Below are 93,170 nucleotides of genomic sequence, written 5' to 3'. Positions count from 1 at the left end.
CGACCTCGATCACCGCGTCCCGGGGCGCCCGCAGCGCGGTGTGCAGCACCGCGCGGTTCTCGGTGGTGTTGATCCGCTCACCGCGGAACATGGCGTCCCGCAGCCCGAACACGTCCGTGGCGGCGGCGAGTTCGCGCAGCAGCCGCAGCGTGTCGTCGGTGACCAGGTGCTTGGAGTAGTCGACGTACAGGTCGCCGACCCGGAGGGTGTACGCGGTGCCGCGGCCGGAGTCGGCGGCGAACAGCTCGCGCAGGTGGACATCGCCCAGTTCCTCGCGGTGCTTGGCCAGTGCCGTCCACTCGGGCGTCTGGTTGAGCCTGGTACGGCCGTCTGCGTTCATCTCGGACTTCAGCCTTCTTCCTTGCCTGTGCTGCTGCGTACCTGCCCCGCTGCCGGTCCCAACCTAATTGATCAGCGGATGCCGTGGACTGCCGTCGCGCCGTCCTCGGACGCAACAACAGGTACGTCCGGGCGGCGCACAGGTATCAGCGCGGTGACGGACAGGGTGAAGAAGGCGGCCGCGAGCAGTGCCGGGGTGTTCCCGCCCCAGGCGGTGGCGACGGCTCCGCCCAGCAGCGCCCCGAGGGGCGCGCCCGCGACGGCGAGCGTCCGGAAGGCGGAGCTGACCCGGCCCAGCATGGCGGCGGGACTGCGCTCCTGCATCAGGGTCGTGGTGTTGACGTTCCACACCATCCCCATGAACCCGAAGACGGTCAGAGCGGCGACCAGCACGGTCAGGCTGCGCACCGCACCTGTCGCGACGAGCGCCCCGGTCTGCACGATCCCGGCGACGAGCACCGCGCGCATCCGCCCGACGCGCTCGACGAGCCGGCCGCCCAGCGCTCCCCCGGCCAGGCTGCCGGTGGTGTACGCGGTCATGGCCGCCGCGTACGCCCCGTCGCCCGCGTCCAGCCAGCCGGTCACCAGGACGACGAGGGTGGCGACGAGAGCACCCATGCCGACGTTGCACAGCGCGGTGGCGGCGCACAGTGCGCGCAGGGCGCGGTCGCGCACCAGGGTCCGCAGGCCCTCGGCGGTCTCGCGGCGCAGGGTGCTGCCCGCCGGGCGGGGTTCCCGCTCGGGCACGGGTGTGCGCAGCGAGGCCACCAGCGCGGCGGCCACGAGGAAGGTCAGGGCGTCGGCCGCGAAAGGCACGGCGGCCCCGCCCACCAGCAGCAGCGGTACGACCGGGCCGCCCAGCAGGCCGCCCGCGACGCGCTGCCCGGTCATCAGCCGCGCGTTGGCGCTGCCGAGGGCGTCCCGGTCGACGAGGGCCGGCAGCAGGGCCGTGGCGGCGTTGTCGAAGAGGGTCTGCAGGGTGGTCAGCGCGAAGGCCAGGACGATCAGCAGGCCGATCGAGGCGTGACCGAGGGCGACGGCCACCGCGAAGGCGGCGACCAGCAGCCCTCGCGAGGCGTCCACCGTCCACATGGCGCGGCGCTGGTCCACACGGTCGGCGATGGCCCCGCCGAGCAGTCCGAAGACGGTCCAGGGCAGATAGCCGCAGGCAGTGACGGAGGCGACGAGCAGCGGCTGGTCGGTCAGCCTGACGGCCAGCAGGGGAAGCGCGGCCGTACGCAGCGCGTCTCCGAAGCCGGACAGCACGGCGGCGCTCCACAACCGTCCGAAGCCCCCGCGCCACGCGGGCACGCGCAGGCCCGCCACCTCGATCGTCGCCACCGTCTCCCCCCAGGGTTCGCCCGATGCACAAACCGTAGAGGGCACCACTGACAATCGGGTGGCGGCGAAGGCGGGGATGCAGCTCCGGCCGGGCACCCACTGGTGCCCGGCCGGTTCCGACTCCTAGATCTCGCCCCGCAGTTTGGCGAGCGCCTCGGCGAGGATCGCCTCGCCGTCCGCGTCGCTGCGCCGCTCCCGCACATAGGCGAGGTGCGTCTTGTAGGGCTCGGTGCGCGGCGGGGCCGGGGGGTTGTCCCGGTCCTGCCCGGCCGGGAAGCCGCAACGCGGGCAGTCCCAGGTATCGGGCACCTGCGCGTCGCTGGCGAAGCTCGGCTGTGTCTCGTGTCCGTTGGAGCACCAGAAGGAGATGCGCAGACGCGGCGCGGACTCGCCGCGCTCGGCCTCGCCCATCGGCCCAGCCCCGACCCGGCTTCCCCGGATCGCGTTGCCACTTGCCACGGTCGTAACTCCCTGCGTGATGGTGCCGCGAAGCGAGTCGGCGTTCCGCTTCGCTGCGAGCGCCTCAGTCTACGTAAGGCCCAACGCGCGTCCAGTGATTGGAGTTACAACCCTCACACGTAGACGCAAGCCCCATGATAGGCCGCGCTCAGTTGCGCGTACCGGACATGGGGCCCTACGTACGTCCTGCGTGCGGATCGCCGGTCGGTCAGTTGTTCACCTTCATCAGGATGCCGAGCACGACAATGCACGCGAACCACAGCAGACCGACCACGACGGTGATGCGGTCGAGGTTGCGTTCGGCGACCGAGGAGCCGCCGACGGAGGACTGCATGCCGCCACCGAACATGTCGGAGAGGCCGCCGCCCTTCCCCTTGTGCATCAGCACCAGCAGCATCAGCAGCAGGCTGAAGACGATCAGGGCGATCGAGAACCCCAAAACCACGGCTGGACCAACTTCCTCGGATTCGGATGGACGACGCGGGGTCCAGCACAGTGCTGGACCCCGCAAGGGTACGACGAATCGTCGTTAGCGCATACTCACTGGTCGCGGAAGCGCACGATCTTGACGAACTCGTCGGCGTCCAGTGAGGCACCCCCGATCAGGGCGCCGTCGATGTCGGCCTGCGCCATGATCTCGGCGACGTTGCCGGACTTCACGGAGCCGCCGTACTGGATGCGGACCTTGTCGGCCACGTCCTGCGTGTACAGCTCGGCGATCTTGCCGCGGATCGCCGCGCAGACCTCCTGGGCGTCCTCGGCGCCGCAGACCTTGCCCGTGCCGATGGCCCAGACGGGCTCGTAGGCGATCACGATGGTCTCGGCCTGCTCGGCGGAGAGGTCCTTCAGACCGCCCTCGACCTGGGCGAGGGTGTGGGAGACGTGGTTGCCCGCCTCGCGCACCTCCAGCTCCTCGCCGACGCACAGAATGGGGGTCAGACCGTGCTTGTAGGCGGCCTTGACCTTGGCGTTCACCAGCTCGTCGGTCTCGGCGTGGTACTGGCGGCGCTCGCTGTGGCCGATGGCGACGTAGGTGCACTTCAGCTTGGCCAGCATCGGGCCGGAGATCTCGCCCGTGAAGGCACCGCCGTCGTGCGCCGAGATGTCCTGGGCGCCGTACTTGATCTTCAGCTTGTCGCCGTCGACCAGGGTCTGCACGGAGCGCAGGTCGGTGAAGGGCGGCAGGACGGCGACCTCGACGGCCTCGTAGTCCTTGTCGGCCAGGGCGAAGGCGAGCTTCTGGACGTGTGCGATGGCCTCGAGGTGGTTGAGGTTCATCTTCCAGTTGCCCGCCATCAGCGGCGTGCGCCCGGAAAGATTAGATGCAGCCATTGAGGTCAGTCCTCCAGTGCGGCGAGGCCGGGGAGCGTCTTGCCCTCGAGGTATTCGAGGGAGGCGCCGCCACCGGTCGAGATGTGGCCGAATGCGTTCTCGTCGAAGCCCAGGATGCGGACGGCCGCGGCGGAGTCGCCACCACCGACCACCGTGAAGGCCTTCGAGTCGAGGAGAGCCTGGGCGACCGCCTTGGTGCCCTCGGCGAAATCGGGGTGTTCGAAGACGCCCATGGGGCCGTTCCAGAAGACGGTGGCGGCGTCGACGATCTTCGAGGCGTACAGCTTGCGGGACTCCGGGCCGATGTCCAGGCCCATCTGGCCGGCCGGCATGGCGTCGGCGGCGACGGTGCTGGGCCGGCCCGGGGCCTTGGTCTTGAGGTCCGGGAACTCCGGCGCGACGACGACGTCCACGGGCAGGACCAGCTCGACGCCGTTCTTCTCGGCGCGCTCGATGTACTCCCGGACGGCCGGGAGCTGGTCCTCCTGGACCAGGGACGTGCCGATCTCGTGGCCCTTGGCCTTGAGGAAGGTGAAGACCATGCCACCGCCGATGAGCAGACGGTCGGCCTTGCCGAGCAGCTGGTCGATGACGGCGAGCTTGTCGGACACCTTGGCGCCGCCCAGGACGACGGCGTAGGGCCGCTTGACGTCGTCGGTGAGCTTCCTCAGGACGCCGACCTCGGTGGCGATGAGGTGGCCGGCGTAGTGCGGCAGCCGGGCCGGGAGGTCGTAGACGGAGGCGTGCTTGCGGTGCACCGCGCCGAAGCCGTCGCCGACGTAGAGGTCCGCGAGGGCGGCGAGCCGGTCGGCGAAGGCACCGCGCTCGGCGTCGTCCTTGCTCGTCTCGCCGGCGTTGAAGCGCAGGTTCTCGACGACCGCGACCTGGCCGTCGGTCAGGGCGGCGACGGTGGCCCGGGCGGACTCGCCGACCGTGTCGGTCGCGAACGCCACGTCCGCGCCGAGGAGTTCACCGAGGCGCTCGGCGGCCGGGGCGAGGGAGAAGGCCGGGTCCGGGGCGCCCTTGGGACGGCCCAGGTGCGAGGCCATGACCACCCGGGCGCCCGCTTCGGCGAGGGCCTTGACGGTGGGCAGCACGGCGCGGATACGGCCGTCGTCGGTGATCGTGGTGCCGTCCAGCGGCACGTTCAGGTCGGCACGGACGAAGACCCGCTTGCCCGCGACCCCTTCGGTGAGGAGTTCTTCGATCGTCTTCATAAAAGGGGACTCCTGAAACAGCTCGTGATCGCTCGTAAGCGATCGTGATCGAACAGCTCTGATCTGTACGCGAGTCAGGGCTCGGGCAGCGTGACCATGCGCTGCCCGAGCCCTGCTCTCACATCGTGGTGCCTGATCTATTCGATCAGAGCTGGTTGCCGACGTAGACCGTCAGGTCGACGAGGCGGTTGGAGTAGCCCCACTCGTTGTCGTACCAGCCGATGACCTTCACGTTCTTGCCCTCCTGGACCATGGTCAGGGAGGAGTCGAAGGTGCAGGACGCCGGGGCGTTGACGATGTCGGAGGAGACGATCGGGTCCTCGGTGTACTCGAGGATGCCCTTCAGCTCGCCCTCCGCGGCCTTCTGGAAGGCGGCGTTGACCTCTTCCTTGGTGACCTCGCGGCCGAGCTCGAGGACCAGGTCGGTGACCGAACCGGTCGGGACCGGGACGCGCATGGCCATGCCGTCCAGCTTGCCCTTGAGCTGCGGGAGGACCAGCGCGGTCGCCTTGGCGGCACCCGTGGTGGTCGGGATGATGTTCTCCGCGGCGGCGCGGGCGCGGCGCAGGTCCTTGTGCGGGAAGTCCAGGATGCGCTGGTCGTTGGTGTAGGCGTGCACCGTCGTCATCAGGCCCTTGACGATGCCGAAGTTCTCGTCGAGAACCTTGGCCATCGGCGCCACGCAGTTGGTGGTGCAGGAGGCGTTGGAGATGACGTGGTGGTTCGCCGGGTCGTACTGGTCCTGGTTGACGCCCATCACGATGGTGACGTCCTCGTCCTTGGCCGGAGCCGAGATCAGGACCTTCTTGGCGCCGCCCGCGATGTGCTTCTCGGCGTCGGCCTTCTTGGTGAAGATGCCGGTCGACTCGATGACGATGTCGACGCCCAGCTCGCCCCACGGGATGTCGGCGGGGTTGCGCTCGGCGAGGACCTTGATGGTCTTGTCGCCGACGGTGATGGTGTTCTCGGTGTGCGAGACCTCCTGCTTGAGACGGCCCAGGATTGTGTCGTACTTCAGCAGGTGAGCGGTGGTCGCGGTGTCACCCAGGTCGTTGACAGCCACGATCTCGATGTCTGCACCCTGCTCCAGCAGCGCGCGGAAGTAGTTACGACCGATGCGGCCGAAGCCGTTGATGCCTACGCGGATCGTCACGAACCGATCTCCTCGTTGGTACGCCGGCCATGAAGAGCCGGCGAGCTCTGTTTGGGATGTCCCCGACCGCCTCCGACCCTACCTCCCTGAGGCTCCGGTGGTGACATCCAGATGCCCCATACACGGCAGGGCGGTCCGTACCGGCCAGTAGGGTACGGACCGCCCGCCACCGAGAGCGAGATCACTCGATTTCGCTACTCGACGTGGTGCCTGTTGACCGAGAGTTCCCAGTTCCCGGGAGGTCACACGTCGAGGGACGCGAGCGCCTTCCTCATCAGTGCCGCCCGGTCGGCCGCGGTGACGACGTGCTCCAGGCCGAAGCCCAGCAGCACGGTGTCGTCCGTGGTGACCGCGCCGTAGGTCTGGAACAGGGCCCCGGTGCGGGCCCAGTCCTTGACGGCGGCCGGGCTGCCCGCGGGCGGTCCGGCCACCTTCCAGGCGCCGAGCGAGGTCTCGAAGCCCTCGGTCTCCTTGGCCGCGCCGCCGACGACGAGCGAGGTCTCGTCGGCGAGGACGCCGTGCCCGCCCGTGCCCGGGTCGGTGACGTAGCTGATCGAGACCTCGACCCTCTTGCCCGCGTACGCGCTCAGGTCGTAGTTCACCTGCCGCCAGCCGCCGGAGGCACCGGTGAGGCTGTGCCACTGCCCGGTGCTGCCGGTCGCGGCACAGCCGTCGTCCGACAGCGTCAGGTAGTGCTGCAGCCAGGGGTGCTCACGGAGGTAGAAGCCGCCCTCGCACTCCGTGGGCACGGTCGCCTTGGTGGCGCCGTTCTTCTCCGGCAGGGTCGTCCAGTCGTCGGCGCCCGCCGTGTGGGCCTCGATCAGGACGTTGTCGTAGCCGGGTTCGGTGTCCCACATCAGCTGGGTGCGCAGGGTGGGCTGGTCCCCCGCCGTGACACCGCCGAGATCGACGGTGCGGCTGAGGCGCTTGTAGCCGTCGTCGGTGTGGACTGCGGCGGCCATCGAGGAGCCCGCGTAGGGGCCGTACGGGTTGACCGCCCCGGCGAACTGTCCCGCTCCCCTGCTCGCGAACTGCGGGAACCTGTCGGCGGGCAGCTCGTCGGAGGTGACGCCGTAGCGGCCCGCCTTGTCCAGCGGGTTGCCGGGCGCGGCGCCGAGCGGGCCCGTGAAGCCGCCCAGCTCGCCGGAGCCGGTGAAGCCGGTGGCTCCGGGGGCCGTGGTGCGGCTGTAGGCGCCCAGGTAGTACTGGCTGAAGTCGTCGGACAGGGCGCCGCCGCCGAGGTCGACGCTGCCGCCGGCCTGCTCGCCGGCCTCGATCAGCCTGCCGCCCTCGTTCAGGAAGGCTCGCAGCTGCAACTGGGTGGCGTTGCCGGGCACGCCCGCGCCCGTGTAGTGGACGACGGTGTCGAAGTGGCTCAGCACGCCGAGCGCGTCGGGCGCTCCCCGCCGGGCGACGTCCCAGACGACGGCCTTGCGGCCGTTGGCCTTCAGCGCGTCGACGTACTTCTGCGCCTGTGTGGCGGTCGCGCCCTCCTCGGCGACGACGAGGGTGTTCGCCCGGGGCCGCTCGGCGACGGTGTAGGTGAAGCGCTCGCTGGAGACCTTCTTGCCGTTCCTCGTCTCCGCGGTGAACCACACCTGGACCCGGTCGCCCGGGTCGCCGTCCCTGACCTTCGCCCGGTACTCGTCGAAGTAGAGGTTGTCCTCACCGCCGTAGGTCTCGCCGCCCTTCCAGGGCTTGAGCGCCATGTCCTCGGTGCGGCCGCCGTTGACGCGGTACTTCAGTTCCTTGTCGCGCAGCGACTTCCGCACGACGACGGAGACCTCCTGGTCGCCGCCGCGCGCGTACGACACGGGGAACGCGGCCGGGGTGAAGTCGGCGGCGCTCAGGCCGACCGACGAGGACGGCCTGTCGGGGCGGGAGGCGGACTCGGCGACGGAGAGCGCGAACGGCACGTTCTTCACGAACTCCTGACGGATCAGCTTCTCGTCGTCCGGGAAGGTGAAGACCGACCGGCAGTCGGATGCCTTCCACTCGTCGTTCGGGTCGGCGTCGGAGGCGGACTGACAGGTCGACATCTCGGGGGTGAACATCGCCATGCCGTTGACGTTCGCCGCGTGGCCGTCCGCCTCACCGTTGGTGGTGTACAGCTCGGAGGAGAGCTGCGGGTGGTAGCCGGGGATGGCGGAGTTCTCCGGCGTCCCGGCGAGCGCCTCGTACAGGACGTCGTCCGGGGTGGGCGTGGCCACCTGCCAGCCCACTCCGTAGAGGAGCAGTTCGGCGGCGGAGTGGTAGTTGATGCCGTACGTGAAGCCGATCCGCTTCTGGAAGGCGTCCAGGGCCTTGGTCTCGGGCTCGGAGACCGGGCCCGGCCCCCGGTAGGTCTCGCTGGTGGGGTTGGGTGACGAGCCCTCGTCGTCGTAGCCCCATTTGTAGGCGAAGTTGCGGTTGAGGTCGACGCCGTCACCCGTGCTGATGACTCCGTCGCCGTTCATGTCGCGCAGGTTCTTGCGCCACATGCGGTTGGCGGCACCGGCGTGGGTGTGGTCGTAGCCGTCGGGATTGGCCGACAGGAGGAACCACAGTTCGGTGGAGTCGACGATCTTCTTGACGCGGCGGTCCTTCTTGTAGTTGTCGAGGTAGTGGTGCATCAGGCGCCGGGTCATCTCCGGCGTGATCCACTCGCGCGCGTGCTGGTTGGACATGTAGAGGACGGAGGGCCTGGAACCGTCCTTCGTCTTCTTCGCGCCCTTGGTGAGCTTCAGCGCGAGGATGTCCTGGCCCCGGACCGTCTTGCCGATGGAGACGACCTTGGTGAGGCCCGGGTTCTCCTGCGCCGTCCGGAGGATCTCCTCCTTCAGGCCGCCCTTGCCGCTGTACGGGCGGAACACGCCCTCGGCGGCGTCCCCGACGCGGTCCTTCGCCTTGGCGGAGAGGCTGTGCTCGGTGAGCTCGACGCCCTGCTGTTCCAGCTTCCGCGCCTGCCGGCCGGTCAGATAGACCTCGACGGTGGCGGTGCCCTTCGCGGGCACCCGCTCGCTGAGTTCATGGCCGTCCTGGCCGGCGGCCAGCAGCAGGGGTACCTGCTGACGGGTCACGTCGGCCCGGTAGACCTTGACTTCGTCCGGGTCGGACGAGGCCGCGCTGTCCGGTTGTGCCTGGGCGATGGGTGCGATGCTCGCTCCGCCGATCAGGAGCGCGCCGACAGCGAGGATCGATCTCGCTCTTCGTCTCATGAACCCCCCTAGCGTGGGTTCGCCACAGCAGCGAACAGATGCCAGGCTCATGACAGTCCATGATCGAGTCAAGAGCGCATGGGCGACACGCAAAAGCCGGTGCCGGTCACCCAAATGGATGCCGGCTCCGGCTTTTTGACGGGCTGTGGGATCAGCCCACGAGGTTGTCGGCGAGCTCCTCCTCGGCGAGGTTGGCCTCCGTACCCGGGATCCCGAGGTCGGAGGCGCGCTTGTCGGCCATGGCCAGCAGGCGGCGGATCCGGCCGGCGACCGCGTCCTTGGTCAGCGGCGGGTCGGCGAGCGCGCCGAGCTCCTCCAGGGACGCCTGCTTGTGCTCCATGCGCAGCCGGCCGGCGGCGGCGAGGTGCTCGGGCACGTCCTCACCGAGGATCTCCAGGGCGCGCTGCACCCTTGCACCGGCGGCGACGGCCGCGCGGGCCGAGCGGCGCAGGTTGGCGTCGTCGAAGTTGGCGAGCCGGTTCGCCGTGGCGCGCACCTCACGGCGCATCCGGCGCTCCTCCCAGGCCAGCACCGACTCGTGGGCGCCGAGGCGGGTGAGCAGGGCGCCGATCGCGTCGCCGTCGCGGACGACGACCCGGTCCACACCGCGCACCTCGCGGGCCTTGGCGGCGATCGACAGCCGGCGGGCGGCGCCGACCAGGGCGAGCGCGGCCTCGGGCCCCGGGCAGGTCACCTCGAGGGAGGAGGAGCGGCCGGGCTCGGTGAGCGAGCCGTGCGCCAGGAACGCGCCACGCCAGGCGGCCTCGGCGTCGCAGGTGGCCCCCGAGACCACCTGCGGCGGCAGGCCGCGGATCGGGCGGCCCCGCCCGTCCACCAGGCCGGTCTGACGGGCCAGCTGGTCCCCGCCCGCGACCACGCGCACGACGTAGCGCGAGCCGCGGCGCAGCCCGCCCGGCGCCATCACGATCAGCTCGGAGCTGTGGCCGAAGATCTCCAGGATGTCCCGCTTGAGGCGACGGGCCGCCATCGCGGTGTCCAGCTCCGCCTCGATCACGATCCGACCGCTCACCAGGTGGAGGCCGCCGGCGAACCGCAGGATGGCGGAGACCTCCGCCTTTCTGCAGCAGGTCCGGGTGACGGGGAGCCGGGAGATCTCGTCCTTCACCGCTGCCGTCATCGCCATGGGCCGATCCTTCCATGCATCCGAAAAATACGGTCGTACGCGGCGGCCAACAGCTCCGGGTCGTGCCTCGGGGTTCCGTCGGGCCTGGCCACCGGCGCCAGCTCGACCGCGGCCCCGAACCGCTTGGCGGCATCGGTCAGGGAGTCCCGGTCGGGCACGGCGGCCTCGTCGGCCAGCACCACGTCCAGGGCGAGTTTAGGGGCGTGTCGTCCCAAAACCTCCAAATGACGCTGCGGGGAGAAGCCCTCGGTTTCTCCGGGCTGCGGTGCGAGGTTCAGCGAGAGTACCCGGCGGGCCTTGGTCTGCGTGAGCGCGTCCAGCAGCTCGGGCACCAGCAGGTGCGGGATGACCGAGGAGAACCAGGAGCCGGGGCCGAGCACCACCCAGTCCGCGTCCGACACGGCCTCGACCGCTTCGGGCACGGCCGGCGGGTCGTTCGGCACGAGGTGCACGGACTGCACCTCACCCGGGGTGAGGGCGACCGTGGCCTGGCCGCGGACCGTGTCGATCTCGTCCGGGCGGGCCGGGTCGTGGCCCTTGACCAGGGCCTGGAGCTCCAGCGGCACCGCGGACATGGGCAGCACACGGCCCTGGGCGCCCAGCAGCCGCCCGACCAGGTCGAGAGCCTGGACGTGGTCGCCCAGCTGCTCCCACAGGGCGACGATCAGCAGGTTGCCGACCGCGTGCTCGTGCAGGTCTCCCTGGGACTGGAAACGGTGCTGGATGACCCGGGCCCAGGTCTGGCCCCAGTCGTCGTCGCCGCACAGCGCGGCCAGCGCCTTGCGCAGGTCGCCGGGCGGCAGCACGCCCAGCTCGTCGCGCAGCCGCCCGCTGGAGCCGCCGTCGTCGGCCACGGTGACGACGGCGGTGAGGTCGCCGGTGATGCGGCGCAGCGCGGCGAGCGAGGCGGACAGGCCCATGCCGCCGCCGAGGGCGACGACCTTGGGCTGAGCGCCCCGGCGGCGCGCTCTGCCACCCCGGGCCTCGGCGGGCCGGCCGCTCCTTGGGTCGGTGCCGCCCTCGCGCACCACCCGGCGCAGCCGGCTCAGCCGCGGAGTACGTCGTGTCATTCGCGTCCCATGTCCCGGTGGACGACCACCGTCTCCACGCCCTCGGCCGCTAGCCGGGCCGCGAGCTTCTCCGACATGGCGACCGAGCGGTGCTTGCCTCCCGTGCAGCCGACCGCGATGGTCACGTAGCGCTTGCCCTCACGGCGGTAGCCGGTGGCGACGAGCTGGAGGAGCTCCGTGTACCGGTCGAGGAACTCCTTGGCGCCGGGCTGGTTGAAGACATAGCCCGAGACCTCCTCGTTGAGGCCGGTGAACGGGCGCAGCTCCGGGACCCAGTGCGGGTTCGGCAGGAAGCGGCAGTCGACGACCAGGTCGGCGTCGACCGGCAGGCCGTACTTGTAGCCGAAGGACATCACCGTGGCCCGCAGCTCGGGCTCCTCCTCGCCGGCGAACTGGGCGTCCATCTTGGCGCGCAGCTCGTGCACGTTGAGGCTGGAGGTGTCGATCACCAGGTCGGCGTCACCGCGCAGCTCGCGCAGCAGTTCGCGCTCGGCGGCGATGCCGTCGACGATGCGGCCGTCGCCCTGCAGGGGATGCGGGCGGCGCACCGATTCGAAGCGCCGCACCAGCGCCTCGTCGGAGGACTCCAGGAAGACGATCCTGCGGGTGACGTTCTTCGTCTCCAGGTCGGCGAGGGACTCGCGGAGGTTGTCGAAGAAGCGCCGGCCGCGGACGTCGACGACGACGGCGATCCGGGCCACGTTGCCCTGGGAGCGGGCGCCGAGCTCCACCATGGTGGGGATCAGCGCGGGCGGCAGGTTGTCGACGACGAACCAGCCGAGGTCCTCCAGGCACTTAGCGGCCGTCGAGCGGCCGGCTCCGGACATGCCGGAGATGATCACCAGCTCCGGGATGGCCGCGTCCGGGACCTGGGCCTTGTCGTTGGGCGTGCCCGTACTCACCTGTGCTCCGTCTCCGGTTTGCTCTGTGCGGCCGTCGTGCTCGTTCACATTCATGTCTCCTGCCCCCGTCGTTCGTCCGGGGCTCCCGTCCTCACGGCTTCCCCACTGGAACCCATGGTGCCGGGTTCCTCTTCCATGATCTCTCCAGTCGCCGTGTTGACGGCGGGTGCGGCCGGGGCCGCCCGGGCGAGGGCCACCGCGATGGTCTCGGCGGTCTTGCGGCCTATGCCGGGGACCTCGCAGATCTCCTCGAGGGTGGCGGACCGCAGTTTCTTCAGGGAACCGAAGTGCTTCAGGAGCGCCTGCTTGCGGGTGTCCCCGAGCCCCGGGACGTCGTCCAGGGGGCTGGACCGGAAGCGCTTGGACCGCTTGGTTCGCTGATAGGTGATCGCGAAGCGGTGGGCCTCGTCACGGACCCGCTGGAGCAGGTAGAGGCCCTCGCTGGTGCGGGGCAGGACCACCGGGTCGTCGTCGCCGGGCAGCCAGACCTCCTCCAGGCGCTTGGCGAGGCCGCACACGGCGATGTCGTCGATGCCGAGGTCGTCCAGGGCCCGCCGGGCCGCCGCGACCTGCGGGGCGCCGCCGTCGACGACCACGAGCTGGGGCGGATAGGCGAACTTCTTCGGGCGGCCGTCGTCCTCGGTGAGGGTGCTGGTGAACTCGCCGTTCCCGGTCTTCTCGGTGTTTTCGGTGATCTCGGTGTTCTCGCCGTCCGTCCATTCGCCCGTCTTCTCCTTCTCGGCCAGGTAGCGCCGGAAGCGGCGAGTGATCACCTCGTGCATGGACCGGACGTCGTCCTGTCCCGCGAAGCCCTTGATCTGGAAGCGCCGGTACTCGCTCTTGCGGGCCAGGCCGTCCTCGAAGACGACCATGGAGGCCACGACGTCGTCGCCCTGGAGGTGGGAGATGTCGTAGCACTCGATCCTGAGCGGGGCGCTGTCCAGGTCCAGGGCGTCGGCGATCTCCTCCAGGGCGCGCGAGCGCGTGGTCAGGTCGGAGGCGCGCTTGGTCTTGTGCAGGACGAGCGCCTGCTGGGCGTTGCGCTGCACCGTCTCCATGAGGGCCTTCTTGTCGCCGCGCTGCGGGACACGCAGGGAGACACCGGAACCGCGCCGTCCGGCGAGCCACTCCTGGACGGGCTCCACGGGGTCGGGCAGGGCCGGGACCAGGACCTCCTTGGGCACGGCGTCGCCCGTCTCCTCACCGTACAGCTGCTGGAGCGCGTGCTCCACGAGCGCTCCGGTGGTGATCTCCTCCACCTTGTCCGTGACCCAGCCGCGCTGGCCGCGGACGCGCCCGCCCCGCACGTGGAAGATCTGGACGGCCGCCTCCAGCTCGTCCTCGGCGACCGCGATCAGGTCGGCGTCGGTCGCGTCGGCGAGCACGACCGCGTTCTTCTCCATGGCCTTCTTCAGGGCCTCTATGTCGTCGCGCAGCCGCGCCGCCCGCTCGTACTCCATCTCCTCGGCCGCCTCGCCCATCTGCCGCTCCAGGCGGCGGATGTACGTGTTCGTCCGGCCGGTCATGAAGTCACAGAACTCGTCGGCCAGTTCCCGGTGCTCCTCGGCCGAGACGCGGTCCACGCAGGGGGCCGAGCACTTGCCGATGTAGCCGAGGAGGCAGGGGCGGCCGGTGCGGGCGGCGTTCTTGAAGACGCCGGCCGAGCACGTGCGCACCGGGAAGACGCGGAGCAGCAGGTCGACGGTGTCGCGGATCGCCCACGCGTGCGCGTACGGGCCGAAGTACCGGACGCCCTTCTTCTTGTGACCGCGCATCACCTGCACGCGCGGGTACTCCTCGCTCATCGTCACCGCGAGGTAGGGGTAGCTCTTGTCATCGCGGTACTTGACGTTGAACCGGGGGTCGTACTCCTTGATCCAGGAGTACTCCAGCTGGAGCGCCTCGACCTCCGTGGACACCACCGTCCACTCCACGGACGCGGCCGTGGTGACCATGGAGCGGGTGCGCGGGTGCAGGCCCGCCAGGTCCTGGAAGTAGTTCGCCAGGCGCTGGCGCAGGCTTTTGGCCTTGCCGACGTAGATCACCCGGCGGTGCTCGTCACGGAACCTGTAGACCCCCGGCGAGTCGGGGATCTCACCCGGTTTGGGGCGGTAGCTGGAGGGGTCGGCCATGTCTCACACCCTACTGGCGAGCACCGACAGTCCGACGAGGCCGCGTGGCACGATCACGGGCCCCGCGGGAGGCAGTTTCCAACGGCATGTCCCGCCCCGGGGATTACGGCACGCCGGTAGCGGGAATGGGGCTCACCCACGGGACACGGCGACGCCCTGCGGGCGGAGTCCGTGCCGGTGCAGGCACAGATTGTCGGTGCGGACCGGCCGTCTCCGGCACGGAGCGGGCGGGCCACGGGTCGGAGGGCTGCGCAGATGAAGCGGATGCGGATCGAGAAGACGCGGCGGGCGGTCCGTACCCGCCGGCACCCGGACGAGCCGTTCGCGCTGCCGGACCTCCTGGACCCGCGCGATCCCGAGATCGTCCGGGCCAAGCGCCTGGCCCTCGAGGAGCAGGGCGGAGGCGACGGCTCCTAGGAGAACACCCACTGCCGCGAGGGCCCGGGGCGCGTGCCCCGGGCCCTCGCGTGTCCGGGCGCGCCCGCCCGGGAGTACGTCACTGTCCGGCATCAAGTGTTGTCGGGGGCAGGTCAACACGCTTCAATGCGGGGGAACTCGGGGCACTGAACGACGGCGTACGGATGTGAAGACCTGCCCTGCGCCGGCGGGACGGCCCCGGGCGGCCCGTGCGAACGGCCTGACCAGCCGTTGCCGACTCACAGAGAGGCCCCTGCATGCCGCACGCCCCCCAGCACGCGGACGTCGCCGCCACGGAACTGGACTCGGCCCTGCGAGGCGGCCCCTTCCACATCGCCCTGCGTGCCGCGATCGCCGCCCGCGGGCTGCCGCTGCAGCGTGTGCAGCACCACCTCTCCCGCCACGGTGTGAAGGTGGGCGTCACCAGCCTCAGTTACTGGCAGCAGGGCGCCCGGCGCCCGCAGCGCCCCGAGTCGCTGCGGGCCGTGCGCGCGCTGGAGGAGATCCTGGAGCTGCCCGAGGAGTCCCTGCTGCGGCTGCTCGCCGAGTCCGGCGACAGCCCGAACGGGCAGCGGTCGTCGGCCCGGTCCTACCGCTCCCTGGTCGAGGCGTCCGGGGTTCTGGACCGGCTGCTGGCGGAGATGGGCTGCCCGCCGGACGTGGGCCTGCACTCCCTCGGGCACCACGAGCGGCTCCGGATCGGGGCGCGGCGTGAGCTGGCCGAGCGGGAGGCGCACCACATCGTGCGCGCCCACCGGGACGGTGTCGACCGTTTCGTGGCCGTCCACCATGGCGACCGGGGCGCCGAGCCGGAGCGCATGCGGGTGCGTGCCCTGGAGAACTGCCGTACCGGACGCGTCCGTTGGCACAGCGACACGGGAGTGCTCGCGGCCGAGTTGCTCTTCGACACCCGGCTGCGGGCCGGGGACACGTTCCTCTTCCGCTACGGCGTCGAGGACGGCACGGCGGGGGTGTCCCGCGAGTACGTCCGCGGCTTCGACTCCCCCGGTGGCCAGTACGCGCTGCAGGTGTGTTTCGACGCGGTGGCCCTCCCGGTGCGCTGCCACCGGTTCGCGCAGGCCTCGGCGGCCGCACCGCGAAGCGGGTGCCGGGAACTGGCGCTGAGCGGGCGGCACCGGTCGGTGCACCTGGTCGAGCCGCGGGTGCGCGCCGGATTCCTCGGGATCGGCTGGGACTGGGAGTAACCGGCCGGAGGCTGCGAAGGGCGCGGACGCCGCCCGAAGGGTGCTCGCGACCGGCAGGTGAGGACGCTGCCCGGCATGATGAGCGGGAGGACGTAAACGCTTGCGCAAACGTTTACGTCCGGCGCGGAATGCGATACGTTCCCCGCCGGAAGCGGAGGAGGGAGCACCATGGCGACCATGGCCGACGTCGCACGGAGCGCCGGTGTCTCCGTGGCGACCGTCTCGCATGTGCTGAACGGCACGCGGCCGGTGCTGCCGCACACCCGCCAGGCGGTCCTGGAGGCCGTGGAGGAGCTCGGATACACCACCAACACGCTGGCCCGCTCCCTGGTGACGGCCCGCACCCGGTCGATCGGGCTGGCCGTGTCGGCGATCAGCAACCCGTACTTCACGGAGATTCTGCAGGGCGTCGAGGCCAGTGCCCTGGAACACGGCTACAGCCTGTTGATCGCCGATCCGCACGACGACCCGGAGCACGAGCGCAAGGTCGTCCAACTGCTGCACGAGCGCCGGGTGGACGGCATGATCGTCGCACCGTCCGCGGACCCGCGCGGGCTGCTCGCCTACCTTGGGCGGCACGACGTACCGGCCGTGTTCCTGGACCGGCTGGTGGACGTCCCGGAGACGGACGGCGGTCCGCGCTTCGACCAGGTCTGCGCCGACAATGCCGAGCCGATGTCCCGCCTGGTCACTCACCTCGCCGGGCTCGGCCACCGGCGGATCGGGCTGGTGGCCGGGCGGCCCGGCCTCAGCACCACGAGTGAGCGGATCGCCGGCTACCGGACCGGCCTCGCCTCCGCGGGGCTCCGGTACGACGAACGGCTCCTGGTGCACGGTCACTCGGAGTCGGCCGGCGCCCAGCAGGCCACCGCAGCCCTGCTGTCCCTCGCCGTGCCGCCCACCGCGCTGGTCACCGGCAACGACGCGATGACCATCGGGGCGCTGCGTGCCCTGCGCGCCCACGGCCTGTCCGTGCCCGGCGACATCGCGCTGTGCTGCTTCGACGACTTCGCCTGGGCGGACCTGTTCTCGCCCGGGCTCACCGCGATCGCACAGCCCGGCAAGGACGTCGGCGCCCAGGCCGTACGTGTGCTCCTGGAGCGTCTCGCCGAGCCGGACCGGCCCGCCCGGACCGTGCGGCTGCCCTGCACCTTCGTCCACCGCACCTCGTGCGGCTGCCCGTCCGGGAAAGGAACCCCGTCGTGATCGTCGTCGCCGGTGAGGCCCTGATCGATTTGGTGCCGCAGGGCACGGGTGCCCTGGCGGCGCTGCGGCCCGCGCTCGGCGGTGGTCCGTACAACACGGCCGTCGCGCTGGGCCGCCTCGGCTCCCCCGCCGCCTTCTGCTCAAGGGTGTCGTACGACGCCTTCGGTGAGGCTCTGCTGGAGCGGCTGCGCGAGACAGGGGTGGATGTGTCGTCGGTGCAGCGCGGCACCGAGCCCACGACCCTGGCTGTGGCCACGGTCGGCGAGGACGGTTCGGCGGCGTACTCCTTCTACGTCGACGGCACGGCGGACCGGCTGTTCGCGGCGCCCTCCGCTCTGCCGGCCGGCATCCGGGCGGTCTCCTTCGGCACCTGCTCGCTCGTACTGGAGCCGGGGGCGAGCGCCTACGAGGAGCTGATGCGCGCGGCGGCCGGGCAGGGCGTGTTCACCGCGCTGGACCCGAACATCCGGGCCGGGCTGATCCCGGACGCGGACGCCTACCGCGCGCGGTTCAAGAGCTGGCTGCCGTCGGTGTCGCTGCTGAAGCTGTCCGCGGAGGACGCCGAGTGGCTCGGTGGCACGCCTCGGGAGTGGCTGGCGGCCGGTCCAACGGCGGTCGTGATCACCCGGGGCGGCGACGGAATCACCGCCTACACCGCTGACGGCGGCGAGTACTCGGTGCCGGGCGAGCGGGTCGAGGTGGTGGACACGATCGGCGCCGGCGACACGGTCAACGCCGCGCTGCTGCACGGGCTCGCGGTGCGCGACGCCCTCAGCGAGCAGGCGCTGGCGGCACTGGGCCCCGACGGCTGGCCGGAGCTGCTGGGCTTCGCGGCCCGTGCGGCGGCGGTCACCTGCTCGCGGGCGGGAGCTGAGCCGCCGTACGCGCGGGAGCTGGACGGCTGACGCGAACCGTCGCCCGGGGACGCGCACCCGGACGCCGCGCCGGTGTGCGACCTGCGGTTCGTGGCGCCGGAGAACGGCCGGCGGACACGCCGGCGTGCCGTGCCCCGCAGGTGGTCACCTGCGGGGCACGGCACGCCGGTACGGTTCCTCAGCCCTTGGCCGTCCGTGTCGTCTTCTTCGCGGCGGCCTTCGTGGTCTTGGCCGCGGCCTTCTTGGCGGCGGTGCTGTTGACCGCACTGCTGGCGGTCTTCTGCGCCGGGACGGTCTTCTTCGCCGTCCTCTTGCGCGGCGCCTTCACCGAGGACGCGTCGCTGATGCGGTCGGCGCCCAGGATCTCGCGCAGGAACTTGCCGGTGTGGCTGGCCGGGACCGCGGCGACCTGCTCGGGCGTGCCCTCGGCGACGACCAGGCCACCGCCGGCGCCGCCTTCGGGGCCCATGTCGACGATCCAGTCGGCGGTCTTGATCACGTCGAGGTTGTGCTCGATGACGATGACCGAGTTGCCCTTGTCGACCAGCCCGGACAGGACCTTCAGCAGCTTGCTGATGTCCTCGAAGTGCAGACCGGTGGTCGGCTCGTCCAGGACGTAGACCGTGCGGCCGGTGGAGCGCTTCTGCAGTTCGCTGGCGAGCTTCACGCGCTGCGCCTCGCCGCCGGACAGGGTGGTCGCGGCCTGGCCGAGGCGGACGTAGCCGAGGCCGACGTCCTTGAGCGTGTTGAGGTGCCTGGCGATGGAGGGGACCGCCTCGAAGAACTCCGTGGCCTCCTCGATCGGCATGTTCAGGACCTCGGCGATGGACTTGCCCTTGTAGTGGACCTCCAGGGTCTCCCGGTTGTACCGGGCGCCGTGGCAGACCTCGCAGGGGACGTAGACGTCCGGGAGGAAGTTCATCTCGATCTTGATGGTGCCGTCGCCCGAGCAGTTCTCGCAGCGGCCGCCCTTGACGTTGAAGGAGAAGCGGCCGGGCAGGTAGCCGCGGACCTTCGCCTCGGTGGTCTCGGCGAACAGCTTGCGGATGTGGTCGAAGACGCCGGTGTACGTGGCCGGGTTGGAGCGCGGGGTGCGGCCGATGGGCGACTGGTCGACGTGGACGACCTTGTCGACGAGGTCGTCGCCCTGTACGCGGGTGTGCCGCCCGGGGACGGTCCGGGCGCCGTTCAGCTCGCGGGCCAGGTGCGTGTACAGGATGTCGTTGACCAGGGTCGACTTGCCGGAGCCGGACACACCCGTGACGGCGGTGAAGACGCCCAGCGGGAACGAGACGTCGATGTCCTGGAGGTTGTTCTCCCGGGCGCCGTGCACGGTGAGCTGCCGGGACGGGTCCACCGGGCGGCGGACGTCGGGCAGCGGGATGGCCTTCTTGCCTGCCAGGTACTGGCCGGTCTGCGACTCGTCGTTGCTGAGCAGTTCCTTGAGGGAGCCGCTGTGCACGACCTTGCCGCCGTGCTCACCGGCGCCGGGGCCGATGTCGACGATCCAGTCGGCGGTCTTGATGGTGTCCTCGTCGTGCTCGACGACGATGAGCGTGTTGCCCATGTCGCGGAGCCGTACCAGGGTCTCGATCAGCCGGTGGTTGTCGCGCTGGTGCAGGCCGATGGACGGCTCGTCGAGGACGTAGAGGACGCCGACGAGGCCGGAGCCGATCTGGGTGGCCAGGCGGATGCGCTGGGCCTCGCCGCCGGAGAGGGTGCCGGCCGCGCGGTTCAGCGAGAGGTAGTCCAGGCCGACGTCGACGAGGAACCGCAGCCGCTCGTTGACCTCCTTCAGCACGCGCTCGGCGATCTTCTTGTCGCGGGCGGTGAGCTTCAGCTCGCCGAGGAAGTCCGCGCAGTCGCTGATCGACATCGCGGAGACCTCGGCGATGGACCTGCCCATGATCGTGACCGCGAGGACGACCGGCTTCAGGCGCGTGCCCTCACAGGTGGGGCAGGGCACCTCGCGCATGTAGCCCTCGAAGCGCTCGCGGCTGGAGTCGCTCTCGGCCTCGCTGTGCCGGCGCTTGACGAAGGGGACGGCGCCCTCGAAGGCCGTGGTGTAACGACGCTCGCGCCCGTAGCGGTTGCGGTAGCGGACCTCGACCTGGGTCTTGTGGCCGTGGAGCAGGGCCTTCTTGGCGCGCTGCGGCAGGCCGGCGAAGGGGATGTCGGTACGGAAGCCCAGGGCGTCGGCGAGCGCGCCGATGAGGCGGCCGAAGTAGTCCTTGGTGTGGCCGTGCGACCAGGGGTGGATGGCGCCGTCGTCGAGGCTCTTGTCCGGGTCCGGGACGATCAGCTCCGGGTCGACCTCCATGCGCGTGCCGATGCCGGTGCAGTCCGGGCAGGCGCCGAAGGGCGAGTTGAAGGAGAAGGAGCGGGGCTCGAGCTCCTCGAAGGACAGGTCGTCGTACGGGCAGTACAGGTGCTCCGAGTACATGCGCTCGCGCTCGGGGTCGTCCTCGGGGAGGTCGACGAAGTCGAGCACGACCATGCCGCCGGACAGGCCGAGGGCCGTCTCGACGGAGTCGGTGAGGCGGCGCTTGGCGCCTTCCTTGACCGTGAGGCGGTCGACGACCACCTCGATGGTGTGCTTCTCCTGCTTCTTCAGCGTCGGCGGGTTCGACAGCTGGATGGTCTCGCCGTCCACACGGGCGCGGGAGTAGCCCTTGGTCTGGAGGTCGGCGAAGAGGTCGACGAACTCGCCCTTGCGCTCGCGCACCAGCGGCGACAGCACCTGGAAGCGGCTGCCCTCGGGCAGTTCCAGGACCTTGTCGACGATGGCCTGCGGCGACTGGCGCGAGATGGGGCGGCCGCACTCGGGGCAGTGCGGCTTGCCGATGCGCGCGAAGAGCAGACGCAGGTAGTCGTAGACCTCGGTGATGGTGCCGACCGTGGAGCGCGGGTTGCGCGAGGTCGACTTCTGGTCGATGGAGACCGCCGGGGAGAGGCCCTCGATGAAGTCGACGTCCGGCTTGTCCATCTGGCCGAGGAACTGCCGGGCGTACGAGGAGAGCGACTCCACGTAGCGCCGCTGCCCCTCCGCGAAGATGGTGTCGAAGGCCAGCGAGGACTTGCCCGACCCCGACAGGCCCGTGAAGACGATGAGCGAGTCGCGCGGGAGGTCGAGCGAGACGTTCTTGAGGTTGTGCTCGCGCGCTCCACGAACGATGAGACGGTCGGCCACGCCGGTCCGCACCTTTCTTGAGAGAAGTGACAGGGGCGGGGCCCCCGTCTATCCCAGACTAGGGGGAGCCACTGACAACGCCGGTCGGATGCACGGGTTGCCAGCAAACCCCGGCTATCCAGCATGCCCGACGTCACGTCCGACCCTATAGCACGCACATTCGATTAACGGCACTGCTGCACCACCTTCACCCGAAGGTGTGACGTGGTTAGGGTCAGCACCATGATTGATCACGCGCATGACCTGGAGTCTGTACGTGACGCGACCGAGCGGCTGCTCCTGGCAGTCGGCGAACTGGACAACGCGTCTGTGACCGAGCCGTCACGCCTGCCCGGCTGGACCCGCGGCCATGTCCTGGCCCACCTCGCCCGCAACGCCGACGCACTCGTGAACGTCCTCGAGGGGCGCCCGATGTACGTCTCCGGCGAGGCCCGGGACGCCGACATCGAGCGGGACGCCCCGCGTGCCCTCGACGTCCACCTCGCCGACCTGCGTGAGAGCGCGGACCGCTTCCAGGAGACCGGGGCGGCCCCGGCGGACTGGTCGCGCACGGTGGAGCTGCGGGGCGGGGTCACGGACTCCGCGTCCCGGGTCCCCTTCCGGCGCTGGGTGGAGGTGGAGCTGCACCACGTGGACCTGGGGATCGGGTACGAGCTGGAGGACCTGCCGGAGGAATTCACCGAGCGGGAGATCGCCTTCCTGGCCGACCGGTTCGCCGGGCATCCCGACGTGCCGCCGACCCGCGTCACGGACGGTACGCGCGTGTGGAGCACCGGGCGGAAGCCGGGCGGGCTGGGCCCCGGCGTGAGGGTCACGGGTCCCCCGGCCGACCTGCTGGGCTGGCTCGCCGGCCGCCGCGACGGATCCGCGCTGGCCTCGGCCGGCGGCCCGCTTCCGGCACTGCCCCCGCTATAGGCTGGCGGACATGACGTACAGCGGCGAGGTGACGGTCGGCGGACCGGCCGACGTGCACGAGCTCAAGGACCTGATGATCACCAAGATCGCGGTCGGCCCGATGAACAACAACGCCTATCTGTTGCGCTGCCGGGCCACGGACGAGCAGTTGCTGATCGACGCCGCGGACGGGGCGGACACGCTGCTCGGGATGATCGGCGGCGACGGCATCGCGTCCGTCGTCACCACCCACCGGCACGGCGACCACTGGCAGGCGCTCGCCGAGGTCGTCTCGGCCACCGGCGCGCGCACGTACGCGGGCCGGTACGACGCCGAGGGCATCCCCGTCCCGACCGACGTACTCGTCGACGACGGTGACACCATCCGGGTGGGGCACGTGGAACTCACCGCGCGCCACCTGGTCGGGCACACGCCCGGCTCGATCGCCCTCGTCTATGACGACCCGCACGGGCATCCCCATGTGTTCACCGGGGACTGCCTGTTCCCCGGAGGTGTGGGCAACACCCGCAAGGACCCGAAGGCGTTCGCCAGTCTCCTCCATGACGTGGAGACCAAGATCTTCGCTGTCCTCCCGGACGAGACGTGGGTCTACCCGGGACACGGCAACGACACGACGCTGGGCGCGGAGCGCCCGCAGCTGCCGGAGTGGCACGCGCGCGGGTGGTGAACGGTCGCGCGGGGCGCAGGCGCATTGAGGGATGAGCCGCGCACGCGCCCCGTGTGAATCGCGCGCACCTGCCGGCGCCGTACACACACTCCCCCTCCCTGCTGGTTGAGCGGTCAACTGGTGGCAGCCCCGCGCAGGATGACGGCTCCTGGGCGGATGGGCCGCCGGCCTGTCGATCCCCGCCCTCGGCCGGCGGCCCCGGCGCAGGACGTGTTCCGGCTACGTCTGTGCCTGCCCCGCCCCCACGAGCGCCGCGACGCGCTCCACGCCGAACACGTATCCCTGCACCCCGCATCCCGCGATGACCCCGTCGGCACGCAGGGAGACGTACGAGTGGTGCCGGAACGACTCGCGCCGGTGGATGTTGGAGATGTGGACCTCCAGCACCGGCATGCCGTCGCAGGTGTTGAGGGCATCCAGGATGGCGACGGAGGTGTGCGAGTAGGCGCCCGGGTTGATCACGATCCCGCAGTGGTTCAGCCGTGCCTCGTGGATCCAGTCCACCAGCTCGCCCTCGTGGTTGGACTGGCGGAAGTCGACCGTACCGCCGTGCGCGGCCGCCGCCTTGGCGCACAGGTTCTCGACGTCGGCGAGGGTGTCGGAGCCGTAGATCTCCGGCTGGCGCTGGCCGAGCAGATTCAGGTTGGGGCCGTTGAGGATCATGATCGGGGCGTTGGCCAGGGTGCGGGGCACGGTTCCTCCGGTCCGTTCAGGGTCGGGCGGCCCGTGACGGACCGCTGCTGCGACCCGGTTTATCACGCTGCGGCGGCAGCCCACCGGGCCGTAGCCTCCCGGCATGACGAGCCCTGCCTATCCTCCCAAGCCTTCCCCCGGCGACCGCGTAGCGGTGGTCTCCCCCTCCTCCGGCCTGCCGGGGCTCTTCCCGCTCCCGTACGAACTGGGCCTGGAGCGGCTGCGCAAGCAGTACGGCCTGGAGCCGGTCGAGTATCCGGCGACCCGAACCATGGGCTCCACGCCTCGGGAGCGGGCCGACGACATCCACGCCGCCTTCGCCGACCCCGGTGTCAAGGCCGTCTTCGCGTCGATCGGCGGGGACGACCAGATCACCGTGCTGCCGTACCTGGACCGGGAGTTGATCCGGGCGAACCCGAAGCCGTTCTTCGGGATGAGCGACAACACGAACCTGCTCGCGTTCCTGCGCAACAGCGGAGTCGTCGGCTACCACGGCGCGAGTGTCATGTGTGAGCTGGGCCGGCCCGGTGCCATGCATCCGCAGACCGACGAGTCGCTGCGCGCGGCCCTGTTCACGTCCGGACCGTACGAGCTGCGGCCGGCCCGGCGGTGGCGTGACGTCGACCGGGACTGGGCCGACCCTGCCACCTTCGACGCGGAGCCCGAGACCCGGCCCGGGACCGGCTGGACCTGGGTGAACCCGGGCCGGGTGATCGAGGGCCGCACCTGGGGCGGCTGCCTGGAGATCGTCGCCTGGCTGCTGATGGCCGACCGGGAGATCGCACACGATCTGTCCGAGTACGACGGCGGTGTACTGCTCCTGGAGACCTCGGAGGACATGCCGAGCGCCACGGAGGTCTTCCGCACTCTGCGGAGCATGGGCGAACGCGGGCTGCTCCGGCGCTTCTCCGCCCTCTTGATGGGCCGGCCGAAGACATGGTCCCTGGAACGTCCCAACCCCCCGCGGGAGGCTGCTCGTTACGCGTCCGACCAGCGCGAGGCCGTGCTGCGCGCCATGCGGACCTACGCTCCCGACACCACGATCGTCTTCGACGTGGACTACGGACACACCGATCCGCAGCTGGTGATCCCCTACGGGGGCACCGTGCGGGTGGACGGTCCGGCCCGGCGCATCACCGTCACGTACTGAGTACCCCCCAACCCCTCCACGCGCCCCCGTAACCGGCTGTCACCCTGGGTAGTTGACGCGGCATGCACGACGTACGCACCGTGAGGGCACCCTCCATGCCGCGCCTGGCGGCGGCTTCGCTGGCCGGCACGGCCATCGAGTTCTACGACTTCTTCGTCTACGGGACCGCCGCGGCCCTGATCCTGGGGCCGCTGTTCTTCCCGACTTTCTCGCCGGTCGCGGGTACGCTGGCCGCCTTCGCCACCTTCGGCGTGGGCTTCGTGGCACGGCCGCTGGGGTCGGTGCTGTTCGGGCACATCGGGGACCGGCGGGGCCGGCGGCCGGTCCTCGTGGCGTCCCTGCTGCTCACCGGCGCCTCCACGGTCGCGGTGGGCTGCGTGCCGACGTACGGCACGATCGGTGTGGCCGCTCCCCTGCTGCTCCTGGTCCTGCGTTTCCTCCAAGGGCTCGGGCTCGGCGGGGAGTGGGGCGGGGCGGTGCTGCTGACGGTGGAGCACGCGCCCGCCGGGCGGCGTGCGCTGTGGTCGAGCTTCCCCCAGGTCGGTCCCGCCCTGGGGTTCCTGCTCGCCAACGGTGTGGTGCTGGGGCTGTCGGCGACGCTCTCCGAGGCGGAGTTCGCGGCGTGGGGGTGGCGGGTGCCGTTCTGGGCGGCCGGGCTGCTGGCCGTCGTGGGACTGTGGCTGCGCTCGTCGCTCGCCGAAAGCCCCAGTTTCCTCGAGCTCGACGACCACGCGCGCGTGCCGCTCGCCGAGGTCGTGCGTGACCACTGGCGCCTGCTGCTGCTGACCGGCGGGGCGCTGGCCATCGGTTACGCGATCTTCTACGCCGTGACCACCTGGTCGCTCGCCTACGGCACGGAGCGGCTCGGGGTGAGCCGCTCCACCATGCTGACCTGCATCATGGCCGCGGTGGTGGTGAAGGGCGCACTCACGCCGGCGGCCGCTCTCGTCGGTGACCGCTACGGCCGGCGCCCCCTGTGTCTGGCCGGGTGCGCGGCCGCCGCACTGTGGATGTTCCCTATGGTCGCGCTTCTCGCCACCGGCGAGCCGCTGCCGATGTTCCTCGGTTTCCTCGGAGCGATGCTCGCGTTCATCACGATGTTCGCCGTGATCGCCGCGTATCTGCCGGAGCTGTACGCGCCGCGGGTGCGCTGCACGGGCGCCGCCGTCGGCTACAACCTCGGCGGGGTGATCGGCGGCGCGCTCACCCCGGTCGTGGCGACGGCGCTGGCCGAGCAGGGCGGGCGGGTGCCGTGGGGCGTGGCCGCGTATCTGACGGCGATCGCGCTGTTCAGCCTGGGGTGCTTCGCGCTGCTGCCGGAGACGCGTCCGGTCCCCGTGGCCGCGGCGGAGGCGACCACGGGCTGACCGCCGGCTCCGGGCGCGCCGCGAACAGCCACTGCGCCGAAGCGCCGGGATCGGTGGCCGGCTGTGCGCCGAGCACCGATCCCGGTGATGGTTGTGCCTGCGCCTGGCGCGGTCAGACCTCGATGCTGTCCTTCGGGGCGTTTCCGCTCTGCCCCTGCGCCGCCTCGGCCGCCGCCTGCTTCCTCGTAGCCCGCAGGCTGGTGATCGTGGTGATGATCAGAACGGAGCAGATCACGCCGAGCGAGACCGGAATGCTGATCTCGGGGACGTGCACCCCGGACTCGTGCAGCGCGTGCAGCACCAGCTTCACGCCGATGAAGCCCAGGATGATCGACAGGCCGTAGCTGAGGTGGACCAGCTTCTTCAGCAGTCCGCCGATGAGGAAGTACAGCTGGCGCAACCCCATCAGGGCGAACGCGTTGGCCGTGAAGACGATGTACGGGTCCTGCGTCAGGCCGAAGATCGCCGGGATGGAGTCGAGGGCGAACAGTACGTCCGTGGTGCCGATGGCGAGCATCACGACCAGCATCGGGGTCATGACCCGCTTGCCGTTCTGCTCGATCCACAGCTTGGTGCCGTGGTAGCGGTCGGCCACACCGAAGCGGCGCTCGGCGGCCTTGAGCAGCTTGTTCTCCTCGTACTCCTCGTCCTCCTCGTCCGCGCGGGCCTCCTGGATGAGCTTCCAGGCGGTCCAGATCAGGAAGGCGCCGAAGAGGTAGAACACCCAGGAGAAGCTGGCGAGGATCGCCGCACCGGCGGCGATGAAGACGGCCCGCAGGACCAGGGCTATGAGGACACCGATCAGCAGCACGCGCTGCTGGTACTGGGTCGGCACCGCGAACTTCGCCATGATCAGGACGAAGACGAAGAGGTTGTCGACGCTCAGTGACTTCTCGGTGATGAAGCCCGCGAAGAACTCACCGGCCGGCTGGCCGCCGGCGAACACGAGCAGACCGAGCCCGAAGAGCACGGCGAGAACGATCCAGACGATCGTCCAGATCCCGGCTTCCTTGATCGACACGTCGTGCGGCTTGCGGCCGATGAAGAAGTCGACCGCGATCAGGGCGGCGAGGCCCGCGATCGTCAGGACCCACAGGGTCACGGAAACATCCACTGCGCCTCCGGCAGTCGTTAACGGCAAATGTCAGCGTCGTCGCTGCCGGAGGTCTCTTCCACCCAAGGATGGGCCGACGCCCCGGGATCTGGCCTGATCCGTATTGACGGGTACGCCGCAGCAGACAGGGAGTACTCCCCTCCGTGCGGACAACAGTACCGCAATCACCAAGAACAGGTAAAGCCATCGGCAAAAGAAAGGTCAAACTCCCAGGTCAGGTGAGTTTACGTGGTCTTGGTCCGGGCGGCCGCGACCTGGGTGAGCACGTGCTGGAGGACCTGGCTGCCCGCCGGTACCAGCGAGGGCTCGTACGTCCAGGCATGACCGACCCAGGGGTCGGCGAGGTAGTCGTCGGGCACCGGGGTCAGTCGCAGCAGCGAACGCCACAGCGGGTCGAGCAACGGCCCGTACGCGGAGGACTCCTCACGGTCGGCCACCATCATCAGGTGAACGCCGAAGGCGGGGCCCTCGTCGGCGAGGTAGCGCAGCTGGTTCACAGCCCGGTCGTCGAAGCCGTGCGGGAAGTCGTTGACGATCAGCAGGTGCCGGGACGTGTCGAAGCCCTGCGGAAGGGAGTCGGCGGCGCCTCCCCGTACCGCCATCTGCACCAGGTCGACCCGCTGCGTGAGCCGGGTCAGTACGTCCGCCACCCCCGCGGCGCCGAGCGCGGGCGGGGCCGGGAGCACACCGGTCCGCACCAGGGGCGCCAGCGGCCCTGCCCCCGAACCGGCCGGGTCGATGACGTGGACGGTGAGCTCACCCGCCGGGTACACGGCGAGCAGCCGGGCCGCGTGGGCGACCGCGGTCTCCACGGCGAGCCGCCCCGGGGCGTGCGCGTCGGCGAAAGAGCCGCCGGACGGCCCGGTCCGTCCGCTGTCGATCCACAGACCGCGCTCCAGCGGCAGCCGGACCAGCATCGGAATGCGGATCCGGTCGGCCTCGGGGAGACGGAGGTCGCCCAGCCGCAGGGCCATGGGAATCTCCGTCGGTACGCGGTAGGCCTGCCACACGGGGCTGTCCCAGCGGGCGTACGCCGGCGGCAGGGCCGGTTCGACGACCTCGGCCTCGGCCGTCAGCTGGGCGAGGTCACGCTCGAAGGCCTCTCTGGCCTGGGTGACGAGCTGGGCGTGCCGGGCACGGGCCGCCTCCCGGGCGGCGTCGCCGTGACCACCGAGCCGGCTTCGCGGGTCCGACAGGACCTGCCCCAGCTCCTTGTCCATGCGTGACTCGGCGAAGTCCACGGCGCCGCGGTAGGCGGCGGTGGTGCGGGCGAGGTCCTCGAACATGCCCCACACCTGGTTGTAGAGCCGCTCGTCCATGGACCAGCCGGTCGCGTCGCCCGCGACGGGCGGTGCGGGCTGTGCTGACTGCCCGGGAGCGTCCGACGGCTCGGTCCGCGGGGGCGGGGCGGCGCCCTGACGGCGCGGGTGGCTGTAGTCGATCGGGCCGCCGGCTCCGGCGGGCCGGGCGGGGACGGACGGGTCCGGCGCTCCGCCGGGGTACGCCGACGGCTGCGGTACGGGCTGCGCCGGCCCGCCTGGTGTCTGCCCGCCGTACGGGGGCATCGGGGGGACCCCGTGGGGGGTCGTACCACCCTGGTCCGGCCCGAGGGCCGGGGCCGCCGCCCTGAGGGAACGGCCGCCCTCCGCCGTACGGGGCGGGGGCGCCTGCACGGAACGGGGCGGCCCCTCGGACACCGCGCTGTTGATGACGCCGGCGAGTTCCTGGGCCTGAGGCAGACCCAGGTCGGTGAGCAGTTCGGCGAGGCCCCCCGCGTAGCCCTGGCCGACCGCCCGCACCTTCCAGGCGCCCTGCCTTCGGTAGAGCTCCAGGGCGACGACCGCCGACTCGGTGTCCAGGCCGGTGATGGTGTACCCGGCGATCTCGGCGCCGTCGAGGCCGGTGACGGCCACGAACGGAGCGGCTACGGTACCGAAACGCACCGGGCTCTGCCCGTCGGCGGGCAGGGCGAGCAGCACGCCGACACGGTGGGCGGCTTCCGGTATGGCGTCCAGGTCCACCGCGAGGCAGTGGTCGGCGGCGGCCTGCCGGGAGACCTGGAGCCCCGGCTGGGTGTGGGCGGCCGGATGGGCCACCCACTCGGCGCCGTGGGTCCTGCCGTTCTCGTCGCTGAGCGCGGCCACGGCCACGATCGGTGTGCCGGCCGAGACCCGGATCTCGAGGCGGGTCCGGGAGAGCGGGTGATTCTGTCCCCGCACCAACTCGGCCGTCATCGCCCTCGTCCCCCCTGTGTCGTTGTGTGGTTTCGGGTTCCTCAGAGGACGGGCAGGATCGCCGGCATCAGATCCTGGAAGGTACGGCCGTTGGCCGGGTTGCCCAGGGCCGTCATCGTCCAGCCCGAACCCGAGCGGTGGACCTTGGCCATGATCTGAGCCGTGTACTGGCCACCGCCGGCCAGCGTGTAGCGGGCGAGTTCCTGGCCGTTGGTCTCGTCGACCAGGCGGCAGAACGCGTTCTGCACCTCCTGGAACGTCTGGCCCGTGAAGGAGTTCACGGTGAAGACGATCTGGTCGATGTGGACCGGGACGCGCGCGAGGTCGACGAGGATCGCCTCGTCGTCCCCGCCCTGGCCGACACCGCCGACGAGGTTGTCGCCGGTGTGGCGCACCGAGCCGTCGTCGCTCACCAGGTGACGGAAGAAGACGACGTCGACCGGCTGCTTGTCCGCGAACAGGACGGCGGACGCGTCGAGGTCGATCTCTCGCGTACGGGAGCCGAACAGGCCGCGCCGGGGAGCCGCCTGCCAGCCGAGACCCATGCGCACCGCGGTCAGGCTGCCGCCGTCGTTCTTCTGCAGACTGATGGCCTGACCCTTGGTCATGTTGACGGTCACAGCTGATCCCCTCTCGAACGTCCCCTGCTGCCGCGAAGTCGCGGTTGACCAGAACCCTATGAAGGGAAGACCGACAGCGCCCTGGCCCGGGCGCACTTTGTGTCGGTCTTGCAACACGGCGCGTACAGGGCGGCCTTCAGGCCAGTCCCGCCTCCCGCATCTGACGCAGCTCCTTCTTCATCTCGGCGACCTCGTCGCGCAGCCGGGCCGCGACCTCGAACTGGAGCTCGGCGGCGGCGGCCCGCATGCGCGTGGTGAGCTCCTCGATCTGCTCGGCGAGTTCGGCAGCGGGACGGTCGGTCGGCACCGTCTCCTTGGCCCGGCCCCTGCCCTTGGCGGGCTTGGCGGCCTCGGTCGCCCTGCCACCGAGGGAGGGCACGGGAGCCTTGGTGCCTCCGCCGTCCTTCCTGCCCTTGCGGTAGCCCGAACCGAGCAGCTGCTCGGTGTCGACGTCCTCGCGGGCGATCTGGGCGACGATGTCGTTGATCTTCTTGCGCAGCGGCTGTGGGTCGATGCCCTGCTCCGTGTTGTACGCGATCTGCTTCTCCCGGCGCCGGTTGGTCTCCTCGATGGCCTTCTCCATCGCCGGGGTGATCTTGTCCGCGTACATGTGGACCTGGCCCGAGACGTTGCGCGCGGCGCGGCCGATGGTCTGGATCAGGGAGGTGCCGGAGCGCAGGAAGCCCTCCTTGTCTGCGTCCAGGATCGCCACCAGGGAAACCTCGGGCAGGTCGAGGCCCTCCCGCAGGAGGTTGATGCCGACCAGCACGTCGAACTCACCGGAGCGCAGCTCGCGCAGCAGCTCGACACGGCGCAGCGTGTCGACGTCGCTGTGCAGGTAGCGGACCTGGATGCCGAGCTCCAGGAAGTAGTCCGTGAGGTCCTCGGCCATCTTCTTGGTGAGCGTGGTGACCAGGACGCGCTCGTCCTTCTCCGTGCGCAGCCTGATCTCGTGCACCAGGTCGTCGATCTGGCCCTCGGTGGGCTTGACGACGACTTCCGGATCGACGAGGCCGGTGGGGCGGATGATCTGCTCGACGACACCGTCCGAGCGGGAGAGCTCGTAGTTGCCCGGGGTGGCCGACAGGTAGACCGTCTGGCCGATGCGCTCCTGGAATTCCTCCCACTTCAGGGGGCGGTTGTCCAGGGCCGAGGGCAGCCGGAAGCCGTGGTCGACAAGGGTGCGCTTGCGGGAGGCGTCGCCCTCGTACATGGCGCCGATCTGCGGGACCGTGACGTGCGACTCGTCGATGACCAGCAGGAAGTCGTCGGGGAAGTAGTCCAGCAGGGTGTGGGGCGGGGAGCCGGGCAGGCGGCCGTCGAAGTGCATCGAGTAGTTCTCCACGCCGGAGCAGGAGCCGATCTGGCGGAGCATCTCGATGTCGTACGTGGTGCGCATCCTCAGGCGCTGGGCCTCCAGGAGCTTGCCCTGCTTCTCCAGCTCCGAGAGGCGCTCGCCGAGCTCCTTCTCGATGTCGTTGATGGCCCGCTCCATGCGCTCGGGCCCCGCGACGTAGTGGGAGGCCGGGAAGACGTAGAGCTGCTCGTCGTCGCTGATGATCTCGCCGGTGACCGGATGCAGGGTGGACAGCGCCTCGATCTCGTCACCGAACATCTCGATGCGGACGGCCAGCTCCTCGTAGACCGGGAAGATCTCGATGGTGTCGCCGCGCACACGGAAGGTGCCGCGGGTGAACGCCATGTCGTTGCGCGTGTACTGGATGTCCACGAAGCGGCGGAGCAGCTCGTCGCGGTCGATCTCCTCGCCGACCTTGAGCGGAACCATCCGGTCCACGTACTCCTGCGGGGTGCCGAGGCCGTAGATGCAGGAGACCGAGGCGACCACGACGACGTCGCGGCGGGTGAGCAGCGAGTTGGTCGCGGAGTGGCGCAGCCGCTCGACCTCCTCGTTGATCGAGGAGTCCTTCTCGATGTAGGTGTCCGACTGTGGGACGTACGCCTCGGGCTGGTAGTAGTCGTAGTACGAGACGAAGTACTCGACCGCGTTGTTCGGCAGGAGCTCGCGGAACTCGTTGGCCAGCTGAGCGGCCAGCGTCTTGTTCGGCGCCATCACGAGCGTGGGGCGCTGGAGCTTCTCGATCATCCACGCGGTGGTGGCGGACTTGCCGGTGCCGGTCGCGCCGAGGAGGACGACGTCCTTCTCGCCCGCCTGGATGCGCCGGGCCAGCTCGGCGATGGCCGCCGGCTGGTCGCCGCTCGGCTGGTAGGGGCTGACGACCTCAATGGGCGCCACCGTGCGTTCGATGTGGGAAACGGGCCGCATGGAATCCACCGTACGACCCTGCACTGACAACGGGCTCCGATCAGCGGTTCTGCGGAGCGCGGGAGCCGCGGTGCGCCACGGCGCGGCGGGGGCGGAACCGCAGGCGGTGCGGGTTGTGGTGGTGGGTGTGCGCATGGGCGGGGACGCCCGGTCTCCGCTCGACGGGCGCGACGGTGCGCGTGCCCATGACGATCAGCGGGTCGAACATCACCACGACGCCCGCGAGGAGCAGGAAGGCGAGCGGGCCGATCAGCATCGGCGCGAGCAGGGACGCCGGTGACTCGCCCGAGGCGGGTCGGCCCGTGCCGTGCAGGTGGACGCTGAGGGCGGCCATGCCGGTGTAGTGCATGCCGGTGACGGCGAGCCCCATGACGAGGCTGGCGCCCACGCTCCACAGGAACCCCCGGACCTGGCCGGCCGCCCAGAGGGCGGCGGTGGCGGCGCCCATGGCGATCAGGACCGAGACGCCGACGGTGAAGGTGTTGTACTCCAGGTTCCCGTCGAGGCGCATGCTGGCCATGCCGAGGTAGTGCATCGACGCGATGCCCAGGCCGGTGAGGGTGCCTCCGGTGAACAGGGCCGTCCCACGGGCTCCGCGGTAGCCGACGATGAAGATCCCGACGCCCACCATGACGATCGCGATCGCCAGGCTCGCGAAGGTCATCGACTTGTCGTAGTGGATCGGAGTGCCGCGGACCGTGAACCCGATCATCGCGATGAAGTGCATGGTCCATATGCCGGAGCCGATGGCGGCCGAGCCGAGGGCCAGCCAGCCGGGGCGCCAGGACTGGGCGACGAGCATGGATCTCGTCGTGCAGCGCAGCCCGAGCGCGCCACCGAGGCATGCCATGAGGTAGGCCACCAGGGGTGTGACCAGGCCGTAGCTGAAACCGTCGACCGTGCCCTGCATACGCGGCTGCCCTCCCCGCCCTTTACGTCTCGCGATGTTCGATGTGCGCCCCCTCCCAGGACCGCGCCGGCGGTCAGGGTCGACGCAGAGAGTATGACCCCCACCGGAATGGTCGAACGACTTTCCGGCAAAGAATCACGGCCTTGCCCCAGTTGTGCGGTACCGGTGAGCGGAGTCGGGTCGTTTCCGTTCAGCCTGTGGACATCCTGCGCCCGTCCCGCGTTGACCCTCCGCTGTCAGAGTTGAGCTGTACGTGACGTGATCGCTCGACGCGAGGAGTCCGCATGCACGCGCGCGCCGCCGCCGCCTCCATCTCCGCACTCCTGGGAACCGCCGCTCTCCTCTTCCCCGTCTCCCCCGCGGCCGCCGCGCCCGGGGCCGGTACCCCGCCGCTGGTCATCGCACACCGCGGTGCCTCGGCCCACGCTCCCGAGAACACGCTGGCCGCCGTGGACAAGGCGGCCGAGCTGGGGATCCGCTGGGTGGAGAACGACGTCCAGCGGACCAGGGACGGTGCGCTCGTCGTACTGCACGACGACAACCTGCGGCGCACCACCGATGTGGAGGAGGTCTTCCCCGGCCGGGCCCCCTGGAAGGTGAAGGACTTCACCGCCGCCGAGATAGCCCGTCTCGACGCGGGCAGCTGGTTCGGCCCCGCCTACGCGGGCGCGCGCGTACCGACGCTGGAGCAGTTCGTGCACCGTGTCGAGCGGCATCACCAGAAGCTGCTCCTGGAGATCAAGAACCCGGAGCTGTATCCGGGCATCGAGCGGCAGACGCTCAAGGTCCTCAGCAACGAGGGCTGGCTCGACTCGTCGCATCTGTCGGGCCGGCTGATCGTGCAGAGCTTCAGCGCGGGCAGCGTGCGGACGGTGCACGAGCTGAAGCCCGGGGTGAAGACGGCTCTCCTGGGAACACCGCGGGTGGCGGACCTCCCGGTCTGTGCCGGGTTCGCCGACCAGATCAACCCCTCGCACAGCACACTCTCCTCGGCGTACGTCGCCACGGTCCAGTCGTTCGACGGGCCGCACGGCAGGCCGCTGGAGGTCTTCACCTGGACGGTGGACGACGCGGCGACGGCCCAGCGGGTCGCCCGGTACGGCGTCGACGGGATCATCACGAACAGGCCGGACGTGGTGCGGGAGGCCGTGGGCGGATGAGCCGCTGCGCGGGGGTCGGCCGCCGCGGCCGGCACGCCACCCGGACGGTCGCCGGCGACCCGGCCCGTCCGGGAAAGCGGGGCGTTGTCAGTGGTGGGTCGTACCGTGGGCGCATGGACAGTCAGGGACAGGCCGAACCGCGGGTGGTGTGGGCGGTCGTCGACAGCGGGATCGGGCCGTTGCTGCTGGCCGCCAGTGGGGACGGCCTGGTCAACGTGGTTTTCCATGCCACTGACGCGGTGCGGGACCGGGCCGTCCAGCGACTGGCCGCGCGGTTCGGCACCGAGCCCGCCGAGGCGCCCGGCTCCCCGCTGCTGGCAGAGGCAATACGTCAGGTCGAGGACTACCTCGCGGGTGAGCGCCGTGACTTCGACCTGCCGCTGGACTGGTCGCTGATCTCCGGCTTCAACCGGGAGGTCCTGCGCGAGCTGGCCTCGGACGTGCCCTACGGCACCGTCGTCGGCTACGGCGACCTGGCCCGGCGGGTCGGTCAGCCGGGTGCGGCCCAGGCCGTGGGCATGGCGATGGGCGCCAATCCGCTGCCGGTCGTGGTGCCCTGTCACCGGGTCGTCGAGAGCGGCGGCGGCATCGGCGGCTTCGGAGGCGGCCTGGAGACCAAGCGGAGGCTGCTCGCCCTGGAAGGGGTGCTGCCCGAGCCTCTCTTCTGAGGTCCCGGCCCCGGTCAGTCGTAGTGCCGCGCCTCGAAGACGTTGCCGTCCGGGTCGCGGAAGTAGAAGCTGCGCCTGGCCTTGCCCCGGGCCCCGAAGGAGTCGTACGAGAGGTCCGACACCGGTACGGAGCGCTCCTGGAGGCGGCTGAGGAGGGCGTCGAATTCGCCGTGGGGCAGCGAGAGGCAGACGTGGTTGACGGGGTGACCGGCGCTGTCGGCGGCACCGGGCAGCATCGTCATGTGTTCCGCGAAGGTCAGCGGCATGAGGTCGAGGATGGTCTCGTCGTTGACGCGCACGGAGGGGAAGGGCGCCTCGCCCGCGGCGAACTCGGTGAGTCTGAGCGTCTCCAGTCCGACGGCCTTCTCGTAGAAGTCGGCGGCGGCGACCGGGTCGCGCACCCAGAGGACGACGTGGTCAAGACGTGCTGTGTGGTCCGTCATGCACTCAAGGCTGGTGACGTCCCCGACGGCCCGCAAGGGTTTGGCGCGGCGCGCCGCCCGCCAGAGATGAGGGAGACCGACTGACCTACTGACAGGAGGCAGGCGCGTGGTGCTGGTGGTGTCCGAAGAAGTGCGGGAGGCGGTTGCCGCGCGTCGCCCCGTGGTGGCCCTGGAGTCCACGATCATCGCCCACGGGCTGCCGCGCCCGCGCAATCTGCGGGTGGCGCTGGAGCTGGAGGCGACCGTGCGGCAGGAGGGCGCGGTGCCGGCCACGATCGCCGTGCTGGACGGGCGGCCCCACGTCGGACTGGACAAGGAGCAGCTGGAGCGCGTCGCGAACGAGGACGGGATCCGCAAACTGGGCCACCGGGACCTGCCGCCGGCGGTGGCTTCCGGGGCGAGCGGGGCGACCACGGTGTCGGCGACCGCGCTGCTGGCCGCGCTGGCGGGCATCCGGGTGTTCGCGACGGGTGGGCTCGGCGGGGTGCACCGGGAGTGGACGGTGACGCAGGACGAGTCGGCCGATCTGGGGCTGCTGGCGCGGACGCGGATCACTGTGGTGTGCGCCGGAGTGAAGTCGATCCTGGATGTGCCGGCGACGTTGCAGCGGCTGGAGACGCTGGGTGTCGCGGTGGCCGGTTACGGCACGGACCGGTTCCCCGGCTTCTATCTGTCCGATTCGGGGCATCCGGTGGACTGGACGCTGCGGACGCCGGAGCAGGTCGCGGACGTCATGCGGGCGCAGGACGCGCTCGCCGGGCCGGAGTCGGCGCTGATCGTCGCCAATCCCGTCCCTCAGGCGGAGCAGCTCGATCCGGAGCTGCACGCGCGTGTGCTCGCGGACGCGTTGCAGGCGTGCGAGACGGAGGGGGTCAGCGGCCAGTCGGTCACGCCCTTCCTGCTCGATTACCTTGTGCGGCACACCGACGGGGCCTCCCTGAGCGCCAACCTGGCGGCGGTCCGCGGCAACGTACGACTGGCGGCGCGGATCGCGGCGGCCTGGGCCCGGGGATGAGCGGGGCCGCCCGCACGGGGCACGTGGCCCGTTCGGCGGGGGCCGGTGCGCTGCTGGTGGTCGGGGACGTCATCACCGACGTCGTCGCGCGGCATCGGGGACCGCTCGCGGCCGGGACGGACACGGCCGCCTCGATTGGAACGGTGCCGGGCGGGGCCGGCGCCAACGTGGCGTGCTGGGCCGCGCACCGGGGTGCGGCGGAGGTGCGGCTGCTCGGGCGTGTGGGGGCGGAGGCCGCTGCCTGGCACGAGCGTGAACTGCTGACCCATGGGGTGGCTCCGCGGCTCGTGGTCGACCCCGAGGTGCCGACCGGCACGGTGATCTGTCTGGTGGACGGGGGCGCTTCGGCGGAGCGGACGTTCCTCACCGACAGCGGCGCGTCGCTGCGGCTGGGAGCCGCCGACTGGTCGGACGCGTTGCTCGACGGGGTGGCCCGGCTGCATCTGTCGGGCTATCTGCTGTTCTCGGAACCGAGTCGCGGCCTGGTGGCGGTGGCGGTGCGGGCCGCACGCGCGCGTGGTGTGCCGGTGAGCCTGGACCCGGCGTCGGCCGGCTTCCTCGGGCAGCTGGGCGCCGGGCGCTTCCTCGCGCTCGTCGAGGGCGTGGACGTCCTGCTGCCGAGCCGGGACGAGGCGTGCCTGCTGACGGGTCTGGCCGACGCGGCCGAGGCGGCGGCGGAGCTGAGTCTGCGCGTCCCGTTGGTGGTCGTCAAACAGGGCCACGAGGGGGCGGTGGTGGCCCGCTCGGGGAAGGTGTCCGCCCGCGTTCCCGCCGTACCGGCGACGCCACGGGACACCACCGGCGCCGGTGACGCCTTCACCGGCGCGTTCCTCGCCGCGCTGCTCTCGGGTGCGGGCCCCGAGGAGGCCGCGGAGGAGGGCTGCCGGGCGGGTGCGAGGGCGGTCGAACGGGTGGGCGGCAGACCGCCCCCGCCGGATTGACGACCGCCCGCCCGGCGGACCACAGCCGGCCGGGCACCCGCCCCGGGCCGGGCCGCCACCCGGGACGGCTCACCGGCCCCGGGCGGGCTGCTGCCGCATCCCGGCCGTGCCAACCACCCGAAGGCGAACTGCCGCATACCGGCCCCGCCCACCGCCCGAAGGCGAACTGCCAGGATGAACTGGTGGCTATGGACGATCCGGCCTCTCGGGTCCGACCCAGCGGCCGGAGACGAGGCCAGGCCGCGGGCCGAACCGACGACCCCAGACAACCCGGCACCCGCAGGCCGGATCAAACAGCCCAGGACAAGTCCTGCCCGAGAAGAACTGACGGCCTCGGCCGGGACGGCCCGAGCCGCACGGCTCCTGTGGCTACGGCTTCCGCCCCCACGCCGAGACCATCGGAGCCGTCGTCAGGTCGAGGGTGCCGGACGCGACGTTCGCGAGGTGGCGGTCGATGTCCTGGTCCGTCGCGTGGCCCGCGGTGACCAGCTGGTCCCGGATCTGGCGGATGGTGACGGCCTCCAGGGCGGCACAGGCCGGCGAGGCGAGGGGGAAGTAGGCGTCTGCCTGGACACGGGTCAGGCCGGTTTCCCGGAGCAGGCGTGGGAGGGTGCGGCCACAGGGAAGGTCGGTGCCGCGGTCGGTGAGCAGTCGCCGGAAGCCCTGCCGCAACCGGTTCGCGAGCTGTTGCTCCGGGCCGTGCTCGTCAGGGCAGAGCAGGGGCTGCAGGGTGGGGTCGGCGTCCTCGACGAGGAGGCGGCCGCCGGGGCGCAGCGCCTTGGCCAGGGTCCGCAGCGCCCGCTCCCGGTCGGCCACCTGGACGAGCGCGAGGCGGGCGTGCACCAGGTCGAAGTCCTCTCCCGGCGGGACCCGTCGGCAGAGGTCGTGCACGAGCGTCTGGACGGGCGGCCGGGGCGCCGGAGCGAGCCGTGAGGGGTCGGGGTCGGTCACCACGACCCGTCCGGTCGGGCCGACCTTCTTCGCCAGCCAGGACACCACGGAGACGTTGCCGGCCCCGACCTCCCAGCACCGCCAGCCGGATCCGACTCCGAGCGCTTCGAGATGCCGGAACGTCGTGGGGTCGAAGAGAGCGGCGAAGGCGCTGTAGTGCTCTGCCGCCTCGGTCTGCCGGTTGTCGAGGAGGTACCCATCGGTTCGCATCATGCCGAGATCATCCCAGTTGCCCGACTTGTCCACTGTGGTCGACGCTCCGGAACGGAGAACCGCACGGCACCGGCACGGCGTCGATGTCATCGTCCACAGCCGGGAACAAAGCGGAAGGAGCCGTTTCCACAGGCTTACCCGCAGCTCACGCGGGCCTGGCAGACTGGCGCGCCAAGGCGCGGGAACAGCGCGAGGAGACCCACGCGGGGAGATCCAAGATGTCCATGGCAGGGAATCTGCGGAAGGTCACCGGACTCGGTGGGGTCGGCGGCCTCCGCAGGGTGGCTCGGCTGGCCCGGCGGCGCCCGCGCGTCGACCTGAGTCACCCGGCCCGCTCCCCACTGGGCTCCTCGGTGGTGAACTGCGTGATGTACCGGGACGGGGTGCGCACCCCCGTGCGCGGCGATCTGGTGGAGGTCGTGGAGCAGGTGCGCAAGAGCCGGGAGGGCTTCGTCTGGCTCGGCCTGCACGAGCCCACCGACCGGGAGTTCGCGGGCATCGCCGAACTCTTCGACCTGCACCCGCTGGCCGTCGAGGACGCCGTCGAGGCCCATCAGCGCCCGAAGCTGGAGCGGTACGGCGAGACGCTGTTCGCGGTGTTCAAGACCGTCTGCTACGTGGAGCACGAGGAACTCACGGCCACCAGCGAGGTGGTGAACACCGGGGAGATCATGGTGTTCGTCGGCCACGACTTCGTGATCACCGTGCGGCACGGCCGGCACGGCTCGCTGGGCCCGCTGCGCGAGGAGCTGGAGTCCGATCCACACCAGCTGGCCAAGGGCCCGTCCGCGGTGCTGCACGCGATCGCGGACCATGTGGTGGACGACTATCTGACCGTCACGGACTCGGTGCAGATGGACATCGACCAGGTCGAGACCGACGTGTTCGCGGAGACCGGCGCCCGGGCGGACCCGGGGCGCATCTACCAGCTCAAGCGTGAACTCCTGGAGCTGAAGCGGGCGGTGGTGCCGCTCAGCCGGCCGCTGGAGGACCTGGCAACGCGGCCCATCCGGGCGGTCGACCCGGAGATACAGGCGTACTTCCGCGACGTCTCGGACCATCTGCTGCGGGCGAAGGAGCAGATCGCCGCTTTCGACGAACTGCTCAACTCCATCCTCCAGGCGCACCTCGCGCAGGTCACGGTCGCGCAGAACGAGGACATGCGGAAGATCACGGCGTGGGCCGCGATCATCGCCGTGCCGACGATGGTCTGCGGTGTGTACGGCATGAACTTCGACCACATGCCGGAACTGCACTGGCGCTACGGCTACGGCATGGTCATCGGCGTCATATCCGTCGCGTGCGTGACGCTGTACCGGGCTTTCCGGCGCGGCGGCTGGCTCTGAGGACGGCCGGGGCCCGCGGGGTGCCCGCGGATGCCCCGCGGGGTCAGCCCGGCACGGTCCTGGCGTAGACGCCCTCGGCCCAGGAGGCGATCTGGTCGTCGGCCAGGTGCCGGACCAGGTCGGACTCGCTGATCATGCCGACCAGACGCTTGTCCTGGATGACGGGAAGCCGGCGGATCTGGTGCTCCCGCATCTCGCGGAGGACCTCGCCGACATCGGCGTCGGCGTCGATCCAGCGAGGGGTGCCCTTGGCCATCTCGCCCGCCGTGACCCTGGCCGGGTCGTGGCCCGTCGCGACGCAGCCGACGACGATGTCGCGGTCCGTGAGGATCCCGCAGAGCCGCTCGTTCTCGTCGCTGATGGGCAGGGCGCCGACGTTCAGTTCACGCATGAGCTGGGCGGCGCGGTCGAGGGTCTCGTGGGCGGGGATCCACTGGGCGCCGCGGTGCATGATGTCTCCGGCGGTGGTCATGAAGTACCTCCCGGTGCCGGACGGCCGGCGCGGCACGGGACGCACCGCGAGTCCCGGCGTCCTTCATTCTCGCGGCGTCGCCCGGCCCCCGCACACGGAGCGGCGCCCAGGCAGGCCGGCGGCACCTCAGCCGCCCCACGCCGGATGGCGCGGATCGTCGGCCCGCACCAGGACGTCGGCCGTCTCCGCGGGGCCGGTCTCCCGCTCATAGCGCTCGAAGGCCGGGAGGGTCCAGTGCTCGTCCTGGGGCGTGCGGCGACGCAGAGCACCCGGCGACAGCCGGACGTGGACGCTCAGATCGAAGGGGAACCAGTGCCGAAGGAGGAACGGTCCGTGCATCAACAGCACGCCACCGGGCGGGAGCTGGACGTAGGGGCTGCGGGTGGCCCGGTCCGCCGCCGGATCCCACAGGTCGGGCAGGACCCGACCGTCGCCGCCGGCCTCGAGCGGGCCGAACACCTCGCGCCAGAGGGCGCCGGTGTCGTACCAGCCGCTGTAGTAGGACTCCACGTCCCGGTGGCCGTACTCCAGTCGCACGGAGGCGGGGCGCAGAAAGCCCTCGGTGCCGACGACGAGCGAGGAGCGGCCGCGTACGCGCAGTGCCTCACGGACGCGCTGGGCGAGATCTCCCGGGCGGGCGGCCGGGGCGCCGTCGAAGGCGACGCGCGGCCAGGGACTGCCGTCGGCGGGCTTCAGGTCGAGCAGACGTTCGGCGAGCAGGTCGCCGAGCCGGTCCCAGGTGATCGCTTCGAGTCGCACACGGCCCATGATGCGACAGCCGCGGCCCGACGGAGGTGTCGCGGCTCCCAGGGGGAATGCACCACACATGGTCCCGCGCGCGTCGCTCCCGCCCTCCTTCGGCCTTCTCACCTTCCAGCCCCTCAAGAGGCGGCACTGCGCCGAGTGCCGGCGGGGGCCGCTGCCTCTGCTGGTCCTGGGGGACGGTGCCTCGCGGTGTCTCGACTGCGCCGACCTCGGGCATCTGGTGTTCCTGCCGAGGGGCGACACCGCGCTGACGCGCAGATCGCGGGAGGAGAGCGGGCTGTCGGCGGTGGTGGTGCGGTTCAACCGGCGCAAGGGCCGTTACGAGCGGCAGGGTGTCCTGGTCGAGGAGGCGGCGCTCGCGCGGGCCGAGCAGCGGTGTCTGGCGGACGCCGAGGCGCGACGGCGGCGCCGGGTACGGGACGCGCGACGGCGCGCGGCTCAGGACGAACTGTTCGCTCAGGCGTTCGCGGCGGAGATACGGCGGCTGTTTCCCGGCTGTCCGGCCGCGCGGGCCCGGGACATCGCCGCGCACGCCTCGGAGCGGGGCAGCGGGCGAGTGGGCCGCAGTGCGGCGGGCCGGGCCCTGACCGAGGGGGCGGTGACCGCCGCGGTCGTGGCGTCCGTACGGCATCTGGACACACCGTACGACCGGCTGCTGATGAGTGGTGTGCCACGGCACGAGGCGCGGCGGCGGATCGCACCGTTGGTGCGGACGGTGCTGCGGGGGTGGGCCGAGGCGGGGCTCGGTTCGGCGGGGTGACGGGGCCGCGCACGGGAGCCGGCCGCGCGGCTCCTCGGCAGGTCGCCGCGCCGGTGCGCCCGGTCGGCCGTACGGTGACGCGGGCGCGTCGAGCGGGCCCCTCCGCGCCCGGTCCGTACTCTCGGCGTGCCGGGTGTCGCGGGCGGGACTTCGCGGACACCCCTGGGCCGTGGTCACCGAGTCGGAATGCACTTGTGGTGAGGAAGGGAGCCGGGCAGGATCCCGGCTCGAGGGGCGGGAGAGGCTGACGTGATCGACGGACCGTACTTCGTGGTGACGGTGCTGGGTGTGCTCGGAACCTGCCTGGTGGCCGGGGTGTTCTGCGGCTTCTCGACCTTCGTCATGCGGGGTCTCGCCACGCTGCCGCCCGCGCGGGGGGTGGCCGCGATGAACGCGATCAACACGGCCGCGGTGACACCTCCCTTCATGATCCTTTTCCTCGGGACAGCCGTGCTGTGCGCGGTGATCGCCGTGGTGACGTTCGTGCTGTGGCCGGACGAGGGGACGGTGGAGCTGCTGCTGGGCAGCGCGTTGTACCTGTTCGGCTCGTTCGGGATCACCGTGGTCGCGAACGTGCCGCGCAACGACACGCTGCTCAAGCTGGAGCCGGGCACGGCGGAGGCGGACGCGTACTGGCCGGCGTACGTGCGGGAGTGGACGATGTGGAACCACGTCCGCACCGGCGCGTCGGCGGGCGCGGCGGTGGCGTACGTGCTGGCGCTCACCTGACGCCCGGCCTGCGAGAACGTGCTGCCCGCAGCCCTGCGGGCGGGCCGCCGCGGACGTATCGTGGCCGAAGGAGTGCCGCCCGGCACACGGCCCGTCCCGCGCAGGCAAGGAAGACGGCCATGGGCGATCCCAAGGGTTTCATGAACACGCCCCGCCAGGACTGGCCCCGGCGGCCGGTCGAGGAGCGCGTGCGGGACTGGGACGAGGTCTACGTCCCCGGGGCGCTGCTGCCGATCATCAGCAAGCAGGCCGATCGCTGCATGGACTGCGGCATCCCCTTCTGCCACGACGCCTGCCCGCTGGGCAACCTGATCCCCGAGTGGAACGACCTGGTGTCCAGGGAGGACTGGCGGGCGGCGGCCGACCGGCTGCACGCCACGAACAACTTCCCGGAGTTCACCGGACGGTTGTGTCCGGCGCCCTGCGAGGCGGGGTGTGTGCTGGCGATCAACCAGCCGGCCGTCACCATCAAGAACGTCGAGTGCGCCATCGCCGACCGGGCCTGGGAGGAGGGCTTCGCGCCGCCGAGGCCGCCGGAGCGGCTGTCGGGCAAGACGGTCGCGGTGATCGGCTCGGGGCCCACCGGACTGGCCGCGGCCCAGCAGCTCACCCGGGCCGGCCACACGGTCGCCGTGTACGAGCGGGACGACCGGCCCGGCGGGCTGATGCGCTACGGCATCCCCGAGTTCAAGATGGAGAAGCGGCATCTGGAACGGCGACTGGAGCAGATGCGGGGCGAGGGGACCAGGTTCCGTACGTCGACGGCGGTGGGGCGGGACATCGGGGCGGCCGAGCTGCGGACTCGCTACGACGCCGTGGTGATCGCCACGGGGGCGACCGCGTGGCGTGAACTGCCCGTTCCGGGACGGGAGCTGACGGGAGTTCACCAGGCCATGGAGTACCTTCCGCTGGCCAACCGCGTGCGCGAGGGGGATCTGGAGACCTCCCCGCTGTCGGCGGCCGGGAAGGACGTCGTCATCATCGGCGGCGGCGACACCGGTGCCGACTGCCTGGGCACGGCCGTCCGTGAGGGCGCCGCCTCGGTGACCCAGCTGGACATCTACGCGCTGCCCGGCCCGGAGCGCGACGAGGACACCGAGCCCTGGCCGACGTATCCGGTGCGGGTCTACCGGTTGTCCGCCGCCCACGAGGAGGCCCGTGACCTGCGGACGGCCCCGGTCGCGGACGCGGACGCGCGGCTGTTCGCGGCGTCCACGCTGCGTTTCGACGGTGACGGGGAGGGGCATGTGCGGGAGCTGCGCCTGGTCGAGGTGGACGCGCGGCGCCGCCCGCTGGAGGGAACCGGGCGGACGCTCCCCGCCGACCTCGTGCTGCTCGCCCTCGGCTTCACGGGGCCGGACCGGGAGGACGGACTCGTCGACCAGCTCGGGCTGGACATGGAGCCCCGGGGCACGATCGCGCGGGACGCCGGTTTCGCCACGAACGTGCCCGGTGTGTTCGCCGCCGGGGATGCGGCCCGGGGCCAGTCGCTCATCGTCTGGGCGATCGCCGAGGGGCGGGCCGTGGCGGCGGCCGTCGACCGCCATCTGACGGGCAGTTCGGCGCTGCACGCACCGATCGGGCCCTACGACCGCCCCATGGGGGTGTAGCGCCCCCGCCGCCGGGCCGCCGGGAGGTCACCGCTCGTCCGTGCCGGCCACCTTCCCCGTCGACAGCGCCACCCTGTTCCACGTGTTGATCGCGCAGATCAGGGCGAGGACCTGGGCCAGTTCCCGTTCCTCGAAGCGGGACGCGGCCTGCTCGTAGACGTCGTCCGGGACACCGGCGTCGGCCACGAGCGTCATCGCCTCCGTCAGGGCCAGCGCCGCCTGTTCCCGCTCGGTGAAGAAGTGGCGGGCCTCGCGCCACACGGCGACCATGTGCAGCCGGTCCTCGCTCTCACCGGCCTTGCGGGCGTCGTTGGTGTGCATGTGCAGGCAGTACGCGCAGTGGTTGAGGTGCGAGGCGCGGATCTGGATCAGCTCGACGAGGGCCGGGTCGAGGCCCTCGCGGGCTGCGGCGTCGAAGGCGATCAGGGCCCGGAAGGCCTTCGGGGCGGACTGGGCGAACTCCAGTCGGTGGGTCTTCGCGTGGGTCGTGTTCATGCTCGTGTCCGTCGTCATGCCCTTCAACCTACGAGCCGGAAAGACCCACAGTAGGGTGCATTCTCATGGTGGATTCATGGGTCAATTCCGCGGAACGGATCGGTTCCGACCTTCATCTGGAGCTGACCGGGCCGGGCGGGCGGCGTGCCGCGCTGACCCGTGCGCTGCGCGAGGCCGTACGCAGCGGGCGGCTCGCCCCGGGCACCCGGCTTCCGCCCTACCGGTCGCTCGCGGCCGACCTCGGGGTCGCCCGCAACACGGTGGCCGACGCGTACGCCGAACTCGTCGCGGAGGGCTGGCTCACCGCCCGTCAGGGCTCGGGCACCCGGGTCGGGGAGCGAGCGGAGCCATTGCGGCCCGCCGCCCGTGTGCCGAAGAAGGCACCGCCACGCGCGCGCGGCCCCCGGCACAACCTGGCGCAGGGAACGCCGGACGCCTCGGCGTTCCCGCGCACGGCCTGGCTGGCCGCCTACCGGCGAGCTCTCCAGCAGGCGCCCAGCGAAGTGTTCGGCCCGGGTGACCCCGCCGGGCGGGTGGAACTGCGGGAGGCGCTCACGGAGTACCTGGCACGCGCCCGCGGTGTGCGCACCGAGCCGGGCAGGATCGTGATCTGCTCCGGCTTCGCGCATGCGCTGCGGCTGCTCTTCGGAGGGGGCGTGCTGCGCGGGCCCCTGGGGGTGGAGGCGTACGGGCTCGGATTCCACCGCGAGATCCTCGCCACCGCGGGCGTGCGGACCGTGCCGCTTCCGCTCGACGGACACGGCGCCGAGGTCGACCGGCTGGGGCGCGAGCGGGCCGTGCTGCTCACGCCTGCGCACCAGTTCCCGACCGGCGGACCGCTGCACGCCGCGCGCCGCGCCGCCGTGATCGACTGGGCACGAGCTCGGGGCGGGCTGGTCCTGGAGGACGACTACGACGGGGAGTTCCGCTACGACCGCAAGCCCGTCGGCGCCGTCCAGGGGCTGGACCCCGAGCACGTGATCCACATGGGTTCGGTCAGCAAGAGCCTGTCGCCCGCGGTGCGGCTGGGCTGGATGGTGCTCCCGGAGCGGTACGTCGACGCCGTACTGGCCGTCAAGGGAGAACGGGAGGCGTGGGCGAGCGTCCTCGACCAGCTGGCTCTCGCCGACTTCGTCGCCTCCGGGGCGTACGACCGCCATGTGCGGCGTATGCGGCAGCGGTACCGGGGCCGCCGGGACCGGCTGGTCGCGGCGCTCGCCGAGCACGCGCCGCACATCGAGGCCACCGGCATCGCGGCCGGGCTGCACGCGGTGCTGCGGCTGCCGCCGGGCACCGAGGCGTCAACGGTCAAGGCCGCCGTCTGGCGGGGCGTCGCCCTGGACGGCCTGGCCGCGTTCCGGCACCCCGAGACGGACATGGCGGCGGCCGACGGGATCGTCGTGGGATACGCGACCCCCTCCGAGCACGCGTACGGGCCGGCCCTTCAGGCCCTGTGCGGCGTGCTGCCGCCTCCCTGACCGGCCCCCGCCCGGGCCCCTGGGGCCTGTCGTTTGGATCACGCCGCAGACGCGGGGCATGGCACGCGCATCTGCCGCGTTCTCGTCGGTCGCCGACTTCACCACCCTCGGCTTCGCTCACGCGGGCGGTGCCCCCATCGCGTCGACTCCCTCCGCCGCGTCACCAACCTGTCCGGACAGCACACCTAGGGCTTGCGCGCCACCGCGCCGTACCCAGGGATCACCCCGTCGTCCTGTCCGGGCACGGGCTCGCCCAGTTCGGGATGCCAGCGGTGGGGCACCTCGACGCCGGGTTCGACGAGGTCGAGGCCGTCGAAGAAGCGGGTGAACTCCTCGCGGGAGCGCAGGGCCAGGGTGACACCGGCGGCGCGGAGCTTCTCGGTGGCCGCCTTCGACTCCTCGGGGGTGAAATCGGAGGTGGCGTGGGTGACCACCAGATAACTGCCCGAGGGCAGTTCGGCGAGCAGCCGGCGGACCAGGTCGTGGGCGCCGTCCTCGTCGGAGACGAAGTGCAGCAGCGCGATGAGCGACAGTGCGACGGGCCGGGTGAGGTCCAGGACCTTCCGCGCACCCTCCAGGACGGCGTCCGGGTCGCGGACGTCCGCCTGGAGGTACTCGGTGGCACCTTCGTCGGTGCCGCGCAGCAGGGCCGCCGCGTGGGCCAGCACGATGGGGTCGTTGTCGCAGTAGACGACCCGGGCGTCGGGGGCGATCCCCTGGGCGACCTGGTGGAGGTTGGGCTCGGTCGGAATGCCGGTGCCGACGTCCAGGAACTGCCGTACGCCGTTCCGGGCCAGCCAGCGCGTGGCCCGGTGCATGAACGCGCGGTTGACCCGCGCCATGACCGGCACCCTCGGGTCGAGGGTGAGCATCTGCCGGCCCATCTCCTCGTCGACCGGGTAGTTGTCCTTGCCGCCGAGGTACCAGTCGTACATCCGCGCGGGGTGGGGTCTGGTCGTGTCGATCTGCCCGGTCATGAGGCACTCCATAAGGCACAAGAGGTGGTCAGTTCAGCACCAGCGGTTCAGCAACGGCAATTCGGCGTGGGCGAACAGGGATCAGCAAGTAGGGATCAGCAATCAGGCATCGGCGTCAGTCAATCGAACGAGAGCAACGGCACGCACGTCAGGACAGCAGGAAGTCCGCCTCCCCCGCCTTGGCCCCCTCGATGAAGGCCGTCATCTCGGCGGTGGTGTAGATCAGCGCCGGACCGTCCGGGTCGGTCGACTGGCGGACGGCGATCCGGCCGTCGGCGAGCTTCATCGCCTCCAGGCAGTTGCCGCCGTTCCCGCCGCTCCACGGCTTGTGCCAGCCCTCGTTGCCCAAGTCACGCGCGGGCATGCCGTTGTAGACGTGTTTGCGCGGCTTGATGCGCTCCATTTACAGCTCCTTGCGGAGATCCCGGAGGATCTCCTTCGTGCGATGTGCCGTAGCGGCCTGTGCCGCCATGCGGTCCATGACCTCGAGGTGGGTCGCCACCTCGCTGCGCGCGTCGAGGTAGACCGCGCCGGTCAGGTACTCGCTGTAGACCATGTCCGGCAGTTCGGGCATGGCGAACCGGAACAGCACGAACGGCCCGTACGTGCCGGGATGCGGCCCGTTCGCGAACGGGGCGATCTGCAGCGTCACGTTGGGCAGCTCCGCGGCATCGAGCAGCCGGTCGATCTGGGCGCGCATGACATCCGGGCCACCGGCCGGGCGCCGCAGCGCGGTCTCGTCCATCACGACCCACAGCCGGGGCGCGTCTTCACGGGTGAGCAGCTCCTGCCGCTGCATGCGCAGAGCCACATAACGGTCGATGTCGTCGGGCCGGGTCTGCCCGATGGCGCCGGAGCGGAGCACGCCGCGGGCGTAGTCCTCCGTCTGCAGCAGCCCGGGAACGAAGTGGGGCTCGTAACTGCGGATGACGCTGGCCGCGCCCTCCAGGCTCACGTACATCGAGAACCAGCCGGGCAGGATGTCGTGGAAACGCTGCCACCAGCCGGGCTTGTTGGCCTCCTCGGCCAGCTGGACGAAAGCCTCGGCCTCCTCGTCGGGGATTCCGTATGCCTTCAGGAGCAGTTGCAGGTACGGGATTTTGAGCGCGACCTCGGCCATCTCCATGCGGCGGACGGTCGCGGGGGCGACGCGGAGGATGCGGGCGGCCTCCTCACGCTTCATCCCGGCACGTTCCCGCAGGTCCAACAGGCGTCGCCCGAGGATGACCTGACCGACCGTCGGCGCGGACCGCGGTTCGCTCACGCTCCACCTCCACCAAGAGTTCCGACGAGCCGGCCACAGAAGAACGCTGACAGCCCGGCGGCGTCGTGCGAAGACCTTCTCGAAGAACCGAGCATCCGAGCGAATACTTCGAACAGCTCTTCGAGCAATTCTTCGAGAATCTCAACTGGCGCCGCGCCGGGTGCTGTTGCGAGCAGTGTGCCACGGCCTTCCAGACCGTCACACAGCACTCTGCATTTTTCAGAGTGACACTTGCCAAGTGTGCACGGCGGGGCGATAGTGGCAAGCGTGATTCCGCCCGCCGCGCCCTTAGGAGCAGACGCCGCCGCAGGCCCTTACGGCCTCGGTGCCGCCACGGAGGCCGTCCCCCCGGGGGCCGCTGACGAGCGCCGGTTCCGTTTCGAGCTGGCCGCACACCCGGGTTCCCCCGCACGGGCCAGACGCCTGACACGGGCCCGGCTGGCCGGCTGGTCGGTGTGCGAGGACACGTGCGACAGCGCGGTCCTGGTCGTCTCCGAGCTGGTCACCAACGCCATCGTGCACACGGCGAGCACACACATCGTGTGCGAGTTGCACGACGGTGACGGCCTGGTACGGATAGCCGTGCGGGACGAGGGCTGCGCGCCGGGCCAGCCGCACGCGGCCGCCCGGACCCGGCCCGAGGAGGAGCACGGGAGGGGACTGCTTCTCGTCGACGCCCTCTGTGACGCCTGGGGCGCCCAGGAGCAGGGCCCCGGGCTGCTGGTCTGGGCCGAGCTGCCGCGCACGGCGGACACCTCGCGCAACCCTGTGGAGCCCGGGAACGACCTCGGCTGGGGCCCCCGCCCGAAACCGGGTCCGTCCGACGGCCCGGGCGACGGGGACGAGGCGCACCATGCGCGCCGGCCGCGGGGACCACACGAGACTCCCTCGCAGGAGCGGCGCCGAGAGCCGGGGCCGGCATGAACCCCCGGCCCGGCCGCGTCCTGAGCCTGGACACTCTGACCCGCCTCCAGCGCGGCCTGCGTCCCCCCGGCCAGGGCCTGCGCCTGCCCGTGCCCGACGGCATGACCGCCCCGCTCGGCTGCGACGCGGTCGCGGTTCCCGCCCGGTTCGGCCCCCTGGTCATGCCCCGGTTGCCCCGTGTGGGGTGCGTCTACGCCGACGAGACGACCTGGTGGTGGCTGGTCCCGTCCGACTCCGACCACGCCTTGGAATGGCCGGCCCCCGCGCGGTACGCCACCGGCGCGGTCGTCACGGACATCGCGCGGGTCCCCGACCTGATCCACCGCCCCGACGGCACCCTTCCCTACAGCCCGCCGATCCCGCTGTACCTGGCGCTGTGCCGCGCGACGGGAACAGCTCCGGCCTGGTCGCGGCCGGTCAGCGCGTAAGGCCGCCCGGGCGCGGGCCGCTCCGTCGACGCGCGGATCCTGCCGGGCGTGAGCCGGCGGTCGACGCGAAGACCCGCCACGCGCAGCCCGGCCGGTCGGCACACAGGCCCGTCACGACGAGCCCGACCAGTCGGCACACAGACCCGCCACGGACAGCCCGACCGGTCGGCACACAGACCCGCCACGACGAGCCCGACCAGTCGGCAGACAGACCCCCCACGCACAGCCCGACCAGTCGGCACACAGACCCGCCACACGGCTCGGCCGAGGGACTGAAGGGACCGCCGCGGCCGGTCGCACGACCGGCACCGGTCCACGCCCCCGTGCCACCCGATGCCCTCCCCGGTCGGGCCGTGCGCCCGCACGCACCCGGCGCCCCGGGCTGCGCCCTGCCCGAGCGGGCTCCGCCCCGCAATAGTGGGCCGCTCACGAGCGGGGCACGAGGTGGGGGAGGTCGGTGGACCGTGGGGAAGAAGCGGACCGCGCCGGAGGTGTCCGAGTCGGAGCGGCTGCTCTTCGGCGGACCGCTGCGCTACGACATGGGCTGGAACCAGCACGCCGACGCGTTCCTTGAGCTGAACTTCCGCGCGATGATCGCCCGGCTGCCCTCCCTGCTGGCGTCCAGCCTGCGGCTCGCCCGGCAGGCCGACCCGGGCGCCGCGCGGGTCGTGCTGGCCGCCGAGGCGGGCCGGGGTGTGGCGCAGGCGGTGAGCCTGCTCGCGGTCAACAGTGTGCTGGCCCGGCTCATGGACGGCGGACCGATCGAGGACCGCCTGCGCGGAGCCCTCCCCGCGCTGGTCACGGTCGCCGTCGTGATGCTGCTCGCCGCACTGCTGCGGGCCGCGAGCACCTACGCCACCGGGCGGCTGGAGCCCAAGGTGGAGCGGGTGGCGACCGAGCGGTACCTGGAGCGGGCGGCGGCCGTCGAGCTGGCCGCGATCGAGGACCACGCCTTCCACAAGCTGCTGGACACCGCCCAGTACGGCGCCGCCTCCGCCAGTCGGATGATCAGCTACGGGACGCGCGTGATCAACGCGATGATCTCGCTGGTGGCGGCGGCCGGCGTGCTGACCGTGCTGCACCCGGCGCTCCTGCCGCTGCTGGTGACGATGACGCTGCCGAGTGCCTGGAGCGCGCTGACCGTCGCCCGGCGGCGCTACGAGTCCTTCCACGCCTGGGTGCAACACGTCCGGGCGGGACGGCTGCTGGGCAGCCTTCTGATCGAGCCCGAGGCGGCCCCGGAGATCCGGGTGCACGGAGTGGGTGCGTTCCTGCTGCGGCACTTCCGCGCGATGTCCGAGACGGCGGAGGCCGAGCAGGCCCGCCTCGCCCGGCTGGCCGCCCGCACCGGCCTGATCGCCGCGGCCTGGACGGGCCTGGCGACGGTGGCGACGTACGCGACGCTCGGCGGGCTGCTGCTGGCCGGGGCGATGGCCCTGTCGGTGGCGGGTACGGCCGTGATCGCGATCCGCACCGGCTCACAGAGCCTCGACACGCTCGTGGTGGAGGTCAACGCGCTCCACGAGGAGGCGCTCTTCGTGGGCGACCTGCAACGGCTGTACGACGAGGCCGCGCAGTGGGCGATTCCGGTGGGGGGCGCGCCGCTGCCGGAGGACCCGCGCGAGATCCGCTTCGAGAACGTCACGTTCCGTTACCCGGGCGACTCCGCCCGTCCCGCCCTCGACGACGTGACGCTCAGCCTCCCGCTCGGCCGGATCGTGGCGCTGGTCGGCGAGAACGGCTCGGGCAAGACGACCCTGGTCAAGCTGCTGGCCGGGCTCTACACACCGCAGCGGGGGCGGATCCTCTGGGACGACGTGGACGCGGCGACCGCCGACCGGCACCGGCTGGCTGAGCGGATCGCGATGGTGGCCCAGGACTTCAAGCGGTGGCCGTTCACGGCCCGGGTGAACGTCGCTCTGGGGCGCACATCGGCGCCGGTGTGCGAGGAGCGGCTGGCCGCGTCGATCGCCGAGGCCGGGGCGGAGACGGTGATCGCGGACCTGCCGCGCGGGCTGGACACGCTGCTCGCCCGCAACTTCAGCGGCGGGCACGAACTGTCGGGCGGCCAGTGGCAGCGGCTGGGCATCGCCCGGGCGGCCTATCGCAGGGGCCGCATCCTGATCGTGGACGAGCCGACGGCGGCGCTGGACGCCCGGGCCGAGCTGGAGGTCTTCGAGCGGATCCGCGCCCTGGCCGACAGCGGGCAGACGGTCGTACTGATCACGCACCGGCTGGCCTCGGTGCGTCACGCGGACCTGGTGCACGTCCTGGACCAGGGCCGGCTGGTGGAGTCCGGGACACCGGACGAGCTGCTGGCGACCGGCGGTCTCTACGCCGAGCTGTACGCGCTCCAGGCGGAGCAGTTCGCCACGTCACCCACGACGGCCACGCAGCCGACGACGATTCCTCCGGTCGCGCCCGCCCCGAAGGTGCCGACGCCGAAGGCGGGCTGAGTCACACGGCCCGGGGCCGGGCGTCAGGCCGTGGCGTCGGCGCCGTCCCCGCTGCGCACGATCACCAGGAACATGTCCGTCGCGAGGTCCATGACAACCTCGGCGGGCAGGCCCTCCAGACGCCGCGCCTGCGCGAACTCCTCCGCCGGCCAGGAGCCACGCGGCCCGCCGGCGGGAAAGCGCTCGAGCACCATTCGCCCGTTCACCCTGCACCTCCATGTAGCGCTGTACTCGTAGAGTTAAACGCCAACGATGGGGTGAACGGCTCGCGAAGTGACGGTTCTGAGACGTAGTTGACACTCGTTCACTGCCAAGTGTGACCAACCTCTCAGCTGCTTGGCCTATCTGTTCACCTACCGTGCAGTTCTTCGTACGCGTCGTGACACCATGCCGGCCGCGCTACCCGGCGAGGGGCGTGCGGGGAAGCCGTAGCCCCACCCGCTCCCCCGGCACGGCGAGGTCGGCGAGGACGGCGGCGAGACGCTCCCTGTCGCGCGGGCCGATCCGTCCCGTGTCGTCGAGGTGCACGGCGCACGCGGTCGTCGTGTCGACAAGCCGTTCGAGCACGTCGGCGACTTCGTCCGCGCCTTCGGTGTGCCGGGCGAGAGCGGGCAGTTCGTGTGCGGCGAGCGTGATCGCCGAACGGGCCTCGGCGAGGGTGCGGTAGGCCTCGCGACGCAGCGCCCAGCGGGTGGCGCGGTGGTCGGAGGGGGTGCCCGAGGTGCCGATGCGCGGTGCGTCGGCCTCGGTGAGGACGTGGGTGAGGTAGGCGTGGGCGGCCTCGCTCGCCGCCGTGAGCCGGCCCCGCACACCCCCGCCCTTCTGCCCCGGCATCGTCAGGTGCCCGACGATCAGCACGATCGCGCAGGCCAGCAGTGTCTCGCCGATCCGCCCCATGGAGGCCTGCGGCTCACCGCCGACCATGATCAGGGCGAGGACGAGAACGGTGACGACGGCGGTCTGGGCGGCGAAGTGCCGGGTGGCGACCGGGATGAGCGCTCCGCTGAGGGCGACGAGCGCGATGAGCCCGTCGGGCCGGGGCAGGACGGCGGCGAACCCGGCGAAGAGGACGGCGCCGAGTACGGTCCCGGCGGCCCGGTTCAGCACCCGCGAGGCCAGGGGCCCCAGGTCGGGCTTGACGAGGAATACGGCGGTGGCCGGCAGCCAGTACCAGTGGTCGTGCTGCCCGTACCACTGGCCCTGGTGCAGGGCCTGGGCGACCGCCGAACTGGCCCCGAAGCAGAGGGCGACGCGCAGCCCGTACTCGCGTCCGGCGGTACCGAAGGCGGCGCGCACCCGGTCCCTGACGCTTCGGGCCCGGGTGTGCAGCAGGTCGGAGCCCCTGCCACGGTCGAACACCTCAGCGGCGTGCAGGAGGGCGTCGTCGAGGGCGCGCAGCGCGGGCGCCGAGCGGGAGGGCGCGGGCAGCGGGCCGGTGTGGGTGTTGCCGCGTACGGCGGCGGCGAGCCGCCTGGGACCTTCGGAGGCCCGCTGCGACAGGGCCTGTCCGGCCCACGCGAGCGCGGTGGCGGCCTCGGCGAGGGGCAGGGCGGCGACGTACTGCGCGTGCAGCCGCCGCTCGGTGGAGGAGGAGGCGTACCGCCGCAACCGGGGTCCGGTGAGGGCGTCCTGCGCGTGGTCGAGGGCGGCGGTGAGCGCGGCCCGGCGGCGGATGGCGTCCGGCCCGCCGACGGCGTCGAGGAGGTCGGCGACGGCGTCGTACACAGCGGCTACGGCCGTGCGCTCTCCGTCGAACCGGAAGTCACCGGCGAGCGATCCGGGCGTGGGCAGCACGAGCCGCAGCAGGAGCAGCCACCCGGCGCCGGCCAGGAAGGCGAGCGCCCGCTCCCATCCCGGCTCCGGCAGGGGCATCCCCGCCCCGACAGCGGAGCCGACGAGCAGCTGGGTCCCGGCGGCGGACGCGACGGGCCCGATCGCGCTGATCCCCCCGGCGACGAGTCCGACGAACGTGAGCACCACGGTCAGCACCACCGCCCCGGTCTCCTGTCCGGCATACGTCCCGATCACCAGGCCCAGGGCACCTGCCAGCGCCGGCACGCCGAGCCGCTTGACCGAGGCCCGCCGGCTCCCGGGCCGGTCGTTGATCCCGGCGAGCATGGCGGCGATGGCGGCGACCACGCCGAGCGAGGTACGCCCGATCTCCACGGCGACCAGCAACAGCGGCCCGGCGGACAGGGCCCCGCGTGTCACGGCACTCCACGGCACGGGGCCGCGCTGGGCGCGCAGCGCATGGGCCAGCCAGGGCGGCAACGCGAAGCTGACACGGCGGGTCCGGGACACGGGGCTCCTGTCGTCTCGTCGGAGGCAGGGGTGGGCCTTCGGGCGACGGTGGCCGGGGCTGGGTGTGGGGCCCAGAGTAGGCGGGGTTCCTGGAGGGGAGGTTTCCGGAACGTGACGGAGTGCGTGAGAGCCGGGTTCTTTATGAACGCAATCGGGAGCCGGCCTGCGGGAATCGGCCCGCCACGGAACGGGCCGGCAACCTTTCCGGGCCCGGCGGCCACTGATGAGTCGCAAGCGCGTGATCTCCCGAACCAGGTAAGGACTCATCCGTGGCCTCCCGTTCCCATCGGCGTCCCCTTCGCGGGCGGCGTTCGGCCCTCGTCCCCGCGGTGGCGCTGGCAGCCGTCGCACTCCTCGTGTCCCTGGTGGTGGCACTCCGCCCCGGCGGTGAGCCGGGCACCGTGCGAGCCGCGGCCGCGCCCTCCACGAGCCCACGGGTGAGCGCCACACCCGCGACCCCGAAGGCGACGAAGGCGAAGGCCAAGGCCAAGGCCAAGCCGAAACCGAGGCCGTCCACGAAGGGCCCGGCCCCGGCGCGCACCACGACCCGCCCTTCGGCCCCGTCCTCGCCCGCCGCCGGCCCGCGGCCCGCACCGCGGGCGGTGTCCGGCTCGGCCCCCCTGGCCGGGCGGATCAAGCCGCAGGTCACCTACCAGGGAGTCGCCACGCACTATGACGCCGCGGACGGCGACGGTGCCTGCCTGTACGGCCCGAGCCCCGATCTCATGGTCGCGGCGATGAACACCACCGACTACGAGACCTCCAAGGCGTGCGGGGCGTACCTGCTCGTCCGCGCGGCGGGCGGCGCCTCCGTCACGGTCCGGGTCACCAACGAATGCCCGCTGCCCTGCGCCCCCGGGCAGCTCGACCTCAGCAAGGAGGCCTTCGCCAAGCTCGCCGGCCTGTCCGCGGGCCGCATCCCGGTCACCTGGAGCCTGCTGAGCCCGAGCACGTCGGACACCGTCTCGATCCGCTACAAGACCGGCTCCAGCCGCCACTGGTGCGGCATCCAGGCACTGGGCCACCGCAACCCGCTGGCCCGGCTGGAGGTGAGCACGGGCAGCGGCTGGAGCCGTCTGACCCGGACCGAGTACAACTACTTCCTCTCCCCCGACGGCACCGGCTGTGGCGGTCCCCTCCGGCTCACCGACATCTACGGCGAACAACTCACCGTCGACGGCGTCGCGGTGCGCCCGGACGCCGTGCAGCCGACCCGCGTCCAGTTCGCCCGGCACTGAACGCGGTCATGAAGCGCCGCCGGTTCGCCCGGCGCGGAACAGCGCCTCCGCCTCGGCGGACGAGGAAGGTCCGGTCCGACGGGGCGGGCACGGCGGTCTCCTCGGCGGTCGGGGTCCAGGGAAGGGCAGGAAGGATCACCCGGTCGGCATGAAACGGAATGCGGCTACCGCCGTCCGGGCCTCCCCCACACCCGCCGCTTGGGCGGCGGCTTCGCGTAACCTCCCACCCGGCTCGTGGTGAGCCCCAGTCCCACCAGCGACTCCGCCAGCTTGACCGCCGCGGCGACCCCGTCGACGACGGGGAGGCCGAGCTTCTCCCCGACCACGCGCTGCAGCCCCGTCATCCCGGCGCAGCCCAGCACCAGTACCTCGGCCCCGGCCGCGCACGCCCGTTCGGCGGCGGCCAGGAACGCCGTCTCGGACCGCTCTTCGTCGCCGAGGTCGAGCACGCTCAAGCCGGTGCCGACGATCGCGGCGCAGTTCCGGGCCACGCCCGCCGTCTCCAGGCTGTCCTCGATCTGGCCGCACGACCGCTGCAGCGTGGTGACGACGCCGTAACGGCGGCCGAGCAGGCAGGCCAGGTGCGCCGCGGCCTCGGTGATGTCGACGACCGGTACGTCCACCAACTCCCGGACGCCCTCACGCCCGTGCTCCCCGAAGCCGGCCATGACCACGGCGTCGTACGGCGGTCCGTCGTAGGTGCGCAGCGTGTCCAGGACGGACGCGGCGGACAGGTAGCTGTCGAGCCAGCTCTCCGCGGACTCGGGTCCCCAGGCGGGGGTCAGTCCGGTCACGGTGGTGCCCGGGCCTGCGGCGGCCCGGGCACCTCGTACGATCGCCTCGGTCATCTCCTGCGTGGTGTTGCAGTTGGTGACGACGATCCGCACGTCCTCAGACCTCCGCGGTGGCGCGCTCGGGGCGGCACAGGGCCGCGTACAGCGCGGCGGCGATCGCCGTGCCGATGAACCAGGAGTACGGAGCCACGTCGCTGAAGGTCTTCACCAGCGCGAGCACCGCGGCGACCCCGGCCGCCGGCAGGAACGCCCACAGCGCCTTGGGGTTGAAGCCCCCGCGGTAGTGGTAGCGGGAGCCGGGGGTGGCGTCGAACAGTTCGTCGACGTTCACGCGGCCGCGTTTGACCCAGTAGTAGTCGACCATGATCACGCCGAACAGCGGGCCGAGGAAGGCGCCGAGGCCGCCGAGGAAGTAGTTCACGACGGTCGGGTTGGAGAAGAGGTTCCAGGGGGTGACGAGCAGGGCCGCGACCGTGCTGATCATGCCGCCGACCTTGAAGGTGATCTTCTGCGGCCAGACGTTGGCGAGGTCGTACGCCGGTGATACGAAGTTGGCGACGATGTTGACGCCCATGGTGGCGATGGCGAAGGTCAGCGCGCCCAGTACCAGCACCCAGGTGTTGCCGATCTCGGCGACGAGGTAGGCGGGGTCGGTGATCTCCTTGCCGAAGACCTCGAAGGCGCCCGCGGTGACGATGACCGACACGATCACGAAGGCCGTGGAGTTGACGGGCAGACCCCAGAAGTTGCCGCGCTTGACGGACCTGTAGTCGGGCGTGAAGCGGGAGAAGTCGCAGAAGTTGAGCATCAGGGTGCCGTAGGTGGCGAGGACCAGGCCGATCGCGCCGAACCACTGGCGCCACTGCTCGCCGACGGAGACGGGGTGCGGGGTGGAGGTGAGGGAGATCGTCCAGCCGGCCTTGGCGAGGATCCACACCGCCAGTGCGATCATGACCAGCCAGATCGCCGGGCCGCAGAAGTCCTGGAACTTGCGGACCGACTCCATGCCCCGGCTGATGATGGCCGCCTGGACCAGCCACAGCGCGATGAACGAGACCCAGCCGAGCGTGTCCAGGCCGAGGAAGGAGTTGTGCGTCCAGGACTCCAGGCCCGGCCAGGCCGCGAGCAGCATCACGTTGACGGCGACGGAGGCGAGGTAGGTCTGGATGCCGTACCACATGATGGCGATCACGGCCCTGATCAACGCCGGGATGTTGGCGCCCCAGACGCCGAAGGCGATCCGGCTGACGACCGGGAAGGGCACGCCGTGGCGCTGTCCGATCTTCCCCATCCAGTTCATGCCGATGTAGATGAGCACGAAGCCGGCCAGCAGGGAGGTGAAGACCTGCCAGACGTTCATGCCGAGGAAGAGCAGTCCGGCCGCGAAGGTGTAGTTGCCGAGGTTGTGGACGTCGGACATCCACATGGCGAAGAGGTCGAAGACCTTCCAGTTGCGCTTCTTCGCGGGTGCGAGGTCTTCGTTGGTGAGCCGTGGGTCGGGGACGAAGGCTGGTGTGCCGGTGGTCACGGCACGGTCGGCGAGGGACACGGGGGCCTCCATGAGCAAGGGGACGACGGAGGACTGCTCTGGGGAGAGTTTGGTATACCAAACTGCGCTCATGGTTCGCCGTCAACAGTTCTGACGGATATCGCTCCTGTTAACGCTCCGTAAAAGACGCGGCCTCTCGGCGAAGATGGGCTGTATGACGAAGATCGAGCCTCTGGGAGCGGTGCGCGAACGCGTCACGTCCGAGCTGCGGCAGCAGATCATCGCGGGCAGCCTGCTCCCCGGCGACCGCCTGGTCGAACGCGAGCTGGCGGAGCGTTTCGGCGTCTCACGCGTTCCGGTCCGGGAGGCGATCCGGGCGCTCGTCGCCGAGGGCTTCGTCCACTTCGAGACGCCCCGCCGCACGGTCGTGCGCCGCCTCACCCCGACCGACGTCAAGGAACTGTTCGAACTCCGCGAGGCCCTTGAGGTCTACGCCGCGGGACTCGCGGCGTCCCGCGCGACCCCTGACGATCTGGCCGAGGTCCAGGAGCTCATCGACCGCGCGGCCGCCGCCACCGAGGACGGGGACGCGGAGCTGATCACGGACCTCAACAGCCGCCTGCACGACCGCATCATGGCGATGGCCGGCAACAGCCTGCTGGCCGAGGCTCTGGAACCGGTCGCCGGCCGGCTGCGCTGGATGACCCGGCGCAACGAGGAGTGGCCCCAGCTCCTCGTCGAACACCGCGAGCTGTACGAGGCGATCGCCTCGGGCGACCCGGACCGGGCCCGCGCGCACGCGCTCAGGCACGTCCGGACCAACTACCGCTCCACGGTGCGGCACCTCTTCGGGGAGGAAGCGCCGTAGCTCCGTCAGGCGGCGGTCGCCGGCAGCCCCGCCGCCCGCGCGGCCGTCCGCAGGACGTCCCGGAGCATCTCGGGGGTGAGCCGGCCCGTGAAGGTGTTGCGCTGACTGACGTGGAAGCAGCCGAACAGCTCCAGGCCGTCCAGCGGGAAACGCGCCCCGTGGGCGAAGGCGGGGCGTGGCCGGGGCACGGACCAGCCCGCCTCGGCGAACGCGGGCAAAGCGGCCTGCCAGCCGAAGGCGCCGAGCACGACGACGGCCCGCAGCGTCGGCCGCAGCAGCCGCAGCTCCTGCACGAGCCAGGGGCGGCAGGTGTCCCGTTCCTCGGGGGTGGGCTTGTTGGCGGGCGGGGCGCAGTGCACGGGCGCCGTGACGCGCACGCCGTACAGCTCCAGGCCGTCGTCCGCGTGCACGGCGGTGGGCTGGGAGGCGAGGCCGACGTCGTACAGCGCCTCGTACAGGACGTCCCCGGAACGGTCGCCGGTGAACATCCGGCCGGTGCGGTTGCCGCCGTGGGCGGCGGGGGCGAGCCCCACGATCAGCAGCCTCGCGTCCGCCGGCCCGAACCCCGGTACCGGCCGCCCCCAGTACGTCCAGTCCGCGTACGCGGCTCGCTTGGCACACGCCACCTCCTCACGCCAGGAGACGAGTCGCGGGCAGGCCCGGCAGTCCGCGATGCGCTGGTCGAGGAGGGGAAGACCGCTGGCGTCCATGGACCCACCGTAGGCGGCGGTGGCCACCGCTCCCCCGCCGGGAGGCGGAAGACTCAGGACACGCCGCTGCGCGAGCCCGAGGTGGTGATCGTGCCCGGGACGGACCGCGCCTCGACGCGGCGTAGCCAGAGCAGGGCTGAAAACAACAGCGCCGCACCGGTCAGCAGCCACGGCAACGGGCCCGGCCGCAACGCCCCGACGACCAGGCCGGTGAGCGCGCCGACCAGCTGCAGGGCAAGGGACTGGACGGACAGGGCGGTGGCGCGGCCGGCTCCGGTGACGCGCCGGTGCAGCAGTTCGTTCTGGTTCGGGGACCCGGCGCCGATGCCGAGGTAGAGCAAGCAGAAGCCGACGGCTGCGAGGGGCATGGCGAGCGAGTGCACCGTGGTCGCGGCCGCGGTGACACCGAGCAGCAGCATGCCGACCGCGCCCGTGCCGAGACAGACCAGCACCGCCCGCTCGCCACTGCCCGCGACCCTGGCGGCGAGCGGCGCGAGGTGGCTCCCGAGACCGTTGCAGACGAAGCCCGCGCAGGCGAGCGCGCTGTACACCATCGCTCCGGAGCCGGGCGCTCCTGTCAGCTCGACGGTGCGGCCCGGGACGAGCAGTTCGATGGTGGCCAGGGCGCAGCCCACGGCCGCCGCGGTGAGCAGGATCCGACGGACCAGCACGTCCCGGCCGCCCAGCCGCAGTCCGCCCAGGACAGTGCCCGGGACGCCGCGCAGCGCCGAGCGCAGGGTGGCCGGCGGTCGCGGCGGTTCCCGCAGGACGGCCAGCACGTAACAGACGAAGGCGACCCTGACGGCGGCTCCCAGCAGCATGGGAACGGACAGCGGCAGTACCGCGCCGGACGTCGCCTCGTTCAGGCGGGCGCCGAGGTCGGGCCCCAGACCCAGCAGCCAGGGCAGGGCGCCGCCGAGCAGCATGCCGGCCGCGAGCGCGGCGGAGGTCGCGGAACCACCCCGGGCCAGGCCCGTGCGCAGCTCGGCGGCCGGTCCGGAGCGCTCCTGGACGGTGTCGACGTACCAGGCCTCGGCCGTGCCGCTGGCCAGGGCCCGGGCCACGCCCATGAGCACCAGGCCGGCGGCGAGCACCGACGCGGTGGTGCCGAGGCCGACCAGGACGCAGGCCACCACGTTGAGCACACCGGCCATAGCCAGGACAGGCCGGCGCCCGAGGACGTCGGAGAGCCCGCCCGTGGGCAGCTCCAGCGCGGCCACGGTCAGCGACTGGGCGGCGAAGAGCCCGGCGATCGTGGCCAGGGACATGCCGCGCTCGCTGAACAGCAGGACCATCGAGGCCAGGCCGATACCCGATGGCATCCATAAGAGCGCGCAGACGATGACGTAGCGGCGGCGAGCGGTCCGCATCTCGGGCGGCTCGGGCTGCTGGGTCATGAGGCGCCCCCGCGATCCGTGTCCTCGTGGTCCGTGTCTGAGCGGTCGTGCGGGGCGAGCGGCAGCCCGGCGATGAGGAACATGACGTTCTCGGCGTGGGGGTCGTCCGCGTCCCGGGCCGTCAGCTCTTCCAGCTTCCGGCCCAGGGCGTCCCAGAGTTCGGTGAGCGACGTGGCCGTCAGCCTGGGCATGAGGTCGCTGATGCCGGACGGCTCCACCCACTCCTGGCCGAACCGCCCGGCGGCCATGTCCGCCTCGTGCCGGGCGAGCGACGCCTCCAGGTGCTCGATCTGCCGCCGCCGCGACAGAGTGAGGAAGGCACGTCCCGCCGCGGATGACTCCATCGACTCGTTGCTCCAGGACGTCACGGTGTGCAGCGCCCGCCAGCGCCGCTCCCGGCCGTCGCGGTGCTCCGCCTCGGCGATGAACGCGTACTTCGCCAGCACTCGCAGGTGGTAACTGGCCGAGGCCGAGGACTCCCCCGTCCGCGCGGCCAGTTCACTCGCCGTGGCAGGCCCGTCCAGCCGCAGCAGCCCGAGGAGCCGGATCCGCAGTGGATGGGTGAGGGCCTTCAGGGCTGCGGTGTCGTGCTCGGGGTCCAGTACGCGCTTGTGTTCGTCGCCGTCCATGCCGGGAGGGTAGATCTGGACGGGCATTTACCAAAAGAGTTTTTGCAAAACTTGTTTTGGGAAGGTGGGAGAGGGCGCTTTCGGCTGGACAGGGGGCCCGGAGGGCTAAGGTCGGGGACATGGCTTCTGAAGGTGCGGAGTGCGACGGGGCGGGCGAGGCGAGGACTCTGGATCCGAAGGTCGCCGCGGCGATCGCCGCTGCCGAGGCCGCCGGGCCGCAGAGCGGCCAGACCGTCCGCGTCGACAGCTGGATCTGGTCCGTCCGTCTGGTCAAGACCCGTTCCATGGGTGCCACCGCCTGCCGGGGCGGCCACGTACGGGTCAACGGCGAGCGTGTGAAACCCGCCCACGCCGTACGCGTCGGTGACGAGGTACGCCTGCGGCACGAGGGCCGGGAGCGGATCGTGATCGTCACCCGGCTGACCCGCAAGCGCGTCGGCGCCGCTGTGGCCGTCCAGTGCTACGTCGACAACTCCCCGCCGCCCCCGCCGCGCGAGGCCGTCGCCCCCGCAGGGATCCGGGACCGGGGCGCGGGCCGCCCGACGAAGCGCGACCGCCGCGAGATGGAACGCCTGCGGGGTCTGACCGGTCCCGGTGGAGGGCCCGGCTCCGGCGCCGGCGGTGACCTCGGTAGCGGCTCGGGCAGGCCGCGGCCGTAGCGGGCCGTTACGCGGGCGCGGCGGGTCCGCGGATTCCAGCGGCCGGCCCTCACGGCCTCGCCGGATCGGAGATCGCCGCTCCCTCGCCCTGCTCTGTCACGCCCGTCGACGCAGCAGTCGCACGAGATCCGCGTTGTGCCGCCGCCGCGCCCACGCGATGAGGGCGAGCGGCACCATCAGGATCAGCGGCGTCGCCGCGTGCTCCCCGTCGAACACGGCTGTCTGCACAACGAACGCGCCCACCATCAGCGCGCTCAGCGCCATCGCCGCCACCGACTGGAGCACCGGGACCAACAGGGCGATGGCTCCGGCCAGTTCAAGGGCACCGACCGTGTACATCCCCACGCTGCCCCAGCCGAGCTCGGCGAACGACTCGGCAGCCGAGGGGTGTCCGATCAGCTTGGGCAGAGCACTGGCGATCGCGTAGAAGAGGGCGAGCAGCACCTGCAGACCGCGCAGCGCGATCCGGGCACGCCGCCCACGGGCGGTCGCCGGCCCGGCGATGACGGCCCGGTCCGGGGCGGAGGCGGCGGCAGCGACGGAAGCGGTGGTCTCGGGCATGGAGGTCTCCTGCGGGAAGCGGTCCGTGGTGGTGTCGCAGGGGTAGACCGCCACGGCCCGCGGAACTCATCGCCTTCCGGCAGAATTCCGCCCCGTACGACCCTCACGCGTCCTGGCCGCCTGGGCCGTCGGCACCGCCCTCACCCATATCCGGTCGTCCGTCAGGTACTCGGCTACCCTCAGTCCTGTCTCCTCCAGTGCCTCCTCGAACTGTTCCCTGTTCAGCGGGCGGGCGCGGAACGTCTGGGTCCAGACCGCGTCCGGGAACTCGTACTCCGCTCGCACCGAGTTGACTCCGTCGCCGACCGGCTCGGACGACACGATCCGTACGGTGAAGCCGCTGGGGTCGACCCGCTCGCGCGGCACTTTCGTGTGGTAGTCCTCGCCCTCCCGCTGGATCAGCACACTGCCGCCCTCCGCGACATGGCGCACACAGGTACGCAGCAGTCCCCGCCGGACCTCGGCGTCCCCGGCGTGCACGAGGAACGACGCGAGTAGCACCACGTCGAACCTCTCGCCCAGGTCGAGCTCCTCGACAGGACCGCGGATCGTCCGCGCTCCGCGCACGCGCTCCAGCATCTCGGCGGACTCGTCCACCGCCGTGACCGTGAAGCCGCGCTCCAGCAGCGCGTGCGTCATGCGCCCGACCCCGCTGCCCAGCTCGAGGATGCGCGCTCCCTCGGGCACCGCGGCCGCGATGACGTCGGGTTCGTCCCCGATGGGGAGGCGCGAGTAGAGCTCCACCGCGCAGCCGTCCGGTGTGATGGCCCCCGGACCTGTCCCCTCGTACCCCTCTCGCATTCTCAGCTCCATGCCCGCCCAACGGGCCGCGCCCGCACGTCAGTTCCCCCTTCGACCCTCTTCACCCGTTCGAGTGAGCGGAGTGCCGCGGGGGCGGGCTTCCCCTGATGGTCAGCCGTCGCGCCGGAGAGTACGGTGCGATAAGGAGCGGAGATCGCGATGCGTACAGGCAGTGAGCCGAGGACTGCGCGCAGTGCCCTGCGGGCACGGCTGTGGCTGAGTGTGTGGGGTCTGGTGTGGGCGCTCTTCGGGACGGTGGCGTTCGCGGTGGTGGGGCGCGCCGGGTGGGCCATCGCCTGCGGCGTGCTGCTGGTGGTCGTGACGATCGACCTCGCCGTCGTCCTCAGGCGCATCCGCCAGGGCCCGCACTTCCAGCCCGGCCGCGACATCCCGCCGTACCGGCCGCCGGACGACCGTCCCTAGGGCGGACCGCCGGACCCGGACGGTCCGGACCCGGGGCGACGAGGCTCACGAGTCGAAGCGCGCCGCCTTGAGGAATTCCGGCTTCGGGTCCAGTGCGGCGGCCAGGCGGAAATGCCGCTGGGCTCGGTCGGGGCGGCTCTGCCGCTCATAGGTGCGAGCGAGCGCGAAGTGCGCGAACGCGTTGTCCGGCTCGCGCTCGAGGACGAGGGAGAACTCCAGCTCGGCGGACCTCAGCTGGGCCGCCGCGAAGAAGGCCCGCGCGCGCAGCAGCCGCGCGGCGGTGTTCTCGGGGTGCGCGGCGACGACCTCGTCGAGCAGCTTCACCGCGCCCCGCGGGTCGCGCGCCGCGAGCAGCTGCTCCGCGGCGCGGTAGTCGATGACGTCGGTCTCCGGGGTACGTCCGTTCCAACCGCTGGTCTCGGGCACGGCAGAGTCCTTCCCTCCTGGGACGGATTCAACGCTCCCCGGAGGGGCCGCTATTCCTGAGGGGTCGGCCGGGACGTCTGTGACCTGCGCTCCAGCTCGGCCCAGACGTCCCTGACCCGGTGCTCCAGACGCTCCAGCGGGACGTCGTTGTCGATGACGACGTCCGCGATCTCCCGGCGCTGTTCCCGGGTCGCCTGGGCGGCCATCCGCGCCCGGGCGTCCTCCTCGCTCATGCCGCGCAGCCGGACGAGCCGGTCGAGCTGGGTCTCGGGGCTCGCGTCGACGACGATCACGACGTCGTACAGCGGTGCCAGGCCGTTCTCCGTGAGGAGCGGGACGTCGTGGACGACGACCGCGTCCTCGGCGGCGGCCTCTTCGAGCTCGCGGGAGCGGGCGCCCACCAGGGGGTGCACGATCGCGTTGAGGGTGCCGAGCTTCGCCGCGTCTGCGAAGACGATGGAGCCGAGCTTCGGCCGGTCCAGGCTGCCGTCGGCGGCGAGTACCTCCTCGCCGAAGGCCTCCACGACCGCGGCGAGCCCCGGGGTTCCCGGTGCGACGACCTCCCGTGCGATACGGTCCGCGTCGATCAGCACGGCGCCGCATTCCACGAGCAGCCGTGACACCTCACTCTTGCCGGCGCCGATACCGCCGGTCAGGCCCACCTTCAGCATGAGCCGCAGCCTAGACGCTCCGCTGGGGAGGCGGTCCGGGGTGGTGCGGGTCGGCTTCGGCGTGCGGGCCGTGTTTGGGCTGGTCGCGCAGTTCCCCGCGCCCCTTGGGGGGCGCGGCACGGCGGTCAGTTGTCGCCTTCCCGTTCTGCCAGGAACTTTTCGAATTCCTTGCCGATCTCGTCCGCGGACGGGATGTCCATCGGCTCGGCGAGCATGTTGCCGCGGGACTCGGCTCCCGCGACCGCGTCGTACTGGTGCTCCAGGCCCTCGACGAGCGCCGTGAGGTCCTCGTCGCCCTCGCGGATCTGCCGGTCGATCTCCGTCTGGGTGCGGTGGGCCTCCGACCGCAGGGCGTGCGCTATGCCGGGCAGGACCAGTCCGGTCGCCGCCGTGATGGCCTCCAGGACCGTCAGGGCCGCGTCCGGGTAGGGGGAGCGGGCGATGTAGTGCGGGACGTGAGCGGCCACGCCCAGGACGTCGTGTCCCGCCTGGAGCAGGCGGTACTCGATGAGGGACTCGGCGCTGCCGGGCACCTGCGCCTCCTCGAACGGGCTGCGGTGCCCCGGAACGAGGTCGGTGCGGTTGCCGTGCGGGGTGAGGCCGACGGGCCTGGTGTGCGGGACGCCCATGGGAATGCCGTGGAAGTTGACCGACAGGCGGACGCCGAGCCGCTCGACGATCTGCTTCACGGCCGCGGCGAAACGCTCCCACTCCACGTCCGGCTCGGGGCCGGACAGCAGCAGGAAGGGCGCTCCGGTGGCGTCCTGCACCAGCCGCACCTCGATGGCGGGATCCTCGTAGTCGCTCCAGCGGTCGCGCTTGAACGTCAGCAGCGGGCGGCGGGCCCGGTAGTCCACCAGCCGGTCGTGGTCGAAGCGGGCGACGACCTGGTGGGGCAGCGAGTCGAGCACCCGGTCGACGATCTGGTCGCCCGTCTCCCCCGCGTCGATGTATCCGTCGAAGTGGTAGAGCATGACAAGACCGGCCGACTCCTGGGCCAGCGCCATGTCGACGGCGGCCAGTCCCTTCGGCTCCCATGCGTACAAACCCTGCGGATCAAGCACAGTGACCGCTCCTCCTCGTGTCCGTACAGCACAACGCCCTTACGGATACGGGCATTCCCCCGGGGAGGAGATACATGATCTCCGGGCAACGCCGAGGGGCCGCACCTCGGAAGGTACGGCCCCTCAGTCAGGAACTACTGCTCAGCGGGCGTCAGCTCTGGCCGCCGGCCAGCTTCTCGCGCAGCGCGGCCAGCGCCTCGTCCGAGGCCAGCGCGCCGGAGTTGTCCGGGCCCTCGGAGGAGTACGAACCGCCACCGGACGCGGCCGGAGCCGCACCGGCGGAGCCGGCACCCTCGGCCTCGGCCTGGGCGTCGGCCTCGCGGGACTTGATGACCTGCGCCTGGTGCTGCTCGAAGCGCTGCTGCGCCTCGGCGTACTGGCGCTCCCACTCCTCGCGCTGCTTCTCGTAGCCCTCGAGCCAGTCGTTGGTCTCGGGGTCGAAGCCCTCGGGGTAGATGTAGTTGCCCTGGTCGTCGTAGGACGCGGCCATGCCGTACAGGGTCGGGTCGAACTCGACCGCCGACGGGTCGGCACCGAAGGACTCGTTGGCCTGCTTCAGCGAGAGGCTGATGCGGCGGCGCTCGAGGTCGATGTCGATGACCTTGACGAAGATCTCGTCGTTGACCTGGACGACCTGCTCCGGGATCTCCACGTGGCGCTCGGCCAGCTCGGAGATGTGGACCAGACCCTCGATGCCCTCGTCCACGCGGACGAACGCACCGAACGGAACCAGCTTCGTGACCTTGCCGGGCACGACCTGGCCGATCTGGTGGGTGCGGGCGAACTGCTGCCACGGGTCTTCCTGGGTCGCCTTCAGCGACAGGGAGACGCGCTCGCGGTCCATGTCCACGTCGAGGACCTCGACGGTGACCTCCTGGCCGACCTCGACGACCTCGGACGGGTGGTCGATGTGCTTCCAGGACAGCTCGGAGACGTGGACCAGACCGTCGACGCCACCCAGGTCCACGAAGGCACCGAAGTTGACGATCGAGGAGACGACGCCGGAACGGACCTGACCCTTCTGGAGGGTGGTGAGGAACGTCTGGCGGACCTCGGACTGGGTCTGCTCCAGCCAGGCACGGCGGGACAGGACCACGTTGTTGCGGTTCTTGTCCAGCTCGATGATCTTCGCCTCGAGCTCCTTGCCCACGTAGGGCTGGAGGTCGCGGACGCGGCGCATCTCGACCAGGGAGGCCGGGAGGAAGCCACGGAGGCCGATGTCGAGGATGAGACCACCCTTGACGACCTCGATGACGGTACCGGTGACGATCCCGTCCTCTTCCTTGATCTTCTCGATGGTGCCCCAGGCACGCTCGTACTGGGCGCGCTTCTTCGAGAGGATCAGGCGGCCTTCCTTGTCCTCCTTCTGGAGGACGAGGGCCTCGATCTCGTCACCGACGGCGACGACCTCGTTCGGGTCGACGTCGTGCTTGATCGAGAGCTCGCGGCTCGGGATCACACCTTCGGTCTTGTAACCGATGTCGAGCAGGACCTCGTCCCGGTCGACCTTCACGATGACGCCGTCGACGATGTCGCCGTCGTTGAAGTACTTGATCGTCTCGTCGATCGCGGCGAGGAAGGCTTCCTCGTTACCGATGTCGTTGACCGCTACCTGCGGGGTGGTGGCGGTGGTCTCGGTGCTGCTCGTCATGTGGGAAAGGGCTCCGGTACGGACATTGAAGTCGTAGGTACTGCTACGCCGGGAGCCCGTTTCGCTCTGCAGAAGCCGGACAGCCTAGGAAGCGCCATCTCAGAAACGGTGGCGCCTCGACAACCGAGGGGACATACATACAGATGCGAGCGCAGCCTGCTACGTCTGAGGTGCGCAGGCCCGCAGCGCAACTTGTAGCATACGGGGGCAGCCGGGCAGGGTCAATGCGCGAAGCCGCCCACGCGGGGTGGAACGTCGCATACCCGGCACAAGTCGTGTCGTTCGAGGCCACGAGGGGCGGGCGGAGCCCCCTTCGCGACCCCTCGGGACCGGCTGGACGGAAGAGTACGACCAGGGAGCCGATCATCCAAGAGCCCGAAGCGTCCGAACCCGAGGCCACCCGGCGTGCCGCCGGGGTCACGGAGAGCTCCCGCGCCAATCGTGGCTGGTGGGACCGCAACGCGGACGAGTACCAGGTCGAGCACGGCACCTTCCTCGGCGACGACCGCTTCGTCTGGGGCCCCGAGGGGCTGGACGAGGTGGAGGCCGAGCTGCTCGGCCCGCCGGAGGAGCTGAAGAGCAAGGACGTCCTGGAGCTCGGGGCCGGCGCCGCCCAGTGCTCGCGCTGGCTGACCGCCCAGGGGGCGCGTCCGGTGGCGCTGGACATCTCGCACCGGCAGCTGCAGCACGCGCTGCGCATCGGCGGCTCGTTCCCGCTGGTGTGCGCCGACGCCGGTGCGCTGCCCTTCGCCGACGGCTCCTTCGACCTGGCCTGCTCGGCGTACGGGGCGCTGCCCTTCGTCGCGGACCCGCGTCAGGTCCTGCGCGAGGTGCGCCGGGTGCTGCGCCCCGGGGGCCGTCTCGTCTTCTCCGTGACGCATCCGATCCGCTGGGCCTTCCCCGACGAGCCGGGGCCGGAGGGGCTGTCGGTGGCGTCGTCGTACTTCGACCGCACGCCCTACGTCGAGCAGGACGAGCAGGGCCGCGCGGTCTACGTGGAGCACCACCGCACGCTCGGCGACCGCGTCCGGGACGTCGTGGCGTCGGGTTTCCGGCTGGTCGACCTGGTGGAGCCGGAGTGGCCGGCCTGGAACACCTCCGAGTGGGGCGGCTGGTCGCCGCTGCGCGGGAACCTGATCCCGGGGACGGCGATCTTCGTGTGCGTACGAGACTGAGTGCGTGATCCGTTACGACGCCCTGGCCGATCTGCCCGTACGCGATGCCCTGCCCGGCCTGACCGAGGCCCTGGACGCCCACGGCACCGCGGTGCTCGTCGCGCCGCCCGGCACCGGCAAGACCACCTTGGTGCCGCTGGCGCTGGCGGGGCTGCTCGGGGACGGGCCCCGGCGGCGGGTGGTGGTGGCCGAGCCGCGGCGGATCGCGGCCCGGGCGGCGGCGCGGCGGATGGCGTGGCTGCTGGGCGAGAAGACCGGCGGATGCGTCGGTTACACGGTGCGCGGGGAGCGGGTCACCGGGCGGGACACGTGCGTGGAGGTCGTGACGACCGGTGTACTGCTCCAGCGGCTGCAGCGCGACCAGGAGCTGTCCGGCGTGGACGTGGTGGTGCTCGACGAGTGCCATGAGCGGCATCTGGACGCGGACACGGCGGCGGCCTTCCTGTGGGACGTCCGGGAGACCCTGCGGCCGGAGCTGCGGCTGGTGGCCGCGTCGGCGACGACGGACGCGCAGGGGTGGGCGCGGCTGCTGGGCGGTGCGCCGGTGGTGGAGGCGCGGGGTGCCTCGCATCCGGTGGAGGTCGTCTGGGCGCCGCCGGTACGCCCGGTACGGCCGCCGCACGGGATGCGGGTCGACCCGGCGCTGCTGTCGCATGTGGCGTCGGTGGTGCGGCGGGCGCTGGCCGAGCGGGACGGGGACGTGCTGTGTTTCCTGCCGGGCGTCGGGGAGATCACCCGGGTGGCCGGGCAGCTCGCGGGGCTCGGTGATGTGGACGTGCTGCGGGTGCACGGGCGGGCGTCGGCCGCCGTGCAGGACGCGGTGCTGATGCCCGGGGAGCGGCGGCGGGTGGTGCTGGCCACGTCCGTCGCTGAGTCGTCACTGACGGTGCCGGGGGTGCGGACCGTCGTGGACTCGGGACTCGCGCGCGAGCCGCGGGTCGACCACGCGCGGGGGCTGAGTGCGCTGACGACGGTGCGGGCGTCACAGGCGGCCGGGCGGCAGCGGGCGGGGCGGGCCGGGCGTGAGGCGCCGGGGGCGGTGTACCGGTGCTGGGCGGAGGCCGAGGACGCGCGTCTGCCGCGTTTTCCCTCGCCGGAGATCAAGGTGGCCGATCTGACGGCGTTCGCGTTGCAGGTGGCGTGCTGGGGGGATCCGGAGGCGTCCGGGCTGGCGCTGCTGGATGCGCCGCCGGTTGGGGCCATGGCGGCGGCGCGGGGTGTTCTGGCGGCCGTGGGGGCGGTTGACGACGTCGGGCGGGCCACGGAGCGGGGGGTTGCTCTGGCCCGGCTGGGGGTGCACCCCCGGTTGGGGCGGGCGTTGGTGGATTCGGTGCCGTTCGTGGGCTCCGATGTGGCGGCGGAGGTCGTCGCCCTTTTGAGCGAGGAGGCGCCCCGGGAGTACGGGGATGATCTGGCCGTAGCCTTGCGGCGTGCTCGGCGTGGGGGTGACGCCTATGCCGCGCGGTGGCGGAGTGAGGTTCGGCGGCTGCGGGCCGTGGGTGCGGAGGTTTCCCGCCCGCCCGCCCGTGACCGCAGCCACTCGGAGGATCGGCAAGCCGGGCTGGTCGCCGCCCTCGCCTTCCCCGAGCGGGTCGCCAGGGCAGACGGCGGGTCGTACCTGATGCTGTCCGGGACGCGCGCCGAGGCCGGTGCGGGCAGTGGACTGAGTGGCGCGGACTGGATCAGTGTCGCGGTGGCCGACCGGCCCGTCGGGAAGGGCCACGCGCGCGTGCAGCTCGGGGCTGTCGTCGACGAGGACGTGGCCCGGCTCGCCGCGGGGGCGCTGCTGGAGGTCCGGGACGAGGTGCGCTGGGACGGCGGGGACGTCGTGGCGCGGCGGGTGGAGCGGCTGGGCGCCGTGGAGCTGTCGGTGCGGTCGCTGACGGACCCGGACCCAGGGCTCGTACGCGACGCGCTGCTGGAGGGGCTGCGGCGGGAGGGGTTCGGGCTGCTGCGGTGGCCGGCGGAGGCCGGTGTGCTGCGGCAGCGGCTCGCGTTCTTGCGGCTGCATCTCGGGGAGCCCTGGCCCGATGTGTCCGACGGCGCGCTGCACGCGCGCGTGGAGGAGTGGCTGGAGCCGGAGCTGAGCCGGGCACGGCGGCGGGCGGATCTGGCCCGGATCGATGCCGGGGAGGCGCTCGCGCGGCTGCTGCCCTGGGCGTCCGGAGAAGCCGGGCGGCTCGACGAGCTCGCCCCGGAGCGGATCACCGTGCCAAGCGGGTCGAGGATCCGGATCGACTACGCGCGGCCCGAACAGCCGGTGCTCGCCGTGAAGTTGCAGGAGATGTTCGGGCTCCAGCAGTCGCCACGGGTCGCCGGTGTGCCGCTGCTCGTGCATCTGCTCTCCCCGGCCGGGCGGCCGGCCGCCGTCACGGCCGATCTCGCCTCCTTCTGGAGGGACGGCTACCAGGGCGTACGGGCGGAGCTGCGCGGGCGGTATCCGAAGCATCCGTGGCCGCAGGATCCGGCCGCAGCCGAGCCGACCCGGCACACCAACGCCCGCCTCAGGCGCTGACCGGCGACGGTTCCCCGGCCGACGCGGGGGCCGGACCGGAGGGGCGGCGGCTTCGGGCCTCGAGATACAGCGCGAGGGCCAGCAGGAGCAGGCCGAGGGTGAGGGAGCCCCAGGGCAGCCAGGACGTCATCAGCAGGATGAGCAGGCGCTGGGACTTCACCAGGTCGACGGTGTGGGTGATGTAGTCCTCCCGCATCTTCACGTGTCCGGCGAACGCGGTCACCTTGGCGCGGTCGCCGAGGAGCGCGCCGCCGCGCAGTTCCTCCCGGTGGAGCTCCTCGCCGTAGACGGGGGCGCCGGTGAGGGGTTCGACCCAGAACCTGCGGACCGTGGTGTACCAGCGGGTGGTGCCGGTCTCGGCGACCGCCTCGGGGGTGAGGCCCTCGACGGGCAGGGTCTTGGGGATCCTCACCTTGGTCCAGGGGATGGTCTGCTCGAAGTAGTACACCTCCAGGCCGCGGAAGTCCCGGGTGCCCTTGTAGTGGATGGGGGCGGTGACACGGGCCTGGGCGTCGAAGTACTCGTAGTTCCGTTTCTCCGTGAGGAAGGGCCACTTGAACTCGATGCCCTCGCGGCGCACCGGATCGCCGTCGACCATCTCGCCGGTGGCGCGGACGGGTTCCTGGGTGTGGGCGTCGAAGATGTAGCGCTCGGGGATCCTGGACACCATCCTGCCGTCGGGGCCGACGACGTAGGACAGGCCGTCCCAGACGACCACGTCCCGGCCGGCCGACTCCTCGATCCGCTCGGAGGCTTCGACGTCGCCCTTGAGGGTCTGCACGATGGTGACCTTGGGGACCTTCTTCGCCCGCATCGTGCCGTAGTCGAGGAGGGTGGCGTTCTCCGCCTCCAGGACCATGTCCTGGTAGTGGTTGGCCGGGACCTTGGCGAGGCGCGGGAAGGCGTACCAGCGCAGCAGCGGGGACAGTGCCGCGAAGAACACGGCGAGGGCGAGCAGGACCAGGCCGGCCTTGCGGCGCATCTCGGCCTCCCTCCCGGGCGGGCGGTCAGGGGTGTGCGGGCACCGTCGTCAGCAGCGGCTTCGGGGACGTGCCGCCCGAGGACGTGCCGAGGGCGGTCAGCGTGAGTACCACGGCGAAGGCGACGGCGAGACCGGTGGCGGCGGCTACGAGGGCGCGCATACGGGGCCTCCCCACGGCTTGAGCTGATGCATCGTCAGCTTTCTGGCACGGTAGCAACGGGCGGCCGGGATGAGAACACGTTGCACACACAACGAACGCCCCTCCCTGGGGAGGGGCGTCGCCGGTGCCGTCCGGGGGCTACGCGCTCGGACTGGCCGACGGGCTGGGCGAGGACGCCTCGGCCGCCGCCACGGTCAGTTCGGCCGTGAGGGTCGCTCCGCCCGCGGTGGTGACGCGCAGCAGGAACGTGCCGGTCGTGTCGTCCGCGTACAGCTTCGGCAGCTTCAGCAGGCCCTTGGCGTCCGTCTTGAGGCCCGCCAGGGTGCGTACGGCCTTGCCGTCGGCGTCCTTGAAGTACGGGCCCTTGTCGTTGGCGGTGGGGTCGTCCGCCGACTTGATCAGCGTGGCGGTGGCCGCGACGCCGTCCGCGACGGCGCCCTGGTAGGTGGCCTTCACCTCGACCTGGCCGGTGAACTCGCCGCCCGGGATGCAGGTGAGCGCGGTGTCAGCGGTGCGGGCGAGCTTGTCGGCGGCCCGTTCGGTGACGGTGGCCGTGTAGTCGAGGCCCGGGAGCACACGGCCCACGACGGTGGCCCGGACGGTGACGTCGCCCGTCTTCTCGCCCGCCTGGAGAGCGGGCGCCACGGCGACGCCGGAGCTGTTGGTGGCGATCGTGGCCACGCTCTCGCCGCCGGTGAAGGTGGTGTCGGTGTCGCCGACGATCGTGAAGCGGATCCTGACCTTGCCGACGGCCTCGCCCGACCTGGTCTCCGCACGGGTGCCGATCCGCCGGTCGAACGTGTCGCCGGCCATCGCGGTGAGCTTCGCGGTGCCGGCGTCCTCCAGGTGGTGCACCCTGTCCGTGGGGGTCTCGGGAGGTGTGGAGGGCGGGGCGCTCGGGGTGCCGCCGGGGTCGGTGGGCGGCTTGGGGGTGGTCGTGCCGCCCCCGCCGGGCTTCTCGGGCCCGGGGCTGGGCGCGGGCTTCGGGCCGCCCGGAGCCGGCCTGTTCGGTGTACTCGGCGTCTTGGGCGTCTTGGGCGTCTTGGGCGTCTTGGGCGTCTTCGGCGTCTTCGGAGTCGAGGGCGTGGGGCTCACCCCGGTCGTGCCGTCGCTGCGGTTGCCGGGCAGCGTGCCGGTGCCGTCGGGGATCTCGTGCGTGCCCTTGCGGTAGTACTCCAGCCACCTCATGACGAGGTTCAGGTACTCCCGCGACTGGTTGTAGCTGAGAATCGCCCGGTCGAGGTCACCCTGGTCGGACAGGTCCCAGTTGTTGCGGCAGAGGTAGTGGCCGGCGGCGAGCGCGGCGTCGTAGACGTTGTTGGGGTCCCTCTTGCCGTCGGCGTTGCCGTCGCGGCCCGCCCATGCCCAGGTGGACGGGATGAACTGCATGGGCCCGACGGCCTGGTCGTAGGCGCTGTTGCCGTCGTACGCGCCGTTGTCGGTGTCCTTGATGAGGGCGAAGCCGTTGCCGTCGAGCTGCGGGCCGAGGATCGGTGAGATGGTGGTGCCGTCGGCGGCGACCCGGCCGCCGCGGGCCTGGCCGGACTCCACCCGGCCGATGGCCGCGAGGAGTTGCCAGGGCAGGTTGCAGCCGGGCTTGCTCTCGCGCAGTGCGGCCTCGGCCTTCTTGTAGGCGTCGAGGACGGTGGCGGGAATGCCCGCCTCGGTGGCACCGGGAGCGACGGGGCCGGTTCCGGTGCTCGGCGACGGGTTGGGGCTGTTGAGCGGCGGCAGGTCCGTGAAGTACGGCGAGTTGCCGGTGGCGCTGCCGTCGGAGGAGCTCGCGTCGGGTGAGGGCATGGCGTCCGCGGCGGTCTGTCTGCCGTGGTCGTTCACGCCCGGAGCCTGGGAGGCGGACAGGGCCGCGACCGCTACCGCGGCCACGGCGGTGGTTGCCGCCCCCTTGCGCAGCCTCCTGCCGAATTGCGCCGCCATAGAGTGAACCCCTCCCGTGGGCGCCCGAGCGCCCGTCTCCGCCTGTCGCGCGCTGTCGTGCTGCTGTGCCGCGTTCGTGCTCTTGTGATGCGTACGCGTTCTGTTGTTGCGTTCGCTCTGTTGTGACGATCGACCGGGCCGGGTGGTTGCCCTCCGGCCGGCAGGATTCCGGCCCCCGGCACGGTGACCCTGGCGACCCTACGACAAGTTCCTTTGCCCGGGCACCCGTTCGTGCCCGTTTTTCACCAGTTACTCATGTGGCGGGCACGGCGGACGGCCGATGACCGGGATCCCGCATACTGGGCCCCTCCGTTCTCCCTGGCAACGACCGTCACGAGGAGCCGAGTTGCCCTTCACACTGAGCCACGCGGCTGCCGTGCTGCCCGCCGTGCGCACCGACGGCACCGGCCGGGGCCCGCTGGTGCCGGCCGTACTCGTGGCGGGCTCCTTCGCGCCCGACATGACCTACTACGCGGCGAGCGTGGTGTCCGGGGCGATGGAGTTCGGTGACGTCACGCACTCGCTGCCGGGCGTGTTCACGGTCGACGTGCTGGTCGCCTGGACGCTGGTGGGACTGTGGCTGCTGGTGCGCGAGCCGCTGGTGGCGCTGCTGCCGCGGGCCCGGCAGGGACGGGTGGCCGCCCTGCTGCGGTGTGGGGCGCCGCGCGCGCGGGTGCGGCCGTCCCTGGTGCTGTGGTGGTACGTGTCCGCGGTACTGGGCGCGCTGACGCACGTCGTGTGGGACGCGTTCACCCACCTCGACCGGTGGGGAATGCGGCTGTTTCCGGTGCTGGGCCGGGAGGTGGCGGGCTCGCCGCTGTACTGGTACCTGCAGTACGGCGGTTCGGCGGTGGCCGCGGTCGTGATCGCCGTGTTCGTGACGCTGGGGCTGCGGCGGACGACTGCGCGCGAGCCGGTGGGGATGCCGGTGGGGATCGCCGTGCTGTCGGCGCGGGACCGGTGGGCGGCCGGTGCGGTGATCGGCGGTTTCGCGCTGCTAGGGGCGGTGCAGCGGGCGGCGCGGTGGTGGGCCTGCTGGGGCTCGGCCGCGAAGCCGTGGGAGATCATTCCCACGGTGTGCTTCGGCGCCGGTGCGGGGCTCGTCCCGGCGCTGCTGCTGTACGCCGTGGGGGTCAGGGCGTGGCGTCCGGTGCGGGTCCCGGACGGTCCTGGGCACGCCGGTGACCCCGAGCCGAGCCGTCCGGTGGTCCGCTGAGGGAATCGGTCGTCCGCACGATGAACACCGTGATGGTGCCCGCGGAGCGCGGCCGTGGCCGCAGGACGAGGACGAGGGTCAGGTAGCCGCGGGCCAGGCCGGCCCAGGGGCCGGAGGGCCTGACGGGGGCGTCCGGCGTGCCGCCGCGTGGGGGCGGAGCGGGCGTGCCCGCGCGGTTCGCGGGGTCGGTGACGGCAGGCAGGGCCAGTGGGCCGGTGACGTCGAGGGGGCCGGTGACGTCGAGGGGGCCGGAGGCGGACGCGGGACCTGTGCCGGTGGCGCCTATGCCGGGGGCGCCTGTGCGGGTGGTGTCGGCCGGCCGCCGTCCGGGGGCCAGGCGCCGGCGGAGGTCCGCCGTGGTGCGGCGCAGGACAGTGGCCGGTGTGACGCGGACACGGAGGGTGCTTGCTGCGGCCGCGAAGACCGGGACCGGCGGGCGTGCCACGCCTGGTGCCGTGCGGCGGAGGAGCGTGCGTATACCCATGCCCCGCATCCTCGCGATCGCCGTGGCCGGGGGCGCCTTCTCGGGGGCCACGCGGGTGATGCCCCACGGGGCGCGCGGACGGGTGCCCCGGCTCCGCGCGGGGACCGCGCGGATGCGCCCCCACAGGGCACGCGAACCGGTGCCCCGGCCCCACAACGGGGACCACACGGATGCACCCCCACGGGACACCCGAACCGGTGCCCCGGCCCCACAACGGGGACCACACGGATGCACCCCCACAGGGCACGCGAACCGGTGCCCCGGCCCCACAACGGGGACCACACGGATGCACCCCCACGGGACACCCGAACCGGTGCCCCGGCCCCACACGGGGACCACACGGATGCACCCCCACAGGGCACGCGAACCGGTGCCCCGGCCCCGCACGGGGGCCAAGGGCACCCCGCCTCCCACTGCTCCGGGACTGCCGGGGCGGCGCGCTCGGGGAAGGAGGTGTTCGCGAAGTCCCGCCGGCTCCGCGACGTCCGGCGCGCACGCTCGCCGCGGGGACCCGCCCCTTCGGGCGGACGGCGCGACTTCCCGGACTCCCGCCGGGGCCTGTTGGTGGCCTCCGCCGCCCTCCGGGCGACGAGGCCACTGTCGCGGCAGGCCTTACGGGTCCTTTCACTGGGAGCGCCCGATCAGGTCGCGTGGTCCGGTGCCGTGCATCGCATGGCGCCGGAGCGCCTTCGATGGGGGCCCCTGCTCGAGCGAAGCCGAGGGCTTGGGGGAGGAGCCACGCAGGCGTTTGGGCAACGCGGCGAGTCGCGGTGCCGGGCCGCGCGACCCGGGCGGGCATGGTGAAGGAACCCCTCAGTGGGCCGCCGACTCCCAGTCCGGCCCCGCGCCCACCGAGACGCCCAGGGGGACGCGGAGCCGGACGGCGTTCGCCATCTCGCGGCGCACGAGTTCCTCGGCGGCCGGGCGCTCCCCCGGGGCGACCTCCAGGACGATCTCGTCGTGGACCTGGAGCAGCATGCGGGAGGTCAGACCCGCCTCCTTCAGCGCGCTGTCCACCTTGAGCATGGCGATCTTGACGATGTCGGCCGCGGTGCCCTGGATGGGAGCGTTCAGGGCCATCCGCTCGGCGGCCTCGCGGCGCTGCCGGTTGTCGCTGTTGAGGTCGGGCAGGTAGCGGCGGCGTCCGAAGAGCGTCGCCGTGTAACCCGTCGCCCGGGCCTCGTCGACCGCCCGGCGCAGATAGTCCCGTACGCCGCCGAACCGCTCGAAGTAGGCGTCCATCAGGGCGCGGGCCTCCGCCGCCTCGATGTTCAGCTGCTGGGAGAGGCCGAAGGCGGACAGTCCGTAGGCCAGGCCGTACGACATGGCCTTGATCTTGCGGCGCATCTCGGCGTCCACCGCGGCCGGCTCGACCGCGAAGACCTGGGAGGCGGCCGTGGTGTGCAGGTCCTCGCCGGAGGTGAAGGCCTCGATCAGGCCCTCGTCCTCGGAGAGGTGCGCCATCACGCGCAGCTCGATCTGGCTGTAGTCGGCCGTCATCAGGGACTCGAAGCCCTCGCCCACGACGAAGCCACGGCGGATCGCCCGGCCCTCGTCGGTGCGGACGGGGATGTTCTGGAGGTTCGGGTCGGTCGAGGACAGGCGGCCGGTGGCGGCGACGGTCTGGTTGAACGTGGTGTGGATCCGGCCGTCCGCGGCGATCGTCTTGATCAGGCCCTCGACGGTGACGCGGAGCTTGGCCTGCTCGCGGTGGCGGAGCATGATCACCGGAAGCTCGTTGTCCGTCTGGCCCGCGAGCCAGGCGAGCGCGTCGGCGTCCGTGGTGTAGCCGGTCTTGGTCCGCTTGGTCTTGGGCAGGGCCAGCTCGCCGAAGAGGACCTCCTGGAGCTGCTTGGGCGAGCCCAGGTTGAACTCGTGCCCGGCCGCGGCGTGGGCCTCCTTCACCGCCTGCTGGACGGCGCCGGCGAACATCTGCTCCATGGCCTCCAGGTGGGCCCGGTCGGCCGCGATGCCGTGCCGCTCCATGCGGGCGAGCAGCGCGGACGTGGGAAGCTCCATGTCGCGCAGCAGGTCGGCGGCGCCCACCTCCTCCAGGCGGCTCTCGAAGGCCTCACCCAGGTCGAGGACGGCGCGGGCCTGGATCATCAGGGCCTCGGCCTCGGCGGCGTCGTCCGCGCCGAAGGCGAGCTGGCCGTCGGCCGCGGCGGCGGGGGCCAGCTCGCGGTGCAGGTACTCCAGGGAGAGCGCGTCCAGGTCGAAGGAGCGGCGGCCCGGCTTGACCAGGTAGGCGGCGAGGGCGGTGTCCATGGTCACGCCCTCGACGCTCCAGCCGTGCTCGGCGAAGACGCGCATGGCGCCCTTGGCGTTGTGCAGGATCTTGGGCCGGCCGGCGTCGGCGAGCCAGGCCGCGAACGCCTTCTCGTCGGCCTCGTCCAGCTGGGAGGGGTCGAACCAGGCGGCCGGTCCGCCGGGGGCGGCGAGGGCGACCTCGGCGACGGAGCCCGTGCCCAGTGCCCAGGCGTCGACGGTGGCGACACCCAGGGGCTGGGTGCCGTGCTCGGTGAGCCAGGCGGTCAGCTCGCCGGTGCCGAGCACCGTGCCGTCCAGCCGCACGCCATCCGTGCTGATCGGGGTGGTCTCGGCCTCCTCGGCGCCGGGGTCGACGGCGAAGAGCCGCTCGCGCAGGGAGGGGTTGCGGATCTCCAGGGTGTCGAGGACCGTCGCGACGGCCTTGCGGTCGTAGGCGGCCCGCTCCAGGTCGGCGACGCCCTTGGGCAGCTCCACCCGGCGCTCCAGCTCGGTGAGCCGGCGGTTGAGCTTGACCGCTTCCAGGTGGTCGCGGAGGTTCTGGCCGGCCTTGCCCTTGACCTCTTCCACCCGCTCGACGAGTTCCGCGAAGGAGCCGAACTGGTTGATCCACTTCGCGGCCGTCTTCTCCCCGACGCCGGGGATGCCGGGCAGGTTGTCGGAGGGGTCACCCCGCAGGGCCGCGAAGTCGGGGTACTGGGCGGGCGTCAGCCCGTACTTCTCGAACACCTTCTCCGGGGTGAAGCGGGTCAGCTCGGAGACGCCCTTGGTCGGGTAAAGCACCGTGGTGTGCTCGCTGACCAGCTGGAAGGAGTCCCGGTCACCGGTGACGATCAGCACTTCGAAGCCCTCGGCCTCGGCCTGGGTGGCGAGGGTGGCGATGACGTCGTCCGCCTCGAAGCCGTCGACCGCGAAGCGGGCCGCGCCCATCGCGTCGAGGAGCTCGCAGATCAGCTCGACCTGCCCCTTGAACTCGTCGGGGGTCTTGGAGCGGTTCGCCTTGTACTCGGTGAACTCCTGCGACCGCCAGGTCTTGCGGGAGACGTCGAAGGCGACCGCGAAGTGCGTGGGCGCCTCGTCGCGCAGCGTGTTGGCCAGCATCGACGCGAAGCCGTAGATCGCGTTCGTCGGCTGGCCCGTCGCGGTGGTGAAGTTCTCCGCCGGCAGCGCGAAGAACGCGCGGTAGGCCAGCGAGTGCCCGTCCATGAGCATCAGTCGCGGACGGCTGCCGCCGGAGGTCTTGTCGGTCGTCTTCGATGCTGTCTCTGCCACGTACCCGATCCTGCCACGCCCCACTGACACTCCACCCCACCCCCGATGTCACCGGCCCGTGCGAGGATCGGACACTGACCTCACTGCGCAGTCGAAGAGGAGCGTGCGATGGCGTCGAAGCCGCCCAAGAGTGATCCGGTTCAGGATGCGCCGCAGGTCACCGGGAAGCAGCACGCGGCAGCGGGGATCCCCGCGATCGGGCACACGCTGCGTGTCGCGAGGCAGCAGATGGGTGTGAAGCGCACCGCGCTGACGTTGCTGAGCGTGAACCAGAAGGACGGCTTCGACTGCCCGGGCTGCGCCTGGCCGGAGCCGGAGCACCGGCACCGGGCCGAGTTCTGCGAGAACGGCGCGAAGGCCGTCGCCGAGGAAGCCACCCTGCGCCGGGTCACGCCCGAGTTCTTCGCCGCGCACCCGGTCGCCGACCTGGCCGGCCGCAGCGGCTACTGGCTGGGACAGCAGGGGCGCCTCACCCACCCCATGTACCTTCCGGACGGGGGCACGCACTACGAGCCGGTCACCTGGGAGCGCGCCTTCGACATCGTCGCCGAGGAGATCGCCGCCCTCGGCTCCCCGGACGAGGCCGTCTTCTACACCTCCGGCCGCACCAGCAACGAGGCCGCGTTCCTCTACCAGCTCTTCGCCCGCGAGCTGGGTACGAACAACCTGCCCGACTGCTCGAACATGTGCCACGAGTCGTCCGGCTCCGCCCTGTCGGAGACGATCGGCATCGGCAAGGGCAGCGTCCTGCTGGAGGACCTGTACAAGGCCGATCTGATCATCGTCGCCGGCCAGAACCCGGGCACGAACCACCCGCGCATGCTCTCCGCCCTGGAGAAGGCCAAGGCGGGCGGCGCGAGCATCATCAGCGTCAACCCGCTGCCCGAGGCGGGCCTGGAGCGATTCAAGAACCCGCAGACCCCGCAGGGCATGCTCAGGGGCGCCGCCCTCACCGACCTGTTCCTGCAGATCCGCATCGGCGGCGACCAGGCCCTCTTCCGTCTCCTCAACAAGCTGATCCTGGAGACGGAGGGCGCGGTCGACGAGGCGTTCGTACGGGAGCACACCCACGGCTACGAGGAGTTCGCCGAGGCCGCCCGCGCCGCCGACTGGGACGAGACGCTCGAGGCGACCGGCCTCAACCGGGAGGACATCGAGAAGGCCCTCGGCATGGTCCTCGCCTCCCGGCGCACCATCGTCTGCTGGGCGATGGGCCTCACCCAGCACAAGCACTCCGTGCCCACGATCAGGGAAGTGGTCAACTTCCTGCTGCTGCGCGGCAACATCGGCCGCCCGGGCGCGGGCGTGTGCCCGGTGCGCGGCCACTCCAACGTGCAGGGCGACCGCACGATGGGCATCTTCGAACGCCCCGCACCGGCGTTCCTGGACGCGCTGGAGCGGGAGTTCGGCTTCGCCCCGCCGCGCGAGCACGGTTACGACGTCGTACGGGCCATCCGCGCCCTGCGGGACGGCGAGGCCAAGGTCTTCTTCGCCATGGGCGGCAACTTCGTATCGGCGTCCCCCGACACGGAGGTCACCGAGGCGGCCATGCGCCGGGCCCGGCTGACCGTGCACGTGTCGACGAAGCTGAACCGCTCGCACGCGGTCACGGGCGCGCGTGCCCTGATCCTCCCCACCCTCGGCCGGACCGAGCGCGATCTGCAGGGCGGCGGCGAGCAGTTCGTCACGGTCGAGGACTCGATGGGCATGGTGCACGCCTCGCGGGGCCGACTGGAGCCCGCGAGCCGGCAGTTGCTGTCCGAGCCGGCCATCGTCTGCCGCCTGGCCCGCCGCGTGCTGGGCGAGGACAGCGCCACGCCCTGGGAGGAGTTCGAGAAGGACTACGCGACGATCCGGGACCGGATCGCCCGCGTGATCCCCGGCTTCGAGGACTTCAACGCACGGGTGGCCCGCCCCGGCGGCTTCGCACTCCCCCACGCCCCGCGCGACGAACGCCGCTTCCCCACGGCCACCGGCAAGGCCAACTTCACCGCCGCGCCCGTGGAGTACCCCGAGCTGCCCGAGGGCCGCCTGCTGCTGCAGACGCTGCGCTCGCACGACCAGTACAACACCACGATCTACGGCCTCGACGACCGTTACCGGGGCATCCGGGGCGGCCGCCGGGTGGTGCTGGTCAACCCCGAGGACGCGCGGGCCCTGGACCTGGCGGACGGCGGTTACGTCGACCTGGTCGGCGAGTGGAAGGACGGCGTGGAGCGCAGGGCGCCCGGCTTCCGGGTCGTGCACTACCCGACGGCCCGGGGCTGCGCCGCCGCGTACTACCCGGAGACCAACGTGCTGGTGCCGCTGGACGCCACCGCGGACACCAGTAACACCCCGGCCAGCAAGTCCGTCGTGGTGCGTCTGGAACAATCGGCCACCGACTGAGCGTTCGCTCAGCAGCGAGGCAGCCGATCGACGAGCACGAACGGAGCAGGGCCCCATGGGTGAGCAGCAGCATGTGAAGTTCCCGCAAGAGGTCATCGACGAGTACGCGGCGCTCGGCGTGGACCTCCTGGCCCTGTTCTCCGCGGGCCACCTCGGATCCCGGATGGGCGTCCAGATCTCGGAGGCCTCGGCGGACCGGGTGGTCGGCACGATGCCCGTCGAGGGCAACACCCAGCCCTACGGCCTGCTGCACGGCGGGGCCTCCGCGGTGCTGGCCGAGACCCTCGGTTCCATCGGGTCGATGCTGCACGGCGGCAGCTCCAAGATCGCCGTGGGCGTCGACCTGAACTGCACCCACCACCGCGGGGTGCGCTCCGGCCTCGTCACCGGTGTGGCCACGCCCGTGCACCGGGGGCGCTCGACCGCCACATACGAGATCGTCATCACCGACGAGAACGACAAGAGGGTGTGCACCGCCAGGCTGACCTGTCTGCTGCGCGACGTGCAGCCGGGCGACGAGGCACTCATCCGTTCCGCGAGCTGAGCGACATAGGGAAAACCCTGGAGAGGCGGCCGTGCCCTTGTAGCGGCCGCCGCCAGGCGCTTCACTGACGCTCCACCCCCACAGGAGAAGACCCGTCCCACCCCTAGAAGGGTTTCTCTTGACCACCGTACGTGCCATCGCCGTCACCGCCACGGCATGCGCCGCCGTGCTCGCCACCGCGCTGCCGTCCTCCGCCATCAACTCCTACAACGCCACGCCCGCCCCCGAACGCACCGAGGTCGGCGCGCTCGTGGCCACCTGGGACAACGACGGCGACCCCGCGACCCCCGACCGGGTCGACTGGGTCTGCTCCGGCACCATGATCGACCGGGACACCTTCCTGACCGCCGCGCACTGCACCACCGACTGGCCGGACAACGTGCGGTTCTACGTGTCCCTGGACCAGGACGTGCAGGCCGGGCTCGACGCCGCGGCGAAGAAGCACCCCGGCGACCCGGCCGCGCAGGCCGCCGCCGTCGCCGTCCCCGGCACGGCCCACTCGCACCCGGACTACCCGGGGCCCGCCTCCGACACCCACGACATCTCGGTGGTCCAGCTTTCCGCCGCCGCGGTCAAGGCCCGCTGGACCTTCACCCCGGCCGCCCTGCCCACCGCGAACCAGCTCGGCAGACTCGGCCCGCGAGGCCTCAACGACACCGACTGGACCGTCGTTGGATACGGCACCCAGGAGGCCGTGGGCGGCCCCGGCGGCCAGACCCACCCCGGCGGCGGCGTCCGCATGAAGGCACCCGTCACCTTCGACGCCCTCAACGACTCCTGGGCCCGCCTCGCCATGACCGCGCCGCAGGGCAACGGCGGTGCCTGCTACGGCGACTCGGGCGGCCCCAACTTCGCGACGATCGGCGGCAAACGCATCCTCGCCGCCACCACCATCACCGGCGACACCCCCTGCTACGCCACCAACGTGACCTACCGTCTGGACACCCCGGGCGCCCGCGCGTTCCTGTCGCCCTTCACACAGCTGCCGTAGCCCCGCGACGGCCGCACCGCACCACCGACCGCCCCGCCGCACCGGGCCCCGCCCCGGAGCGGCGGGGCGTCGCCATGCCCGCCATCCGAGCCGAATCGCCTTTCCCGATGGCTCCGGAACTCCCCTCGACGCCCACACTTCTTTCCACGGCGTAACGCTGCGTAACAAGCACGCAATGCGGCATCACGGTTTCGTCTTCGGCCGCGCCCATTCCCACGCCCTTTCCGATCTTGTCCGCGTCGCCCGCGCACCGCCGACCGCACGATCTCGGCCAGGGCCAACCGGAAGTGCGCGTTCTCAAAATGCGGACAGCGGCCAAAAACGACCAAACCCGCCGAGAGGGGCCGCCACCGAGACCGGGCATCCACGACGTCATAACAAGAAAGTCACAAGCCAGCCCGCGCCGCTGACCCTGCCCTTATCCCGGGCTTAGAGTCACGGCCAGTCACCGCTCCATCGGGAGTTCGGTACCAGCGCGGCACTCACCCCCCGACCAGGGCGGGGCCTGCCTGTGAAAGGACTGATTGTGCGACAGCGTTCCTTGGTGATTCTTACCTCCGTTCTCACGACCGGAGCTCTGACTCTCACCGCCTGCGGCTCCCGAGACGACAGCGGTGACAAGGGCGGAGACAGCGGGAACAGCACCACGCTCACCATCGGCGTGGACGCCCCCCTCTCCGGTGAGAACTCCACCACCGGCCTCGGCATCCAGTACGGCGCACAGATCGCCGTCGACGACGCCAACAAGAACAACTGGGTCCCGGGCGTCAAATTCAAGCTCACCGCCCTCGACGACAAGGCGCAGCCGGCCACCGGCCAGTCCAACGCCACCAGCATCGTCGGCGACAAGACCGCCGTCGGCGCCGTCGGCCCCCTGAACTCCGGCGTCGCCCAGACGATGCAGCAGGTCTTCGCCTCGGCCAACATGGTCCAGATCTCCCCGGCGAACACCAACCCCGAACTGACCCAGGGCAAGAACTGGCAGACGGACAAGAAGCGCCCCTACAAGACGTACTTCCGTACCGCCACCACCGACGAACTGCAGGGCAGCTTCGCCGCCGGCTACGCGTACAACGGCCTCAAGAAGAAGAAGGCCTTCGTCGTCGACGACAAGCAGACCTACGGCGCCGGCCTGGCGAAGATCTTCGCCGAGCAGTACAAGAAGATGGGCGGCAAGGTCGTCGCCACCGACCACGTCAACACCGGCGACAAGGACTTCGGCTCCCTCGTCACGAAGATCAAGAACTCCGGTGCCGACCTGCTCTACTACGGCGGCCAGTACGACGAGTCCGCGCTGATCACCAAGCAGCTCAAGGACGCCGGCGTCAAGATCCCGCTGTTCGGCGGCGACGGCATGTTCGCCTCCACCTACATCGAGGCAGCCGGCAAGTCCTCCGAGGGTGACCTCGCCACCGCCATCGGTGTCCCCGCCGACACCCTGCCCGCGGCCAAGCAGTTCATCCAGACCTACAAGTCCAAGGGCTACAAGGGCGACTACGGCGCCTACGGCGCCTACGCCTACGACGCCACCACCGCCATCATCAAGGCCGTCAAGGCCGCGGCCGACGCCAACGGCGGCAAGGTGCCCACCGACATCAACGACCTGCGCTCCAAGGTCGTCGACGGAGTCCAGAAGTCCGACTTCGAAGGCCTCACCGGCAAGATCTCCTTCGACGAGTACGGCGACACCACCAACAAGCAGCTGACGGTGTACCAGGTCGAGAAGGGCGCCTGGAAGGACGTCGAGACCGGCACCGCCGACCTGCAGTAGTCCGGCCCCCACATAGCCGCACCACGGGCCGCGCGGGAGGACGACCCCGACCGCGCGGCCCCTTTTCACACCCCCACACAGCACGCGACCACGCACTCATCCAGTGCACACGACCACCAGCGACATGGAGGCCATGCGGTGAACACCCTGCCGCAGCAGCTGGCCAACGGGCTGCTTCTCGGCTCGATGTACGGGCTGATCGCCATCGGCTACACGATGGTGTACGGCATCGTCCAGCTCATCAACTTCGCGCACGGCGAGATCTTCATGACCGGAGCGTTCGGCGCCCTCACGGTCTACTTCTACATCCTGCCCGACGGCACCTCGATGGCCCTCGCCGTACCGCTCATGCTCCTCGGCGGCGCCCTCGTGGCCATCCTCATCGCCGTCGGAGCTGAACGATTCGCCTACCGGCCACTGCGCGGAGCACCACGCCTGGCACCGCTCATCACCGCCATCGGCCTCTCCCTGGCCCTCCAGGAAGTCGTCCGCAACTTCTACCCCGGCGCCGACCGCGCCCGCGCCTTCCCCGGCCTCGACGCCACCCACGACATCGGCTCCGTCACCATCAAGGACGCCGACATCTTCCTCATCCTCGCCGCCGTCATCTGCATGGCCGCCCTCGCCCTCTTCGTGCGCCGCAGCCGCACCGGCCGCGCCATGCAGGCCACCGCGCAGGACCCCGACACCGCACAGCTCATGGGCATCGACACCAACCGCATCATCGTCATCGCCTTCGCCATCGGCGGCTTCTTCGCCGCCGTCGCCGCCGTCGCCTACGGACTCAAGTACGGCAACGTCGACTACCGCATGGGCTTCCTCATGGGCCTCAAGGCCTTCACCGCCGCCGTCCTCGGCGGCATCGGCAACATCTACGGAGCCATGCTCGGCGGCGTCGTCCTCGGCATCGCCGAGACCCTCGCCTCCGCCTACATCGACGAGATCCCCGGCATGCAGCAGCTCGGCGGCCAGAGCTGGGCGAACGTCTGGGCCTTCTGCCTCCTCATCCTCGTGCTGCTGTTCCGGCCCCAGGGCCTGCTCGGCGAGCGCGTCGCGGACAGGGCGTGATCACATGACCGAGACGACCAAGACCCCCGCACCGGACGCCGCCCCCACCCCGCCCGCACCGCGCGGCCTCATACCGCTGCCCGCCACGGCCGCCCGCGCCCTGGTCCTCGCCGGCGGCATCGCCACCACGGCCTCCGCCTACCTCGCCTGGACCTGGACCGACCAGTTCCCCGGCGACCTCACCATCAACGGCTACCCCGGCGGCCTTCAGTGGCTGACCTTCACCGCCGGCGTCCTCACCACCCTGTTCGCCCTCGCCTCGTACGGCGTCCGCGGCCTCGGCTGGCTGCTGCCCGCCCGCAACAACGCACCCCTCACCCTGAGCGCACTCGGCGGATTCACCGTCACCTGGTTCACCGTCATCGCCATCAGCGTCGAACTCGGCGGCATCGTCAACCTCGAACCCGGCGGCTGGATCGCGGCCATCGCCTCCCTCCTGCCCGTCATCGGCGCCTTCGCCCTCCCCCAGGAGCGCACCGGCACCGACGGCACCAAGGAAGCCCTCAAGGCCTACGTCGCCAAGCCCGACCGCATCCCCGCCGCCCAGGCCACCGCACCCTGGATCCAGCGGGCCATCATCACCGTCGTCACCATCATCGGCCTCGGCGTCTTCACCTACGGCATCGACACCGAGTACGGCGAACTCTTCATCGGCTACCTCTTCGTCGTCGTCTTCGCCATGTGGGCCGCCCACACCGCCGGCCTCCTCGACCGCTTCTCCGCGCTCGTCGCCGCCAACCGCAGCCTCACCCTCGCCATGGGCTTCGCCGCGGCCATCGCCTTCCCCTTCACCCAGACCGACGACCACTACGCCAACATCGGCGTCAACATCCTGATCTTCGGGACCGTCGCCCTCGGCCTCAACATCGTCGTCGGCCTCGCCGGACTCCTCGACCTCGGATACGTCGCCTTCCTCGGCGTCGGCGCCTACACCGCCGCCCTCGTCTCCGGCTCCGAGTTCTCCACCATCTCCGGCGTCCACCTGCCGTTCTGGGCCTCCGCCCTGACCGGCGCCGCCGCCTCCCTGGTCTTCGGCGTCCTCATCGGCGCCCCCACCCTGCGGCTGCGCGGCGACTACCTCGCCATCGTCACCCTCGGCTTCGGAGAGATCTTCCGCATCGCCGTCAACAACATGGACGGCCAGTCCGGACCCGACGTCACCAACGGCCCCAACGGCATCCCCTCCATCCCCGACCTGAACCTCTTCGGATTCAACCTCGGACAACCCCACGACATCGGCGGAATCACCCTCGGCCGCTTCGCCAACTACTACCTCCTGATGGTCCTCATCATGGCCATCGTCGTCCTCGTCTACACGAGGGCCGCGGACTCCCGCATCGGCCGCTCCTGGATCGCCATCCGCGAGGACGAGACCGCCGCCACCGCCATGGGCATCAACGGCTTCCGCGTCAAACTCGTCGCCTTCGCCCTCGGCGCCTCCCTCGCCGGACTCGCCGGCACCGTCAGCGCCCACGTCACCTACAGCGTCGTCCCCACGCCGTACCAGTTCGCCGGCTCCACCCCGCCCAACTCCGCGTTCCTCCTGGCCGCGGTCGTCCTCGGCGGCATGGGCACGGTCGCCGGCCCGCTCCTCGGCGCCGCCCTGCTCTACCTGCTCCCCGAGAAGCTCGTCTTCCTCCAGGAGAAGTCGCTCCTCGCCTTCGGCATCGCACTCATCCTCCTGATGCGCTTCCGCCCCGAAGGCATCATCGCCAACCGCCGGCGCCAGCTCGAATTCCACGAGACCGGCCAACTCGACGTACCCAAACAGACCACGCTGACCGACGAACCGGCCGTCACCAAGGCGGGGGCATGACCACGATGACCACACAGCCCACACCTGTACTCGAAGCCCGCGACGTCACCATGCGCTTCGGCGGCCTCACCGCCGTACGCTCCGTCGACTTCACGGTCAACGCCGGCGAGATCGTCGGACTCATCGGACCCAACGGCGCCGGCAAGACCACCTTCTTCAACTGCCTCACCGGCCTGTACGTCCCCACCGAAGGCACTGTCTCCTACAAGGGCACCGTCCTCCCGCCCAAGCCCCACCTGGTCACCCAGGCCGGCATCGCCCGCACCTTCCAGAACATCCGCCTGTTCTCCAACATGACGGTCCTGGAAAACGTCCTCGTCGGCCGCCACACCCGCACCAAGGAAGGCCTCTGGTCCGCCCTCCTGCGCGGCCCCGGCTTCAAGAAGGCCGAACGCGCCAGCGAAGAACGCGCCATGGAACTCCTCGAGTTCATCGGCCTCGCCCACAAGCGCGACCACCTCGCCCGCAACCTGCCCTACGGCGAACAGCGCAAGCTGGAGATCGCACGGGCACTGGCCAGCGAACCGGGCCTGCTGCTGCTGGACGAACCCACCGCCGGCATGAACCCCCAGGAGACCCGGACGACCGAAGAACTCGTCTTCGCCATCCGCGACAAGGGCATCGCCGTCCTCCTCATCGAGCACGACATGCGCTTCGTCTTCAACCTCAGCGACCGCGTCGCCGTCCTCGTCCAGGGCGAAAAGCTCGTCGAAGGCACCCCCGAGATCGTCCAGGCCGACGAACGCGTCGTCGCCGCCTACCTCGGCGAACCCTTCGAAGGCGACCCCGGCGAAGCCGAAGCCGCCGAGGTCGAGGCCGCCGAAGCCGCCGCCGACGCGACCAGCACCACCAGCAGCACCAAGGGAGAAGCCAAGTGACCGCACTCCTCGAGGTCGAAGACCTCCGGGTCTCCTACGGCAAGATCGAAGCCGTCAAGGGCATCTCCTTCAGCGTCGAAGCCGGCCAGGTCATCACCCTCATCGGCACCAACGGCGCCGGCAAGACGACCACCCTGCGCACCCTCTCCGGCCTGCTCAAGCCGACGTCCGGGAAGATCGTCTTCGACGGCAAGCCGCTGAACGGCGTCCCCGCCCACAAGATCGTCGCCCTCGGCCTCGCCCACTCCCCCGAAGGCCGGCACATCTTCCCCCGCCTCACCATTGCGGAAAACCTCCAACTCGGAGCGTTCCTCCGCAAGGACAAAGAAGGCATCGAGAAGGACATCCAGCGCGCCTACGACCTCTTCCCCATCCTCGGCGAACGCCGCAAGCAGGCGGCCGGAACCCTGTCGGGCGGAGAACAGCAGATGCTCGCCATGGGCCGCGCCCTGATGTCCCAGCCCAAACTGCTCATGCTCGACGAGCCCTCCATGGGCCTCTCCCCGATCATGATGCAGAAGATCATGGCGACGATCTCCGAGCTCAAGTCACGCGGCACCACCATCCTGCTCGTCGAGCAGAACGCCCAGGCCGCGCTGTCCCTCGCCGACCACGGCCACGTCATGGAGGTCGGCAACATCGTCCTCTCCGGCACCGGGCAGGACCTGCTGACCGACGAGTCGGTCCGCAAGGCCTACCTCGGCGAGGACTGAGCCCCCGCCCATATCCGCACACGAAGAGGCCCGCCCCCTGGCTGAGGGGCGGGCCTCTTCGTGTGCTGCTTCTCAGCCCTTGTCGGCCTTCTTCTCCTCAGCGTCCTGAATGACCGCCTCCGCGACCTGCTGCATCGACATACGGCGGTCCATGGACGTCTTCTGAATCCACCGGAAAGCGGCCGGCTCGCTCAGCCCGTACTCCGTCTGCAGGATCGACTTCGCACGATCCACCAGCTTCCGCGTCTCCAGCCGGAGCGTGAGGTCCGCGACCTCCTTCTCCAGCTCCTTCAGCTCCGTGAAGCGCGACACGGCCATCTCGATCGCCGGCACCACATCCGTCTTGCTGAACGGCTTCACCAGATACGCCATCGCACCGGCGTCCCGCGCCCGCTCCACCAGATCACGCTGCGAGAACGCGGTCAGCATCAGCACCGGCGCGATGCTCTCCTCGGCGATCTTCTCGGCCGCGGAGATGCCATCCAGCTTCGGCATCTTCACATCCAGGATCACCAGGTCGGGCCGGTGCTCACGGGCCAGCTCGACGGCCTGCTCGCCGTCACCGGCCTCACCGACGACGGTGTAGCCCTCCTCCTCCAGCATCTCCTTGAGATCGAGCCGGATCAGGGCCTCGTCCTCGGCGATGACGACCCGCGTCGTCATCGGAGGCACGTGCGACTTGTCGTCATCAGGCACGTCAACGGGCTGGGGCGACTCGGGGGCGCTCACGTGGGCTCCTTGGTAGGGGCAGGCCGGTACTGCTCCCAAGAGCGTACCTAGCAGCAAGGGTCCGCAGTGAACCGGTACACTTCTGGTCGGTCACCCGACCTGCCCGGTTGGAGGAACTGGTCAGACTCGCGGCACTCAAAATGCCGTGCCCTTTGGGCATGTGGGTTCGAATCCCACACCGGGCACCATGGCCGGAAGCGGAGGATCACGATCGCGTGGTTCTCCGCTTTTTGCTGCCCCCAGTCCCCCTCGGTGACTCACAGTAGTCGCATGAACATTCATGGCACTGAAGTGCGACAGAAGGCGCTGACCCTGCTGCGCGGGGGTACGAAGAACGCGGACGTGGCCCGCAGCCTGAATGTGCCGCTGGGAACGGTCGGCTACTGGAAACACCTGGACCGGGCCACACGCGGCGAGTGTCCCGGCAGGCATGATCCGAAGTGCCCCCGATGCGACGGGCGCGAACTCGACGAGCCCGCCTACGCCTACTTGCTCGGGCTCTATCTGGGCGACGGCCATATCAGCCACTACTCCGCGCACCACGTACCCAACCTCATGATCACCTGTACGGAGTCATGGCCCGGGCTCATGGACGACTGTGAGCGGGCCATGCGTGCGGTGTTCCCCGACAACTCGGTCTGCCGCGTCCGCAAGACCGGCTGCCGCAATGTGAAGGTCTACTCGAAGCACCTGCACTGCCTCTTCCCCCAGCACGGCCCCGGCAAGAGACACGAGCGCCGGATCGTGCTCGAACCCTGGCAGCAGGCCATCGTCGATGCCCACCCCTGGGAGTTCGTCCGGGGGCTCATCCACTCCGACGGCTGCCGGATCACGAACTGGACGACCCGGATGGTCGCCGGCGAGCGCAAGCGCTACGAGTATCCCCGGTACTTCTTCACCAACGTCTCCGAGGACATCCGGCGGCTGTACACCGGCACCCTGGACAAGCTCGGTGTCGAGTGGACGCACTGCACCCGCGGCGGCAACCCGTTCAACATCTCCGTGGCCCGCAAGGCCTCCGTAGCCCTCATGGACGCCCACGTCGGGCCCAAGTACTGATGCCTTACCTCGGGACGTCGTCCTCGCCGATGTGGTGGACCCGGACCATGTTCGTCGAGCCCGAGACGCCGGGCGGGGAGCCCGCCGTGATGACGACCGTGTCGCCCGGGCGGCAGCGGCCGTAGCGGAGCAGCAGTTCGTCGACCTGGGAGACCATGGCGTCCGTGGAGTCGACGCGGGGGCCGAGGAAGGTTTCCACGCCCCAGGTGAGGCTGAGCTGGGAGCGGGTGGCCTGGTCGGGGGTGAAGGCGAGGAGGGGGATCGGGGAGCGGTAGCGGGAGAGGCGGCGGGCGGTGTCGCCGGACTGGGTGAAGGCGACGAGGAAGCGGGCGTCGAGGAAGTCGCCGATTTCGGCGGCGGCTCGGGCCACGGCGCCGCCCTGGGTGCGGGGTTTGTTGTGTTCGGTGAGTGGGGGGAGGCCTTTGGTGAGGATGTCTTCCTCGGAGGCTTCGATGATGCGGGCCATGGTGCGAACGGTGTCGATCGGGTGTTTGCCGACGCTGGTCTCGCCGGAGAGCATGACCGCGTCGGTGCCGTCGATGACGGCGTTGGCGACGTCGGAGGCCTCGGCTCGGGTGGGGCGCGCGTTGTCGATCATCGAGTCGAGCATCTGGGTGGCGACGATGACGGGTTTGGCGTTGCGTTTCGCCAGTTTGATGGCGCGTTTTTGGACGATGGGGACCTGCTCGAGGGGCATTTCGACGCCGAGGTCTCCGCGGGCGACCATGATGCCGTCGAAGGCGGCGACGATGTCGTCGATGTTCTCGACGGCGTGTGGTTTCTCGACTTTGGCGATGACGGGGAGGCGGCGGCCTTCTTCGTCCATGATGCGGTGGACGTCGTGGATGTCGCGGCCGGTGCGGACGAAGGAGAGGGCGATGGCGTCGAAGCCGGTGTGCAGGGCCCAGCGGAGGTCGTCTTCGTCTTTTTTGGAGAGGGCGGGGACGGAGAGGGCGACGCCGGGGAGGTTGAGGCCTTTGTGGTCGGAGATGATGCCGCCCTCGATGACGGTGGTGTGGACGCGGGGGCCGTCGATGTCGGTGACTTCGAGGCAGACCTTGCCGTCGTCGACGAGGATGCGTTCGCCGGTGGTGACGTCGGTGGCGAGGCCGGCGTAGGTGGTGCCGCACATGTGGCCGTCGCCTTCGATGCCTTCTTCGACGGTGATGGTGAAGGTGTCGCCGCGTTCAAGGAGTACGGGGCCTTCGGTGAAGCGGCCGAGCCGGATTTTCGGGCCTTGAAGGTCGGCGAGGGTGCCGACGCTGCGGCCGGTTTCGTCGGCGGCCTTTCGGACCC

General features: G+C 71.3%; 83 protein-coding genes and 1 tRNA gene (1 of these 84 only partly in view). 37 read left to right on the top strand and 47 right to left on the bottom strand.

Going from position 1 to position 93,170, the window contains the following annotated elements; genetic code table 11:
- The 12 genes from IE212_RS26555 to uvrC all read right to left on the bottom strand — a co-directional run.
- Window positions 1-340, bottom strand: a 340-nt coding sequence (locus tag IE212_RS26555) for a phosphoglucose isomerase-related protein (protein ID WP_506005135.1), incomplete at its 3' end; no start/stop codon positions are given.
- 71 nt (window positions 341-411) lie between these two features.
- Window positions 412-1,680, bottom strand: coding sequence for an MFS transporter (locus tag IE212_RS26550; protein ID WP_190200481.1), 1,269 nt, complete (start codon window positions 1,678-1,680; stop codon window positions 412-414).
- A 123-nt stretch (window positions 1,681-1,803) separates the two neighbouring features.
- On the bottom strand, window positions 1,804-2,139 hold the full coding sequence (locus tag IE212_RS26545; RefSeq protein WP_010352468.1) for an RNA polymerase-binding protein RbpA: 336 nt from the start codon (window positions 2,137-2,139) through the stop codon (window positions 1,804-1,806).
- Window positions 2,140-2,347: 208 nt separating this feature from the next.
- The gene (secG, locus tag IE212_RS26540; protein ID WP_031121198.1) at window positions 2,348-2,584 is read right to left on the bottom strand and encodes a preprotein translocase subunit SecG; all 237 of its coding nucleotides are present in this window, start codon (window positions 2,582-2,584) and stop codon (window positions 2,348-2,350) included.
- A 95-nt stretch (window positions 2,585-2,679) separates the two neighbouring features.
- Window positions 2,680-3,471 carry a triose-phosphate isomerase gene (gene tpiA, locus IE212_RS26535; RefSeq protein WP_190200480.1) on the bottom strand — a complete coding sequence of 264 codons (792 nt, stop codon included), beginning with the start codon at window positions 3,469-3,471 and terminating at the stop codon, window positions 2,680-2,682.
- Window positions 3,472-3,476: 5 nt separating this feature from the next.
- Complete coding sequence (locus tag IE212_RS26530; protein WP_190200479.1) at window positions 3,477-4,688, bottom strand: phosphoglycerate kinase; 1,212 nt, start codon at window positions 4,686-4,688, stop codon at window positions 3,477-3,479.
- Window positions 4,689-4,833: 145 nt separating this feature from the next.
- Entirely contained in the window at window positions 4,834-5,841 is a 1,008-nt protein-coding gene (gene gap / locus IE212_RS26525; protein ID WP_190200478.1) for a type I glyceraldehyde-3-phosphate dehydrogenase, read from the bottom strand.
- Window positions 5,842-6,083: 242 nt separating this feature from the next.
- On the bottom strand, window positions 6,084-9,038 hold the full coding sequence (locus IE212_RS26520) for a M14 family metallopeptidase (protein WP_190200477.1): 2,955 nt from the start codon (window positions 9,036-9,038) through the stop codon (window positions 6,084-6,086).
- A 151-nt stretch (window positions 9,039-9,189) separates the two neighbouring features.
- Entirely contained in the window at window positions 9,190-10,182 is a 993-nt protein-coding gene (gene whiA / locus IE212_RS26515; RefSeq protein ID WP_190200476.1) for a DNA-binding protein WhiA, read from the bottom strand.
- Entirely contained in the window at window positions 10,173-11,252 is a 1,080-nt protein-coding gene (locus tag IE212_RS26510) for a gluconeogenesis factor YvcK family protein (protein ID WP_190200475.1), read from the bottom strand. The genes whiA and IE212_RS26510 overlap by 10 nt, the downstream gene beginning before the upstream one ends.
- Complete coding sequence (gene rapZ / locus IE212_RS26505; RefSeq protein ID WP_190200474.1) at window positions 11,249-12,208, bottom strand: RNase adapter RapZ; 960 nt, start codon at window positions 12,206-12,208, stop codon at window positions 11,249-11,251. The genes IE212_RS26510 and rapZ overlap by 4 nt, the downstream gene beginning before the upstream one ends.
- Window positions 12,205-14,286, bottom strand: coding sequence for an excinuclease ABC subunit UvrC (gene uvrC, locus IE212_RS26500; protein WP_190200473.1), 2,082 nt, complete (start codon window positions 14,284-14,286; stop codon window positions 12,205-12,207). Before uvrC ends, rapZ begins: the two co-directional genes overlap by 4 nt.
- Before the next feature lie 255 nt (window positions 14,287-14,541).
- Here uvrC and IE212_RS26495 point away from each other — a divergent pair, with 255 nt between their 5' ends.
- From IE212_RS26495 to IE212_RS26480, 4 genes are all read left to right on the top strand, one after another.
- Window positions 14,542-14,703 carry a hypothetical protein gene (locus IE212_RS26495; protein ID WP_190200472.1) on the top strand — a complete coding sequence of 54 codons (162 nt, stop codon included), beginning with the start codon at window positions 14,542-14,544 and terminating at the stop codon, window positions 14,701-14,703.
- Window positions 14,704-14,960: 257 nt separating this feature from the next.
- On the top strand, window positions 14,961-15,908 hold the full coding sequence (locus IE212_RS26490) for a hypothetical protein (protein ID WP_190200471.1): 948 nt from the start codon (window positions 14,961-14,963) through the stop codon (window positions 15,906-15,908).
- A 168-nt stretch (window positions 15,909-16,076) separates the two neighbouring features.
- A complete protein-coding gene (locus IE212_RS26485; RefSeq protein WP_190200470.1) occupies window positions 16,077-17,114 on the top strand; it encodes a LacI family DNA-binding transcriptional regulator in 1,038 nt (345 codons plus the stop codon).
- On the top strand, window positions 17,111-18,019 hold the full coding sequence (locus IE212_RS26480) for a carbohydrate kinase family protein (protein ID WP_190200469.1): 909 nt from the start codon (window positions 17,111-17,113) through the stop codon (window positions 18,017-18,019). The genes IE212_RS26485 and IE212_RS26480 overlap by 4 nt, the downstream gene beginning before the upstream one ends.
- 148 nt (window positions 18,020-18,167) lie before the next feature.
- Here the strand turns inward: IE212_RS26480 and uvrA are convergent, their stop codons facing one another.
- Entirely contained in the window at window positions 18,168-21,179 is a 3,012-nt protein-coding gene (uvrA, locus tag IE212_RS26475) for an excinuclease ABC subunit UvrA (RefSeq protein ID WP_190200468.1), read from the bottom strand.
- A gap of 222 nt (window positions 21,180-21,401) precedes the next feature.
- Between uvrA and IE212_RS26470 the strand changes: the two genes are divergently transcribed.
- Window positions 21,402-22,094 (top strand): maleylpyruvate isomerase family mycothiol-dependent enzyme, encoded by a 693-nt coding sequence (locus tag IE212_RS26470; RefSeq protein WP_190200467.1) that lies wholly within the window; start codon window positions 21,402-21,404, stop codon window positions 22,092-22,094.
- A 10-nt stretch (window positions 22,095-22,104) separates the two neighbouring features.
- Window positions 22,105-22,761, top strand: coding sequence for an MBL fold metallo-hydrolase (locus tag IE212_RS26465; protein WP_190200466.1), 657 nt, complete (start codon window positions 22,105-22,107; stop codon window positions 22,759-22,761).
- A gap of 219 nt (window positions 22,762-22,980) precedes the next feature.
- On the opposite strand, the gene aroQ is transcribed toward IE212_RS26465, so the two are convergent.
- Complete coding sequence (gene aroQ, locus IE212_RS26460) at window positions 22,981-23,454, bottom strand: type II 3-dehydroquinate dehydratase (protein ID WP_190200465.1); 474 nt, start codon at window positions 23,452-23,454, stop codon at window positions 22,981-22,983.
- 103 nt (window positions 23,455-23,557) lie between these two features.
- Here aroQ and IE212_RS26455 point away from each other — a divergent pair, with 103 nt between their 5' ends.
- Both IE212_RS26455 and IE212_RS26450 read left to right on the top strand, forming a co-directional pair.
- The gene (locus IE212_RS26455) at window positions 23,558-24,604 is read left to right on the top strand and encodes a S66 family peptidase (RefSeq protein WP_190200464.1); all 1,047 of its coding nucleotides are present in this window, start codon (window positions 23,558-23,560) and stop codon (window positions 24,602-24,604) included.
- Between the two features lie 62 nt (window positions 24,605-24,666).
- Complete coding sequence (locus tag IE212_RS26450; protein WP_229864590.1) at window positions 24,667-25,971, top strand: MFS transporter; 1,305 nt, start codon at window positions 24,667-24,669, stop codon at window positions 25,969-25,971.
- Between the two features lie 112 nt (window positions 25,972-26,083).
- Here IE212_RS26450 and IE212_RS26445 read toward each other — a convergent pair whose 3' ends face one another.
- The 5 genes from IE212_RS26445 to IE212_RS26425 all read right to left on the bottom strand — a co-directional run bounded on the left by IE212_RS26445 (window position 26,084) and on the right by IE212_RS26425 (window position 33,133).
- The gene (locus tag IE212_RS26445; RefSeq protein ID WP_190200463.1) at window positions 26,084-27,085 is read right to left on the bottom strand and encodes a TerC family protein; all 1,002 of its coding nucleotides are present in this window, start codon (window positions 27,083-27,085) and stop codon (window positions 26,084-26,086) included.
- Between the two features lie 224 nt (window positions 27,086-27,309).
- Window positions 27,310-29,319, bottom strand: coding sequence for a TerD family protein (locus tag IE212_RS26440; RefSeq protein ID WP_190200462.1), 2,010 nt, complete (start codon window positions 29,317-29,319; stop codon window positions 27,310-27,312).
- Between the two features lie 41 nt (window positions 29,320-29,360).
- Entirely contained in the window at window positions 29,361-29,939 is a 579-nt protein-coding gene (locus IE212_RS26435; RefSeq protein WP_094052638.1) for a TerD family protein, read from the bottom strand.
- Between the two features lie 136 nt (window positions 29,940-30,075).
- Window positions 30,076-32,223: an excinuclease ABC subunit UvrB gene (gene uvrB, locus IE212_RS26430; protein WP_190200461.1), complete on the bottom strand. Its 2,148-nt coding sequence runs from the start codon at window positions 32,221-32,223 to the stop codon at window positions 30,076-30,078.
- 40 nt (window positions 32,224-32,263) lie between these two features.
- The gene (locus tag IE212_RS26425; RefSeq protein ID WP_190200460.1) at window positions 32,264-33,133 is read right to left on the bottom strand and encodes an MHYT domain-containing protein; all 870 of its coding nucleotides are present in this window, start codon (window positions 33,131-33,133) and stop codon (window positions 32,264-32,266) included.
- A gap of 284 nt (window positions 33,134-33,417) precedes the next feature.
- On the opposite strand from IE212_RS26425, the gene IE212_RS26420 reads away from it, so the two are divergent.
- Window positions 33,418-34,293 carry a glycerophosphodiester phosphodiesterase gene (locus tag IE212_RS26420; RefSeq protein ID WP_190200459.1) on the top strand — a complete coding sequence of 292 codons (876 nt, stop codon included), beginning with the start codon at window positions 33,418-33,420 and terminating at the stop codon, window positions 34,291-34,293.
- Window positions 34,294-34,406: 113 nt separating this feature from the next.
- Window positions 34,407-34,961 carry a methylated-DNA--[protein]-cysteine S-methyltransferase gene (locus tag IE212_RS26415; protein WP_190200458.1) on the top strand — a complete coding sequence of 185 codons (555 nt, stop codon included), beginning with the start codon at window positions 34,407-34,409 and terminating at the stop codon, window positions 34,959-34,961.
- A 14-nt stretch (window positions 34,962-34,975) separates the two neighbouring features.
- Here the strand turns inward: IE212_RS26415 and IE212_RS26410 are convergent, their stop codons facing one another.
- Window positions 34,976-35,404: a VOC family protein gene (locus IE212_RS26410; protein ID WP_190200457.1), complete on the bottom strand. Its 429-nt coding sequence runs from the start codon at window positions 35,402-35,404 to the stop codon at window positions 34,976-34,978.
- 106 nt (window positions 35,405-35,510) lie between these two features.
- Between IE212_RS26410 and IE212_RS26405 the strand changes: the two genes are divergently transcribed.
- Window positions 35,511-36,419, top strand: a complete 909-nt coding sequence (locus tag IE212_RS26405) for a pseudouridine-5'-phosphate glycosidase (protein WP_190200456.1) — start codon at window positions 35,511-35,513, stop codon at window positions 36,417-36,419.
- Window positions 36,416-37,360 (top strand): carbohydrate kinase family protein, encoded by a 945-nt coding sequence (locus tag IE212_RS26400; RefSeq protein ID WP_190200455.1) that lies wholly within the window; start codon window positions 36,416-36,418, stop codon window positions 37,358-37,360. Before IE212_RS26405 ends, IE212_RS26400 begins: the two co-directional genes overlap by 4 nt.
- A gap of 369 nt (window positions 37,361-37,729) precedes the next feature.
- Here IE212_RS26400 and IE212_RS26395 read toward each other — a convergent pair whose 3' ends face one another.
- On the bottom strand, window positions 37,730-38,524 hold the full coding sequence (locus IE212_RS26395; protein ID WP_190200454.1) for a methyltransferase domain-containing protein: 795 nt from the start codon (window positions 38,522-38,524) through the stop codon (window positions 37,730-37,732).
- A 218-nt stretch (window positions 38,525-38,742) separates the two neighbouring features.
- On the opposite strand from IE212_RS26395, the gene IE212_RS26390 reads away from it, so the two are divergent.
- Window positions 38,743-39,870: a magnesium and cobalt transport protein CorA gene (locus IE212_RS26390; protein ID WP_190200453.1), complete on the top strand. Its 1,128-nt coding sequence runs from the start codon at window positions 38,743-38,745 to the stop codon at window positions 39,868-39,870.
- A gap of 43 nt (window positions 39,871-39,913) precedes the next feature.
- On the opposite strand, the gene IE212_RS26385 is transcribed toward IE212_RS26390, so the two are convergent.
- Window positions 39,914-40,342 carry a CBS domain-containing protein gene (locus tag IE212_RS26385; protein ID WP_190200452.1) on the bottom strand — a complete coding sequence of 143 codons (429 nt, stop codon included), beginning with the start codon at window positions 40,340-40,342 and terminating at the stop codon, window positions 39,914-39,916.
- 126 nt (window positions 40,343-40,468) lie between these two features.
- Complete coding sequence (locus IE212_RS26380) at window positions 40,469-41,110, bottom strand: nucleoside/nucleotide kinase family protein (protein WP_190200451.1); 642 nt, start codon at window positions 41,108-41,110, stop codon at window positions 40,469-40,471.
- Between the two features lie 58 nt (window positions 41,111-41,168).
- Between IE212_RS26380 and IE212_RS26375 the strand changes: the two genes are divergently transcribed.
- The 3 genes from IE212_RS26375 to IE212_RS26365 all read left to right on the top strand — a co-directional run bounded on the left by IE212_RS26375 (window position 41,169) and on the right by IE212_RS26365 (window position 44,206).
- The gene (locus IE212_RS26375; RefSeq protein WP_190200450.1) at window positions 41,169-41,867 is read left to right on the top strand and encodes a DUF2293 domain-containing protein; all 699 of its coding nucleotides are present in this window, start codon (window positions 41,169-41,171) and stop codon (window positions 41,865-41,867) included.
- 249 nt (window positions 41,868-42,116) lie between these two features.
- Complete coding sequence (locus IE212_RS26370) at window positions 42,117-42,596, top strand: anthrone oxygenase family protein (RefSeq protein WP_190200449.1); 480 nt, start codon at window positions 42,117-42,119, stop codon at window positions 42,594-42,596.
- A gap of 119 nt (window positions 42,597-42,715) precedes the next feature.
- Window positions 42,716-44,206 carry a glutamate synthase subunit beta gene (locus tag IE212_RS26365; RefSeq protein ID WP_190200448.1) on the top strand — a complete coding sequence of 497 codons (1,491 nt, stop codon included), beginning with the start codon at window positions 42,716-42,718 and terminating at the stop codon, window positions 44,204-44,206.
- A gap of 27 nt (window positions 44,207-44,233) precedes the next feature.
- Here the strand turns inward: IE212_RS26365 and IE212_RS26360 are convergent, their stop codons facing one another.
- On the bottom strand, window positions 44,234-44,719 hold the full coding sequence (locus IE212_RS26360; RefSeq protein WP_190200447.1) for a carboxymuconolactone decarboxylase family protein: 486 nt from the start codon (window positions 44,717-44,719) through the stop codon (window positions 44,234-44,236).
- A gap of 47 nt (window positions 44,720-44,766) precedes the next feature.
- Here IE212_RS26360 and pdxR point away from each other — a divergent pair, with 47 nt between their 5' ends.
- Window positions 44,767-46,179 carry a MocR-like pyridoxine biosynthesis transcription factor PdxR gene (pdxR, locus tag IE212_RS26355; RefSeq protein ID WP_190200446.1) on the top strand — a complete coding sequence of 471 codons (1,413 nt, stop codon included), beginning with the start codon at window positions 44,767-44,769 and terminating at the stop codon, window positions 46,177-46,179.
- Window positions 46,180-46,364: 185 nt separating this feature from the next.
- Here pdxR and IE212_RS26350 read toward each other — a convergent pair whose 3' ends face one another.
- From IE212_RS26350 to IE212_RS26340, 3 genes are all read right to left on the bottom strand, one after another.
- Window positions 46,365-47,168: an SAM-dependent methyltransferase gene (locus tag IE212_RS26350; RefSeq protein WP_190200445.1), complete on the bottom strand. Its 804-nt coding sequence runs from the start codon at window positions 47,166-47,168 to the stop codon at window positions 46,365-46,367.
- A 136-nt stretch (window positions 47,169-47,304) separates the two neighbouring features.
- A complete protein-coding gene (locus IE212_RS26345) occupies window positions 47,305-47,559 on the bottom strand; it encodes a DUF397 domain-containing protein (RefSeq protein WP_190200444.1) in 255 nt (84 codons plus the stop codon).
- The gene (locus IE212_RS26340; protein ID WP_190200443.1) at window positions 47,560-48,420 is read right to left on the bottom strand and encodes a Sco1979 family transcriptional regulator; all 861 of its coding nucleotides are present in this window, start codon (window positions 48,418-48,420) and stop codon (window positions 47,560-47,562) included.
- Between the two features lie 258 nt (window positions 48,421-48,678).
- Here IE212_RS26340 and IE212_RS26335 point away from each other — a divergent pair, with 258 nt between their 5' ends.
- The 3 genes from IE212_RS26335 to IE212_RS26325 all read left to right on the top strand — a co-directional run bounded on the left by IE212_RS26335 (window position 48,679) and on the right by IE212_RS26325 (window position 52,228).
- Window positions 48,679-49,344 carry an ATP-binding protein gene (locus IE212_RS26335; protein WP_190200442.1) on the top strand — a complete coding sequence of 222 codons (666 nt, stop codon included), beginning with the start codon at window positions 48,679-48,681 and terminating at the stop codon, window positions 49,342-49,344.
- Window positions 49,341-49,772 carry a hypothetical protein gene (locus IE212_RS26330; RefSeq protein WP_190200441.1) on the top strand — a complete coding sequence of 144 codons (432 nt, stop codon included), beginning with the start codon at window positions 49,341-49,343 and terminating at the stop codon, window positions 49,770-49,772. The genes IE212_RS26335 and IE212_RS26330 overlap by 4 nt, the downstream gene beginning before the upstream one ends.
- A 464-nt stretch (window positions 49,773-50,236) precedes the next feature.
- Window positions 50,237-52,228, top strand: a complete 1,992-nt coding sequence (locus IE212_RS26325; RefSeq protein ID WP_190200440.1) for an ABC transporter ATP-binding protein — start codon at window positions 50,237-50,239, stop codon at window positions 52,226-52,228.
- 23 nt (window positions 52,229-52,251) lie between these two features.
- Here IE212_RS26325 and IE212_RS26320 read toward each other — a convergent pair whose 3' ends face one another.
- Window positions 52,252-52,434, bottom strand: coding sequence for a DUF8839 family protein (locus tag IE212_RS26320; protein WP_190200439.1), 183 nt, complete (start codon window positions 52,432-52,434; stop codon window positions 52,252-52,254).
- A 193-nt stretch (window positions 52,435-52,627) separates the two neighbouring features.
- Window positions 52,628-54,529 carry an FUSC family protein gene (locus tag IE212_RS26315; RefSeq protein ID WP_190200438.1) on the bottom strand — a complete coding sequence of 634 codons (1,902 nt, stop codon included), beginning with the start codon at window positions 54,527-54,529 and terminating at the stop codon, window positions 52,628-52,630.
- Between the two features lie 269 nt (window positions 54,530-54,798).
- Between IE212_RS26315 and IE212_RS26310 the strand changes: the two genes are divergently transcribed.
- Window positions 54,799-55,767 carry an expansin EXLX1 family cellulose-binding protein gene (locus tag IE212_RS26310; protein WP_190200437.1) on the top strand — a complete coding sequence of 323 codons (969 nt, stop codon included), beginning with the start codon at window positions 54,799-54,801 and terminating at the stop codon, window positions 55,765-55,767.
- A 164-nt stretch (window positions 55,768-55,931) separates the two neighbouring features.
- Here IE212_RS26310 and IE212_RS26305 read toward each other — a convergent pair whose 3' ends face one another.
- Together IE212_RS26305 and IE212_RS26300 are read right to left on the bottom strand one after the other, a co-directional pair.
- On the bottom strand, window positions 55,932-56,654 hold the full coding sequence (locus IE212_RS26305; protein ID WP_190200436.1) for an aspartate/glutamate racemase family protein: 723 nt from the start codon (window positions 56,652-56,654) through the stop codon (window positions 55,932-55,934).
- Between the two features lie 4 nt (window positions 56,655-56,658).
- A complete protein-coding gene (locus tag IE212_RS26300) occupies window positions 56,659-58,110 on the bottom strand; it encodes an NCS1 family nucleobase:cation symporter-1 (RefSeq protein WP_190200435.1) in 1,452 nt (483 codons plus the stop codon).
- 154 nt (window positions 58,111-58,264) lie between these two features.
- On the opposite strand from IE212_RS26300, the gene IE212_RS26295 reads away from it, so the two are divergent.
- Window positions 58,265-58,918 carry a GntR family transcriptional regulator gene (locus IE212_RS26295; protein ID WP_190200434.1) on the top strand — a complete coding sequence of 218 codons (654 nt, stop codon included), beginning with the start codon at window positions 58,265-58,267 and terminating at the stop codon, window positions 58,916-58,918.
- Between the two features lie 5 nt (window positions 58,919-58,923).
- On the opposite strand, the gene IE212_RS26290 is transcribed toward IE212_RS26295, so the two are convergent.
- The 3 genes from IE212_RS26290 to IE212_RS26280 are packed head-to-tail and all read right to left on the bottom strand — an operon-like array spanning window position 58,924 to window position 61,654.
- Complete coding sequence (locus IE212_RS26290; protein ID WP_190200433.1) at window positions 58,924-59,628, bottom strand: uracil-DNA glycosylase; 705 nt, start codon at window positions 59,626-59,628, stop codon at window positions 58,924-58,926.
- 53 nt (window positions 59,629-59,681) lie between these two features.
- Window positions 59,682-61,025, bottom strand: coding sequence for an MFS transporter (locus IE212_RS26285; protein ID WP_190200432.1), 1,344 nt, complete (start codon window positions 61,023-61,025; stop codon window positions 59,682-59,684).
- Window positions 61,022-61,654: an ArsR/SmtB family transcription factor gene (locus tag IE212_RS26280; RefSeq protein ID WP_190200431.1), complete on the bottom strand. Its 633-nt coding sequence runs from the start codon at window positions 61,652-61,654 to the stop codon at window positions 61,022-61,024. Before IE212_RS26280 ends, IE212_RS26285 begins: the two co-directional genes overlap by 4 nt.
- Window positions 61,655-61,773: 119 nt before the next feature.
- Between IE212_RS26280 and IE212_RS26275 the strand changes: the two genes are divergently transcribed.
- Entirely contained in the window at window positions 61,774-62,313 is a 540-nt protein-coding gene (locus IE212_RS26275; protein WP_190200430.1) for an RNA-binding S4 domain-containing protein, read from the top strand.
- A gap of 96 nt (window positions 62,314-62,409) precedes the next feature.
- On the opposite strand, the gene IE212_RS26270 is transcribed toward IE212_RS26275, so the two are convergent.
- Window positions 62,410-62,874, bottom strand: a complete 465-nt coding sequence (locus tag IE212_RS26270; RefSeq protein ID WP_190200487.1) for a DoxX family protein — start codon at window positions 62,872-62,874, stop codon at window positions 62,410-62,412.
- Window positions 62,875-62,940: 66 nt separating this feature from the next.
- On the bottom strand, window positions 62,941-63,675 hold the full coding sequence (locus IE212_RS26265) for a class I SAM-dependent methyltransferase (RefSeq protein WP_190200429.1): 735 nt from the start codon (window positions 63,673-63,675) through the stop codon (window positions 62,941-62,943).
- Window positions 63,676-63,834: 159 nt separating this feature from the next.
- Here IE212_RS26265 and IE212_RS26260 point away from each other — a divergent pair, with 159 nt between their 5' ends.
- Entirely contained in the window at window positions 63,835-64,098 is a 264-nt protein-coding gene (locus tag IE212_RS26260) for a DUF6343 family protein (protein ID WP_190200428.1), read from the top strand.
- Between the two features lie 45 nt (window positions 64,099-64,143).
- On the opposite strand, the gene IE212_RS26255 is transcribed toward IE212_RS26260, so the two are convergent.
- The 4 genes from IE212_RS26255 to rpsA all read right to left on the bottom strand — a co-directional run bounded on the left by IE212_RS26255 (window position 64,144) and on the right by rpsA (window position 67,910).
- Entirely contained in the window at window positions 64,144-64,524 is a 381-nt protein-coding gene (locus IE212_RS26255; protein WP_190200427.1) for a tetratricopeptide repeat protein, read from the bottom strand.
- Window positions 64,525-64,574: 50 nt separating this feature from the next.
- Window positions 64,575-65,195 carry a dephospho-CoA kinase gene (gene coaE, locus IE212_RS26250; RefSeq protein WP_190200426.1) on the bottom strand — a complete coding sequence of 207 codons (621 nt, stop codon included), beginning with the start codon at window positions 65,193-65,195 and terminating at the stop codon, window positions 64,575-64,577.
- 125 nt (window positions 65,196-65,320) lie between these two features.
- On the bottom strand, window positions 65,321-66,259 hold the full coding sequence (locus IE212_RS26245) for a PAC2 family protein (RefSeq protein WP_190200425.1): 939 nt from the start codon (window positions 66,257-66,259) through the stop codon (window positions 65,321-65,323).
- 151 nt (window positions 66,260-66,410) lie between these two features.
- Entirely contained in the window at window positions 66,411-67,910 is a 1,500-nt protein-coding gene (gene rpsA, locus IE212_RS26240; protein ID WP_030246602.1) for a 30S ribosomal protein S1, read from the bottom strand.
- A gap of 224 nt (window positions 67,911-68,134) precedes the next feature.
- Between rpsA and IE212_RS26235 the strand changes: the two genes are divergently transcribed.
- Together IE212_RS26235 and hrpB are read left to right on the top strand one after the other, a co-directional pair.
- A complete protein-coding gene (locus tag IE212_RS26235; protein ID WP_373301431.1) occupies window positions 68,135-69,085 on the top strand; it encodes a class I SAM-dependent methyltransferase in 951 nt (316 codons plus the stop codon).
- Window positions 69,086-69,089: 4 nt separating this feature from the next.
- Window positions 69,090-71,600: an ATP-dependent helicase HrpB gene (gene hrpB / locus IE212_RS26230; RefSeq protein WP_190200424.1), complete on the top strand. Its 2,511-nt coding sequence runs from the start codon at window positions 69,090-69,092 to the stop codon at window positions 71,598-71,600.
- On the opposite strand, the gene pgfA is transcribed toward hrpB, so the two are convergent.
- The 3 genes from pgfA to IE212_RS26215 all read right to left on the bottom strand — a co-directional run bounded on the left by pgfA (window position 71,590) and on the right by IE212_RS26215 (window position 74,677).
- Window positions 71,590-72,582 carry a cell envelope lipid trafficking protein PgfA gene (gene pgfA, locus IE212_RS26225; RefSeq protein ID WP_190200423.1) on the bottom strand — a complete coding sequence of 331 codons (993 nt, stop codon included), beginning with the start codon at window positions 72,580-72,582 and terminating at the stop codon, window positions 71,590-71,592. The genes hrpB and pgfA overlap by 11 nt on opposite strands.
- Window positions 72,583-72,607: 25 nt before the next feature.
- On the bottom strand, window positions 72,608-72,742 hold the full coding sequence (locus IE212_RS26220; protein WP_190200422.1) for an SPW_0924 family protein: 135 nt from the start codon (window positions 72,740-72,742) through the stop codon (window positions 72,608-72,610).
- Between the two features lie 138 nt (window positions 72,743-72,880).
- Complete coding sequence (locus IE212_RS26215; protein WP_190200421.1) at window positions 72,881-74,677, bottom strand: lytic transglycosylase domain-containing protein; 1,797 nt, start codon at window positions 74,675-74,677, stop codon at window positions 72,881-72,883.
- Between the two features lie 346 nt (window positions 74,678-75,023).
- On the opposite strand from IE212_RS26215, the gene IE212_RS26210 reads away from it, so the two are divergent.
- Window positions 75,024-75,893, top strand: coding sequence for a DUF4184 family protein (locus IE212_RS26210; protein WP_190200420.1), 870 nt, complete (start codon window positions 75,024-75,026; stop codon window positions 75,891-75,893).
- Here the strand turns inward: IE212_RS26210 and IE212_RS26205 are convergent.
- Together IE212_RS26205 and polA are read right to left on the bottom strand one after the other, a co-directional pair.
- Window positions 75,811-76,377 (bottom strand): hypothetical protein, encoded by a 567-nt coding sequence (locus IE212_RS26205; RefSeq protein WP_190200419.1) that lies wholly within the window; start codon window positions 76,375-76,377, stop codon window positions 75,811-75,813. The two genes, IE212_RS26210 and IE212_RS26205, sit on opposite strands and share 83 nt — an antisense overlap.
- Window positions 76,378-77,190: 813 nt before the next feature.
- Window positions 77,191-79,917 carry a DNA polymerase I gene (gene polA, locus IE212_RS26200; RefSeq protein ID WP_190200418.1) on the bottom strand — a complete coding sequence of 909 codons (2,727 nt, stop codon included), beginning with the start codon at window positions 79,915-79,917 and terminating at the stop codon, window positions 77,191-77,193.
- A 108-nt stretch (window positions 79,918-80,025) separates the two neighbouring features.
- Between polA and IE212_RS26195 the strand changes: the two genes are divergently transcribed.
- From IE212_RS26195 to IE212_RS26160, 8 genes are all read left to right on the top strand, one after another.
- Window positions 80,026-82,305: an FdhF/YdeP family oxidoreductase gene (locus IE212_RS26195; RefSeq protein ID WP_190200417.1), complete on the top strand. Its 2,280-nt coding sequence runs from the start codon at window positions 80,026-80,028 to the stop codon at window positions 82,303-82,305.
- Between the two features lie 55 nt (window positions 82,306-82,360).
- Entirely contained in the window at window positions 82,361-82,849 is a 489-nt protein-coding gene (locus tag IE212_RS26190; RefSeq protein WP_190200416.1) for a PaaI family thioesterase, read from the top strand.
- A 118-nt stretch (window positions 82,850-82,967) separates the two neighbouring features.
- The gene (locus IE212_RS26185) at window positions 82,968-83,840 is read left to right on the top strand and encodes a trypsin-like serine protease (RefSeq protein ID WP_190200415.1); all 873 of its coding nucleotides are present in this window, start codon (window positions 82,968-82,970) and stop codon (window positions 83,838-83,840) included.
- A 541-nt stretch (window positions 83,841-84,381) separates the two neighbouring features.
- Window positions 84,382-85,611, top strand: coding sequence for a branched-chain amino acid ABC transporter substrate-binding protein (locus tag IE212_RS26180; RefSeq protein ID WP_190200414.1), 1,230 nt, complete (start codon window positions 84,382-84,384; stop codon window positions 85,609-85,611).
- A gap of 138 nt (window positions 85,612-85,749) precedes the next feature.
- A complete protein-coding gene (locus IE212_RS26175) occupies window positions 85,750-86,679 on the top strand; it encodes a branched-chain amino acid ABC transporter permease (protein WP_190200413.1) in 930 nt (309 codons plus the stop codon).
- A gap of 4 nt (window positions 86,680-86,683) precedes the next feature.
- Window positions 86,684-88,495: a branched-chain amino acid ABC transporter permease gene (locus tag IE212_RS26170; protein WP_190200412.1), complete on the top strand. Its 1,812-nt coding sequence runs from the start codon at window positions 86,684-86,686 to the stop codon at window positions 88,493-88,495.
- The gene (locus tag IE212_RS26165; protein WP_190200411.1) at window positions 88,492-89,373 is read left to right on the top strand and encodes an ABC transporter ATP-binding protein; all 882 of its coding nucleotides are present in this window, start codon (window positions 88,492-88,494) and stop codon (window positions 89,371-89,373) included. The genes IE212_RS26170 and IE212_RS26165 overlap by 4 nt, the downstream gene beginning before the upstream one ends.
- Complete coding sequence (locus tag IE212_RS26160) at window positions 89,370-90,086, top strand: ABC transporter ATP-binding protein (RefSeq protein ID WP_190200410.1); 717 nt, start codon at window positions 89,370-89,372, stop codon at window positions 90,084-90,086. Before IE212_RS26165 ends, IE212_RS26160 begins: the two co-directional genes overlap by 4 nt.
- 72 nt (window positions 90,087-90,158) lie before the next feature.
- Here IE212_RS26160 and IE212_RS26155 read toward each other — a convergent pair whose 3' ends face one another.
- On the bottom strand, window positions 90,159-90,815 hold the full coding sequence (locus IE212_RS26155; RefSeq protein ID WP_190200409.1) for an ANTAR domain-containing response regulator: 657 nt from the start codon (window positions 90,813-90,815) through the stop codon (window positions 90,159-90,161).
- A 101-nt stretch (window positions 90,816-90,916) separates the two neighbouring features.
- On the opposite strand from IE212_RS26155, the gene IE212_RS26150 reads away from it, so the two are divergent.
- A tRNA-Leu gene (locus IE212_RS26150) sits at window positions 90,917-91,003 on the top strand.
- An 82-nt stretch (window positions 91,004-91,085) separates the two neighbouring features.
- On the top strand, window positions 91,086-91,874 hold the full coding sequence (locus tag IE212_RS26145; protein ID WP_190200408.1) for a helix-turn-helix domain-containing protein: 789 nt from the start codon (window positions 91,086-91,088) through the stop codon (window positions 91,872-91,874).
- Between the two features lie 4 nt (window positions 91,875-91,878).
- Here IE212_RS26145 and pyk read toward each other — a convergent pair whose 3' ends face one another.
- A protein-coding gene (gene pyk, locus IE212_RS26140; protein ID WP_190200407.1) for a pyruvate kinase crosses the window boundary here: on the bottom strand, window positions 91,879-93,170 show its 3' portion. It continues 145 nt past the right edge of the window; the window shows 1,292 of its 1,437 coding nt (coding positions 146-1,437); the start codon falls outside the window, past its right edge; its stop codon occupies window positions 91,879-91,881.

The sequence above is a fragment of the Streptomyces djakartensis genome, assembly GCF_014651075.1.
Taxonomy (GTDB): domain Bacteria; phylum Actinomycetota; class Actinomycetes; order Streptomycetales; family Streptomycetaceae; genus Streptomyces; species Streptomyces djakartensis.
This window is presented reverse-complemented; position numbering and strand designations above follow the sequence as displayed.

Excerpts from the sequence above, each read along its gene's own strand:
- IE212_RS26495 (WP_190200472.1), top strand. The coding sequence starts at position 14,542 with ATGAAGCGGATGCGGATCGAGAAGACGCGGCGGGCGGTCCGTACCCGC.
- IE212_RS26375 (WP_190200450.1), top strand. The coding sequence starts at position 41,169 with ATGGTCCCGCGCGCGTCGCTCCCGCCCTCCTTCGGCCTTCTCACCTTC.
- IE212_RS26330 (WP_190200441.1), top strand. The coding sequence starts at position 49,341 with ATGAACCCCCGGCCCGGCCGCGTCCTGAGCCTGGACACTCTGACCCGC.
- IE212_RS26490 (WP_190200471.1), top strand. The coding sequence starts at position 14,961 with ATGCCGCACGCCCCCCAGCACGCGGACGTCGCCGCCACGGAACTGGAC.
- IE212_RS26205 (WP_190200419.1), bottom strand. The coding sequence starts at position 76,377 with ATGGGTATACGCACGCTCCTCCGCCGCACGGCACCAGGCGTGGCACGC.
- IE212_RS26450 (WP_229864590.1), top strand. The coding sequence starts at position 24,667 with ATGCACGACGTACGCACCGTGAGGGCACCCTCCATGCCGCGCCTGGCG.
- IE212_RS26290 (WP_190200433.1), bottom strand. The coding sequence starts at position 59,628 with ATGGACGCCAGCGGTCTTCCCCTCCTCGACCAGCGCATCGCGGACTGC.
- IE212_RS26530 (WP_190200479.1), bottom strand. The coding sequence starts at position 4,688 with ATGAAGACGATCGAAGAACTCCTCACCGAAGGGGTCGCGGGCAAGCGG.
- IE212_RS26350 (WP_190200445.1), bottom strand. The coding sequence starts at position 47,168 with ATGGAGTGCCTCATGACCGGGCAGATCGACACGACCAGACCCCACCCC.
- IE212_RS26280 (WP_190200431.1), bottom strand. The coding sequence starts at position 61,654 with ATGGACGGCGACGAACACAAGCGCGTACTGGACCCCGAGCACGACACC.
- IE212_RS26165 (WP_190200411.1), top strand. The coding sequence starts at position 88,492 with ATGACCACGATGACCACACAGCCCACACCTGTACTCGAAGCCCGCGAC.
- IE212_RS26415 (WP_190200458.1), top strand. The coding sequence starts at position 34,407 with ATGGACAGTCAGGGACAGGCCGAACCGCGGGTGGTGTGGGCGGTCGTC.
- IE212_RS26275 (WP_190200430.1), top strand. The coding sequence starts at position 61,774 with ATGGCTTCTGAAGGTGCGGAGTGCGACGGGGCGGGCGAGGCGAGGACT.
- IE212_RS26195 (WP_190200417.1), top strand. The coding sequence starts at position 80,026 with ATGGCGTCGAAGCCGCCCAAGAGTGATCCGGTTCAGGATGCGCCGCAG.
- whiA (WP_190200476.1), bottom strand. The coding sequence starts at position 10,182 with ATGGCGATGACGGCAGCGGTGAAGGACGAGATCTCCCGGCTCCCCGTC.
- IE212_RS26390 (WP_190200453.1), top strand. The coding sequence starts at position 38,743 with ATGTCCATGGCAGGGAATCTGCGGAAGGTCACCGGACTCGGTGGGGTC.
- IE212_RS26285 (WP_190200432.1), bottom strand. The coding sequence starts at position 61,025 with ATGACCCAGCAGCCCGAGCCGCCCGAGATGCGGACCGCTCGCCGCCGC.
- IE212_RS26400 (WP_190200455.1), top strand. The coding sequence starts at position 36,416 with ATGAGCGGGGCCGCCCGCACGGGGCACGTGGCCCGTTCGGCGGGGGCC.
- coaE (WP_190200426.1), bottom strand. The coding sequence starts at position 65,195 with ATGCTGAAGGTGGGCCTGACCGGCGGTATCGGCGCCGGCAAGAGTGAG.
- IE212_RS26520 (WP_190200477.1), bottom strand. The coding sequence starts at position 9,038 with ATGAGACGAAGAGCGAGATCGATCCTCGCTGTCGGCGCGCTCCTGATC.
- uvrB (WP_190200461.1), bottom strand. The coding sequence starts at position 32,223 with ATGCGGCCCGTTTCCCACATCGAACGCACGGTGGCGCCCATTGAGGTC.
- IE212_RS26360 (WP_190200447.1), bottom strand. The coding sequence starts at position 44,719 with ATGACGACGGACACGAGCATGAACACGACCCACGCGAAGACCCACCGA.
- IE212_RS26440 (WP_190200462.1), bottom strand. The coding sequence starts at position 29,319 with ATGACGGCCGAGTTGGTGCGGGGACAGAATCACCCGCTCTCCCGGACC.
- IE212_RS26485 (WP_190200470.1), top strand. The coding sequence starts at position 16,077 with ATGGCGACCATGGCCGACGTCGCACGGAGCGCCGGTGTCTCCGTGGCG.
- IE212_RS26170 (WP_190200412.1), top strand. The coding sequence starts at position 86,684 with ATGACCGAGACGACCAAGACCCCCGCACCGGACGCCGCCCCCACCCCG.
- IE212_RS26425 (WP_190200460.1), bottom strand. The coding sequence starts at position 33,133 with ATGCAGGGCACGGTCGACGGTTTCAGCTACGGCCTGGTCACACCCCTG.
- IE212_RS26380 (WP_190200451.1), bottom strand. The coding sequence starts at position 41,110 with ATGGGCCGTGTGCGACTCGAAGCGATCACCTGGGACCGGCTCGGCGAC.
- pdxR (WP_190200446.1), top strand. The coding sequence starts at position 44,767 with ATGGTGGATTCATGGGTCAATTCCGCGGAACGGATCGGTTCCGACCTT.
- rpsA (WP_030246602.1), bottom strand. The coding sequence starts at position 67,910 with ATGACGAGCAGCACCGAGACCACCGCCACCACCCCGCAGGTAGCGGTC.
- IE212_RS26215 (WP_190200421.1), bottom strand. The coding sequence starts at position 74,677 with ATGGCGGCGCAATTCGGCAGGAGGCTGCGCAAGGGGGCGGCAACCACC.
- IE212_RS26270 (WP_190200487.1), bottom strand. The coding sequence starts at position 62,874 with ATGCCCGAGACCACCGCTTCCGTCGCTGCCGCCGCCTCCGCCCCGGAC.
- rapZ (WP_190200474.1), bottom strand. The coding sequence starts at position 12,208 with ATGAATGTGAACGAGCACGACGGCCGCACAGAGCAAACCGGAGACGGA.
- IE212_RS26410 (WP_190200457.1), bottom strand. The coding sequence starts at position 35,404 with ATGACGGACCACACAGCACGTCTTGACCACGTCGTCCTCTGGGTGCGC.
- tpiA (WP_190200480.1), bottom strand. The coding sequence starts at position 3,471 with ATGGCTGCATCTAATCTTTCCGGGCGCACGCCGCTGATGGCGGGCAAC.
- pgfA (WP_190200423.1), bottom strand. The coding sequence starts at position 72,582 with ATGCGCCGCAAGGCCGGCCTGGTCCTGCTCGCCCTCGCCGTGTTCTTC.
- IE212_RS26220 (WP_190200422.1), bottom strand. The coding sequence starts at position 72,742 with ATGCGCGCCCTCGTAGCCGCCGCCACCGGTCTCGCCGTCGCCTTCGCC.
- IE212_RS26395 (WP_190200454.1), bottom strand. The coding sequence starts at position 38,524 with ATGATGCGAACCGATGGGTACCTCCTCGACAACCGGCAGACCGAGGCG.
- IE212_RS26465 (WP_190200466.1), top strand. The coding sequence starts at position 22,105 with ATGACGTACAGCGGCGAGGTGACGGTCGGCGGACCGGCCGACGTGCAC.
- IE212_RS26235 (WP_373301431.1), top strand. The coding sequence starts at position 68,135 with ATGCGCGAAGCCGCCCACGCGGGGTGGAACGTCGCATACCCGGCACAA.
- IE212_RS26345 (WP_190200444.1), bottom strand. The coding sequence starts at position 47,559 with ATGGAGCGCATCAAGCCGCGCAAACACGTCTACAACGGCATGCCCGCG.
- IE212_RS26145 (WP_190200408.1), top strand. The coding sequence starts at position 91,086 with ATGAACATTCATGGCACTGAAGTGCGACAGAAGGCGCTGACCCTGCTG.
- IE212_RS26420 (WP_190200459.1), top strand. The coding sequence starts at position 33,418 with ATGCACGCGCGCGCCGCCGCCGCCTCCATCTCCGCACTCCTGGGAACC.
- IE212_RS26295 (WP_190200434.1), top strand. The coding sequence starts at position 58,265 with ATGACGAAGATCGAGCCTCTGGGAGCGGTGCGCGAACGCGTCACGTCC.
- IE212_RS26265 (WP_190200429.1), bottom strand. The coding sequence starts at position 63,675 with ATGCGAGAGGGGTACGAGGGGACAGGTCCGGGGGCCATCACACCGGAC.
- IE212_RS26190 (WP_190200416.1), top strand. The coding sequence starts at position 82,361 with ATGGGTGAGCAGCAGCATGTGAAGTTCCCGCAAGAGGTCATCGACGAG.
- IE212_RS26455 (WP_190200464.1), top strand. The coding sequence starts at position 23,558 with ATGACGAGCCCTGCCTATCCTCCCAAGCCTTCCCCCGGCGACCGCGTA.
- IE212_RS26510 (WP_190200475.1), bottom strand. The coding sequence starts at position 11,252 with ATGACACGACGTACTCCGCGGCTGAGCCGGCTGCGCCGGGTGGTGCGC.
- IE212_RS26365 (WP_190200448.1), top strand. The coding sequence starts at position 42,716 with ATGGGCGATCCCAAGGGTTTCATGAACACGCCCCGCCAGGACTGGCCC.
- IE212_RS26470 (WP_190200467.1), top strand. The coding sequence starts at position 21,402 with ATGATTGATCACGCGCATGACCTGGAGTCTGTACGTGACGCGACCGAG.
- uvrC (WP_190200473.1), bottom strand. The coding sequence starts at position 14,286 with ATGGCCGACCCCTCCAGCTACCGCCCCAAACCGGGTGAGATCCCCGAC.
- IE212_RS26260 (WP_190200428.1), top strand. The coding sequence starts at position 63,835 with ATGCGTACAGGCAGTGAGCCGAGGACTGCGCGCAGTGCCCTGCGGGCA.
- IE212_RS26385 (WP_190200452.1), bottom strand. The coding sequence starts at position 40,342 with ATGACCACCGCCGGAGACATCATGCACCGCGGCGCCCAGTGGATCCCC.